At 74.0% G+C, this 113,376-nt stretch carries 94 protein-coding genes and 4 tRNA genes; 59 read left to right on the forward strand and 39 right to left on the reverse strand.

The features are described from left to right. Positions 1-172: 172 nt before the first annotated feature. Positions 173-1,075 carry a ribokinase gene (locus ACIBAI_RS02105; protein ID WP_399030496.1) on the forward strand — a complete coding sequence of 301 codons (903 nt, stop codon included), beginning with the start codon at positions 173-175 and terminating at the stop codon, positions 1,073-1,075. Then, the gene (gene rbsD / locus ACIBAI_RS02110) at positions 1,072-1,461 is read left to right on the forward strand and encodes a D-ribose pyranase (RefSeq protein WP_399030497.1); all 390 of its coding nucleotides are present in this window, start codon (positions 1,072-1,074) and stop codon (positions 1,459-1,461) included. Before ACIBAI_RS02105 ends, rbsD begins: the two co-directional genes overlap by 4 nt. Positions 1,462-2,058: 597 nt before the next feature. Here the strand turns inward: rbsD and ACIBAI_RS02115 are convergent. The 3 genes from ACIBAI_RS02115 to ACIBAI_RS02125 are packed head-to-tail and all read right to left on the reverse strand — an operon-like array spanning position 2,059 to position 5,197. After that, on the reverse strand, positions 2,059-2,892 hold the full coding sequence (locus tag ACIBAI_RS02115) for a sugar phosphate isomerase/epimerase family protein (protein WP_399030498.1): 834 nt from the start codon (positions 2,890-2,892) through the stop codon (positions 2,059-2,061). Then, a complete protein-coding gene (locus ACIBAI_RS02120; protein ID WP_399030499.1) occupies positions 2,889-4,049 on the reverse strand; it encodes a dihydrodipicolinate synthase family protein in 1,161 nt (386 codons plus the stop codon). Before ACIBAI_RS02120 ends, ACIBAI_RS02115 begins: the two co-directional genes overlap by 4 nt. Further along, positions 4,046-5,197 (reverse strand): Gfo/Idh/MocA family protein, encoded by a 1,152-nt coding sequence (locus ACIBAI_RS02125; protein WP_399030500.1) that lies wholly within the window; start codon positions 5,195-5,197, stop codon positions 4,046-4,048. The genes ACIBAI_RS02120 and ACIBAI_RS02125 overlap by 4 nt, the downstream gene beginning before the upstream one ends. Before the next feature lie 265 nt (positions 5,198-5,462). Between ACIBAI_RS02125 and ACIBAI_RS02130 the strand changes: the two genes are divergently transcribed. The 3 genes from ACIBAI_RS02130 to ACIBAI_RS02140 all read left to right on the forward strand — a co-directional run bounded on the left by ACIBAI_RS02130 (position 5,463) and on the right by ACIBAI_RS02140 (position 8,438). Then, entirely contained in the window at positions 5,463-6,509 is a 1,047-nt protein-coding gene (locus ACIBAI_RS02130) for a LacI family DNA-binding transcriptional regulator (RefSeq protein ID WP_344599396.1), read from the forward strand. A gap of 274 nt (positions 6,510-6,783) precedes the next feature. Next, positions 6,784-7,386 carry a dihydrofolate reductase family protein gene (locus tag ACIBAI_RS02135; protein WP_399030501.1) on the forward strand — a complete coding sequence of 201 codons (603 nt, stop codon included), beginning with the start codon at positions 6,784-6,786 and terminating at the stop codon, positions 7,384-7,386. Between the two features lie 254 nt (positions 7,387-7,640). Continuing rightward, positions 7,641-8,438: a sugar phosphate isomerase/epimerase family protein gene (locus ACIBAI_RS02140; RefSeq protein WP_399030502.1), complete on the forward strand. Its 798-nt coding sequence runs from the start codon at positions 7,641-7,643 to the stop codon at positions 8,436-8,438. A gap of 62 nt (positions 8,439-8,500) precedes the next feature. Here ACIBAI_RS02140 and ACIBAI_RS02145 read toward each other — a convergent pair whose 3' ends face one another. Continuing rightward, entirely contained in the window at positions 8,501-9,838 is a 1,338-nt protein-coding gene (locus ACIBAI_RS02145; protein WP_399030503.1) for a PLP-dependent aminotransferase family protein, read from the reverse strand. Between the two features lie 546 nt (positions 9,839-10,384). Here ACIBAI_RS02145 and ACIBAI_RS02150 point away from each other — a divergent pair. The 3 genes from ACIBAI_RS02150 (at position 10,385) to ACIBAI_RS02160 (ending at position 13,977) form a co-directional block, all read left to right on the forward strand. Continuing rightward, positions 10,385-11,032, forward strand: coding sequence for a LysE family translocator (locus tag ACIBAI_RS02150; protein ID WP_399030504.1), 648 nt, complete (start codon positions 10,385-10,387; stop codon positions 11,030-11,032). 370 nt (positions 11,033-11,402) lie between these two features. Beyond that, on the forward strand, positions 11,403-13,229 hold the full coding sequence (locus ACIBAI_RS02155) for a glycoside hydrolase family 3 protein (RefSeq protein ID WP_399030505.1): 1,827 nt from the start codon (positions 11,403-11,405) through the stop codon (positions 13,227-13,229). A 112-nt stretch (positions 13,230-13,341) separates the two neighbouring features. Next, the gene (locus tag ACIBAI_RS02160) at positions 13,342-13,977 is read left to right on the forward strand and encodes a hypothetical protein (protein ID WP_399030506.1); all 636 of its coding nucleotides are present in this window, start codon (positions 13,342-13,344) and stop codon (positions 13,975-13,977) included. 226 nt (positions 13,978-14,203) lie between these two features. On the opposite strand, the gene ACIBAI_RS02165 is transcribed toward ACIBAI_RS02160, so the two are convergent. The 5 genes from ACIBAI_RS02165 to ACIBAI_RS02185 form a co-directional block, all read right to left on the reverse strand. After that, on the reverse strand, positions 14,204-15,628 hold the full coding sequence (locus ACIBAI_RS02165) for a S28 family serine protease (RefSeq protein ID WP_399030507.1): 1,425 nt from the start codon (positions 15,626-15,628) through the stop codon (positions 14,204-14,206). A 106-nt stretch (positions 15,629-15,734) separates the two neighbouring features. Continuing rightward, complete coding sequence (locus tag ACIBAI_RS02170) at positions 15,735-16,121, reverse strand: hypothetical protein (RefSeq protein ID WP_399030508.1); 387 nt, start codon at positions 16,119-16,121, stop codon at positions 15,735-15,737. Positions 16,122-16,203: 82 nt separating this feature from the next. Further along, complete coding sequence (locus ACIBAI_RS02175; RefSeq protein ID WP_399030509.1) at positions 16,204-19,923, reverse strand: ABC transporter ATP-binding protein; 3,720 nt, start codon at positions 19,921-19,923, stop codon at positions 16,204-16,206. Between the two features lie 223 nt (positions 19,924-20,146). Continuing rightward, positions 20,147-21,178 carry an esterase-like activity of phytase family protein gene (locus ACIBAI_RS02180; protein ID WP_399030511.1) on the reverse strand — a complete coding sequence of 344 codons (1,032 nt, stop codon included), beginning with the start codon at positions 21,176-21,178 and terminating at the stop codon, positions 20,147-20,149. Positions 21,179-21,231: 53 nt separating this feature from the next. Then, positions 21,232-22,083, reverse strand: a complete 852-nt coding sequence (locus ACIBAI_RS02185; protein ID WP_399030512.1) for a serine hydrolase — start codon at positions 22,081-22,083, stop codon at positions 21,232-21,234. 142 nt (positions 22,084-22,225) lie between these two features. Between ACIBAI_RS02185 and ACIBAI_RS02190 the strand changes: the two genes are divergently transcribed. The 3 genes from ACIBAI_RS02190 to ACIBAI_RS02200 all read left to right on the forward strand — a co-directional run bounded on the left by ACIBAI_RS02190 (position 22,226) and on the right by ACIBAI_RS02200 (position 25,988). Next, the gene (locus ACIBAI_RS02190) at positions 22,226-24,409 is read left to right on the forward strand and encodes an ArnT family glycosyltransferase (RefSeq protein WP_399030513.1); all 2,184 of its coding nucleotides are present in this window, start codon (positions 22,226-22,228) and stop codon (positions 24,407-24,409) included. A 214-nt stretch (positions 24,410-24,623) separates the two neighbouring features. Beyond that, positions 24,624-25,433: an endonuclease I family protein gene (locus ACIBAI_RS02195; RefSeq protein ID WP_399030514.1), complete on the forward strand. Its 810-nt coding sequence runs from the start codon at positions 24,624-24,626 to the stop codon at positions 25,431-25,433. A 198-nt stretch (positions 25,434-25,631) separates the two neighbouring features. Continuing rightward, positions 25,632-25,988: a peptidase inhibitor family I36 protein gene (locus ACIBAI_RS02200; RefSeq protein ID WP_399030515.1), complete on the forward strand. Its 357-nt coding sequence runs from the start codon at positions 25,632-25,634 to the stop codon at positions 25,986-25,988. A gap of 33 nt (positions 25,989-26,021) precedes the next feature. On the opposite strand, the gene ACIBAI_RS02205 is transcribed toward ACIBAI_RS02200, so the two are convergent. Genes ACIBAI_RS02205 through ACIBAI_RS02215 form a run of 3 tightly spaced genes read right to left on the reverse strand, consistent with a single transcriptional unit; the run spans position 26,022 to position 30,192 of the window. Continuing rightward, complete coding sequence (locus tag ACIBAI_RS02205; RefSeq protein WP_399030516.1) at positions 26,022-27,707, reverse strand: thiamine pyrophosphate-binding protein; 1,686 nt, start codon at positions 27,705-27,707, stop codon at positions 26,022-26,024. Further along, the gene (gene speB / locus ACIBAI_RS02210; protein WP_399030517.1) at positions 27,704-28,675 is read right to left on the reverse strand and encodes an agmatinase; all 972 of its coding nucleotides are present in this window, start codon (positions 28,673-28,675) and stop codon (positions 27,704-27,706) included. Before speB ends, ACIBAI_RS02205 begins: the two co-directional genes overlap by 4 nt. A 56-nt stretch (positions 28,676-28,731) precedes the next feature. Continuing rightward, the gene (locus tag ACIBAI_RS02215; protein WP_399030518.1) at positions 28,732-30,192 is read right to left on the reverse strand and encodes a sodium:solute symporter; all 1,461 of its coding nucleotides are present in this window, start codon (positions 30,190-30,192) and stop codon (positions 28,732-28,734) included. A 187-nt stretch (positions 30,193-30,379) separates the two neighbouring features. Between ACIBAI_RS02215 and ACIBAI_RS02220 the strand changes: the two genes are divergently transcribed. After that, entirely contained in the window at positions 30,380-31,861 is a 1,482-nt protein-coding gene (locus ACIBAI_RS02220; RefSeq protein ID WP_399030519.1) for a PucR family transcriptional regulator ligand-binding domain-containing protein, read from the forward strand. A gap of 62 nt (positions 31,862-31,923) precedes the next feature. Next, on the forward strand, positions 31,924-32,712 hold the full coding sequence (locus ACIBAI_RS02225; RefSeq protein ID WP_399030520.1) for a phosphatase: 789 nt from the start codon (positions 31,924-31,926) through the stop codon (positions 32,710-32,712). On the opposite strand, the gene ACIBAI_RS02230 is transcribed toward ACIBAI_RS02225, so the two are convergent. The 3 genes from ACIBAI_RS02230 to ACIBAI_RS02240 all read right to left on the reverse strand — a co-directional run bounded on the left by ACIBAI_RS02230 (position 32,709) and on the right by ACIBAI_RS02240 (position 36,184). After that, a complete protein-coding gene (locus tag ACIBAI_RS02230) occupies positions 32,709-33,587 on the reverse strand; it encodes an acyl-CoA thioesterase II (RefSeq protein ID WP_344599375.1) in 879 nt (292 codons plus the stop codon). The genes ACIBAI_RS02225 and ACIBAI_RS02230 overlap by 4 nt on opposite strands. Positions 33,588-33,622: 35 nt before the next feature. Then, the gene (locus ACIBAI_RS02235; RefSeq protein WP_399030521.1) at positions 33,623-34,780 is read right to left on the reverse strand and encodes an acyl-CoA dehydrogenase family protein; all 1,158 of its coding nucleotides are present in this window, start codon (positions 34,778-34,780) and stop codon (positions 33,623-33,625) included. An 804-nt stretch (positions 34,781-35,584) separates the two neighbouring features. Beyond that, the gene (locus ACIBAI_RS02240) at positions 35,585-36,184 is read right to left on the reverse strand and encodes a TetR/AcrR family transcriptional regulator (RefSeq protein WP_344599372.1); all 600 of its coding nucleotides are present in this window, start codon (positions 36,182-36,184) and stop codon (positions 35,585-35,587) included. An 86-nt stretch (positions 36,185-36,270) separates the two neighbouring features. On the opposite strand from ACIBAI_RS02240, the gene ACIBAI_RS02245 reads away from it, so the two are divergent. The 13 genes from ACIBAI_RS02245 (at position 36,271) to glmS (ending at position 54,001) form a co-directional block, all read left to right on the forward strand. Then, entirely contained in the window at positions 36,271-37,887 is a 1,617-nt protein-coding gene (locus ACIBAI_RS02245; RefSeq protein WP_399030523.1) for a carboxyl transferase domain-containing protein, read from the forward strand. A gap of 17 nt (positions 37,888-37,904) precedes the next feature. Continuing rightward, positions 37,905-39,824 carry a biotin carboxylase N-terminal domain-containing protein gene (locus tag ACIBAI_RS02250; RefSeq protein ID WP_399030524.1) on the forward strand — a complete coding sequence of 640 codons (1,920 nt, stop codon included), beginning with the start codon at positions 37,905-37,907 and terminating at the stop codon, positions 39,822-39,824. Then, positions 39,821-40,780 carry a hydroxymethylglutaryl-CoA lyase gene (locus ACIBAI_RS02255; RefSeq protein WP_399030525.1) on the forward strand — a complete coding sequence of 320 codons (960 nt, stop codon included), beginning with the start codon at positions 39,821-39,823 and terminating at the stop codon, positions 40,778-40,780. The genes ACIBAI_RS02250 and ACIBAI_RS02255 overlap by 4 nt, the downstream gene beginning before the upstream one ends. A gap of 5 nt (positions 40,781-40,785) precedes the next feature. Then, positions 40,786-41,946 carry an acyl-CoA dehydrogenase family protein gene (locus ACIBAI_RS02260; RefSeq protein WP_399030526.1) on the forward strand — a complete coding sequence of 387 codons (1,161 nt, stop codon included), beginning with the start codon at positions 40,786-40,788 and terminating at the stop codon, positions 41,944-41,946. 213 nt (positions 41,947-42,159) lie between these two features. Further along, complete coding sequence (locus tag ACIBAI_RS02265; RefSeq protein WP_399030527.1) at positions 42,160-44,151, forward strand: glycosyltransferase; 1,992 nt, start codon at positions 42,160-42,162, stop codon at positions 44,149-44,151. A gap of 115 nt (positions 44,152-44,266) precedes the next feature. Continuing rightward, the gene (locus tag ACIBAI_RS02270; RefSeq protein ID WP_399030528.1) at positions 44,267-45,316 is read left to right on the forward strand and encodes an ABC transporter substrate-binding protein; all 1,050 of its coding nucleotides are present in this window, start codon (positions 44,267-44,269) and stop codon (positions 45,314-45,316) included. Positions 45,317-45,347: 31 nt separating this feature from the next. Further along, positions 45,348-46,208 carry a siderophore-interacting protein gene (locus ACIBAI_RS02275; protein WP_399030530.1) on the forward strand — a complete coding sequence of 287 codons (861 nt, stop codon included), beginning with the start codon at positions 45,348-45,350 and terminating at the stop codon, positions 46,206-46,208. A 289-nt stretch (positions 46,209-46,497) separates the two neighbouring features. Beyond that, positions 46,498-47,940 (forward strand): lysine decarboxylase DesA, encoded by a 1,443-nt coding sequence (desA, locus tag ACIBAI_RS02280; protein WP_399030531.1) that lies wholly within the window; start codon positions 46,498-46,500, stop codon positions 47,938-47,940. Next, entirely contained in the window at positions 47,924-49,219 is a 1,296-nt protein-coding gene (locus ACIBAI_RS02285; protein WP_399030532.1) for a lysine N(6)-hydroxylase/L-ornithine N(5)-oxygenase family protein, read from the forward strand. Before desA ends, ACIBAI_RS02285 begins: the two co-directional genes overlap by 17 nt. Further along, positions 49,216-49,773, forward strand: coding sequence for a GNAT family N-acetyltransferase (locus tag ACIBAI_RS02290; protein WP_399030533.1), 558 nt, complete (start codon positions 49,216-49,218; stop codon positions 49,771-49,773). The genes ACIBAI_RS02285 and ACIBAI_RS02290 overlap by 4 nt, the downstream gene beginning before the upstream one ends. Next, positions 49,770-51,539: an IucA/IucC family protein gene (locus ACIBAI_RS02295; protein WP_399030534.1), complete on the forward strand. Its 1,770-nt coding sequence runs from the start codon at positions 49,770-49,772 to the stop codon at positions 51,537-51,539. Before ACIBAI_RS02290 ends, ACIBAI_RS02295 begins: the two co-directional genes overlap by 4 nt. A gap of 373 nt (positions 51,540-51,912) precedes the next feature. Next, the gene (locus ACIBAI_RS02300) at positions 51,913-52,170 is read left to right on the forward strand and encodes a hypothetical protein (protein WP_344599360.1); all 258 of its coding nucleotides are present in this window, start codon (positions 51,913-51,915) and stop codon (positions 52,168-52,170) included. A 13-nt stretch (positions 52,171-52,183) separates the two neighbouring features. Continuing rightward, positions 52,184-54,001, forward strand: coding sequence for a glutamine--fructose-6-phosphate transaminase (isomerizing) (gene glmS, locus ACIBAI_RS02305; protein WP_399030535.1), 1,818 nt, complete (start codon positions 52,184-52,186; stop codon positions 53,999-54,001). Positions 54,002-54,111: 110 nt separating this feature from the next. Here glmS and ACIBAI_RS02310 read toward each other — a convergent pair whose 3' ends face one another. Then, positions 54,112-54,639 (reverse strand): universal stress protein, encoded by a 528-nt coding sequence (locus ACIBAI_RS02310; RefSeq protein ID WP_399030536.1) that lies wholly within the window; start codon positions 54,637-54,639, stop codon positions 54,112-54,114. Between the two features lie 312 nt (positions 54,640-54,951). On the opposite strand from ACIBAI_RS02310, the gene ACIBAI_RS02315 reads away from it, so the two are divergent. The 4 genes from ACIBAI_RS02315 (at position 54,952) to ACIBAI_RS02330 (ending at position 57,865) form a co-directional block, all read left to right on the forward strand. Further along, positions 54,952-55,233 carry a hypothetical protein gene (locus ACIBAI_RS02315; protein ID WP_399030537.1) on the forward strand — a complete coding sequence of 94 codons (282 nt, stop codon included), beginning with the start codon at positions 54,952-54,954 and terminating at the stop codon, positions 55,231-55,233. 377 nt (positions 55,234-55,610) lie between these two features. Further along, positions 55,611-56,891 carry a helix-turn-helix domain-containing protein gene (locus tag ACIBAI_RS02320; protein ID WP_399030538.1) on the forward strand — a complete coding sequence of 427 codons (1,281 nt, stop codon included), beginning with the start codon at positions 55,611-55,613 and terminating at the stop codon, positions 56,889-56,891. Positions 56,892-57,073: 182 nt separating this feature from the next. Then, positions 57,074-57,682: an oligoribonuclease gene (gene orn / locus ACIBAI_RS02325; protein ID WP_399030539.1), complete on the forward strand. Its 609-nt coding sequence runs from the start codon at positions 57,074-57,076 to the stop codon at positions 57,680-57,682. A 110-nt stretch (positions 57,683-57,792) separates the two neighbouring features. Beyond that, positions 57,793-57,865: transfer RNA gene (locus tag ACIBAI_RS02330), tRNA-His, on the forward strand. A 129-nt stretch (positions 57,866-57,994) separates the two neighbouring features. On the opposite strand, the gene ACIBAI_RS02335 is transcribed toward ACIBAI_RS02330, so the two are convergent. Then, complete coding sequence (locus ACIBAI_RS02335; RefSeq protein ID WP_399030540.1) at positions 57,995-59,050, reverse strand: LacI family DNA-binding transcriptional regulator; 1,056 nt, start codon at positions 59,048-59,050, stop codon at positions 57,995-57,997. A 379-nt stretch (positions 59,051-59,429) separates the two neighbouring features. Here ACIBAI_RS02335 and ACIBAI_RS02340 point away from each other — a divergent pair, with 379 nt between their 5' ends. The 4 genes from ACIBAI_RS02340 to ACIBAI_RS02355 all read left to right on the forward strand — a co-directional run bounded on the left by ACIBAI_RS02340 (position 59,430) and on the right by ACIBAI_RS02355 (position 64,273). Then, positions 59,430-60,782, forward strand: a complete 1,353-nt coding sequence (locus ACIBAI_RS02340) for an extracellular solute-binding protein (protein WP_399030541.1) — start codon at positions 59,430-59,432, stop codon at positions 60,780-60,782. Between the two features lie 5 nt (positions 60,783-60,787). Beyond that, the gene (locus tag ACIBAI_RS02345; RefSeq protein ID WP_399030542.1) at positions 60,788-61,801 is read left to right on the forward strand and encodes a carbohydrate ABC transporter permease; all 1,014 of its coding nucleotides are present in this window, start codon (positions 60,788-60,790) and stop codon (positions 61,799-61,801) included. Between the two features lie 78 nt (positions 61,802-61,879). Beyond that, the gene (locus tag ACIBAI_RS02350; protein WP_399030722.1) at positions 61,880-62,731 is read left to right on the forward strand and encodes a carbohydrate ABC transporter permease; all 852 of its coding nucleotides are present in this window, start codon (positions 61,880-61,882) and stop codon (positions 62,729-62,731) included. 99 nt (positions 62,732-62,830) lie between these two features. After that, on the forward strand, positions 62,831-64,273 hold the full coding sequence (locus ACIBAI_RS02355) for a GH1 family beta-glucosidase (protein WP_399030543.1): 1,443 nt from the start codon (positions 62,831-62,833) through the stop codon (positions 64,271-64,273). Positions 64,274-64,337: 64 nt separating this feature from the next. On the opposite strand, the gene ACIBAI_RS02360 is transcribed toward ACIBAI_RS02355, so the two are convergent. The 3 genes from ACIBAI_RS02360 to ACIBAI_RS02370 all read right to left on the reverse strand — a co-directional run bounded on the left by ACIBAI_RS02360 (position 64,338) and on the right by ACIBAI_RS02370 (position 67,758). Continuing rightward, positions 64,338-65,441, reverse strand: a complete 1,104-nt coding sequence (locus tag ACIBAI_RS02360) for a hypothetical protein (protein WP_399030544.1) — start codon at positions 65,439-65,441, stop codon at positions 64,338-64,340. Between the two features lie 197 nt (positions 65,442-65,638). Next, complete coding sequence (locus ACIBAI_RS02365) at positions 65,639-67,042, reverse strand: sensor histidine kinase (RefSeq protein WP_399030545.1); 1,404 nt, start codon at positions 67,040-67,042, stop codon at positions 65,639-65,641. Then, positions 67,039-67,758 carry a response regulator transcription factor gene (locus ACIBAI_RS02370; RefSeq protein ID WP_399030546.1) on the reverse strand — a complete coding sequence of 240 codons (720 nt, stop codon included), beginning with the start codon at positions 67,756-67,758 and terminating at the stop codon, positions 67,039-67,041. Before ACIBAI_RS02370 ends, ACIBAI_RS02365 begins: the two co-directional genes overlap by 4 nt. 106 nt (positions 67,759-67,864) lie before the next feature. Between ACIBAI_RS02370 and ACIBAI_RS02375 the strand changes: the two genes are divergently transcribed. Then, a complete protein-coding gene (locus tag ACIBAI_RS02375; protein ID WP_399030547.1) occupies positions 67,865-68,422 on the forward strand; it encodes a hypothetical protein in 558 nt (185 codons plus the stop codon). Between the two features lie 21 nt (positions 68,423-68,443). On the opposite strand, the gene ACIBAI_RS02380 is transcribed toward ACIBAI_RS02375, so the two are convergent. Both ACIBAI_RS02380 and ACIBAI_RS02385 read right to left on the reverse strand, forming a co-directional pair. After that, a complete protein-coding gene (locus tag ACIBAI_RS02380; protein ID WP_399030548.1) occupies positions 68,444-69,316 on the reverse strand; it encodes a spermidine synthase in 873 nt (290 codons plus the stop codon). 118 nt (positions 69,317-69,434) lie between these two features. Continuing rightward, positions 69,435-69,860, reverse strand: coding sequence for a hypothetical protein (locus ACIBAI_RS02385; RefSeq protein ID WP_399030723.1), 426 nt, complete (start codon positions 69,858-69,860; stop codon positions 69,435-69,437). Positions 69,861-70,152: 292 nt separating this feature from the next. On the opposite strand from ACIBAI_RS02385, the gene ACIBAI_RS02390 reads away from it, so the two are divergent. Continuing rightward, positions 70,153-71,601 (forward strand): hypothetical protein, encoded by a 1,449-nt coding sequence (locus tag ACIBAI_RS02390; protein WP_399030549.1) that lies wholly within the window; start codon positions 70,153-70,155, stop codon positions 71,599-71,601. 18 nt (positions 71,602-71,619) lie between these two features. Here the strand turns inward: ACIBAI_RS02390 and ACIBAI_RS02395 are convergent, their stop codons facing one another. Then, positions 71,620-72,216 carry a histidine phosphatase family protein gene (locus ACIBAI_RS02395; protein WP_399030550.1) on the reverse strand — a complete coding sequence of 199 codons (597 nt, stop codon included), beginning with the start codon at positions 72,214-72,216 and terminating at the stop codon, positions 71,620-71,622. A gap of 201 nt (positions 72,217-72,417) precedes the next feature. On the opposite strand from ACIBAI_RS02395, the gene ACIBAI_RS02400 reads away from it, so the two are divergent. From ACIBAI_RS02400 to ACIBAI_RS02430, 7 genes are all read left to right on the forward strand, one after another. Continuing rightward, positions 72,418-73,371, forward strand: a complete 954-nt coding sequence (locus ACIBAI_RS02400) for a phosphatase PAP2 family protein (RefSeq protein ID WP_399030551.1) — start codon at positions 72,418-72,420, stop codon at positions 73,369-73,371. Continuing rightward, on the forward strand, positions 73,268-74,500 hold the full coding sequence (locus tag ACIBAI_RS02405; protein WP_399030552.1) for a hypothetical protein: 1,233 nt from the start codon (positions 73,268-73,270) through the stop codon (positions 74,498-74,500). The genes ACIBAI_RS02400 and ACIBAI_RS02405 overlap by 104 nt, the downstream gene beginning before the upstream one ends. Next, positions 74,491-76,083, forward strand: a complete 1,593-nt coding sequence (locus ACIBAI_RS02410) for a hypothetical protein (protein WP_399030553.1) — start codon at positions 74,491-74,493, stop codon at positions 76,081-76,083. Before ACIBAI_RS02405 ends, ACIBAI_RS02410 begins: the two co-directional genes overlap by 10 nt. Further along, positions 76,080-77,417: an AAA domain-containing protein gene (locus tag ACIBAI_RS02415; protein ID WP_399030554.1), complete on the forward strand. Its 1,338-nt coding sequence runs from the start codon at positions 76,080-76,082 to the stop codon at positions 77,415-77,417. The genes ACIBAI_RS02410 and ACIBAI_RS02415 overlap by 4 nt, the downstream gene beginning before the upstream one ends. Positions 77,418-77,638: 221 nt before the next feature. Next, the gene (locus ACIBAI_RS02420; RefSeq protein ID WP_344599340.1) at positions 77,639-78,004 is read left to right on the forward strand and encodes a hypothetical protein; all 366 of its coding nucleotides are present in this window, start codon (positions 77,639-77,641) and stop codon (positions 78,002-78,004) included. A 125-nt stretch (positions 78,005-78,129) separates the two neighbouring features. Beyond that, complete coding sequence (locus ACIBAI_RS02425) at positions 78,130-78,717, forward strand: bifunctional DNA primase/polymerase (protein ID WP_399030555.1); 588 nt, start codon at positions 78,130-78,132, stop codon at positions 78,715-78,717. After that, positions 78,708-78,784: transfer RNA gene (locus ACIBAI_RS02430), tRNA-Lys, on the forward strand. The genes ACIBAI_RS02425 and ACIBAI_RS02430 overlap by 10 nt, the downstream gene beginning before the upstream one ends. A gap of 301 nt (positions 78,785-79,085) precedes the next feature. On the opposite strand, the gene ACIBAI_RS02435 is transcribed toward ACIBAI_RS02430, so the two are convergent. Next, on the reverse strand, positions 79,086-80,303 hold the full coding sequence (locus ACIBAI_RS02435) for a M6 family metalloprotease domain-containing protein (protein ID WP_399030724.1): 1,218 nt from the start codon (positions 80,301-80,303) through the stop codon (positions 79,086-79,088). Between the two features lie 409 nt (positions 80,304-80,712). Here ACIBAI_RS02435 and ACIBAI_RS02440 point away from each other — a divergent pair, with 409 nt between their 5' ends. Continuing rightward, positions 80,713-82,722, forward strand: a complete 2,010-nt coding sequence (locus ACIBAI_RS02440) for a putative bifunctional diguanylate cyclase/phosphodiesterase (protein ID WP_399030556.1) — start codon at positions 80,713-80,715, stop codon at positions 82,720-82,722. Here ACIBAI_RS02440 and ACIBAI_RS02445 read toward each other — a convergent pair. The 3 genes from ACIBAI_RS02445 to ACIBAI_RS02455 all read right to left on the reverse strand — a co-directional run bounded on the left by ACIBAI_RS02445 (position 82,698) and on the right by ACIBAI_RS02455 (position 85,455). Beyond that, positions 82,698-83,822, reverse strand: a complete 1,125-nt coding sequence (locus tag ACIBAI_RS02445) for an LLM class flavin-dependent oxidoreductase (RefSeq protein ID WP_399030557.1) — start codon at positions 83,820-83,822, stop codon at positions 82,698-82,700. The two genes, ACIBAI_RS02440 and ACIBAI_RS02445, sit on opposite strands and share 25 nt — an antisense overlap. Positions 83,823-83,967: 145 nt before the next feature. Beyond that, positions 83,968-84,252: a hypothetical protein gene (locus ACIBAI_RS02450; protein WP_399030558.1), complete on the reverse strand. Its 285-nt coding sequence runs from the start codon at positions 84,250-84,252 to the stop codon at positions 83,968-83,970. Positions 84,253-84,723: 471 nt separating this feature from the next. Further along, a complete protein-coding gene (locus ACIBAI_RS02455; RefSeq protein ID WP_399030559.1) occupies positions 84,724-85,455 on the reverse strand; it encodes an aspartate/glutamate racemase family protein in 732 nt (243 codons plus the stop codon). Between the two features lie 629 nt (positions 85,456-86,084). On the opposite strand from ACIBAI_RS02455, the gene ehuB reads away from it, so the two are divergent. The 6 genes from ehuB (at position 86,085) to ACIBAI_RS02485 (ending at position 90,283) form a co-directional block, all read left to right on the forward strand. After that, positions 86,085-87,044, forward strand: a complete 960-nt coding sequence (gene ehuB, locus ACIBAI_RS02460) for an ectoine/hydroxyectoine ABC transporter substrate-binding protein EhuB (protein WP_399030560.1) — start codon at positions 86,085-86,087, stop codon at positions 87,042-87,044. Further along, positions 87,041-87,742: an ectoine/hydroxyectoine ABC transporter permease subunit EhuC gene (gene ehuC, locus ACIBAI_RS02465; RefSeq protein ID WP_399030562.1), complete on the forward strand. Its 702-nt coding sequence runs from the start codon at positions 87,041-87,043 to the stop codon at positions 87,740-87,742. The genes ehuB and ehuC overlap by 4 nt, the downstream gene beginning before the upstream one ends. Continuing rightward, the gene (gene ehuD / locus ACIBAI_RS02470; protein ID WP_399030563.1) at positions 87,739-88,389 is read left to right on the forward strand and encodes an ectoine/hydroxyectoine ABC transporter permease subunit EhuD; all 651 of its coding nucleotides are present in this window, start codon (positions 87,739-87,741) and stop codon (positions 88,387-88,389) included. Before ehuC ends, ehuD begins: the two co-directional genes overlap by 4 nt. Beyond that, complete coding sequence (gene ehuA, locus ACIBAI_RS02475; RefSeq protein ID WP_399030565.1) at positions 88,379-89,161, forward strand: ectoine/hydroxyectoine ABC transporter ATP-binding protein EhuA; 783 nt, start codon at positions 88,379-88,381, stop codon at positions 89,159-89,161. The genes ehuD and ehuA overlap by 11 nt, the downstream gene beginning before the upstream one ends. A 194-nt stretch (positions 89,162-89,355) precedes the next feature. Further along, positions 89,356-90,114 (forward strand): IclR family transcriptional regulator, encoded by a 759-nt coding sequence (locus tag ACIBAI_RS02480; protein WP_399030566.1) that lies wholly within the window; start codon positions 89,356-89,358, stop codon positions 90,112-90,114. 95 nt (positions 90,115-90,209) lie between these two features. Further along, a tRNA-Lys gene (locus ACIBAI_RS02485) sits at positions 90,210-90,283 on the forward strand. 112 nt (positions 90,284-90,395) lie between these two features. On the opposite strand, the gene ACIBAI_RS02490 is transcribed toward ACIBAI_RS02485, so the two are convergent. From ACIBAI_RS02490 to ACIBAI_RS02500, 3 genes are all read right to left on the reverse strand, one after another. Further along, positions 90,396-91,001: a lytic polysaccharide monooxygenase gene (locus ACIBAI_RS02490; RefSeq protein WP_399030567.1), complete on the reverse strand. Its 606-nt coding sequence runs from the start codon at positions 90,999-91,001 to the stop codon at positions 90,396-90,398. A gap of 136 nt (positions 91,002-91,137) precedes the next feature. Beyond that, the gene (locus tag ACIBAI_RS02495; RefSeq protein WP_399030568.1) at positions 91,138-92,295 is read right to left on the reverse strand and encodes an SPFH domain-containing protein; all 1,158 of its coding nucleotides are present in this window, start codon (positions 92,293-92,295) and stop codon (positions 91,138-91,140) included. A gap of 86 nt (positions 92,296-92,381) precedes the next feature. After that, positions 92,382-93,716, reverse strand: coding sequence for a peptidoglycan-binding protein (locus tag ACIBAI_RS02500; RefSeq protein ID WP_399030570.1), 1,335 nt, complete (start codon positions 93,714-93,716; stop codon positions 92,382-92,384). A gap of 185 nt (positions 93,717-93,901) precedes the next feature. Between ACIBAI_RS02500 and ACIBAI_RS02505 the strand changes: the two genes are divergently transcribed. The 4 genes from ACIBAI_RS02505 to ACIBAI_RS02520 all read left to right on the forward strand — a co-directional run bounded on the left by ACIBAI_RS02505 (position 93,902) and on the right by ACIBAI_RS02520 (position 99,143). Then, a tRNA-Lys gene (locus tag ACIBAI_RS02505) sits at positions 93,902-93,978 on the forward strand. Between the two features lie 167 nt (positions 93,979-94,145). Next, the gene (locus tag ACIBAI_RS02510) at positions 94,146-94,859 is read left to right on the forward strand and encodes a FadR/GntR family transcriptional regulator (protein WP_399030571.1); all 714 of its coding nucleotides are present in this window, start codon (positions 94,146-94,148) and stop codon (positions 94,857-94,859) included. Positions 94,860-95,181: 322 nt separating this feature from the next. Further along, positions 95,182-97,209 (forward strand): glycosyltransferase family 2 protein, encoded by a 2,028-nt coding sequence (locus tag ACIBAI_RS02515; RefSeq protein WP_399030572.1) that lies wholly within the window; start codon positions 95,182-95,184, stop codon positions 97,207-97,209. Then, positions 97,206-99,143: a galactose oxidase-like domain-containing protein gene (locus ACIBAI_RS02520; protein ID WP_399030573.1), complete on the forward strand. Its 1,938-nt coding sequence runs from the start codon at positions 97,206-97,208 to the stop codon at positions 99,141-99,143. The genes ACIBAI_RS02515 and ACIBAI_RS02520 overlap by 4 nt, the downstream gene beginning before the upstream one ends. A 136-nt stretch (positions 99,144-99,279) precedes the next feature. Here the strand turns inward: ACIBAI_RS02520 and ACIBAI_RS02525 are convergent, their stop codons facing one another. From ACIBAI_RS02525 to ACIBAI_RS02555, 7 genes are all read right to left on the reverse strand, one after another. After that, the gene (locus ACIBAI_RS02525) at positions 99,280-100,296 is read right to left on the reverse strand and encodes a glycoside hydrolase family 6 protein (protein WP_399030575.1); all 1,017 of its coding nucleotides are present in this window, start codon (positions 100,294-100,296) and stop codon (positions 99,280-99,282) included. A gap of 179 nt (positions 100,297-100,475) precedes the next feature. Then, positions 100,476-101,144 (reverse strand): class F sortase, encoded by a 669-nt coding sequence (locus ACIBAI_RS02530; RefSeq protein WP_399030577.1) that lies wholly within the window; start codon positions 101,142-101,144, stop codon positions 100,476-100,478. A gap of 2 nt (positions 101,145-101,146) precedes the next feature. Continuing rightward, on the reverse strand, positions 101,147-101,698 hold the full coding sequence (locus ACIBAI_RS02535; RefSeq protein WP_399030578.1) for a hypothetical protein: 552 nt from the start codon (positions 101,696-101,698) through the stop codon (positions 101,147-101,149). A gap of 139 nt (positions 101,699-101,837) precedes the next feature. Continuing rightward, a complete protein-coding gene (locus ACIBAI_RS02540) occupies positions 101,838-102,617 on the reverse strand; it encodes an HAD-IIA family hydrolase (RefSeq protein WP_344599320.1) in 780 nt (259 codons plus the stop codon). A 133-nt stretch (positions 102,618-102,750) separates the two neighbouring features. Then, positions 102,751-103,584 (reverse strand): hypothetical protein, encoded by an 834-nt coding sequence (locus ACIBAI_RS02545; RefSeq protein ID WP_399030579.1) that lies wholly within the window; start codon positions 103,582-103,584, stop codon positions 102,751-102,753. Between the two features lie 364 nt (positions 103,585-103,948). Continuing rightward, positions 103,949-104,341, reverse strand: coding sequence for a hypothetical protein (locus ACIBAI_RS02550; RefSeq protein WP_399030580.1), 393 nt, complete (start codon positions 104,339-104,341; stop codon positions 103,949-103,951). A gap of 273 nt (positions 104,342-104,614) precedes the next feature. Beyond that, positions 104,615-105,718, reverse strand: a complete 1,104-nt coding sequence (locus tag ACIBAI_RS02555) for an ROK family protein (RefSeq protein WP_399030725.1) — start codon at positions 105,716-105,718, stop codon at positions 104,615-104,617. 101 nt (positions 105,719-105,819) lie between these two features. On the opposite strand from ACIBAI_RS02555, the gene ACIBAI_RS02560 reads away from it, so the two are divergent. From ACIBAI_RS02560 to ACIBAI_RS02570, 3 genes are all read left to right on the forward strand, one after another. Then, positions 105,820-106,887 carry a Gfo/Idh/MocA family oxidoreductase gene (locus ACIBAI_RS02560; protein WP_399030581.1) on the forward strand — a complete coding sequence of 356 codons (1,068 nt, stop codon included), beginning with the start codon at positions 105,820-105,822 and terminating at the stop codon, positions 106,885-106,887. Further along, complete coding sequence (locus ACIBAI_RS02565; protein ID WP_399030582.1) at positions 106,884-107,384, forward strand: heme-degrading domain-containing protein; 501 nt, start codon at positions 106,884-106,886, stop codon at positions 107,382-107,384. Before ACIBAI_RS02560 ends, ACIBAI_RS02565 begins: the two co-directional genes overlap by 4 nt. Before the next feature lie 106 nt (positions 107,385-107,490). Further along, positions 107,491-108,357: an LLM class F420-dependent oxidoreductase gene (locus tag ACIBAI_RS02570; RefSeq protein WP_399030583.1), complete on the forward strand. Its 867-nt coding sequence runs from the start codon at positions 107,491-107,493 to the stop codon at positions 108,355-108,357. A 129-nt stretch (positions 108,358-108,486) separates the two neighbouring features. Here ACIBAI_RS02570 and ACIBAI_RS02575 read toward each other — a convergent pair whose 3' ends face one another. Next, complete coding sequence (locus ACIBAI_RS02575) at positions 108,487-109,344, reverse strand: fumarylacetoacetate hydrolase family protein (protein ID WP_399030584.1); 858 nt, start codon at positions 109,342-109,344, stop codon at positions 108,487-108,489. Positions 109,345-109,615: 271 nt separating this feature from the next. Next, positions 109,616-110,161: a winged helix-turn-helix transcriptional regulator gene (locus tag ACIBAI_RS02580; protein ID WP_399030585.1), complete on the reverse strand. Its 546-nt coding sequence runs from the start codon at positions 110,159-110,161 to the stop codon at positions 109,616-109,618. 142 nt (positions 110,162-110,303) lie between these two features. Here ACIBAI_RS02580 and ACIBAI_RS02585 point away from each other — a divergent pair, with 142 nt between their 5' ends. Both ACIBAI_RS02585 and ACIBAI_RS02590 read left to right on the forward strand, forming a co-directional pair. Then, on the forward strand, positions 110,304-111,752 hold the full coding sequence (locus ACIBAI_RS02585) for an MFS transporter (protein ID WP_399030586.1): 1,449 nt from the start codon (positions 110,304-110,306) through the stop codon (positions 111,750-111,752). A 232-nt stretch (positions 111,753-111,984) separates the two neighbouring features. Further along, on the forward strand, positions 111,985-113,001 hold the full coding sequence (locus tag ACIBAI_RS02590; RefSeq protein WP_399030587.1) for an SEC-C domain-containing protein: 1,017 nt from the start codon (positions 111,985-111,987) through the stop codon (positions 112,999-113,001). Positions 113,002-113,376: the final 375 nt, after the last annotated feature.

Consider the following 113,376-nt stretch of genomic DNA (forward strand, 5'->3'; position numbering starts at 1 on the left):
GTCCCCGGGGGCCCGGGGGGGGGGTGGGGGGGGGCCCCCGGGCGGGGGGGCGGGGGGGCCCGGGGGGGGGGGGGGTGGTGCCCCCCCCCCGCCCCGCACTCGGATTCACTCGACTTCACTCGACTTCACTCGGGGATCCACTCGGGGACTCACTCGGATCGGGGAGCGATTCATGTACGCATACGACCTCCTGGTCGTCGGGTCGGCCAACGCCGACCTGGTGATCGGCGTCGAGCGCCGGCCGGCGGCCGGGGAGACGGTGCTCGGCTCCGACCTGGCCGTCCACCCGGGCGGCAAGGGCGCGAACCAGGCGGTCGCCGCCGCCCGGCTGGGGGCCCGTACGGCCCTGCTGGCCCGGGTCGGCGACGACGCCCACGGCCGGCTGCTGCTGGACGCGCAGCGCGCGGCCGGCGTCGACACGGTCGGCGTCCTGGTGGGCGGCGCGCCGACCGGGGTCGCGCTGATCACGGTGGACCCGTCCGGGGACAACAGCATCGTGGTCTCGCCCGGCGCCAACGGCCGCCTCACCCCCGCGGACGTGCGGGCCGCGGCCAGCCTCTTCCACGCCTCCCGGGTGGTCTCGGCACAGCTGGAGATCCCCCTGGAGACGGTCGTGGAGGTGGTGCGGAGCCTCGCCCCGGGCAACCGGTTCGTCCTGAACCCGTCGCCTCCGCGCCCCCTTCCGGGCGAGGTGCTGGCGGCCTGCGATCCGCTGATCGTCAACGAGCACGAGGCGAAGGTGATCCTGGGCGCGGCGTGCGTGAGCGAGGAGCCCGCCGACTGGGCGCGGCTGCTGCTGGCGAAGGGCCCGCGCTCGGTGGTGGTGACGCTGGGCGCCCGGGGCGCGCTGGCGGCCTCGGCGGAGGGCGTCGTCCGCGTCCCGTCCGTGCCGGTGGACGCGGTGGACACCACCGGCGCGGGCGACGCGTTCACCGCGGCGCTGGCCTGGCGGCTGGGCACGGGCGCGACGCTCGAGGAGGCGGCGGCGTACGCGGCCCGGGTCGGGGCGGTGGCCGTCACCCGGGAGGGCGCCCAGGAGTCCTTCCCGACGGCGGCGGAGGTCGACGCGCTGTGAAGAAGGCCGGGATCCTGAACCGCCGCCTCGCCGGCGCGCTGGCCGAACTGGGGCACGGGCACGGGGTGCTGGTGTGCGACGCAGGCATGCCGGTCCCCGACGGTCCGCGCGTGGTGGACCTGGCCTTCCGGGCCGGGGTGCCGTCGTTCGCCGAGGTGGTCGAGGGACTGCTGGAGGAGCTGGTGGTCGAGGGCGCGACGGCGGCGGCCGAGGTGCGGCGGGCCAATCCGGCGGCGGCCGAGCTGCTGGCGGGGCACTTCCCGCACCTGGAGCTGGTGCCGCACGAGCGGCTCAAGGAGCTGACGGCCGGCGCGCGGCTCGTCGTCCGCACCGGCGAGGCCCGGCCGTACGCGAACGTGCTGCTGCGGTGCGGGGTGTTCTTCTAGCGTCCGGCGGGCGGCGTCCGTCCGCCGGGGCACTGGGACCGTGGCCGCGCGGACGGCGTGGTCACGCGGGCGCCGGCGGCTCCGAGCCGCCGGCTTCGGGGGCCCGGTTCACCGAACCGGGCCCCCCGGTTTCCCCTCCCGCCGGAACCCCCGTGATCCCCCCCGGATCCCCCGTCGGGGTGTTCCGACGCCCAGTACGACCCGCGGGCGCCGGGAACGGTTGCACAGGCGCGGGGATTTTTTTTCCGCCCGGTCCTCCTGCGACGGTCCGGACGAGCCGGGCGGTGCGCGCCGGGGCCGTGCCGGTGCAGGGATTCCGGACCGACGGGGTGCCGGCCGCCGAGCGGTGGGGACTCCGGCGGGAGACGGCTGCCCGGAGCCGCATGCCCACCCCGCCGCGCAGCGCGCGCGAGGACGGCTTCCGCGCCCGTATGCGCGTGCTGCCGCTGGGCGACGTGCGGATCCCCCTGCCGGCCTTCCCTTCCCCGGAGGCGGCGCGCACCTCGCGCGTCATCCGCCGGTCCGACCCCGGCGGACGTCGGAACCGGCACCGCGCGCCGGCCCGTCCCGGACGCGGCGGGCCAGCCGGGGAGCGGATCAGAGCGCGTGCCGCGCGAACCGGGCCGCCGTCTCGGCCAGCACCTCCCGCCCGTCCCGCGCCCACAGCTCCTCGTTGAACAGCTCGACCTCGATGGGGCCGGTGTACCCGGCCGCCTCCACGTACCCCTTCCACTCCCGCATGTCGACGGAGCCGTCCCCGATCTGGCCGCGGCCGTTGAGCACGCCCGCCGGCAGCGGGGTCGTCCAGTCGGCGAGCTGGAAGGTGTGGATCCGGCCCGCGGCGCCGGCCCGGGCGATCTGGGCGGGGGCCGTGTCGTCCCACCAGATGTGGTACGTGTCCACCGTGACGCCCACCTGGTGCGCCGGGAAGCGCTCGGCGAGGTCCAGGGCCTGGGCGAGGGTGGAGACCACGCACCGGTCGGCGGCGAACATGGGGTGCAGCGGCTCGATGGCCAGGCGCACGCCGTGGGACTCGGCGTAGGGGCCCAGCTCGGCCAGCGCGTCCGCGATGCGTTCCCGGGCGCCGCGCAGGTCCTTGGAGCCGGCGGGCAGGCCGCCGGAGACCAGGACCAGGGTGTCGGTGCCCAGGGCGGCCGCCTCCTCGACCGCCCGGCGGTTGTCGGCGAGGGCGTCGGCCCGCTCCCGCGGGTCGATCGCGGTGAGGAAGCCGCCGCGGCACAGCGTCGTCACCGCCAGTCCCGCGTCCCGCACCAGTTTCGCCGCCGCGTCCACGCCGTACGCCTGGACCGGCTCGCGCCACAGGCCCACGTTCCGTACGCCCAGGTCCCGGCAGGCGTCGACCAGTTCGGGCAGGCTCAGCTGCTTCACCGTCATCTGGTTGACGGAGAAGCGCTCCGGCGCCCGGCTCATCGGGTCACCCCGTACAGGCTCAGCAGGGTCCGCATCCGCTCCTCCGCGAGCTTCGGGTCGGGGAACAGGCCGAGGCCGTCGGCGAGTTCGTAGGCGCGGGCGAAGTGCGGCAGGGAGCGGGCCGACTGCAGCCCGCCGACCATCGTGAAGTGGGACTGGTGCCCGGCGAGCCAGGCCAGGAAGACCACGCCCGTCTTGTAGAAGCGCGTCGGCGCCTGGAACAGGTGGCGGGACAGCTCCACCGTCGGGTCGAGCAGGGCGCGGAAGCCCGCCGTGTCCCCCGTGTCCAGGACCCGCACCGCCTCGGCCGCCAGCGGGCCGAGCGGGTCGAAGATGCCGAGCAGGGCGTGGCTGAAGCCCTGGTCGTCGCCCGCGATCAGCTCGGGGTAGTGGAAGTCGTCGCCCGTGTAGCAGCGCACCCCCTCGGGGAGCCTGCGGCGCAGGTCGATCTCGCGCCGGGCGTCCAGCAGGGAGATCTTGACGCCGTCGACCTTGTCGGGGTGGGCGGCGATGACCTCCAGGAAGGTGGCGGTGGCGGCGTCCAGGTCGGTGGAGCCCCAGTAGCCCTCCAGCGCGGGGTCGAACATCGGGCCCAGCCAGTGCAGGACCACCGGTTCGGCGGCCTGGCGCAGCAGGTGGCCGTAGACCTCCAGGTAGTCCTCGGGGCCCTCGGCGGCGGCCGCGAGGGCCCGGGAGGCCATCAGGATCGCCTGGGCGCCCGACTCCTCCACGACCGCGAGCTGCTCCTCGTAGGCGGCGCGGATCTCCTGCAGGCCGTGCGGGCGGCCGGCGGCGAGCTGGTCGGTGCCCACCCCGCAGGCGATCCGGCCGCCCACCGCCCTGGCCTCGGCGGCGCTGCGCCGGATCAGCTCCGCCGCTCCCGCCCAGTCCAGGCCCATGCCGCGCTGGGCGGTGTCCATGGCCTCGGCGACGCCGAGCCCGTGGGACCACAGGTGGCGGCGGAAGGCGAGGGTGGCGTCCCAGTCGACGGCGGCGGGCGCGTCGGGGGTGACGTCGGCGTACGGGTCGGCGACGACGTGCGCCGCCGAGAAGACCGTGCGGGAGGCCAGGGGGGCGCCGGGGGTGAGGGCGAGGGGCTCGGTGCGCGGCTCGTAGGCCCGCAGCCCGCCCTCGCCGTCGGGCAGGTGGATGGTCACAGCGAGATCTCCGGTACGTCGATGCGGCGGCCCTCGGCCGAGGACTTCAGGCCCAGTTCGGCGAGCTGGACGCCGCGGGCGCCGGCCAGCAGGTCCCAGTGGTAGGGGGCGTCGGCGTAGACGTGCTTGAGGAACAGCTCCCACTGGGCCTTGAAGCCGTTGTCGAACTCGCCGTTGTCCGGGACCTCCTGCCACTGGTCGCGGAAGACCTCGGTGGCGGGGATGTCGGGGTTCCACACCGGCTTGGGGGTGGCGCTGCGGTGCTGCACGCGGCAGTTGCGCAGGCCGGCGACCGCGGAGCCCTCCGTGCCGTCCACCTGGAACTCCACCAGCTCGTCCCGGTTGACGCGCACCGCCCAGGAGGAGTTGATCTGGGCGATCGCGCCGCCCTCCAGCTCGAAGATGCCGTACGCGGCGTCGTCCGCCGTGGCGTCGTAGGGCTTGCCGTTCTCGTCCCAGCGCTGCGGGATGTGGGTGGCGGTCAGGGCCTGGACGGACCTCACCCGGCCGAACAGCTCGTGCAGGACGTACTCCCAGTGGGGGAACATGTCGACGACGATGCCGCCGCCGTCCTCGGCGCGGTAGTTCCAGGAGGGGCGCTGGGCGGCCTGCCAGTCGCCCTCGAACACCCAGTAGCCGAACTCGCCGCGCACCGACAGGATGCGGCCGAAGAAGCCGCCGTCGATCAGCCGCTTGAGCTTGAGCAGGCCGGGCAGGAAGAGCTTGTCCTGCACCACGCCGTGCTTCACGCCCTGCGCGGCGGCCAGCCGGGCCAGTTCCAGGGCGCCGTCGAGGCCGGTGGCCGTCGGCTTCTCGGTGTAGATGTGCTTGCCCGCCGCGATCGCCTTCCTGATCGCCTCCTCGCGGGCCGAGGTCACCTGGGCGTCGAAGTAGATCTCGACGCTCTCGTCGGCCAGGACGGCGTCCAGGTCCGTCGAGACGTGCTCCAGGCCGTGCTTCTCGGCCAGCGCCCTGAGCGCGTGCTCGCGGCGGCCGACCAGGACCGGCTCCGGCCACAGCACGGTGCCGCCGCCGAGGTCGAGGCCGCCCTGTTCGCGGATGGCCAGGATGGAGCGGACCAGATGCTGGCGGTAGCCCATGCGTCCGGTCACGCCGTTCATGGCGATGCGCACCGTCTTGCGTGTCACGTCGTTCCCTTCGTACGCGGTCCGCGCGCCGCGTACCCCCCGCCCTCCGCCGGTGGCCCGGCGAACGCCGATGAGCGATACAGCAAGCGCTTTCTATCCCTGGAGAAGCTAGCCTCTGAACTGCGCTCCGGACAAGACCGCGGCGAGGAGGAGTTGTCCGATGGGCAGGCCGGGGTCCGGGCCGTAAGGTCTGCTCGGAACCACGGCCGTGGGCCCGGGTGTGTACCAGGGCGTACGACGAGACGCGCGACCGGAGGACGAGGACATGACGGTGACCCTGGCGGACGTGGCGGCCCGCGCCCAGGTCTCCCCCGCGACGGTGTCGCGCGTGCTGAACGGCAACTACCCCGTGGCCGCCGCCACCCGGGAGCGGGTGCTGAAGGCGGTCGACGAGCTGGACTACGTGCTCAACGGGCCCGCCAGCGCCCTGGCCGCCGCCACCTCCGACCTGGTGGGGATCCTGGTCAACGACATCGCCGACCCGTTCTTCGGGATCATGGCGAGCGCGATCCAGTCCGAGATCGGGGGCCCGGGCGGCAGAGCGGGCGGCGAGAGACTCGCGGTCGTCTGCAACACGGGCGGCTCCCCGGAACGCGAGCTGACCTACCTGACCCTGCTCCAGCGCCAGCGCGCGGCCGCCGTCGTGCTGACCGGCGGCGCGGTGGAGGACGCGCCGCACAAGGCGGCCGTGGCGGCGAAGCTGCGCAAGCTGGAGGCCGCCGGCACCCGGGTGGTCCTGTGCGGCCGGCCCCCGGCGCCGGACACCGGGGCGATCGCCCTGACCTTCGACAACCGCGGCGGCGGCCGGGAACTGACCGAGCATCTGATCGGCCTCGGCCACCGGCGGCTCGGCTACATCGCGGGCCCCGAGGAGCGGACCACCACCCGCCACCGCCTGGAGGGCCACCGGGCCGCCCTGGCGGCGCACGGCATCGAGGAGGACCCCCGCTGGACGGTCCACGGCCGCTACGACCGCCGGTCCGGCTACGAGGCCACGCTGGAGCTGCTGCGCCGCGACCCGACGCTGACGGCCGTGGTCGCCGCGAACGACTCCGTCGCCCTCGGCGCGTGCGCCGCGCTGCGCGACTCCGGCCGGCGCATCCCCGACGACGTGTCCGTCGCCGGCTTCGACGACCTGCCGTTCAGCATCGACGCGGTCCCGGCCCTGACGACGGTCCGGCTGCCCCTGGCGGAGGCGGGGGCGCGGGCCGGCCGTATCGCGATGGGGCGGGAGGAGCCGCCGCCCGGGGGGATCGCGACGGTGCGGGGCGAACTGATGGTACGGGGCTCCTCCGGAGCGCCACGGGCCTGAGCCGCCCCTCCGGAGCGCCCCGGGAGCGAGCCCGTCCCTCCGGCACGACCGCACGTCCACCGGGGCGGACGCGGGGGAAAGCGGGCGGCGCCCGCGCCGGAGCCGCGCGGGCGCCGCCGGCGCCCCGCACCCCGCCGCCGGAGGACCGGGCGCCCGCTCCGCCCGCCGGGGGTCCCGCGGGCGAAGGCGCCGGCCGCCCACCGATGAGTTCCCTCCCGCGCGCCGGTCCTCACTGCCGTAACGCACCCCGACCAGCGCCTCAGGAGCACCTTCCATGCGCATCGTGATCAGCGAGTTCATCAGCCTCGACGGTGTCGTGCAGGCCCCGGGCGGCCCCCGGGAGGACACCGACGGCGGTTTCGCGCACGGCGGCTGGACGCACCCGTTCTTCGACCCGGAGGTCGTCGGCGGCGCCTTCGACGCGGCGGCGGACGAGGCCGACGCCTTCCTCTTCGGCCGCCGCACCTGGCAGGCGATGGCGGGAGCGTGGCCCGAGCGGGCCGGCGACCCGTTCGCCGACCGGCTGAACGCCCTCCCGAAGTACGTCGTCTCCCGCACCCTCACCGACGCCGACCTGACCTGGAACAACACCACCCGCATCCCCGGCGACGAGGCCGTCGCCCGCCTCCGCGAGCTGCGCGCGGCCGACGGCCGCGGCCTGCTGCTCATGGGCAGCCCCGCCCTCGCCCGGACGCTGCTGGGCGAGGGCCTGGTGGACGAGTTGCGGCTCGTCGTGATGCCGGTGGTCCTCGGCGGCGGCAAGACGATCTTCCCCGCCGACGGCGTCCTCCGCGCCTTCGAACTGGTCTCCGCGGCCACCGCCCCCACCGGTGCCCGGGTCTGCGTCTACCGGGCGGCGGCCCCTGCCGAGGACTGAGCGCGCGAAGGGCGCCGGCGCCCGGGGTCCGGCGACGTCCCCGCCGCCCGCCGGCGCCACGGCTCCGCCCCGGCCGCCGCGGGGCCCCGCCCCTCCTTCGGGCAGGGGCCGGCCGGCCGGGACCGGTTGCCCGGCCCGGGATCGCCTCCGGAGCCGTCCCGGGCGGTCCGGCGGCTCCGAGCGGCTCCGCGGCCCTGGGCGCCCCGGGTGGCGAAGAGGAGTGCCGGACGGCCTGGCGGGTAGGGTCCGTACACATGAAGCTGGCGTTCTCCACCCTCGGCGTCCCCGGCCTGCCCCTGTCCGACGTGCTGCGGCTCGCGACCGAGCACGGCTACCACGGTGTCGAACTGCGCGCGCACCCCGAGGAGCCGGTGCACCCCGGCCTCACCCCCGGCGAACGGGCCGACGCCGCCGCCGAGTTCAAGGCGGCCGGCGTCGAGGTCCTGGGCCTGGCGGGCTACGCGCGCATCGCCGCGCCGGGTGCCGACGAACCCGTGCTCGCCGAGGTCCGCGCCCTCCTCGACCTCGCCCGCGACCTGGGCGCCCCGTACGTGCGGGTCTTCCCCGGCGGCGGCGACCGAAGCCCGGAGGAGGCCGACGCGACGGCCGCCCGGCGCCTGGGCACGGCCGCCGAGTACGCCGCCGGCGTCGGGGTGCGCGTCCTGCTGGAGACGCACGACTCGCACCGCACCGGCGCCGACGTGATCCGCGTCCTCGGTCCGGTCGGCCACCGCCAGGCCGGCGCGCTGTGGGACGTGATGCACACCTGGCTCGGCGGCGAGCAGCCCTCGGAGACCTACGCGGCCCTCGCCCCGCACCTCGGCTACGTCCAGGTCAAGGACATCGCCTCCGCCGACGACACCGCCCCGCTGCCGCTCGGCGCCGGCGTCCTGCCGCTGGCCGAGTGCGTGGAGGTGCTCTCGCGGCACGGCTGGGACGGCTGGCTGTGCTGGGAGTACGAGAAGCGCTGGTACGAGTCGGCGGCCCCGCTGCCCGGCCTCCTGGGCGCCGGGCGGGAGCATCTGGCCCGGCTGCTCAACGACTCGGCGTGACCGGCCCGGCGCCCGGCCGCCCGTCCCCCGGGCACGGCGGCGGGCCGGCGCCCGGTGCCGCGTCAGGACGCGATCAGGTCGTCCGGGGCGGACCGGGCGAGGCCGGCCAGGGTGGCCAGCGCCCGGGACAGGTCGTCCGCGGACGGTGAGGCCAGGCCCAGCCGGACCGCGTTGGGGGCGTGGTTGCCGCCGACGGTGAACGCGGCGGCGGGCGCCACCGCGATGCCGTGCCGCGCGGCGGCCGCGACGAAGGTGTCGGCGCGCCACGGGCGGGGCAGCCGCCACCAGCAGTGGTACGACCGCGGGTCGCCGCGCACCGCGAAGGCCCCGAGGTGCCGGGCGGCGATCTCCTGCCGCGCGGCGGCCTCCCGCTGCTTGGCCCGCACGAGCTGTTCCACGATGCCGTCCCGCTGCCAGCGGGCGGCCGCCTCCAGGGCGAACCGCCCGGGCCCCCAGCCGCCCGAGCGCAGCGCCGCGGCGATGTCGCCGGCCACCGGCCCGGGGGCCACCACGAACCCGAGGGTGAGGCCGGGGGCGACGCGCTTGGACAGGCTGTCGACGAGGACGGTCCGCTCGGGGGCCAGGGACGCGAGCGGCGGCAGTTCGTCGCGGAGGAAGGCCCAGACGGCGTCCTCGATCGCGGGGACCCCCAGCCGCAGCAGCACCTCGGCGAGCCGCTCCGCCCGCTCCCGGGGCATGGTGAGCGACAGCGGGTTGTGCAGCGTGGGCTGGACGTAGACGGCGCTCAGCGGGCCGGCGCGGTGCGCCTCCTCCACGGCCTGCGGGAGCAGCCCGTCCTCGTCCATGGCCAGGGGCACCAGGGTGACGCCGAGCCGGGCGGCGACGGCCTTGACGACGGGGTAGGTCAGCTCCTCGACGCCGAGCCGGGCGCCCGGCGGCACCAGGGCGGTGACGGCGGCGGCGACGGCCTGGCGGCCGTTGCCCGCGAAGAGCACCCGGGCCGGGTCGGGGCGCCAGCCGCCGCGGGCCAGCAGATCGGCGGCGGCCTCGCGGACGGCCGGCGGGCCCGCGGCGCCGGTGGGCCGCAGCGCCTCCGCCAGGGCGTCGGGGCGCAGCAGCGCGCCGAGCCCGTCGGCGAGCAGCGCCGCCTGCCCGGGCACGACGGGGTAGTTCAGCTCCAGGTCGACGCGGCTGGCCGCGGGTTCGGTGAGCGCGGGCGCGGCGGCCGGGGACACCGCGCGGACGAAGGTGCCGCGCCCCACCTCGCCGACGGTCAGGCCCCGGCGGGCGAGTTCCCGGTAGACCCGGGCCGCGGTGGAGTCGGCGATCCCGTGCTGCCGGGCGAACCTGCGCTGCGGGGGGAGGCGGTCGCCCGGCCGGAGGCGGCCGGTCCTGATCTCCTCGGCCACCGCGTCGGCGACGCTCCGGTAGTCCGTCACGGCGCGCTCCTCTCGTTCCCGGGCCGGCATCCAAACACAGAATTGCACCGAGCGCAATATTAAGATTGCATCGAGTTTTTCCCTCTTCTATGCTCACTGCATTGCTTCGAAGCCCCGGGAGGGAGGCCGGCGCGCAGTGAACCCCGCACGGTCCCCGCTCGGCCGGATCCCCCTTCCCCCGCCGGACCGCGCCCGATGCCGTCTCTTCCCCCGACCGGCGGAACCCGCCGACATCCCGGCCCTGTTGCCGGAGCACGCGGCGGAGCGGCAGCGGACCTCGAAGGGTCCCGGGCGGCACGGCCGGCGGGCGGTGGCGCCCTCCCGGCCGCCGCCGGAGCCCGGTCGCCGTGTGCGGGGCACGCGTCCGCTCTTCCCCGAGCGGCTCGGTGCAATTCTCTAAATTGATCCGACCTGGGCGGTTCGCCGCACCGGGCCGGGGCCGGTCCGGGCGCCGCGCACCCGCGCGCCGGGCGGCATGACCGCGACGAGGCCCCGGGGCGGGTGGCCGAGGAGCGGGGGCAGCGAACCAGCGAACGAGGGATTCTCATGGTGGAAACGAGCGGGGTTCTCGGCGTGGTGGCCGTGGCCCTCGGAATGGTGCTCACCCCGGGCCCGAACATGATCTATCTCGTCTCCCGCAGCGTCACCCAGGGCAGGCGGGCCGGGATCGTCTCCCTCGGCGGGGTGGCCCTGGGGTTCCTGGTGTACCTGGTGGCCGCGAACCTGGGCCTGTCGGCCGTCTTCGCCGCGGTGCCCGAGCTGTACCTGGCGGTGAAGCTGGCCGGCGCGGCGTACCTCGCCCACTTGGCCTGGAACGCGCTGAAGCCGGGCGGCGTCCCGGTCTTCGCCCCGCAGGACGTCCCGCACGACTCGCCGCGCAGGCTGTTCGCGATGGGTCTGACGACGAACCTGCTGAACCCGAAGATCGCCCTCATGTACGTCTCGCTCATCCCGCAGTTCATCGATCCGGCCGCGGGCCACGTCCTGCTGCAGGGCCTGGTGCTCGGCTCGGTCCAGATCGCGGTCAGCGTCGCCGTCAACCTCGCCGTCGTCCTGGCGGCCGGCACCATCGCCGTGTTCCTCTCCCGCCGCCCCTCCTGGCTCCGGATGCAGCGCTACCTGACGGGCACGGTGCTCGGCGCGCTCGCCGTCACGGTGGCGGCGGACACCTCGGCCCCGGCGCGGACCGGCTGACCCGCGGCACCGCCGTCCGGCGCGCCGTCCCGCCGTCCCCGCGCGTCCGTGCCGACTTCCGCGGGCCGCCCCGGATCCGGGAACCCGCGCCGCCCGCCGCCCGTCCCATCCGCGGGCTGCCGGACGAGCCCCCGCGGTGCGGTGTCGGCCTCGCCGGCGGCGGCGGCCGACCACCCTCTCCGCCGCACCGCGGCCGGCAGCACGCCGCCATCGGCGCGCCCCCTCACCACTGCGCCGGTGGCGGCCCGTTCCCGGTTACTGTGCACTCCCTTGACCGGCGGAAACTTCCCGGATATTGGTGACTCCTCGGAAGTTTCTTTCAGCGGATCCCGCGTCCGCCCGCGGCGGACGACCTCCGGAAGGAGCGCACGTGCCCGACCCCAGCACGGGAAACACCGCGACCCCCGCGAGACGTACGGTCCTCGCCGCCACGGCGGGCGTCACCGCCGCGCTCGCGGTCGCCGGGCGCTCCTCCGCGGCGGCCGCCCCCGACGACGACCGGCTGCGCGCCCTCGTCTCCGGCATGACGCTCCAGGAGAAGGTCGGCCAGCTGTTCGTGATGCGGGTCTACGGCCACTCGGCCACCGCCCCCGACCAGGCCGACGCCGACGCCAACCTGAAGGAGATCGGCGTCCGCACGGCCGCCGAGCTGCTCGCGAAGTACCGGGTCGGCGGCATCGTCTACTTCTCCTGGGCGCACAACACCCGCGACCCGCACCAGATCGCCGAGCTGTCGAACGGCATCCAGAAGGCGTCCCTGGAGCTGCCGCGCGGACTGCCCGTGCTGATCTCCACCGACCAGGAGCACGGCATCGTGGCGCGGGTGGGCGCGCCCGCCACCCTGTTCCCCGGCGCGATGGCGATCGGCGCGGGCCGCTCGCGCTCCGACGCCCGCACCCTCGGCCGCCTCGCGGGCCGCGAGCTGCGCGCGCTGGGCATCCGGCAGGACTACGCGCCCGTGGCCGACGTGAACGTCGACCCGGCCAACCCGGTGATCGGCGTACGGTCCTTCGGCGCCGACCCGGCGGCGGTGGCCGCCCTGGTGGCCGCCGAGGTCCGCGGATACCAGGGCTCCGGGGTGGCCGCCACCGCCAAGCACTTCCCCGGCCACGGCGACACCGACGTCGACAGCCACACCGGCTTCCCCACCATCACGCACAGCCGCGAGCAGTGGGAGACGCTGGACGCGCCGCCCTTCCGGGCCGCGATCGCCGCCGGCATCGACTCGATCATGACCGCGCACCTGAGGGTCCCGGCGCTGGACGACTCCGGCGACCCGGCCACCCTCTCCCGCCCGATCCTCACCGGCATCCTGCGCGAGGAGCTCGGCTACGACGGGGTCGTGGTCACCGACTCCCTCGGCATGGAGGGCGTGCGGACCAGGTACGGCGACGACCGGGTGCCGGTGCTGGCGCTGAAGGCGGGCGCCGACCAGCTGCTCAACCCGCCGGACCTGGACCTGGCCTGGAACGCGGTCCTGGACGCCGTCCGGGACGGCGAGCTCACCGAGGCCCGGCTCGACGAATCGATCCTGCGCATCCTGCGGCTGAAGGCGAAGCTGGGGCTGTTCCGCGACCCGTACGTCAGCCCGGCCGGCGTCGACCGCGCGGTGGGGACGAAGGCGCACCGGGCGGCGGCCGACCGGATCGCCGAGCGGACGACCACGCTGCTGGTCAACGAGGGCGGCCTGCTGCCGCTGTCGCGCCGCAGGCACCCCCGGATCCTCGTGGTCGGCGCCGACCCCGCCTCGCCGTCGGGGACGACGGGCCCGCCGACCGGCGTGCTCGCGGACGCGCTGACCGGACTGGGCTTCACGGCGACCGCCCTGCCGACCGGCACGGCGCCGTCCGCGGCGACCGTCGCCCGGGCCGTCGCGGCGGCGCGGGACGCGGACGCGGTGGTGGCCGGGACGTACAACGTGACGGCGGGCAGCGGCCAGCGGACCCTGGTGCAGCAGCTGCTGGCGACCGGCAGACCGGTGGTGGTCCTGGCCCTGCGCAACCCCTACGACGTGGCCCACCTGCCGGACGTCCGGGCCTGCCTGGCGTCGTACTCGTGGACCGACGTCGAGCTGCGGGCGGCGGCCCGGGTGATCGCGGGCCGGGTGCGGCCGCGCGGGAAGCTGCCGGTGCCGGTGGGGCGGGCGGACGATCCGACGCAGGTGCTGTATCCCCTGGGGCACGGGCTGTCGTACTAGGCGTACGCCCCCTGCCGGGCGCACCGTCGCCGAGGTGCGCAAAACGTCCCGGATGTCCGGCGTGGGCCCGTCGCGGCGGGCCACGCTGGACGGGGGTGCCCGGGGGACGGCGATGCGCGGGAGAGGGTCCGTGGGGGTGGCGTGCGCGGTGCCGGCGCTGCTCACCGCGGTGCTGACGGCGCGCCGGCCGCCGTCGGGGGGCGCGGCGCGGGACGGACGGTCCGGCGCGGGCACACCGGTCCCGGCGGTCCGGCCCTCCGGGTACGGGGCGGTGTTCCTCGACGTCGGCGAGTGCGGTTCGCTCGGTACGACGGGCTTCACCGAGGTGCCGTGCGCCGGCGAGCGGGCGGCGGCGCGGGTCGTGGCCCGGCACGACGGCCGGGCGGACGACGGGCCGCCGTGCCCGGGGACCACCGACTTCGTCCTGCACATCAGCGAGCGGCGCCCGTCCCTCGACGAGGACGGCGACGGGGTGGTGCCGCGGGGCTACGCCTGCATGCGCGATCTCCGGCCGCCGCACCCCGGCGACCCCGGCGGCGGAGGCGGCCCGCGCACCGTCGTCGGCGACTGCGTCCGCGCCCTCGGCGACGGGCGGGTCCGCGAGACCGCGTGCGACGGCACGGGGCCGCGGAAACCGCAGTACAAGGTGGTGCGGGCCGTGGACGCCCGGGCCCGGTGCCCGGCGTCCACGGCCCTGTACGTCCGGCTCGACGGCCCGTCCCCGGTGGGCTGCGCCCGGCCGGTGTGAACGGCTCGCGCCGGCTGCCCGGCAGGGGCTGGGAGGCGGCGGCCGGCCCGGGGGCGCGGGCGGGGGGGGGGGGGCCCGCCGGGGGGGGGGCGGGGGGCGCCCCCCCGGGGGGGGGGGGGCGCCCGGGGGCCCCCCCCGGGGGGGGGGGGGGGGGGGGGGGGGGGGGGGGGGGGGGGGGGGGGCGGCGCGGGGGGGGGGGGGGGGCCCCCCCCCGCGGCCGGGTCGTCTACGGACGCAGCGCGTGCTCGCGCTCCACGTCCCTCTTGTCCAGCTTGGCGTCGAACCTGGCCAGCGGCTTGGCCGCCGACGGGTCCGCCTGCACGGCGGCCGGGGCGACGCCCGCCCACTCCAGGATCCTGGCCGTGGCCAGGGCCTTCTCCTCGGGCACCAGGCCGGCCACGTTCGCCCCGTGGTTCAGGCCCGGCGCGGTGAAGACGTAGGAGTCCTTCGCGCCCTTGTCCACGCGGAACGGCTCGGCGCCCCACGGGTCGTTCTCGCCGTACACGAAGAGCATGTGCCGCGCGTGGTGCCGCACCCAGGTGTCGATGTCCCGCATCGCCCACGGCTGGAACCTCATCGGGATCTCGCGCGGGACGAAGTTGCGCGGCGGCTGGTAGCCGTAGCGGATGTACTTCTTCTCGATGTGCGGGAAGTGGATGGTCGGCGCGCCGAGCTGCGTACCCGCCTGGTAGTAGTACGGCGTGTAGGTCTCCAGGCCCTGGTCGGTGTAGGCGGAGAAGCCGGAGATCGCGTCGACGGAGTCCCAGATCTCCTGGTCGGTGGCGTTCTTCGCGTCGGCCGGGATCTCGCCGCAGTCCTTCAGCAGGCTGTACTGCCAAAAGCCCCAGACGTAGTCCAGGACGACGGCCTCGTAGGCGCGGTCCAGGCTGCCGATGGTGTCGAAGGTGTAGCCGTTCTCGGCCGCGTACGCCTGGTACTTCTTCTCCAGCGGCTCGCGGCGCACCAGCGCCTCGCGCTGCACCGCGTTCAGCCGGTCGCGGCACTCCTGGGTGCCGACCCGGGCGAAGAACCGGTCGTAGGCCGAATCCTCCTTGTTCACCACGTCGTTGGGGGCGACGTAGGCGACCACGCCGTCCATGTCGCGCGGGTAGAACCGCTCGTAGTAGGTGGCGGTCATGCCGCCCTTCGAACCGCCCGTGGAGATCCAGTTCTCGGGGTAGAGCGGCTTGAGCGCCTCGAAGATGCGGTGCTGGTCGCTGGCCGCCTGCCAGATGTCCAGCTTGGACCAGTCGGCCGGGGCGGGCCGGGACGGGGTGAAGTAGCGGTACTCCATGGAGACCTGGTTGCCGTCCACGATCTGCGTCGGCTCGCGGCGGCTGGGCGTGGTGGAGACGTTGTAGCCGCCGGTGTAGAAGACCGTCGGGCGGGCGACGTCCTTGTGCAGCACGGTGATCCGCTGCTGGAACGTGCCCCTGGCCGGGTTCCGGTGGTCCACCGGCTGGGTGTAGGTGAGGACGAAGAAGCGGTAGCCGGGGTACGGCTTCTCCTCGACCAGGCTCATGCCCGGTATCGCGAGCAGCCGGTCCTTGATGTCGGTGGCCCCCGGCTCGGCGGCGGTGGCCGCTCCCGCCGTGCTCAACGCGCCTATGAGCACCGTGAGCGCCAGCAGCCATCTGAGCGCCTTGCGCATGCACACTCCCCTGTGAGACAGATGTGCGCCGGAAGCTATCGGAGCAACTCGGCCGCGCACCAGGGGATATGGGGAAAACCCTGTACGGGCCCGCGTGTTCGGCGGCTCAGCAGAGGATCCAGCCGGAGCTGACCGACCCGCCGCCCACCCGGCCCGTCACCCGCACGCACCGCTGCCCGGCGTGCACGGTCACCGGGCCGGCCCGGTCCTCGTACTTCCCGGTGTCCACGACCGGCCGACCGCCCCGCGCCTGCACGCCGACCGACATCGTCCGCCGGGCGCCGGGGTGCGCGGGGGTGGTGACGGCGCAGACGTAGCCGCCGCGCCGGTGGACGGACACGGAGCCGGTGGCGAACGGGAGCGTCCCGACCACGCGTCCCGCGCAGGACGCGGCGGCCTCGGCCGCGTCCGGCGTCGCGACGGCGAGCAGCCCGGACGCGGTCAGCGCGGCCGTCCCGAGCGCCAGCCGCCGCCGTAACGCACCCCTGTCCACAGACGCCCCTCCCCTACCGCGACCCGCGCATCGGCGTACGGGAGTACGGACGCGGGACGTGTGCCGGATGGTTGCACGGTCGTCAGCGGGACGCGCCGACCGGCTCCTCCGGCTCGGCGGCCCCGACGAACGTCCGCCACAGGTCGGCGTACCGGCCGCCGCGCGCGAGCAGTTCCTCGTGCGTGCCGTCCTCGACGACCCGGCCGTGGTCCATCACCACGACCCGGTCCGCGCGGGCGGCGGTGGTCAGCCGGTGGGCGACCACCAGCGTCGTGCGGCGGCCCGCGAGCCGGTCCGTGGCCTGGTTGACCTGCGCCTCGGTCGCCAGGTCCAGCGCCGCCGTCGCCTCGTCGAGGAGCAGGATGTCCGGGTCGACCAGCTCGGCGCGGGCCAGCGCGATCAGCTGCCGCTGCCCGGCGGAGAGGTTGCGGCCGCGTTCGGCGACCTCGTGGAGGTAGCCGCCCTCCAGGGTGGCGATCATCTCGTGCGCGCCGACCGCGCGGGCGGCCGCCTCCACCTCGGCGTCGGTGGCGTCCGGGCGGCCGTAGGCGATGGCGTCGCGGACGGTGCCCGGGAACAGGTAGGCCTCCTGCGGGACGACGCCGAGACGGTGCCGGTACGAGGTGAGGTCCAGGGCGCGCAGATCGGTGCCGTCGACGGTGACACGGCCCCGCGTCGGATCGTAGAACCGGGCCACGAGCTTGACGAGGGTGGACTTGCCGGCGCCGGTCTCGCCGACGAAGGCGACGGTCTGCCCGGCCGGGACGCGCAGGTCGACGCCGCCGAGCGCCTCCTCCCCGTCGCCGTACGCGAAGTGCACGTCCTCGAAGGCGATCTCGCCGCGCAGGGAGAGCACTTCGAGGGGTTCGTCGGGCGCCTCGGTGGAGGCCGGCTCGCGCAGCAGCTCCTGGATGCGGCCCAGGGAGACGGTGGCCTGCTGGTAGCCGTCGAAGACCTGGGAGAGCTGCTGGACGGGGGCGAAGAACAGGTCGATGTAGAGCAGGTACGCGACCAGCGCGCCGGTGGTCAGCGTCCCGTCGCCGACCCGCGCCCCGCCCACGACCAGCACCGCCGTCGCGGCGGCCGACGACAGCAGCTGCACGAAGGGGAAGTACACCGAGATCAGCCGCTGCCCCCGGATCCGTGCCCGGCGGTAGCCGTCGCTGCGCTCGGCGAACCGCCGCCCGCCGTCCCGCTCGCGCCGGAAGGCCTGCACGATCCGCAGCCCGGAGACGGTCTCCTGGAGGTCGGCGTTGACCGCCGAGACCCGCTCCCGGGCCAGTTCGTACGCCTTCACGCTCGCCCGGCGGAAGAAGTACGTGGCGACGATCAGCGGCGGCAGCGTCGCGAACACGACGAGCGCGAGCTGCACGTCGATCACCAGCAGGGCGACCATGATGCCGAAGAAGGTGACGACCGAGACGAACGCGGTGACCAGGCCCGTCTGCAGGAACGTGGACAGCGCGTCGACGTCCGTGGTCATCCGCGTCATGATGCGCCCGGTCAGCTCGCGCTCGTAGTAGTCGAGGCCGAGCCGCTGGAGCTGGGCGAAGATCTTCAGCCGCAGCGCGTACAGCACCCGCTCCCCGGTGCGTCCGGTCATCCGGATCTCGCCGCTCTGCGCCGCCCACTGCACGGCCACCGTGAGCAGGGCGAGCAGCGAGGCCGCCCAGACCCCGCCGAGGGCGAGCCGCGTGACGCCGTCGTCGATGCCGTGCCGGATCAGCACCGGCAGCAGCAGGCCCGTGCCGGCGTCGACGGCGACGAGGGCGAGGCTGGCCAGCAGGGGCAGGCCGAAGCCGGCCAGCAGCCTGCGCAGGCCGTAGGACTCCTCCGGCCGCACGGCCCGCGCCTCGTCGACGTCCGGGGTGTCGGTCGCCGGGGGCAGCGCCTCGACCTGGGCGAGGAGTTCCGGGGTGGCCGGGGAGCCGCTGAGCGCGGTGTCCTTCGGCTCGCGCTCCCCCGCCCACAGCTTGGGCGTGATGCCGCGCTCGGCGTCGAACTCCGCGTCCAGCTCCTCCCGCACGGAGGTGTCCTCGTGCGGCGCGGCGGGCCGGGCGTGGCCGGGCGAGACGCCGCCGAGTTCGTCCGGGTCGGTCAGCAGGCGCCGGTACAGGGCGCACCGCTGCTGGAGCTCCTCGTGGGTGCCGATGTCGGCGAGGCGGCCGGCGTCGAGGACGGCGATGCGGTCGGCGAGGCCCAGGGTGGAGCGGCGGTGGGCGATCAGCAGGGTGGTGCGGCCCCGCATGACCTCCTTCAGCGCCTCGTGGATCTCGTGCTCCACGCGGGCGTCGACGGCGGAGGTGGCGTCGTCGAGGACCAGCAGCCGGGGGTCGGCGAGGATCGCGCGGGCGAGCGCGATGCGCTGGCGCTGGCCGCCGGACAGGGTCAGGCCGTGCTCGCCGACCGCGGTGTCGTAGCCGTCGGGGAGGTCCCGGATGAACCGGTCCGCCTGGGCGGCGCGGGCGGCGGCCTCGATCTGCTCGTCGGTCGCGTCCGGACGGCCGTAGGCGATGTTGTTGCGCACGGTGTCGGAGAAGAGGAAGGAGTCCTCGGGCACCAGCCCGATCGCGGCCCGCAGCGACTGAAGGGTGAGTTCGCGCACGTCGTGGCCGCCGACGAGGACGGCGCCGCGTGTCACGTCGTAGAAGCGCGGCAGGAGCAGGGAGACGGTGGACTTGCCGGAGCCGGAGGAGCCGACGACGGCGAGGGTCTCGCCGGGGCGGATCTCGAAGGAGAGGCCGTCGAGGACGGGGTGGGCGGGGTCGTAGCCGAAGGAGACGTCGTCGAACTCGACGGTCGCGGGGGCGTCGGCGGGCAGTTCCCGGGTGCCGTCGGCCAGCGACGGCTCGGTGTCGATCAGCTCCAGGACCCGTTCGGTGGAGGCGCGGGCCTGCTGGCCGACGGTGAGCACCATGGCGAGCATGCGCACCGGGCCGACGAGCTGGGCGAGGTAGGTGGAGAAGGCGACGAAGGTGCCGAGGGTGATGTGCCCGCGCACGGCGAGCCAGCCGCCCAGCGCCAGCATCGCGACCTGGCCGAGGGCGGGGACGGCCTGGAGGGCCGGGGTGTAGCGGGCGTTGAACCGGACGGTGCGCAGCCGCGCGGCGAACAGCCGCCGCCCGACCTCCCTGAGCTTGCCGGTCTCCTGCTCCTCCTGCCCGAACCCCTTCACCACGCGGACGCCGCTGACGGCGCCGTCGACCACGCCCGCGACGGCGGCGGCCTGGGCCTGGGCGTACCAGGTGGCGGGGTGCAGTCTGGTGCGGCTGCGCCGGGCGATCCACCACAGCGCGGGGGCGACGGCGAGCGCGACCAGCGTCAGCGGCGGCGACAGCCACGCCATGATCCCCAGGGAGATCAGGAACAGCAGGACGTTCCCGATGGTCATCGGGAGCATGAACAGCAGGCCCTGGATCAGCTGGAGGTCGCTGGTGGCCCGGCCGACCACCTGCCCGGTGGACAGCTCGTCCTGCCGGCGGCCGTCGAGCCGGGTGATCGTCGCGTACATCCGCGTCCGCAGGTCGTGCTGGACGTCGAGGGCGAGACGTCCGCCGTAGTAGCGGCGGACGTAGGTGAGGACGTAGACGACGAGGGCGGCGCCGATGAGCAGGCCCGCCCAGACGGCCATGCTCCGGCTGTGCTCGCCGATCACGTCGTCGATGATCACCTTGGTGATCAGCGGGACCAGGGCCATGACGGCCATGCCCGCCAGGGACGAGCCGAGGGCCAGGACCACGTCCTTGGGGTAGTTCCAGGCGTACCCCCACAGCCGTCGTGCCCATCCCCGTTGCGAACTCACGCCGGTGCCCTCCGATCGTCCTGATCTGCCGGAAGGCACCAACGCGGACGGAAGCGGATTTCATCCCTCCGTAATGATCGGAAGCCGATCGGGGGAACGTCCGGGGCCGGCCGGGCGAGCGGACGGGCGTGTGAGGGGCCGGCCGGCCGGGCGAGCGGCCGAGGACCCGGGCGAGCGGCCGAGGACCCGGCCGGGCGGCCGGGTCCGCGCCCGCGGGGAACGGTCAGGTCCGCACCCGCAGGAAGTAGAAGCGCGTGGTCTGCGTCGCGCTCTGGTTGTCGTCGCTGACCAGCAGCACCTTCAGACGGCCCCGCTCCCGGCCGGTGACCGCCATGCCCTCGATGTTGTCCAGCAGCGGGTTCGGCTGGGGCTGCTTGGCGGTGGCGCCGAGCGACGGGCACGCGGCGAGATCGGCGAGCAGGGTCTTCCTGATCAGCCGTACGCCGCTGTGCCCGGTCAGGTTCTCGACGCCGCCGGTGTCCGTGGCGTGCCGCGGGTCGGCCAGGTACAGGCGGACGGTGTTGCCGACGCCGGAGGTGAAGCCGCGCTCCAGGACCAGCAGGCGGCCGTCGGGGGTGGCGGTCACCTCGGGGACGCCGAGGCCGGCATCGGCCCGGTAGGCGTACTGGGCGCCGAGCGCGAAGCCCCCGCGGGTGCGGTTCCAGGTCTGGAAGCGCACGATGCCGGCGCTGTCGCCGGCCAGGGCGTACTCCATGGCGGCGAGCAGGGTGCGGCCGCCGGGCAGCAGGGTCAGGCCCTCGAAGGTGCCGTTGGAGACGGCCCGCCCGGCCGGGGCGACCCGGAGCGCGGACGGCACCGGCAGGCGGTCCAGGATCGTGCCGTCGGCGCCGTGGCGGCGGATGGCCGGCTCGGTCTCGGAGCTGATCAGCAGGGTGCCGTCGCGGTCGATCACCAGGCCCTCGGAGTCCAGCGCGCCGCCCCGTTCGTCGGCGAGCCGCGCCACGCCCGTCGGCCGGAGCGTGCGCCCGTCCAGGCGGAACAGCGCGGAGCGGTCGGAGACGGCGGTGAGCGAGCCGTCCCGGCCGGCGGCGAGCGCGGAGAGGTTGCCGACGAAGGCGCCCTCGTACGTCGTCTTGTCGAGCGCGTCGGAGAAGCGGTCGACGGCGACGGACGGCGAGCAGGCGTGGCCGGTCCGCGCGTCGGCCTGCCGGGCGGTGGCGGGCCCGGCGGCGGTCAGGCAGGCGGCCGCCGCCAGGCCGGCGGTGACGGTGGCGAGGAGGGTCTTCAGGCGCATGGACGTCACCGTAGGACGGATCGGTGACGCGGGGTGGGCCGCACCGTTAAGGATCAGCTGGCCGCCAGGTCCCGGTGGACGGCCTTGGCGACGCCCTGGATGGTGGTGATGCCGTAGTTCATGGTGCTGTTGCCGTGCGTGAGCACGGTGATCGTGTAGTCGTGGCCGCCGCCTTTGAAGGCGCCGACGCTGTGCACCCGCCAGCCGTGCGTGGAGCGCTGCAGCCAGCCGTTCTTCACGTGCACCGACACCCCGGACGGCGCCCCGTACGGCGTCCCCCAGCGCTGCGCGGAGACGACCTGGCCCATCAGCTTCAGGATGTAGGCGCGGGAGTTGTCGCTGAGGACGGTGTTCTTGGCGGTGACCAGTTTGAGCAGCTTCTGCTCGTCGGTGACCGTGATCTGGGTCAGGCCCCAGTAGCCGTTCGCGCCGGGCTTGGTCTGCGTCATGCCGGCGGCGGCGAGGAAGCCCTTGATCTTCGTCAGGCCGAGCTGCTTCCACAGGGTGGAGGTGGCCGCGTTGTCCGACTTGGTGATCATGGCTTTGGCGAGGGACGCCTCGCGGTCGGTAAGGTACCGGCCCCGCTTCTTCGCGTCCCACAGCAGCGCGGCGAGGACGGTGACCTTCACGACGCTGGCCGAGTCGTAGGCGGTGGAGGGTCTGAGGGTGCAGGTCGTCCCGGTGGTGCGGTCGTGGAGGCCGACGGCGACCGTGCCCTTGCGGTTCGCGAGCGCGGCCGTGATGTCCTTCTTCAGCTTGGCGGCGAGGCCCGCCCGGGCGGACGTGCAGCCGACCGCGGGTGCGGTGGCCGCCGCCGCCGGGCCGGCGGCGACGCCGGGTATGAGTATTCCGATGCCGAGGCCGGCGGCGAGCACGCCCGCCCGCCGGGATGTCCACAGAGTCATGCACCCTTGACCCACGAGCCCGGGGGAAGGGTTGCGACCCTTGGGGAGCACTTGACGAAATGTCACCGCTGCCTGGCGCATTCACAGGCGGCGGCCAGGTACGGCACAGCGCCCGCCCACCCCCGCTGTGCACGATGCGCGGGTGACCCCTGCCACTGACTCCCGCCCCGACACCGCCGTGACCCCCGATCCGCCGGAACCGCCGCCGGGCACGGCCCCCCGCTGGTCGCTGCCCGCGCTGCTGGCGATCCTGGCCCTGGCGGCGGTGCTGTACTCCTGGAACCTGTCCGCCTCCGGCCTCAACACCTTCTACAGCGCCGCCGTGCTCAGCGGCACGCAGAGCTGGAAGGCGTGGTTCTTCGGCTCGCTGGACGCGGGCAACTTCCTCACCGTCGACAAGCCGCCGCTGGCGCTGATGGTGATGGGCCTGTCGTGCCGGCTCCTCGGGTACGGCACCTGGCAGATGATGGCGCCGATGATCGCGGCGGCGCTGGCCACGATCTGGATCCTGCACGCGTCCGTGAAGCGGGTGTGGGGGCACGGCGCCGCGGCCGTCGCGGCGCTCGTCCTGGCCCTGACCCCGATCACGGTCGCCATCAACCGCGACAACAACCCCGACACGCTGCTGGTGTTCCTGATGGTGGCGGGCGCGGCCCTCGCGCTGCGCGCCGCCCGCGGCGGCGGGCTGCTGCCGCTGCTGGGCTCCGCCGTCTGCTTCGGGCTGGCCTTCAACACCAAGATGCTCCAGGCGTGGATCGCCCTCCCGGCCGTCTTCGTGGTCCACCTGTACGCGGCCCGCCCGGCCCTGGGGAAGCGGATCGTCCACCTGCTGCTCGCGGGCGGCGCGCTCGCGGTGTCCAGCTTCTGGTGGGCGGCGGCCGTCTCGCTGGTCCCGGCCTCCGAGCGCCCCTACATCGGCGGCTCGACGGACGGCAGCGCCTGGGACCTGATCATGGGCTACAACGGCCTCGGCCGGATCCTCGGCGGCGAGGGCAACGGCGGAGGCGGCGGGGGCGGAGGCGGCGGCTTCTCCGGCACCGCGGGCATCGGCCGGCTCTTCAACGACGTCCTCGGCGGCCAGATCTCCTGGCTGCTCCCCTTCGCGGGCATCGCGCTCGTCGCCGGCCTGGTCCTGCGCGGCCGCGCCCCGCGCACCGACCCGACGCGCGCCGCGCTGGTCCTGTGGGGCGGCTGGACCGTCCTGCACTACCTGACGTTCGCCCTGGCCGAGGGCACGATGCACCCGTACTACACGACCGCCCTGGCGCCCGGGATCGCGGCGCTGTGCGGGGGCGGCGGCGCGATGCTGCTGCGCGCGTTCCGCGCCGACCGCCGGTGGGTGTGGGTGCTGCCGCTCGCCCTGGCGGTGACGGCGCTGTGGTCCGTGGTGCTGCTGCGGCGGGCCTCCGGCTGGAACACCTGGCTGTGGCCGACGGTCGCGGCGGTGATGGCCCTGGCCGTCACCGGCCTGCTGGTCTTCCGCTCCGGCGACCGGGTGCGGCTGCTGGCGGCCTCGGTGGCCGCGGCGGTCGTCGCGGCGGTGGCGGGCCCGGCGGCGTACGCCTGGTCGGTGCCGTCCGGCTCGGGCGGCGGCATGGGCGGCACGAACCCGACGGCCGGCCCGGCCACGGGCAGCGGCACGGGCGGACCCGGGGGCGGCGGCCGGGGCGGCTTCGGCGGCACCGGCGAGGGCGGCGAACTGCCGGGCGGCGCCCGGCAGGGCGGCCGGGCGGGCGGCTTCCCGGGCGGCGGGATGCCCGGCGGGGCGCCGAGCGACGGCTCCGACGGTTCCAGCGCCTCTGGCGGCTCCGGCGAGGGCACCGCGCCCGGCGGCGCGCCCGGTGCCGCGGGCAGCGGCATGGGCGGCGGCGGCATGGGCGGTGCGAGCACCGAACTGATCGCGTACCTGAAGAAGCACCAGGACGGCGCCACCTGGCTGCTGGCGGTGTCCAGCTCGCAGAGCGCGGCCCAGCTCATCGTCGGCAGCGGCGAGCCCGTCATCTCCATGTGGGGCTGGTCCGGCTCCGACAAGGCGATGACCCTGGCCAGGCTCAAGGAGCTGGTGAGGAACGGCGAGCTGCACTACATCCAGCTCAACAGCGGCGGCATGGGCGGCGGCATGGGCGGCGGCTCCACCCTCGGCACCGAGGTCACGCAGTGGGTGCAGGAGCACGGGACGGCCGTCCAGGAGAGCGAGTACAGCTCCTCCTCCGACGCTTCCTCTTCCGGTTCCTCCGGTTCCAGCGCCTCCGGATCGGACTCGGCGTCCGGTTCCCGGTCCAACCAGGCCACGATCTACCGCCTGGACCCGTCGGACATCGGCTGACACCCGTCGAGCCCCCGGCGTTCCGACGGCCCCCGGCCCTGCGGCCGGGGGCCGTCGAGGTGCACCGGACCGGCCACGGCGTCCCCGCCGCCCGCTCACGACCGCGCCTCCCCATCCCGACACGCAACCGACACCCCTCGTTCACACCTTCGCCCGCATGTCCATGTCACGCTCCCTCTACCCGTCCCCTCAACCCGCGTAGAACGGACGCCTCATGGCCGCGAGCCCCGTACGGACCCCCCGCCGGAAGACCCTGGCGCTCACCGTGTCGACCGCGCTGCTCGCCCTCACCGCGCCGGCGGTGACCGCGACCCCGGCCGCCGCGACGACCACCGCCTACGACTCGACGTACTACAGGAACGCCGTCGGCAAGACCGGCACGAGTCTGAAGTCCGCGCTGCACACGATCGTCAGCAGCCAGACCAAGCTGTCGTACTCGGCGCTCTGGGAGGCCCTCAAGGTCACCGACCAGGACCCGGCCAACAGCGCCAACGTCGTCCTGCTGTACTCCGGCAAGTCCCGCAGCAAGAGCCTCAACGGCGGTGACGTCGGCGACTGGAACCGCGAGCACGTCTGGGCGATATCCCACGGCGACCTCACCACCTCGACCGGTCCGGGCACCGACCTGCACCACATCCGCCCCGAGGACGTGACCGTCAACTCCATACGCGGCAACAAGGACTTCGACGAGGGCGGCAGCGCGGTCGGCGGGACGTCCACCAGCTACACCGACTCCGACTCCTTCGAACCCCGCGACGCCGTCAAGGGCGACGTGGCCCGCATGATCCTCTACATGGCCGTCCGCTACGAGGGCGACGACGCCTGGGCCGACCTGGAGCCCAACGACCGGGTGGGCAACGGCAGCACCCCGTACACGGGCAGGCTGTCGGTCCTGAAGCGGTGGAACGACGAGGACCCGCCGGACGCCTTCGAGGAGCGCCGCAACCAGGTCATCTACGACAGCTACCAGAAGAACCGCAACCCGTTCATCGACCACCCGGAGTGGGTCGAGGCGATCTGGTAGGGCCACGGGCCCGGCCTCCCGTCACCGGGGCCGGCTCCGCCCCCGGCTCGGGGACATACCACCGGACGAGACGACTTCTTCGCTCACACCAGTGATGCCGTTCCTCCGTCCGGGCGCGTCGCCGCCCGCCGCCGGGAGCATGGGATCGTCTCGGCCGATCGGCCGAGACGATCCCGATCCGCGGTTCCGGAGGCTCCCTTGAAGCTTCGTTCCTGGTCCTGCGCCGCCGCCCTGGCCCTGACCGCGCTCCTGCTGCCGGCCCCCACCGCGTCCGCCGCGCCGGCCGCGCCCCCGTCCTGTCCCGGCGGCTCCGTGTGCTTCTGGAGCGGCGAGAACTTCCGCGGCAGCAGCTGGGAGTGGCCCGCCCGCAGCGGCTACCGCGACATGCCGTCCTTCCTCCACGACCACGTGGGCTCGTTCGTCTCCGGCACCCGCGCCTGCTTCGTCAACTGGCAGCCGCAGCAGAAGCGCAACGTGTTCAACGGCGACTGGCGCTCCCGCTACCTCGGCGACTTCGGCGGCCGTATCGACGGCGTGGGGCCGGGCGGCTGCTGAGCCCGGGGCCCGGTCCGGGACCCGGCCCGAGGCTCACCCCCGGTGCGTCGGCGCGAACATCCGCAGCACCGCGGGGAGGACGACCACGGACGGCCCCGGCGTGGCCAGCGCCTTCGCCAGGTCGGCCGCCAGCGTCTCCGGAGTCGTACGGATCCCGGGGACGCCGAAGGACTCCGCCAGCGCCGCGTAGTCCGGGCGGGTCAGCTCCGTCCCCGTCGCCTGGCCGTAGGCGTCCGTCATGTACTCGCGCAGGATGCCGTAGCCGCCGTCGTCGACGATCAGCCAGGTGACGTCCAGGCCGTACTGGCGGGCCGTGGCCAGCTCGGCGACCGAGTACAGGGCGCCGCCGTCGCCGGACACCGCCAGCACCGGGCGGGTGGGGTCGGCGACGGCCGCGCCGAGGGCCGCGGGGAAGGCGTAGCCGAGGCCGCCCGCGCCCTGCGCCGAGTGCATGGTGTTGGGCCCCTTGGCGTCGAACGCCGACCAGGCCCAGTACGCCAGGATCGTCATGTCCCAGAAGGAGGGGCAGGCGGCGGGCAGCGCCCGGCGCACCGACGCCAGCACCTGCTGCTCCAGGGTCAGCTCCTGGGCCGCGATCCTCGCCCGCACCCGGTCGAGCAGCGCCCGCACGCGCTCCGGGGCCGTCGGGTCGTCGCGCTCCCGGACCGTCTCCAGCAGCGCCTGGAGCGCGAGGAAGGCGTCCGCGTGGATGCCGAGGGCCGGGTGGTTGGACTCCAGCTTGCCGAGGTCGGCCTCGATCTGGATCACCCGGCCGCGCGGCCGGAACGTGTGGTAGTTGGAGGAGAGCTCGCCGAGTCCGGAGCCGACCACCAGCAGGACGTCCGCGTCCTCCAGGAAGTCGGTGGTGTGCCGGTCCTCCAGCCAGGACTGCAGGGACAGGGGGTGCTCCCAGGGGAAGGCGCCCTTGCCGCCGAAGGTGGTGACGACGGGGGCGTCGAGCCGTTCCGCGAGCTGCCGCAGCTTCTTCGCCGCGTCCGCCCGGACCACTCCCCCGCCCGCGACGATCGCCGGGCGTTCGGCGCGCGACAGCAGGTCCGCCGCCACGGCCGTCAGCTCGGGGCGGGGCGGCAGCTCGTCCGGGGTCGCGTCCACGCCCGTCACCACCGGCAGGAGGGTCCGCGCCGCCAGCACGTCCTGCGGGATCTCCACCCACACCGGGCCGTGCGGGACGGTCAGCGCCGACTTCCAGGCCGCCGCGATCGCGGACGGGATCTGCGACTGGGTGCGGACCGTGTGCACGGACTTCACCACGCCCCGGAACGAGGCCGCCTGGTCGGGGAGTTCGTGCAGGTAGCCGTGGCGGCCGCCGCCCAGGCCCGCCGTCGGGACCTGGCTGCCGATCGCCAGCACGGGCGCCGAGGCCGCCGCCGCCTCCTGCAGCGCCGCCAGCGAGGTCAGCGCGCCCGGGCCGGTCGACAGCAGCAGCGGGGCCGCCTCACCGGTGATCCGGCCGTAGGCGTCGGCCGCGAAGGCGGCGTTGTTCTCCACCCGCAGGCCGACGTACCCGAGGTCCGAGCGGCGCAGGGCGTCGAACATGCCGAGGGCGTGCTGGCCGGGCAGGCCGAAGACGGTGGTCGCGCCCAGCCCGGCCAGGGTCTCCACGACCAGGTCCCCGCCGGTGCGCCCCGGGGGCGGGTTCAGCGCGGCCTCGGTCTGCGCGGCGGTCGGACGGAGCACCAGGTCGTGGTCGTGGGTCACTGCGCTGCCTTCTCCCGGGCGATCCGGCGGGTCATGATCGTCGTCAGTTCGTACGCCGTGTGGGACGCGGCCACCGACGTGATCTCGGCGTGGTCGTAGGCGGGCGCCACCTCGACGACGTCCGCGGACACCAGGTTGCACGACGCCAGGCCGCGCAGGATCTCCAGCAGCTCCCGGGAGGTCATGCCGCCGGCCTCGGGGGTGCCGGTGCCGGGCGCGTGGGCCGGGTCGAGGCAGTCGATGTCGACGGAGATGTACAGCGGACGGTCGCCGATGCGCTGGCGGAGCTGGTCGGCGACCTCGTCGGCGCCGCGGCGGTAGACGTCCGCCGAGGTGACGATGCCGAAGCCCATCTTCTCGTCGTCGGTGAGGTCCTGCTTGCCGTACAGCGGGCCGCGGGTGCCGACGTGGGAGAGGGCCGAGGTGTCGAGGATGCCCTCCTCCACCGCGCGGCGGAACGGGGTGCCGTGGGTGTACTCGGCGCCGAAGTAGGTGTCCCAGGTGTCCAGGTGCGCGTCGAAGTGCAGCAGGGCGACCGGGCCGTGCTTCTTCGCCACCGCGCGCAGCAGCGGCAGCGCGATGGTGTGGTCGCCGCCCAGCGTCATCAGGCGGGCGCCGGTGCCGAGCAGGTCGTCGGCGGCGGCCTCGACCGTCTCGACGGCCTCGTTGATGTCGAACGGGTTGACGGCGATGTCGCCGCCGTCCGCGACCTGGGCGAGCGCGAACGGGGAGGCGTCCTGCGCCGGGTTGTAGGGGCGCAGCAGCCGGGACGCCTCGCGGATGGCGTTGCCGCCGAAGCGGGCGCCCGGCCGGTAGGAGACGCCCGAGTCGAACGGCACGCCCACCACGGCGACGTCGGCGCGGCCGACCTCGTCCAGGCGGGGCAGCCGGGCGAAGGTCGCGGGGCCGGCGTACCGCGGGACGCGGGAGGAGTCGACGGGACCGCGGGGCGTCTCGGTGCTGCTCATCGTCAATTGCCTTCTTTCTCACGCTTCATCGCGTATGTACTGCTTGTCCTTCGACTCTACTGGTGAGCCGGGACCGGTTCGGACACGGGTTCGGGGGACCGTCCGGCGAGGCGCTCGCGCCAGGCGGCGAGCACGGCCGCGTCGGTCGGCCGGGTCGCCAGGGAGACGGCGACGTAGGCGGCCAGGGACGCCAGCAGGCCGTAGGAGACGGGCTCGTTGGCGAGGATGCCGTACGCCGCCATCAGGACGATCACCGCGAGGCCGCCGACCGCGACGGAGGCCAAGGCGCCCTGCGCGGTGCCGCGCTTCCACAGCAGCCCGCCGAGGATCGGCACCAGGAGGCCGCCGACGAGCAGGTTGTAGGCGACGGTCAGCGCCTCGACGACGTCGTTCAGCGCGATCGCCGCGCCGATGACGGCGACGCCCATGACCAGGATGAAGGCGCGGTTGCCCCGGACCTCGTCGGGTTCCGCGCCCGAGGACCGCACGGCGCCGCGCAGCCGGGCCCAGATGTCGTTGTTGGCGACGGTGGCGCAGGCGATCAGCGCCCCCGAGGAGGTCGACATCACGGCGGCCAGGGCGGCGGCCAGCACCAGCCCGCGCACGCCGACGGGCAGTTCGTCCCGGACGATGGTCGCGAAGGCGTCGTCGGCGCTGCCGAGCTTCGGGTAGAGCACCTTGGCCGCCGTGCCGATGACGGCGCCGGCGAGGGCGTAGGCGAGGCAGTAGGTGCCGGCGACCGTGCCGCCCCAGCGCGCGGTGCGGTCGCTGCGGGCGGTGAAGACGCGCTGCCAGATGTCCTGCCCGATGAGCATGCCGAACGTGTAGACCAGCACATAGGTGAAGATCGTCTCGCCGCCGATGCCCAGCGGGTCGAAGTACGAGGTCGGCAGCTCGGCCCGCATCCCGTCGAACCCGCCGGCCCTGACGACCGCGATCGGCAGGAGCAGCAGGAGCAGGCCGACGGTCTTCACCACGAACTGCACCATGTCGGTCAGCGTGATGGACCACATGCCGCCGAGCACGGAGTAGGCGACGACGATCGAGCCGCCGAGGACGATCGCGAGGGTGCGGTCGAGGTCGAGGAGGACGTCGAAGATCGTGGCGTAGGCGATGGTCGAGGTGACCGCGAGCATCAGCGTGTACGCCCACATCACGACGCCGGAGATGACGCCCGCCCGGCCGCCGTAGCGCAGGTCGAGCATCTCGGAGACGGTGTAGACCCGCAGCCGGGCGATGCGGGCGGAGAAGAAGACGCTCAGCGCCAGCAGGCCGAGGCCGATGGTGAACACCATCCAGGCGCCGGACAGGCCGTACTGGTAGCCGAGGCCGACGCCGCCGATGGTGGACGCGCCGCCCAGCACGATCGCCGCCATGGTGCCGGAGTACATCGCGGGCCCGAGGCGGCGCCCGGCCACCAGGAACTCGCTCTTGGAGCGGGCGCGGCGCATGCCCCACCAGCCCATGGCCAGCATGCCGGCCAGATAGGCGGCGATCACCAGGTAGTCGACGGCCATGCGGGCCCCTCCCTCGTTCACTTCTCGGTGGCGTGTCGTGCGGGTGGAAGTCGTCCGGCGGCGCGTCGCGGGGACATCCGCCCGTACCCGCGGCTGCCGGTCCCGACCGACAGTAGGTGGCCGGAAAGCGGCTGCGAAGTGTACGTTTCATCCACCTGGGCCGAACGAACCGGAGGAAACGTCCACCATGCCGGACCCCGCCGTTCCGCCCACGCCGCCCGTGCCCCTGGCGGCGCTGCTGGCCCGCGAGGACCTCGCCCTGCGGCAGATCGCCGGGCCCGCCGGCGCCGGCGCCGCCGTCCGCTGGGCGCACGCCTCGGAGATGTCCGACCCCTACCCGTACCTGCTGGGCGGCGAGCTGCTGCTCACGGCGGGCGTGCACATCCCGGAGGCGGCGGGGTCGGGCACCTACTTCGACGACTACGTGGCCCGGATCGTGGCGGCGGGCGGGGCGGCCCTCGGCTTCGGTGTGGCGCCGGTGCACGACACGGTGCCGCGGGCGCTGGTCGCGGCCTGCGAGGCGTACGGGCTGCCGCTGCTCGAGGTGCCGCCGCGGACCACGTTCGCGGCGGTGGCCCGCGCGGTCTGGCAGCTGATGGCCCAGGCCCGCCTGGCCGAGCTGCGCCGCGTGTCGGAGGCCCAGCACAGCCTCGCCGCCGCGGCCTCCCGCCCCGACCCCGTCCCGTCGGTCCTGCGCCGGCTGGCCCAGTGCCTCGACGGCTGGGCGGCGCTGTACGGCCCGGAGGGCACGCGGGTCGCGGCGGCGGGCCGGGAACCGGAGGGCGAGGTGGTCCGGGCGCTGGCGGGGCTGGCGCGGGTCGTCACCGGCCGCGCCTCCAGCACCGCCAGCGACACCGTCGCCGGCGTCCACCTGTCCGCCTACGCCCTCGGCACCGGCCGGGGCTTCGCGCTCGGCGCGGCCGCCCCGCGGCGGGACCCCGGCGACCACACCATCGCCTCGGTCGCCGCCGTGCTGCTCACCCTGCTCACCGGCGAGCACCTCAGCGGCACCGGCGCCGCCCGCTCCTCCGCGCTGGTGCGGCTGCTGCTGGGCGCCCCGCCCGAGGAGGTGGCGCCGCTGCTCGGACCGGGGGCCGGCGAGGCCGCGGACGGGGCGCAGCGGTGGTTCGTCGTGCACGCCCGGCCCGACGCGGGCGTCCCCGACCCGGTGGCGGCCTCCGCGCTCGGCGCCGCCCTCGGCTCCCCGCTGGTCGACCCGGGCCGGGACGCCGTACGGGTCCTGCTGCCCGCCGGCCGGGAACCGGCCCCGCAGCCCGGGTGGACCCTGGGCGTCAGCGCCCCCGCCGCCCCGCCGGAGTGGCCGGCCGCCGACGCGCAGGCGGCCCGCGCCCTGGCCCGGGCCCGCGCCACCCGCACCCCGCTGGTCCGCCACAGCGCCCGCCGCGGGCTCGCCGACCTGGTCCCCGGCGACGAGGCCGAGGCGCACGCCCGCGCGCTCCTCGCCCCCCTCACGCCCGCGCTCGCCGAGACCCTGCGCACCTGGCTGTCCCTGCACGGCAGCTGGGACCGTACGGCCGTCGCCCTGTCCGTGCACCGCAACACCGTGCGGCAGCGCATCGCCCGGTGCGCGGCCCTGCTGGAGGCCGACCTGGACGACGCGGACGTGCGGATGGAGCTGTGGTTCGCGCTGCGCCGGCTGGAGCGGTGACCCGCGCCCCGGCGCGCGACGCACCGGCCGCGGACGGCGGCGGCTGCCCCACAATGGGAGCCATGCCGATACCCGGGACCCCCAGCCGCGCCGAACTCGTCGACCACCTCGTCAGAACGCGTATCGCGGGCGACGTCGCCACGCCCCGCGAGAACAACCTCTCCCACTACCGCAAGCTGGCCAACGGCGACCGCCACTACTGGCTCGGCCTGGAGCTGGGCGACCGCTGGAACGACGAGCAGGACGTGCTCGCGGTGATGGCGGAACGGGTCGGCGTCAACGACGACCCCGAGTACCGGTACGGGCAGGACACCATCGACCCCGAGCTGACCGTCGCCGCGCTGGAGCGGATGGCCGGGCGGCTGCGCAAGGCGGCCGACGGCGGGCAGCGGGTGCTGTTCGCCACCGGCCACCCCGGCGGCCTGCTGGACGTGCACCGCGCCACGGCCGCCGCGCTGCGCGCCGCCGGCTGCGAGATCGTGGTGATCCCGGAGGGGCTGGCCACGGACGAGGGGTACGTGGTGCAGTTCGCGGACGTGGCGGTGCTGGAGCACGGCGCCACGCTGTGGCACACCCACTCCGGCGAGCCGATGAAGGCCGTCCTCACCGGCCTGGAGCGCGCGGGCCGCCCGCTGCCCGACCTGGTCGTCGCCGACCACGGCTGGGCGGGGTACGCCGGACAGCACGGCGTGGACTGCGTCGGCTACGCCGACTGCAACGACCCGGCGCTCTTCCTGGCGGAGGCCGAGGGGACCGTGCAGGTCACGGTCCCCCTCGACGACCATGTGGTCAGCCCCCGCCACTACGACCCGATGACGGCGTACCTGCTGTCGCAGGCGGGGCTGGACTAGCCGCGCGGGACGCGGACCACGCCCTCCTGGATCACGGTGACGGCGAGCCGGCCGTCCTGGGTGTAGATGCGGGCCTGGCCCAGGCCGCGCCCGCCGTGCGCCGACGGGGACTCCTGGTCGTACAGCAGCCACTCGTCGGCGCGGAACGGCCGGTGGAACCACATCGCGTGGTCCAGCGAGGCCCCGACCACGTCCCCGACGGCCCAGCCGCCGCGGCCGTGCGCGAGCAGCACGGAGTCCAGCAGCGTCATGTCGGAGACGTAGGTGGCCAGGACGACGTGCAGCAGGGGGTCGTCGACGTCGCGGTCCAGCTTGCCGTTGGTGCGGAACCACACCTGGGAGTGCGGCTCGCGCGGCTCGCCGTAGCGGCCGAACGGCGGCTCGTCGACGTAGCGCAGGTCCACCGCGGCCCGCGCCTCGACGAACCGCTCCACGATCTCCGGGTCCAGGTGCGCGTAGCCGCGCAGCCGCTCCTCGGAGGTGGGCAGCGTGGCGGGGTCGGGCGCGGACGGCATCGGCGCCTGGTGGTCCAGGCCCTCCTCGTGCGCCTGGAAGGACGCCGAGAGGTGGAAGATCGGCTTGCCGTGCTGGACCGCGACCACCCGGCGGGTGGTGAAGGAGCGGCCGTCGCGGATGCGGTCCACGGTGTAGACGATGGGCGCGCCGGGGTCGCCGGGGCGCAGGAAGTACGCGTGCAGGGAGTGCGCGGGCCGGTCGGCGGGGACCGTCCGCCCGGCGGCGACCAGCGCCTGTGCCGCGACCTGTCCGCCGAAGACGCGGGGTATGACGGCGGGGCGGGACCGGCCGCGGAAGATGTCCTCCTCGATCTGCTCCAGGTCGAGCAGATCGAGGAGGTCCTGTAGTGCCTGACTCATGAGGTCAGTTGTATACGGCAGGGATTTCGCGGGGCTTACAGCCCCATGTCCTTGGCGATGATCGTCTTCATGATCTCGCTGGTGCCGCCGTAGATGCGGTTGACGCGGTTGTCCGCGTACAGGCGGGCGATCGGGTACTCGTTCATGTAGCCGTAGCCGCCGTGCAGCTGGAGGCAGCGGTCGATGACGCGGTGCGCGACCTCGGTGCAGAACAGCTTGGCGCTGGCGGCCTCGGCGGGGGTGAGCTCACCGGCGTCGAGGGCTTCGAGCGCGCGGTCGGCGACGGCCTCGGCCGCGTCCACCTCGGCCTGGCAGGCGGCCAGTTCGAACTTGGTGTTCTGGAAGTGGGCGACCGGCTTGCCGAAGACGGTGCGCTCCTGCACGTACTGCTTGGCGAACCGGACGGCGGCCTTGGCCTGCGCGTAGGCGCCGAAGGCGATGCCCCAGCGCTCGGAGGGCAGGTTGGCGCCGAGGTAGGAGAAGCCCTTGTTCTCCTCGCCGAGCAGGTCCTCGACGGGCACCTTGACGTCGACGAACGCCAGCTCGGCGGTGTCGGAGACCTTCAGGCCCAGCTTGTCCAGCTTGCGGCCGACGGAGTAGCCCTCGGACCTGGTGTCGACGGCGAACAGGGATATGCCGTGGCGGCGGTCCTCGGCGGTGGGCGGCGCGGTGCGGGCGCAGACGATGACCCTGTCGGCGTGGACGCCGCCGGTGATGAAGGTCTTGGCGCCGTTGAGGACGTAGTGGGTGCCGTCCGCGGAGAGCTTGGCGGTGGTCTTCATGCCCGCGAGGTCGGAGCCGGTGCCCGGCTCGGTCATCGCGATGGCCCACATCTCCTCGCCGGAGACGAACTTGGGCAGGTAGCGCTTCTTCTGCTCCTCGGTGGCGAGCATCTTGATGTACGGCAGGGCGAGCAGCACGTGCACCCCGGAACCGCCGAAGGAGACGCCGGCGCGGGCGGTCTCCTCGTACTGGATCGCCTCGAACTTGTGCGTCTCCAGGCCGGCGCCGCCGTACTCCTCGGGGACGTTGATGCCGAACAGGCCCAGCTCGGCGAGCTTGTAGTAGAACTCGCGCGGCGCCTGGCCGGCCTGGAACCACTCGTCGTACACGGGTACGACCTCGGCCTCGATGAAGGCGCGAAGGGTCTCCCGGAACGCCTCGTGATCCTCGTTGAACACCGTACGGCGCACGCCGCCACCTCCACGTACCTCGGCATGTCCAAGCGCTTGCTCAGGGTCAAGGTACCGGCGGGTGGACGAGGGCGTCCAGAGCGGCGGCCGGGTAACGCTCGTCACGCCGGCGACGGCGGCGGACCCGGCGGGCGGGGGTCCGGCCGGGGCGGCCCCGGCCGGACCCTCGCCCGTCCTGACGGGTGCTCACGCCTCCCCGGGCAGCTCCTGCGGGTCGGCGGCCGCGAGGGCGCGGCCGGACCGGGCGCCGAGGACGTCCGGACCGGAGCAGCCGGCGACGGGCTCCCGGGCGGTCTCGGGGACGCCGGCGCCGCGGAGCCGGAGGATGCGCAGGACGCCCTCGGCCCTGGCCTCGCCCTCGGCGAGGCCCCTGCTGACGGATTCCCCGATGACGGCGCCGCGTCCGGGGAAGCGGGGGTGTCCGCGGCCATCGGGCTCCTCCGGGGTGCGCGGGCCGGGGTGTCGCCCGGACCGGTCCCGGTGCGTTCCGCCCAGCCCCGCGCGGCCTCGTCCCGGTGAGGTCGGTGTCCAGCGGCTCGATCACCGCGGGTCCGGGCAGGGCGACGCCGGCCCTCGGCAGGGCCCGGGCGAACAGTCCGGGGCCCTGCCGGAAGATCCGGTGCATCGCCTCGCGCGCCGAGCCGGCCATGTCACGGAACGCAGCGGCCGGTGAGCGCGGCGCCGGGTGGGACGAGGCGGCTTCAGCCCTTCGGGTGATTCTGCCGTCGGCCCGCGCCGGGGAGTCCGCGAGGCCGACGATCCGCCGCCCCGCCCGTCCCGCTCACTCCGCCGCGCCCGTCCCGCTCACTCCGCCGCGCCCGCCGCCGCGAACGCCCCCCGCGCCATCCGGTGCAGCAGCTCCGCCGTCGCCCCGCGCCCCGGCAGCGAGCCGGGACGGCCCAGGTGCGGGGTGGAGTTCAACAGGCCGAAGACCGAGTGGACCGCCGAGCGGGCGGTCGGCTCGGCGAGGGCCGGGTACACCTCGCGCACCACCTCCACCCACAGCTCGACGTACTGCCGCTGGAGCTGCCGCACCAGCTTGCGGTCGCTGTCCCGGAGGCGGTCCAGCTCGCGGTCGTGCAGGGTGATGAGCGGGCGGTCGTCGAGCGCGAAGTCGATGTGCCCCTCGATGAGCGAGTCGAGGACCGCCTCGGGCGCCACCCCGTCGGCCTCCGCCAGCCGCCGCTTGGCGCCCGTCAGCAGCTGACCGCTGATCCCGACCAGCAGCTCGGCGAGCATCGCGTCCTTACCGGCGAAGTGCCGGTACAGGCCGGGCCCGCTGATGCCGACCGCGGCGCCTATCTCGTCGACTCCGACGCCGTGGAAACCGCGTTCGGCGAAGAGCCGGGCGGCCTCCTTGAGGATCTGCTCGCGGCGGGTGGGGGCGTCGGTTCTGGTGGCCATGGCACCGATTCTAGACAACGGAGGTTAGCGGTCGTTAACCTGAGGGAAATGCGTTAACGCTCATTAACGGGTGAGGGGACCGCAGGATGGACGAGGCACCGGAGCTCCACAGCGCGGCGGATCCCGCGTCGGAGGCCTTTCGGGCCAACGAGGAGGCGCATCGCGCGCTCGTCGGGGAGCTGCGCGCCAAGCTGGCCGCGGCCCGGCTCGGCGGCGGCGAGAAGGCGCGGGCCCGGCACACCGCGCGCGGGAAGCTGCTGCCGCGCGACCGCGTGGACACGCTGCTCGACCCGGGATCGCCGTTCCTGGAGCTGGCCCCGCTGGCCGCCGACGGGATGTACGACGGGCAGGCCCCGGCCGCCGGCGTGATCGCGGGGATCGGGCGGGTCAGCGGACGCGAGTGCGTGATCGTCGCCAACGACGCCACCGTCAAGGGCGGCACGTACTACCCGATGACGGTGAAGAAGCACCTGCGCGCCCAGGAGGTGGCCCTCGACAACCGCCTCCCGTGCGTCTACCTCGTCGACTCCGGCGGCGCCTTCCTGCCCATGCAGGACGAGGTCTTCCCCGACCGGGACCACTTCGGGCGGATCTTCTACAACCAGGCCCGCATGTCCGGCGCCGGCATCCCGCAGATCGCCGCCGTCCTCGGGTCCTGCACGGCCGGCGGGGCGTACGTCCCGGCGATGAGCGACGAGGCCGTGATCGTGCGCGGCCAGGGCACCGTCTTCCTGGGCGGCCCGCCCCTGGTGAAGGCGGCCACCGGCGAGGTCGTCACCGCCGAGGAGCTGGGCGGCGGCGAGGTCCACGCGCGCGTGTCGGGCGTCACCGACCACCTCGCGCAGGACGACGCGCACGCCCTGCGCATCGTCCGGGACATCGTCGCCACGCTCCCCGCGCGCGGGCCCCTGCCCTGGGAGGTCCGGCCCTCCGTCGAGCCCAAGGTCGACCCCTCCGGGCTGTACGGCGCGGTCCCGGTCGACCCCCGCACCCCCTACGACGTGCGCGAGATCATCGCGCGCCTGGTCGACGGCTCCCGTTTCGCCGAGTTCAAGGCCGAGTTCGGGCAGACCCTGGTCACCGGCTTCGCCCGGATCCACGGCCACCCGGTCGGCGTCGTCGCCAACAACGGCATCCTGTTCTCCGAGTCCGCCCAGAAGGGCGCCCACTTCATCGAGCTGTGCGACCAGCGCGGGATCCCGCTGGTGTTCCTGCAGAACATCTCCGGCTTCATGGTGGGCAAGGACTACGAGGCCGGCGGCATCGCCAAGCACGGCGCCAAGATGGTCACGGCCGTGGCGTGCACCAGGGTCCCGAAACTGACCGTGGTGGTCGGCGGGTCGTACGGCGCCGGCAACTACTCCATGTGCGGCCGGGCCTACTCCCCCCGCTTCCTGTGGATGTGGCCGGGCGCCAAGATCTCCGTCATGGGCGGCGAGCAGGCCGCCTCCGTCCTCGCGACCGTCAAGCGGGACCAGCTGGAGGCCCGTGGGGAGGACTGGCCGGCCGAGGAGGAAGAGGCCTTCAAGGCGCCGATCCGCGCGCAGTACGAGCGCCAGGGGAACGCCTACTACGCCACCGCCCGCCTGTGGGACGACGGCGTCATCGACCCGCTGGAGACCCGCCAGGTGCTGGGCCTGGCCCTGACCGCGTGCGCCAACGCGCCCCTGGGTGACCCCCAGTTCGGCGTCTTCCGGATGTGACAGGGGGACTTGGACTCATGTTCGACACCGTGCTCGTGGCCAACCGGGGCGAGATCGCCGTCCGCGTCATCCGCACGCTGCGCTCGCTCGGCGTGCGCTCGGTGGCCGTGTACTCCGACGCGGACGCCGACGCCCGGCACGTGCGGGAGGCCGACACGGCGGTGCGGCTCGGGCCGGCGCCGGCCGCCGAGAGCTACCTGTCGGTGGAGCGGCTGCTGGCGGCCGCCGCCCGCACCGGCGCCCAGGCGGTCCACCCGGGATACGGCTTCCTCGCCGAGAACGCCGGTTTCGCGCGCGCGTGCGCCGAGGCGGGCCTCGTCTTCATCGGGCCGCCCGCGGACGCCATCGCCCTGATGGGCGACAAGATCCGCGCCAAGGAGACGGTGCGGGAGGCCGGGGTGCCGGTGGTCCCCGGCGGGCGCGATCCCCACCTGGCCGAGGCGGCCCGCGACCTGGGCGCGCCCGTGCTGCTGAAGCCCTCGGCGGGCGGCGGCGGCAAGGGCATGCGGCTGGTGCGGGACCTGGCCCGGCTCCAGGAGGAGATCGCCGCCGCCCGCCGCGAGGCCCGCGCCTCCTTCGGCGACGACACGCTCCTGGTCGAGCGGTGGATCGACCGCCCCCGGCACATCGAGATCCAGGTCCTGGCCGACGGCCACGGCAACGTCGTCCATCTGGGCGAACGCGAGTGCTCCCTGCAGCGCCGCCACCAGAAGATCGTCGAGGAGGCGCCGAGCGTGCTCCTCGACGAGGCGACCCGGGCCGCGATGGGCGAGGCGGCGGTCCAGGCGGCCCGCTCCTGCGACTACCGGGGCGCGGGCACGGTGGAGTTCATCGTCCCCGGCAACGACCCGACGTCGTACTACTTCATGGAGATGAACACCCGCCTCCAGGTCGAGCACCCGGTCACGGAGCTGGTCACGGGCCTGGACCTGGTGGAGTGGCAGCTGCGGGTGGCGGCGGGCGAGCCGCTGGCCTTCCGGCAGGAGGACGTCCGCCTCACCGGACACGCGATCGAGGCCCGCATCTGCGCGGAGGACCCGGCGCGCGGCTTCCTGCCCTCCGGCGGCACGGTGCTGAGGCTGCGCGAGCCGGCCGGCGAGGGCGTCCGCACCGACTCCGGGCTCAGCGAGGGCACGGAGGTCGGCAGCCGGTACGACCCGATGCTGTCCAAGGTGATCGCGTACGGCCCCGACCGCGCCACCGCGCTGCGCAGGCTCCGGGCGGCCCTCGCGGAGACGGTCACCCTCGGCGTGCAGACCAACGCGGGTTTCCTGCGGCGGCTGCTGGCGCACCCCGCGGTGGTGGCGGGCGAGCTGGACACGGGGCTGGTGGAGCGGGAGGCGGACAACCTCCTCGCCACGGACGTCCCCGAGGAGGTGTACGAGGCGGCGGCGGCCGTACGGCTCGACGCGCTCACCCCGAAGGGCGACGGCTGGACGGACCCGTTCTCGGTGCCGAGCGGCTGGCGGCTCGGCGGCGAGCCGAAACCCGTGACCTTCTCCCTGCGAGCCGGCGGCGATCCCGTGGAGCACACCCCGCGCGGCACCCGCACCGTCACCGACGGCCAGGTGTCCGTGACCCTGGACGGCGTCCGCCACACCTTCCACCGGGCCGGCGACTGGCTGGGCCGCGACGGCGACGCCTGGCACGTCCGGGACCACGACCCGGTCGCCGCCTCCCTGACCCGCGCGGCCCACGCGGGCGCCGACTCGCTCACCGCCCCCATGCCGGGGACGGTGACGGTGGTCAAGGTCGCCGTCGGCGACGAGGTGGCCGCCGGGCAGGGCCTGCTGGTGGTGGAGGCGATGAAGATGGAGCACGTCGTCTGCGCCCCGCACGCCGGCACGGTCACCGAACTGGACGTCGCACCGGGTGCCGCGGTCGCCATGGACCAGGTGCTGGCGGTCGTCGCACCGCACGAGGAGGCGGCGGAATGACAGTCGAGGGTCTCCCCATGACCGTCCCGGCCGCGGACCTGCCCGCCCGCGTCCGGATCCACGAGGTCGGCGCGCGCGACGGCCTGCAGAACGAACGCGCGACGGTCCCGACGCAGGTCAAGGCGGAGTTCATCCGCCGCCTGGCCGGCGCGGGCCTGACGACGATCGAGGCGACCAGCTTCGTCCACCCCCGGTGGGTGCCCCAGCTGGCCGACGCCGGGGAGCTGTTCCCGCTCGTCCGCGACCTGCCGGTGGCGCTCCCGGTCCTGGTGCCGAACGAACGCGGCCTGGACCGGGCGCTCGCCCTCGGCGCCGGCCGGGTCGCCGTCTTCGCCAGCGCGACGGAGTCCTTCGCCAAGGCCAATCTCAACCGCACGGTCGACGAGGCCCTGGCCATGTTCGACCCGGTGGTGGCCCGGGCGAAGGCGGCGGGCGTCCACGTCCGCGGCTATCTGTCGATGTGCTTCGGCGACCCGTGGGAGGGCGCGGTCCCGATCCCGCAGGTGGTCCGCGTCTGCCGGGCCCTGATCGACCTGGGCTGCGACGAGCTGAGCCTCGGCGACACCATCGGCGTGGCCACCCCCGGCCATGTGACCGCGCTGCTCACCGCCCTCGGCGAGGCGCGCATCCCCACCGCCGCCCTGGGCGTGCACTTCCACGACACCTACGGCCAGGCGCTCGCCAACACCCTCACCGCCCTCCGGCACGGCGTGACGACCGTCGACGCCTCGGCCGGCGGCCTGGGCGGCTGCCCGTACGCGAAGTCGGCCACCGGAAACCTGGCCACCGAGGACCTGGTGTGGATGCTGCGGGGCCTCGGCATCGACACCGGGGTCGACCTCGGCCGTCTCGTCGCCACCAGCGCGTGGATGGCCGCCCGGCTGGGCCGCCCCAGCCCGTCCCGCACCGTCCGAGCCCTGTCCCACAAGGACCTTCAGGACCCCGAGGAGCAGTGACCGTCATGGACCACCGTCTCTCCCCCGAACTGGAAGAACTCCGCCGCACGGTCGAGGAGTTCGCGCACGACGTCGTGGCGCCGAAGATCGGCGACTTCTACGAGCGGCACGAGTTCCCGTACGAGATCGTCCGGGAGATGGGCCGCATGGGTCTGTTCGGGCTGCCGTTCCCGGAGGAGTACGGCGGCATGGGCGGCGACTACCTGGCCCTCGGCGTGGCCCTGGAGGAACTGGCCCGGGTCGACTCCTCCGTCGCCATCACCCTGGAGGCCGGGGTCTCTCTGGGCGCGATGCCGATCCACCGCTACGGCACCGAGGAGCAGAAGCGCCGGTGGCTGCCCCGCCTGTGCGCGGGCGAGATCCTGGGCGCGTTCGGCCTGACGGAGCCGGACGGCGGCTCGGACGCGGGCGCGACCCGCACCACCGCCCGCCTGGACGAGTCGACGGACGAGTGGGTGATCAACGGCACCAAGTGCTTCATCACCAACTCGGGCACGGACATCACGGGCCTGGTCACGGTCACGGCGGTCACCGGCCGGGAGCCGGACGGCAAACCGCGGATCTCCTCGATCATCGTCCCGTCCGGCACGCCGGGCCTCACGGTGGCGCCCCCGTACTCGAAGGTCGGCTGGAACGCCTCGGACACCCGCGAGCTCTCCTTCGACGACGTCCGGGTCCCGGCGGCGAACCTCCTGGGCGAGGAGGGCCGGGGCTACGCCCAGTTCCTGCGCATCCTCGACGAGGGCCGGGTCGCCATCGCGGCGCTGGCCACGGGCCTGGCCCAGGGCTGCGTGGACGAGTCGGTGAAGTACGCGAAGGAGCGTCACGCCTTCGGCAGGCCCATCGGCGCCAACCAGGCCATCCAGTTCAAGATCGCCGACATGGAGACGAAGGCCCACACCGCCCGCCTCGCCTGGCGCGACGCGGCCAGCCGCCTGGTCGCGGGCGAACCCTTCAAGAAGCAGGCGGCCCTGGCGAAGCTCCACTCCTCCACGATCGCGGTGGACAACGCCCGCGACGCCACCCAGATCCACGGCGGCTACGGCTTCATGAACGAGTACCCGGTCGCCCGCATGTGGCGCGATTCCAAGATCCTGGAGATCGGGGAGGGGACGAGCGAGGTCCAGCGGATGCTGATCGCACGGGAGTTGGGGCTGGCGGGCTGAGCGTCACGGTCCGGGTGCGGCCGTGCCGGCGGTGCGCGTCCCGCTCCCCCGGCGGAGCAGGGGGTTCATGATCCGTTCACAGCGAACAAAGAGGGGGGTCATGGTATTTTCACATCTCCTTTGGCGCGTTTCCCGGGTGAAAGGCCACGAACGGAACAGCGAGGCCGGTCAGCGAACCGGGCGCGCCCCGTGATACCTGGAGAGTGTGCGGACATGGCCGACCCCGTCGTCTCGGTGATCGTCGCGGCGTACAACGCGATGCCGTATCTCACGCGTTGCGTCACATCCGTCGCCGAACAGAGCATCGGACGGGACGCCTTGCAGCTCATCGTCGTCGACGACGGCTCGACCGACGGCACGGGGGACGAGCTCGACCGCCTGGCCGAGTCGTACCCGGACCTGCTCCAGGTGATCCACCAGCCCAATTCCGGCGGCCCGTCCGCGCCCCGCAACCTCGGCCTGGACCACGCCCGGGGCGAGTTCGTCTTCTTCCTCGACGCCGACGACTACCTGGCCCCCGAGGCCCTGGAGCGCATGGTGGCGATGGCCGGGAAGAACGGCACCGACATCGTGCTCGGCAAGATGGTCGGCGTCGGCGGGCGCGGGGCGCCCACGTCGATGTTCCGGCGCAACCAGCCGCGGACCGACGTCTTCTCGTCCCGGGTGTACTGGACGCTCAACCCCATGAAGCTGTTCCGCCGGGAACTGCTGGAGCGGCTGGGGCTCCGCTTCCCGACGGACCTGAAGATCGGCGAGGACCAGCTCTTCGTCGGCCCCGCCTACATCCACGCGGCCGGCATCTCCGTACTCGCCGACTACGACTGCCTGTTCTGGGTCGAGCGCGAGGACAGCGGCAACATCACCCTGCGCACCGGCGGCACGGAGCCGAGGCTCGCGTTCCTGCCCCGCGTGGTCGACATGCTGCTCGAGAACGTGCCGCCCGGCCCGCGCCGCGACCACCTGGCCCACCGTCACCTGACCGTCGAGGTGCAGCAGCTGCTCGGCCACCTCGTCCGCGAGCCCCGCCCCCAGCAGGAGAAGGCCCTCGCCCGCCTCGCCGAGGCCATCGCCCCGCTGTGGCACGAGGGCATGAACGACCGTCTGTCGGCGATGGCCCGGCTGCGCCTCCACCTCGTCCGGCACGAGATGCTCGACGAGGTACTGGAACTGGTCCGGTTCGAGAAGGAGCTGGGGCGCCGCAAGGTGGCCACCCCGGTCCACGTCGAGAACGGCCGCGCCTACGCCCGCTACCCCTTCTTCCGCGACGCCGCCCGGGCCGTCCCCGACGCCTGCTACGACGTCACCGCCCAGCTCGCCGTGCGTCACCACGTCACCCGCGCCGAGCTGCGCGGCACCACGCTGCACCTGGCCGGGCACGGCTATCTGCACCGCGTCGCCACCGAGGACGTGACCACCGGCCTCGTCCTGCGCGAGCGCGACAGCGGCACCGAGTACCGGCTCCCCGTCACGCACACCCCGACCCCCGGCCTCGGCGCCGACGAGGACGAGGGACGGTACGCCTACGAGCGGGCCGGGTTCGAGGCCCGCGTCGACCTCACCGCCGCCGCCGACGGCGAGCCGCTGTCCGACGGGCTCTGGGACATCTCCCTCGCGGTCGGCGCGCAGGGGCTCACCCGCGAGGTGCGCATCGGCAGCAAGCGGGCCGGCACCGTGGCGGGCGAGCCCGCGACCCATGTCGTGGACACCGCCGAGGGACTGCGCGCCGTCACCCTCTACACCACCAAGCCCTACGGCAACTTCACGCTCGACATCGGCGAGCGCAAGCACGAGGTGCTGTCCCACCTCGGTCTCGACACGGCCGGCTGGGCGCCGGACGCGCCCGCGGAACTGGAGTTCACCGGCCGCTGCACTCTCGCCGCCCGCCCGGAAGGCGCCCTCACCGTGACCCTGGAGGACGGCGAGGGCCACGGCGCCGCCTTCCCCGTGCGCGAGTTCGCCGGGGACCGCTTCACCGTACGGGTGCCCGTCACCGGCCTTCCCGCCGGCGTCTGGCGCGGCCGGCTCCGGCTCGGGGACTGGACGGTGCCCCTGCCGGAGCTGCCCGGGGACATGGCGCCGGCCAGGTGGCGCCGCCGGGGACTGCCCTGGTACGCCAAGCCCGCTCCCGCGCGCGACGGGAAGTTCGCGCTGCGCGTCGCGCGGATCGAGCTGCTCAAGGGCGTGGCCCGGCGCATCAGGCCCTGACGCCGCGGACGCGGGCGGCTGTGACGCACCCCCTCTGGACAAGTTCTGAGGTTAGGCTAACCTACCTTCGAACTCGTCCGGCGGACGCTCCGCCCCGTTCGAAAGCAGCCACACCATGTCCAATGCCAGAGCTACCCACCTCACCCGCCGTGGAATCCTCGCCGCGGGCGGCGCCCTCGGCCTCGGTGCCGTGCTCGCAGCCTGCGGCGACGAGGACGCGAAAAGCGGTGGCTCGGGCGACGGCACGGCCGCCGCGCAGTCGGGTTCCTGGTCCTTCGAGGACGACCGCGGCCGGACCGCGAAGGCCGACAAGGTCCCGTCGAACATCGTGGCGTTCGTCGGTGTCGCCGCCGCGCTGTACGACTACGGCGTCGAGGTCAAGGGCGTCTTCGGCCCGACCACGACCAAGGACGGCAAGGCCGACGTCCAGGCCGGCGACATGGACGTCAGCAAGCTGACCGTCCTCGGCAACGAGTGGGGCCAGTTCAACATCGAGAAGTACGCGGCCCTCGCCCCGGACCTGCTCGTCTCCACGATGTTCGACGACACCGGCACCCTCTGGTACGTCCCGGAGGAGTCGAAGAAGAAGATCGAGGCCGTGGGCGCCCCGAGCGTCGGCGTCTCCGTCTACGACCGCCAGCTGACCGAGCCGCTGCAGCGCATGCTGAAGCTCGCCGAGTCCCTGGGCGCCGACGTGACCTCCAGCAAGGTCACCGACGCCAAGAAGCGCTTCGAGGACGCCTCCGCCCGGCTGCGCGCCGCCGTCAAGGCCAAGCCGGACATCAAGGTGATGGCCGGTTCCGCCAGCCAGGACCTGTTCTACGTCTCCGGCACCAACCTCTCCGTCGACCTGGAGTACTTCAAGGCCCTCGGCGTGAACTTCATCGAGCCCCCCGAGAAGGCCAAGGCCCAGGGCGGCGGCTGGTACGAGTCCCTGAGCTGGGAGAACGTCGACAAGTACGACGCGGACATCATCATGATGGACGACCGCTCCTCGGCCATCCAGCCCGCCGACATCACCGAGGGCACCTGGAAGAAGCTGCCCGCGGTCAAGGCCGGCCAGGTCATCCCCCGCTCCCCCGAGCCGATCCTGTCGTACGACAAGTGCGTCCCGATGGTCGAGAACCTCGCGAAGGCCATCGAGGACGCCGAGAAGGTCAGCTGACCCGCACCCTGACGCGAACTCAGGAGCCCCCATGACGACGGCCGTAGCCGCCCCGTTCCGTTTCTTCTCCCTCCAGGTCGCGCGGACGAGGCGGCTCGGCCCGTCCCTGGTCCGTGTCACCTTCACCGGGCCCGACCTGCACGCCTTCCACTCCGACGGGCACGACCAGTCCCTGTCCCTGTTCCTGCCGCACCCCGGCCAGAGCGAGCCGGTCGTCCCGCTGGAACTGGGCGACGGCTGGTGGCAGGGCTGGCGCGAACTCCCCGACGACGTGCGGGCGGTGATGCGGTCGTACACCCTGCGGGCGCTCCGGCGCGACGCCCACGGGCACACGGCCGAGATCGACATCGACTTCGCGCTGCACGGCGTCGAGCCGGGCGCCACCACCCAGGCGGGCCCCGCCTCCCGCTGGGCCTCCCGCGCCACCGCCGGCGACCGGGTCCTGCTGCTGGGCCCGGCGATCGCCGACAACCGCGCGATCCGCTTCCGGCCGCCCGCGGACACCGACCTGGTGGTGATCTGGGGCGACGAGACCGCCGTGCCGGCCGCCTCGGCCATCGTCGAGGCGCTGCCGGCCGGCGTCCGCGCCCGGGTCTGGCTGGAGGTGCCGCACGCCGGGGACATCCAGGACCTGGTGAGCGAGGCGGACGCGGAGATCACCTGGCTCGTCCGGGACGCCGCCGAGGAGTGTCCCGCGGCCCTGGACGCCCTCCGCGCCGCGGAGTTCCCGCCCGCCGAGCGGCCGTACGTCTGGATCGCGGGCGAGTCGAGCTGCGTGAAGGCGCTGCGCCGGCACTTCGTGGGCGAGCGCGGGATCGACCGCCGCCGGGTGACGTTCGTGGGCTACTGGCGGCAGGGACTGACCGAGGAGGAGCTGCGCGCGCGGGAGTGACCCCGGCGGCTTCCTCGGGAAGCACCGCCGACCGCCCCGTGCCCCGCCGGTCGTCCCCGAAAGCGCCACCGGCCGCCCCGAGAGCAGAGTCCATCGCCGCACGCCCCGCCGACCGGCCCGCGTGCGGCGCTGACTGCTGTGCGCTCCGTGCCGGCCGTGCACGGAGTGACGGTGGTCACGGGGGGTCCCGGGTTTCGATGACGTTAATTAGGTTAGGCTTACCTAAGTTTGTGTCCGGGCTCCGCCCTCTCCCGTCCCTCACGGACCGTCCCCACCGGAGGACTCCCCCATGCGCTCGCACCTGCTCAACGACACCACCGCGGAGCACTACCGCCGCTCCGTGACCGAAGGAGTCGAGCGGGTGGCCGCCAAACTCGCCGCCACCGAACGTCCGTTCACCGGCGTCACGGTCGACGCCCTCGCTCCCCGCATCGACGAGATCGACCTGGACCGGCCGCTGCACGACACCGCCGCGGTGCTCGACGAACTGGAGGACGTCTACCTCCGGGACGCGATCTACTTCCACCACCCCCGCTACCTGGCCCACCTCAACTGCCCGGTCGTCATCCCGGCCGTGCTCGGCGAGGCCGTCCTGTCCGCCGTCAACTCCTCCCTGGACACCTGGGACCAGTCGGCCGGCGGCACCCTCATCGAGCGCAAACTGATCGACTGGACGGCCGGCCGCATCGGCCTCGGCCCGGCCGCCGACGGCGTGTTCACCTCCGGCGGCACCCAGTCCAACCTCCAGGCGCTGCTGCTGGCCCGCGAGGAGGCCAAGACCGACGACCTGGCGAAACTGCGCGTCTTCGCCTCCGAGGTCAGCCACTTCAGCGTGAAGAAGTCGGCCAAACTGCTCGGCCTCGGCCAGGACGCCGTCGTCCCGATCCCCGTCGACCACGACAAGCGCATGCAGACCGTCGCCCTCGCCCGCGAACTGGAGCGCTGCGCGCGGGACGGCCTCGTCCCGATGGCCGTCGTCGCCACCGCCGGCACCACCGACTTCGGCTCCATCGACCCGCTGCCCGAGATCGCCGAGCTGTGCGAGCAGTTCGACACCTGGATGCACGTGGACGCCGCCTACGGCTGTGGACTGCTCGCCTCCCTGAAGTACCGGGACCGCCTGAACGGCATCGAGCACGCCGACTCGGTCACCGTGGACTACCACAAGTCCTTCTTCCAGCCGGTGAGTTCCTCCGCCGTCCTGGTCCGCGACGCCGCCACCCTGCGCCACGCCACCTACCACGCCGAGTACCTCAACCCGCGCCGCATGGTGGAGGAGCGCATCCCCAACCAGGTGGACAAGTCCCTGCAGACCACCCGCCGCTTCGACGCCCTCAAGCTGTGGATGACGCTGCGCGTGATGGGCGCCGACGGCATCGGGCAGCTCTTCGACGAGGTGTGCGACCTGGCCCGGGAGGGCTGGAAGCTGCTCGCCGCCGACCCGCGCTTCGACGTGGTGGTCGCGCCGGCCCTGTCCACCCTCGTCTTCCGCTACGTCCCGGCCGCGGTCACCGACCCGGCCGAGATCGACCGCGCCAACCTCCACGCCCGCAAGGCCCTGTTCGCCTCCGGCGACGCCATCGTCGCGGGCACCAAGGTGGCCGGGCGCCACTACCTGAAGTTCACCCTGCTGAATCCCGAGACCACGCCGGCCGACATCGCCGCCGTCCTCGACCTGATCGCCGGCCACGCCGAGCAGTACCTGGGAGAATCCCTTGACCGCGCTTCCTGAAGCCGCTGTGTCCGCCGACAAGACCTACGACTTCGTGGGGATCGGGCTCGGCCCCTTCAACCTCGGACTGGCCTGCCTGACCGAGCCCATCGCCGAACTGGACGGCGTCTTCCTGGAGTCCAAGCCGGACTTCGAGTGGCACGCGGGGATGTTCCTCGACGGCGCCCACCTGCAGACCCCGTTCATGTCGGACCTGGTCACCCTCGCCGACCCGACGTCCCCGTACTCCTTCCTCAACTACCTGAAGGAGAAGGGGCGGCTGTACTCGTTCTACATCCGCGAGAACTTCTACCCCCTGCGGGTCGAGTACGACGACTACTGCCGCTGGGCCGCGTCGAAGCTGAGCAGCGTCCGCTTCGGCGCCACGGTCACCGAGGTGACGTACGAGGACGAGCTGTACGTCGTGCGGACGGCCGCCGGCGACGCCTACCGGGCCCGCCACCTGGTCCTCGGCACCGGCACCGTGCCCTTCGTCCCGGAGCCGTGCCGCGGCCTGGCGGGCGACCTGTTCCACAACGCGCAGTACATGCGGCGCAAGGCGGAGCTGCTCACCAAGAAGTCGATCACCATCGTCGGCAGCGGCCAGAGCGCGGCGGAGATCTACCACGAGCTGCTCTCCGGGATCGACGCCCACGGCTACCAGCTCAACTGGGTCACCCGCTCCCCGCGGTTCTTCCCGCTGGAGTACACCAAGCTGACGCTGGAGATGACGTCCCCGGACTACATCGACTACTTCCGCGCGCTGCCCGAGGAGACCCGCTACCGGCTGGAGAAGCAGCAGAAGGGCCTGTTCAAGGGCATCAACTCGGACCTGATCGACGCGATCTTCGACCTGCTGTACCAGAAGAACGTCGAGAGCGGCGGCCGGGGCGTGCCCACCCGGCTGCTGACCAACTCCTCCCTGACCTCCGCCCGGTACGAGGACGGCGGCTACACGCTCGGCTTCCACCAGGACGAGCAGGACAAGGACTTCGAGATCCGCACCGAGGGCCTGGTGCTGGCCACCGGCTACCACTACGAGCCGCCGGCCTTCCTCGACCCGGTCCGCGACCGCCTCCGCTTCGACGGCCACGGCCGCTTCGACGTCGCCCGCAACTACGCCATCGACGTCACCGGCCGAGGGGTGTTCCTGCAGAACGCGGGCGTGCACACGCACAGCGTCACCTCCCCCGACCTGGGGATGGGCGCCTACCGCAACAGCTGCATCATCCGTGAGCTGCTCGGCAGCGAGTACTACCCGGTCGAGAAGTCCATCGCGTTCCAGGAGTTCTCCGTATGAGCATCCCCACCGGTTTCGAGCACGAGCTCGGCACCTTCACCCTGCGCCCGCTCGACCCGCCCGGGGACGCCGGGCTGCTGCACCGCTGGGTCACCCATCCGAAAGCCGCGTTCTGGATGATGCAGGACGCGAGCGTGCGGGACGTCGAGCGCGCGTACCGCCAGATCGCGGCCGACGAGCACCACCACGCCTACCTCGGCCTGCACGACGGGGAACCGGCCTTCCTGATGGAGAAGTACGACCCGGCCCACCGCGAGCTGGTCGGCCTGTACGAGCCGGAGCCGGGCGACGTCGGCATGCACTTCCTGGTCGCGCCGACCGACCGGCCCGTGCACGGCTTCACCCGGGCCGTCATCACCGCCGTGATGGCCCACCTCTTCGCCGACCCGGCCACCCGCCGCGTGGTCGTCGAGCCGGACGTGTCCAACAAGGCGGTGCACGCCCTGAACGAGACCGTCGGCTTCGTGCCCGTACGCGAGATCCAGAAACCGGAGAAGAAGGCGTTGCTGAGCTTCTGCACCCGGGAGCGGTTCGAGAAGGCGGTGGGCGCATGAGCCTCGCCGACGCCGTCGCCCACCTGACCCCCGAGCGCTGGGAGCAGGCCAACCGCCTGCTGATCCGCAAGGCGCTCGCCGAGTTCGCCCACGAGCGGCTGATCGCCCCCGAGCCGGACGGGCAGGGCTACGTCGTCCGCAGCGACGACGGCCTGACCGCGTACCGCTTCACCGCCGTCCGCCGCGCCCTGGACCACTGGCAGGTGGACGCCGCCTCGATCACCCGGCACCGCGACGGGGCCGAGCTGCCGCTCGCCGCGCTGGACTTCTTCATCGAGCTGAGGCGGTCCCTGGGCCTGAGCGACGAGATCCTGCCCGTCTACCTGGAGGAGATCTCCTCCACCCTCTCCGGCACCTGCTACAAGCTCACCAAACCGCAGGTCACCTCCGCCGAGCTGGCGGCGAGCGGCTTCCAGGCCATCGAGACCGGCATGACCGAGGGCCACCCCTGCTTCGTCGCCAACAACGGGCGGCTCGGCTTCGGCGTCCACGAGTACCTGTCGTACGCGCCGGAGACCGCGAGCCCGGTCCGCCTGGTCTGGCTGGCCGCCCACCGCTCCCGGGCGGCGTTCACGGCCGGCGCCGGCATCGAGTACGAGTCCTTCGTCAGGCAGGAGCTGGGCGAGGCCACCGTGGAGCGGTTCCACGGCGTCCTGCGCGCCCAGGGCCTGGACCCGGCCGACTACCTGCTCGTCCCGGTCCACCCCTGGCAGTGGTGGAACAAGCTCACCGTCACCTTCGCCGCCGAGGTGGCCAGGAAGCACCTGGTGTGCCTGGGCGAGGGCGACGACGAGTACCTGGCCCAGCAGTCCATCCGGACCTTCTTCAACACCACCCACCCGGAGAAGCACTACGTCAAGACGGCCCTGTCCGTCCTCAACATGGGCTTCATGCGCGGGCTGTCGGCCGCCTACATGGAGGCCACCCCGGCGATCAACGACTGGCTGGCGCAGCTCGTCGAGGGCGACCCGGTGCTGAAGTCGACGGGCCTGTCGATCATCCGCGAGCGGGCGGCCGTGGGCTACCGGCACCTGGAGTACGAGCAGGCGACCGACCGCTACTCGCCGTACCGCAAGATGCTCGCCGCCCTGTGGCGGGAGAGCCCGGTGCCCTCGCTGCGGGACGGCGAGTCGCTGGCCACCATGGCGTCCCTGGTCCACGTCGACCACGAGGGCGCGTCCTTCGCGGGCGCGCTGATCGCGCGGTCGGGGCTCGCGCCGACCGAGTGGCTGCGGCGCTACCTGCGGGCGTACTACACCCCGCTGCTGCACAGCTTCTACGCCTACGACCTGGTGTTCATGCCGCACGGCGAGAACGTCATCCTGGTGCTGAAGGACGGGGTCGTGCAGCGCGCGATCTACAAGGACATCGCCGAGGAGATCGCCGTCATGGACCCGGACGCGGTGCTGCCGCCCGAGGTCCGGCGGATCCGCGTGGAGGTCCCCGAGGACAAGAAGCTGCTGTCGATCTTCACGGACGTCTTCGACTGCTTCTTCCGCTTCCTCGCCGCGAACCTCGCCACCGAGGGGATCCTGGAGGAGGACGACTTCTGGCGCACGGTGGCGGAGGTCACCCGCGAGTACCAGGAGTCGGTGCCCGAGCTCGCCGACAAGTTCCGGCAGTACGACATGTTCGCCCCCGAGTTCGCGCTGTCCTGCCTCAACCGGCTCCAGCTGCGCAACAACAAGCAGATGGTGGACCTGGCCGATCCCTCCGGCGCGCTCCAGCTCGTCGGCACCCTGAAGAACCCGATCGCGGGGCGGTAGGCCCCTCACGGACGGGCGGGCACCCCGGTGTACGGTCCACCGGGGTGCCCGTCGGCATGTCCGGCCCGCCCGGGCACCTGCCCGGGCCGGGCGCGCCGCGCGGCGTCCTGACCAGGGCGGACGAGGAATTCCCCCGGCCTGGCGGGCGGCCCCGGGCGGACGCGGCCGCCCGCCCCCGCACACCCGTGCGGGCACGGGTGTGCGACCTCCGGAACGCGCCTCCTCGGCGAGGATTCGCCGGGCGCGGACCGGGCGGCTCCCGGACAGGGACTCATCAGCATCTCCACGCTTCCCCCAGGGCTTCTCACAGCTCCTTGCCCGAAATCGGGCAAGATTCTTGCGAAACCGCCGCCGGTACTCCAGGATCTACCGGGTGCACGACGAACTCGTTGATCATCTGACGCGCTCCACCCCCCTCGACCGGGGCGAGGCGCTGCGTGTGGTCCAGGACGTGCTCGCCTACTTCGACGAGACGACCGAGGAGTACGTCCGTCGCCGCCACCGCGAGCTGCAGGCCCAGGGCCTGGTGAACGCGACGATCTTCGAGCGGATCGGGGCGGACCTGAAATACCGGGCGGTGGCACCGCCGGAGCTGACGCTCCGCCAGCTGCGCCGCATCGTCTACGGCTGAGGAATACACCTACATGTGCGGAATTGTCGGATACATCGGGAAGCGTGATGTGGCGCCCCTGCTGCTGGAGGGTCTGCAGCGGCTGGAGTACCGCGGCTACGACTCCGCGGGCATCGTCGTCACGTCCCCGAAGGCGACCGGCCTGAAGATGGTCAAGGCCAAGGGCCGGGTCCGCGACCTGGAGGCCAAGGTCCCGGCGCGCTTCAAGGGCACCACCGGCATCGCCCACACCCGCTGGGCCACCCACGGCGCCCCCTCCGACGTCAACGCCCACCCGCACCTGGACGCCGAGGGCAAGGTCGCCGTCGTCCACAACGGCATCATCGACAACGCCGCCGACCTGCGCCGCAAGCTGGAGGCGGACGGCGTCGAGTTCCTCTCCGAGACCGACACCGAGGTCCTCACCCACCTCATCGCCCGCTCGCCGGCCGAGAAGCTGGAGGACAAGGTCCGCGAGACCCTGCGGCTGATCGAGGGCACCTACGGCATCGCCGTACTGCACGCCGACTTCCCCGACCGCATCGTCGTCGCCCGCAACGGCTCCCCGGTCGTCCTCGGCATCGGCGAGAAGGAGATGTTCGTCGCCTCGGACATCGCCGCCCTGGTCGCCCACACCCGGCAGATCGTCACCCTCGACGACGGCGAGATGGCCACCCTCAAGGCCGACGACTTCCGGACCTACACCACCGAGGGCACCCGCACCACCGCCGAGCCGACCACCGTGGAGTGGGAGGCGGCCTCCTACGACATGGGCGGCCACGACACCTACATGCACAAGGAGATCCACGAGCAGGCCGACGCCGTGGACCGCGTGCTGCGCGGCCGCATCGACGACCGCTTCTCCACCGTGCACCTCGGCGGCCTGAACCTGGACGCCCGCGAGGCCCGCCGGATCCGCCGCGTGAAGATCCTCGGCTGCGGCACCTCGTACCACGCGGGCATGATCGGCGCCCAGATGATCGAGGAGCTGGCCCGCATCCCCGCCGACGCCGAGCCGGCCTCCGAGTTCCGCTACCGCAACGCCGTCGTCGACCCCGACACCCTCTACGTCGCGGTCTCCCAGTCCGGCGAGACCTACGACGTGCTGGCGGCCGTCCAGGAACTCAAGCGCAAGGGCGCGCGGGTGCTCGGCGTGGTCAACGTCGTCGGCTCCGCGATCGCCCGCGAGGCGGACGGCGGCATCTACGTCCACGCCGGCCCCGAGGTCTGCGTGGTGTCGACGAAGTGCTTCACCAACACCTGCGTCGCCTTCGCGCTGCTCGCCCTGCACCTGGGCCGCACCCGCGACCTGTCCGTCCGGGACGGCAAGCGGATCATCGACGGCCTGCGCCGCCTGCCGGAGCAGATCTCCGAGATCATGAAGCTGGAGGAGGAGATCGAGAAGCTGGCCGGGCAGTTCGCCGAGGCCCGCTCGATGCTCTTCATCGGCCGCGTACGGGGCTACCCGGTGGCCCGCGAGGCCTCCCTGAAGCTCAAGGAGGTCTCCTACATCCACGCCGAGGCCTACCCGGCCTCCGAGCTCAAGCACGGCCCGCTGGCGCTGATCGAGCCCGCCCTGCCGACGGTCGCGATCGTGCCGGACGACGACCTGCTGGAGAAGAACCGCGCGGCCCTGGAGGAGATCAAGGCCCGCAGCGGCCGCATCCTCGCCGTCGCCCACCAGGAGCAGGAGAAGGCCGATCACACGATCGTCGTCCCGAAGAACGAGGACGAACTCGACCCGATCCTCATGGGCATCCCGCTCCAGCTCCTCGCCTACCACACGGCCCTGGCGCTCGGCCGGGACATCGACAAGCCGAGGAACCTCGCCAAGTCGGTGACGGTGGAGTAGCCCGCCCCCGCCACCGGCGGAGCGGGCCTCGCGGGCGCCACCGGCCCCGGGGGCCCGCTCCGCGCGCGGGGGCGACCGCCCCCGCCCGGCGCGACGGATGCGCGGAGGGGCTACGGGATGACGACGACCGGCCGCTGCGCCCGCTTGGCGAGCCGTCCGGCGACGGAGCCGAAGATGCGCCCCACGACGCCGTGCGTGGAACCGACCACGATGGCGTCCGCCTCGTACTCCCGCCCCACCTCTTCGAGTTCGTGGCAGATGTCGCCGCCGCGCTCGACCAGGATCCACGGCACCTCGGTGAGGTAGTCGGCGCAGGCGAGCTCCAGGCCGAGCACCTCGGTGCGGTGGTCCGGCACGTCGACGAAGACCGGCGGCTCGCAGCCCGCCCACACCGTGGTCGGCAGCCGGTTGGCGACGTGAACGATGATCAGGCCCGCGCCGGAGCGCCGCGCCATGCCGATCGCGTACGCGAGGGCGCGCTCGCTGGACGTGGAGCCGTCGAAGCCGACGACCACCCCGTGCCTGAAAGCGGGGTCGCACGCATGGCGTGGCTCTGGCGCCGCCAGCGGATCGGCCGCCGTAGGATCGGCGACCGGCCGCTTGCGGTCCGCGGGTTCGAAGAATTCGTGACCGGCCATGGCTGTCTCGGCGTTGTGATCCTTGTCGGGTGGGACGACGGTGCGCGGCGGAGCCGTGTCCGGGAGTCGTCTTCCCCGCCCCATACCCTCAAGGGTACGGCGGCACGCCTCCTCGGCCCAGATCCCGCGCACCGTCCGTGACGGTTCCCCGGAGCATGCACGAGGGGGCGCCCGTAACGCAATGGTTGCTGCGCCGTACAGCCGGTTCGCACAGGGTTCACCTGGCCGGTCACCCGGCACGGCGCCCCGTCCGTGACCCGCCGCCCGGACCGGCGTTGAACCCCGGTGAGCCACGCCCCAGGGAGCACGCACGTGTCCGGACCCAGCCACCCCGCCGAGGACCCCAGCACGGCCCCCCGGCCCCAGCCCGCCCCCGCCACGACCGCCACCGGGCTGATCCGCTGGGCGGCCTTCAGCTGCCTCCTCGTCCCGGTCGTCCTGCTCTGGTACGGCACCTCCCTCGCCGGCGCCGCCGGCACCGCCCTCGGTCTCGCCGCCGTCACGGGCGCCTGCCGGCTCCTGCTGCGCCGGTCCGAACGGCTCGCGGCCCGCGGGAGCGAACGGCGCGACGGGGAGAACACACCGGTCGGCTGACCGGTTTTCACACCCTCGCCCGCTTCTTTTCAGCCAACTTCTGGTTCTTGTGTATCACCGGCCGGAACCACCCCCCGCCCCCCGTTCCACCTGCACGGAAAGGACCTCAGGGGGCTTGCGCACCCTACGCGGATTGGCCACTGCGACAAGGCGCACTTCCCTGCGCGCCCCACGAGTGCAACGCTTCGTGATCGAATGCTTTACGCCAAGTTGCCATGTCGACAATGTGCCGCGTGCCGAACCGGCCACGTCGACATGGCGCGACACAGTAGATTCGATCTTGACTGTCTACGGCGGGGGACTCGTGCAGGACCGAGGGGAAACGTGCAGGAGCGACACAACCGAGGAGCCGCGACCACCGAGGGGGGCTTAGCAGTATGAGCCACGACTCCACTGCCGCGCCGGAAGGCGCAGCCCGGAAGCTGTCCGGGCGACGCCGCAAGGAGATCGTCGCGGTGCTGCTGTTCAGCGGCGGCCCCATCTTCGAGAGTTCCATACCGCTGTCGGTGTTCGGGGTTGACCGCCAGGACGCCGGCGTGCCGCGCTACCGACTGCTGGTGTGCGCCGGCGAGGACGGCCCGCTGCGGACCACAGGGGGCCTGGAACTCACCGCACCGCATGGCCTGGAGGCGATCTCACGCGCCGGCACGGTCGTCGTGCCGGCCTGGCGCTCGATCACCTCGCCGCCGCCGGAGGAGGCGCTCGACGCGCTGCGCCGGGCCCACGAGGAGGGCGCCCGCATAGTCGGGCTGTGCACCGGCGCCTTCGTCCTCGCGGCGGCGGGCCTGCTGGACGGCCGCCCCGCGACCACACACTGGATGTACGCGCCGACGCTGGCCAAGCGCTACCCGTCGGTGCACGTGGACCCACGAGAACTCTTCGTGGACGACGGCGACGTCCTCACGTCCGCGGGCACGGCGGCCGGCATCGACCTGTGCCTGCACATCGTGCGCACGGACCACGGCAACGAGGCGGCCGGGGCACTGGCCCGCCGCCTGGTGGTCCCGCCGCGCCGCAGCGGCGGCCAGGAGCGCTACCTCGACCGGTCTTTACCGGAGGAGATCGGCGCCGACCCGCTCGCCGAGGTCGTCGCCTGGGCGCTGGAGCACCTCCACGAGCAGTTCGACGTGGAGACGCTGGCGGCCCGCGCGTACATGAGCCGCCGTACCTTCGACCGCCGTTTCCGCTCGCTGACCGGCAGCGCGCCGCTGCAGTGGCTGATCACGCAGCGCGTGCTGCAGGCGCAGCGCCTGCTGGAGACGTCGGACTACTCGGTGGACGAGGTCGCGGGCCGCTGCGGCTTCCGCTCGCCGGTGGCGCTGCGCGGCCACTTCCGCCGGCAGCTGGGCTCGTCCCCGGCCGCCTACCGGGCCGCGTACCGCGCACGCCGGCCGCAGGGCGACAAGCCGGCGGACGGCGACGGGCAGCAGAACACCGTCCCGGCCCCCGGCTCCGCCGGGAGCACCGGTACGCCGGGACAGCCGGCCGTCCCGCTCCACCCGGAGAGCCAGGTGCCGTTCCAGACCCGTCGCACGGCCGCGAGCGCGGTCGGCTCACCGGCCTCCCTGTCCACGGCGTCGGCGTCGTCGGACAACGGCCGCGACCGCGAGTACGTGCCGAGCCGGGCGAGCCTGCCGGGGCAGCGCAGCGCCACCTGAGAAGCGGGTGACGACGCGGACCGACCGGGGTCCACCGGGGCGCCAGGCCCGGGTGGACCCCGGTTCGCCGTGCGGCGCGCCGGACCGCCCCGCCGGTGGCGGCCAGGGCGCCGGGCACCCCTGCGCGCAAGGTCGCACGGGCCACGGACCGGCCCGCGGCGGCGCGCCGTAGGGTTGGGCACATGAACGATCGCATGGTGTGGATCGACTGCGAGATGACCGGCCTCTCGCTGTCCGACGACGCGCTCATCGAGGTGGCCGCCCTCGTCACCGACTCCGAGCTGAACGTGCTCGGCGAGGGCGTGGACATCGTCATCCGGCCGCCGGAGCGGGCGCTGGAGACGATGCCGGAGGTGGTGCGCCAGATGCACACCGCGTCCGGGCTGCTCGCCGAGCTCCCGAACGGCACGACCCTGGAGGACGCCGAGGAGCAGGTCCTGGCGTACGTGAGGGAGCACGTCAAGGAACCCGGCAGGGCCCCGCTGTGCGGCAACTCGGTCGGCACCGACCGCGGCTTCCTGCTCCGCGACATGCCGACGCTGGAGGGCTACCTCCACTACCGCATCGTCGACGTCTCGTCGATCAAGGAGCTGGCCCGCCGCTGGTACCCGAAGGCGTACTTCAACAGCCCGGAGAAGAACGGCAACCACCGCGCGCTCGCCGACATCAGGGAATCCATCGCGGAGCTGCGCTACTACCGGGAGGCCATCTTCGTCCCCCAGCCGGGCCCCGACTCCGACACCGCCAAGACGATCGCCGCCAAGCACGTCCTGCCTGCTCAGCGGGGCTGACAGGGCGCATCGGAGGGGCGCCGCGAAAGCCTGGCGCGAGCACCCCTTCGGACCCTGTACACTTTTTCTCGGCCGGTCGGGGAAATCACTGATCTCAACAGCCGGTCGTGGTGGGTGTAGCTCAGCTGGTAGAGCACCTGGTTGTGGTCCAGGATGTCGCGGGTTCGAGTCCCGTCACTCACCCTCTTCCGAGAGGCCGTCGGCCTGCGAAAGCAGGTCGGCGGCCTCTTTCGCGTCCCGGGCGGTTCCCCCCGGACGGGGAGGAGGGCCGCCGGGCGACCGGGCGAGGAGGGGCGGGCGCGGCCGCCGGTCTCAGGACGACGCCCGCTCCACCAGCTCCGTCGCCAGCACCACCTGCCGCCGCTCCAGTTCCCGGGACACCGCCGGACGGCGGTCGGCGATCTCCGCGAGGAGGAGGTCGATCATGCGGCGGCCCATCTCCTGGATGGGCTGGCGGACGGAGGTCAGGGGCGGCTCCATGTGGCGGGCTATGGCCGAGTCGTCGTAGCCGACCAGGGCCACGTCGTCGGGGATGCGGCGGCCCGCCTCGCGCAGCACCTGGCGGGCGCCGGCCGCGGTCACGTCCGAGGCGGCGAAGACGGCGTCCAGGTCGGGGCGGCGCTCCAGCAGCGCGGCCATCGCGCGCCGGCCGCCCTCCTCGGTGAAGTCGCCGGGCTCGATCAGGGCCTCGTCCACGGCGTGGCCCGCGTCGCGCAGGGCCCCGCGGTAGCCGTCGATACGGCGCTGGGCGCCGTAGACGTCGAGGCGGCCGGTGATGTGGGCGACCCGGCGGCGGCCCCGGGAGAGCAGGTGCTCGACGGCCTGGCGGGCGCCGCCGTAGTTGTCCGAGTCCACGGACGCCAGCGTCTCCGCGGCCGAGCGCGGGCCGCTGATCACCGCGGGGATCTCCAGCTGGGCCAGGAGGTCGGGCAGCGGGTCGTCGGCGTGCACCGAGACCAGCAGCACGCCGTCCACGCGGTGCGCGGCGAGGTACTGGGCGAGGCGCCGCCGCTCCCGGTCGCTGCCCGCGAAGATCAGCAGCAACTGCATCTCCGTCTCGGACAGTTCCGAGCCGACGCCGCGCAGCATGTCCGAGAAGTACGGCTCCGCGAAGAAGCGGGTCTCCGGCTCGGGGACGACCAGCGCGATCGCGTCCGTGCGGTTGGCCGCCAGGGCCCGCGCGGCCGTGTTCGGCACGTACCCCAGCTCCGCGACCGCCGCCTCCACCGCGGCGCGCGTCGCGTCGCTGACCCGGGGTGAGCCGTTGATCACCCGGGAGACCGTGCCGCGGCCGACGCCGGCGCGCGCCGCCACCTCTTCGAGGGTGGGCCGGCCGCCGCTCCGGCTCCGCGCTCCGTGGCCTGCCATGGGCTCCGCCTCCCGCCGTCGTCGTCACGCTGGCCTGGAATCTAACAGCCGCGCCGGTGAGGATGACCTTCCCCGCCGCCGTCGTCCCCAGACTCCGCTACCGTCGGACCGGTCCCGTGTCCGGCTCCCGCCGGGGGTGGGTCGGGTCCGGTTAACGGCCCGATAACTGAACGCATCTCTGCGCGTCGACTCCCTTGACACCCCCGGCCGGACCCGAGACCCTTCAACACATCACCGGTGGGAGCGCTCCCACGGTACCTGACACATACACATCCCGCACGTTCCCCGCCCGAGCCGCAGCGCCGAACGCAAGACAACTAACGGGCCCAACAATGCCGTTGGCCGGGGGGTCGGCACGTCAGGGCAACAGGAGGACGCAATGCGAGCACGTACCCTCCCCCACGCTCGGCTCCGTTCGAGCGGGGGGACCCCCCTCGCCCGCAAGGCACTGGCCCTCGCGGCCGTGGTGTCGCTGGGCACCGGGCTGCTGGCCGGCTGCGCCGACGACGGCGACGACGGCTCCGGCTCGTCGGCGGACGGCGGCAGCGGCAAGACCAAGATCACCCTGGGGCTCTTCGGCACCTTCGGCTTCGAGGAGGCGGGCCTCTACAAGGAGTACGAGAAGCTCCACCCGGACATCGACATCCAGCAGACGGTCGTCGAGCGCAACGAGAACTACTACCCGGCGCTCGTCAACCACCTGACCACCAACAGCGGTCTGCAGGACATCCAGGGTGTCGAGGTCGGCAACATCGCCGAGATCGTCCAGACCCAGTCCGACAAGCTGCTGGACCTGTCCAAGTACGGCAAGAAGAGCGACTTCCTGGACTGGAAGTGGCAGCAGGCCACCACCAAGGACGGCCAGACCGTCGGCCTCGGCACCGACGTCGGCCCGATGGCCATCTGCTACCGCAAGGACCTCTTCGAGAAGGCCGGGCTGCCCACCGACCGCGAGGAGGTCGGCAAGCTGTGGGCGGGCAGCTGGGAGAAGTTCGTCCAGGTCGGCCAGGACTACCAGAAGAAGGCACCGGAGGGCACCACCTTCGTCGACTCCCCCGGCGGCCTGCTGAACGCGATCCTCAGCAGCGAGAAGAAGCGCTTCTACGACTCCTCCGGCAAGGTCGTCTACAAGACGAACCCGGCCGTCAAGGCCGCCTTCGACCTCACCGCCAAGGCGGCCGAGGACGGGCTGGTCGGCAACCAGACCCAGTTCCAGCCGGCCTGGGACACCACGATCGCCAACAGCAAGTTCGCCGCGATCTCCTGCCCGCCGTGGATGCTCGGCTACATCAAGGGCAAGTCGAAGCCGGACGCGGCCGGAAAGTGGGACGTGGCCGCGGCCCCGAAGGCCGGCAACTGGGGCGGCTCCTTCCTGACCGTGCCCAAGTCGGGCAAGAACACGGAGGAGGCCGCGAAGCTGGCCGCCTGGCTGACCGCGCCCGAGCAGCAGGCCAAGCTCTTCGCCGTCCAGGGCAGCTTCCCGAGCGCGCAGACCGCGTACGGCCTGCCCGAGGTGAAGAACGCCAAGAACGAGATGACCGGTGACGCCCCGATCGGCGAGGTCTTCGCGACGGCCGCCGAGACCAGCCCGGTCCAGATCATCGGCCCGAAGGACCAGATCATCCAGCAGGGCCTGACGGACAACGGCGTCATCCTCGTCGCCCAGGGCAAGTCGCCCGAGGAGGCCTGGAAGACGGCCACCAAGACCATCGACAACAACCTGGACCAGTGACCGGAATGGCGACCAGGCACGACACCGCCGCGCTCCCCTCGAAGGAGGGGGGCGCGGCCCCGGGCCGTCCCCCGGCCGGCGCGGCGGACCCCGAGGCGGCGAGGAAGCGGGCCCGGCTGTCCCGGCGCTGGCAGCGGGACATGCGGTGGAGCCCGTACGCGTTCGTCTCGCCGTTCTTCCTGCTCTTCCTGGCCTTCGGCCTGTTCCCGCTGGTCTACACCGGCTGGGCCTCGCTGCACCAGGTGGAGCTGACCGCGCCCACCGACATGACGTGGGTGGGCCTGCGCAACTACACCCGGATCTTCGACGACGACTTCTTCTGGAACGCGGCGAAGAACACCCTGACCATCGGCATCATCTCCACGGTCCCGCAGCTGCTGATGGCGCTGGGCATCGCCCACATCCTCAACTACAAGCTGCGCGGCTCGACCTTCTACCGGGTCGTGATGCTCGCGCCGTACGCGACCTCGATCGCCGCCGCCTCGCTGGTGTTCGTGCTGCTCTTCGGCCGCGACTACGGCATGATCAACTGGGCGCTGGGCGCGGTCGGGATCGACGACATCGACTGGCAGAACGACAAGTGGCCCTCGCAGATCGCCGTGGCGACCATCGTCATCTGGCGCTGGACCGGCTACAACGCGCTGATCTACCTGGCGGCGATGCAGGCGATCCCGCAGGACCTGTACGAGTCGGCGGCGCTGGACGGCGCCAACCGCTGGCAGCAGTTCTTCCACGTCACGCTGCCCTCGCTGCGGCCGACGATCCTGTTCACCTGCGTGGTGTCCACCATCGGCGCCTCGCAGCTGTTCGGCGAGCCGCTGCTGTTCGACGCGAACAAGGGCGCCTCGGGCGGTTCGCAGCACCAGTTCCAGACGCTCGGGCTGTACCTGTACGAGCAGGGCTGGGTCAACCAGCACCTGGGCCGCGCCTCCGCGATCGCCTGGACGATGTTCCTGATCCTCATCGTGATCGGGATCGTCAACTACGTCATCTCGCGCCGGCTGCGCGCCAGTAGTTAAGGAGAACCGGCCGTGACGACGACATCGACCGAGGCGGATCCGGCCGCCCCCGGGACCTTTGGAAAGAAGCCGGAGCGCGTGCTGCGGTCCAGGGCGGCGCGCGCGGGCGGGACGATGCACGCGGGCCCGATCGCGTACGTCATCCTCGCCCTGTTCACCGTCGGCTCGCTGTTCCCGCTGGTGTGGACGGCGATCGCCGCCTCGCGGGACAACCAGCGCCTGGCGCAGACCCCGCCGCCCTTCTGGTTCGGCTCCAACCTGATGGACAACCTGGAGATCGCCTGGAAGGACGCCAACCTGGGGGAGGCGTTCCTCAACACCACCTTCGTGGCGGGCGTGTCGGCGGCGACCATCGTCGCCCTGTCGACGATCGCCGGGTTCGCCTTCGCCAAGCTGCGCTTCAAGGGCCGCAACGCGCTGATGCTGGTGGTGATCGGCACGATGATGGTGCCGCCGCAGCTCAGTGTGATCCCGCTGTACATGATGGTCGCCAAGCTGGACTGGTCCGACCAGCTGCAGGCGGTGATCTTCCCGTCGCTGGTGAGCGCGTTCGGGGTGTTCTTCATGCGGCAGTACCTGATCCAGGCGCTGCCGGACGAGCTGATCGAGGCCGCCCGGGTCGACGGCGCCGGCAGCTGGCGCATCGTCTGGCACGTGGTGTTCCCGGCGGCGCGGCCCGCGATGGCGGTGCTGGGCATGCTGATGTTCGTGCAGACCTGGAACGACTTCCTGTGGCCGTTCCTGGTGCTGACGCAGAACGGCAGCCCGACCGTGCAGGTGGCGGTCGCGGGCCTGGGCCGCGGCTACACCCCCGACCAGTCGCTGATCATGGCGGGCGCGCTGCTCGGTACGCTGCCGCTGCTGCTCGTCTTCGCGATCTTCGGCAAGCAGATCGTGGGCGGCATCATGCAGGGCGCCGTCAAGGGCTGACGCCCGCTCGCGGGGGCCGGGGCACCGCCGCCTCGGCCCCCTCCTCCCCTCCCCTTCCCTCCTACCCGTCGATCCCCTCGACTCCATGGGAGCGCTTCCATGCCTGACTCCGCCACACCGGTGACCCCGGTGACCTTCCCCACCGCCTTCCTCTGGGGCGCGGCGACCTCCGCCTACCAGATCGAGGGGGCGGTACGGGAGGACGGCCGTACGCCGTCGATCTGGGACACCTTCAGCCACACGCCGGGCAAGACGGCCGACGGCGAGACCGGTGACGTCGCCGTCGACCACTACCACCGCTACCGCGAGGACGTGGCGCTGATGGCGGAGCTGGGGCTGAACGCCTACCGCTTCTCCGTCTCCTGGCCGCGGGTGCAGCCGACCGGCCGGGGCCCCGCCGTCCAGCGCGGTCTGGACTTCTACCGGCGCCTGGTCGACGAGCTGCTCGCGCACGGCATCAAGCCGGCCGTCACCCTCTACCACTGGGACCTGCCGCAGGAGCTGGAGGACGCGGGCGGCTGGCCCGAGCGGGACACGGCGTACCGCTTCGCGGAGTACGCGCAGATCGTCGGCGAGGCGCTCGGCGACCGCGTGGAGCAGTGGATCACGCTCAACGAGCCGTGGTGCAGCGCGTTCCTGGGCTACTGCTCCGGGGTGCACGCGCCGGGCCGTACGGACCCGGCGGCGTCGCTGCGGGCCGCGCACCACCTGAACCTGGCGCACGGGCTGGGCACCGTGGCGCTGCGCTCGGTGATGCCGGCCCGCAACTCGGTGGCGATCAGCCTGAACTCCTCGGTGGTGCGGCCGCTGTCGCCGCAGAACCCGCAGGACCTGGCGGCGGTCCGCAGGATCGACGACCTGGCCAACGGCGTCTTCCACGGGCCGATCCTGCACGGCGCGTACCCCCGGTCGCTGCCGGCGGCGACCGCGTCGCTCACCGACTGGTCGTTCGTCCAGGACGGCGACCTGGCCGCGATCCACCAGCCGCTGGACGCGCTGGGCCTGAACTACTACACGCCGACCCTGGTCTCGGCGGCGGACGCGGACGCCTCCGGCCCGCGTGCGGACGGGCACGGCAGCAGCGCGCACTCCCCGTGGCCGGCCGCGGACGACGTCGCCTTCCACCAGACGCCGGGCGAGCGCACGGAGATGGGCTGGACGGTCGACCCGACCGGCCTGCACGAGCTGATCATGCGGTACACGCGCGAGGCGCCGGGCCTGCCGCTGTACGTCACCGAGAACGGCGCGGCCTACGCCGACAAGCCCGACTCCGACGGCCGCGTCCACGACCCGGAGCGCATCGCCTACCTGCACGGCCACCTGTCGGCGGTGCGCCGGGCCATCACGGACGGCGCGGACGTCCGCGGCTACTTCCTGTGGTCGCTGATGGACAACTTCGAGTGGGCGTACGGCTACGGCAAGCGCTTCGGCGCGGTCTACGTCGACTACGCCACCCTGGCCCGCACCCCGAAGTCGAGCGCCCACTGGTACGCCGAGGCGGCCCGGACGGGGACGCTGCCGCCGGTGGACTTCGCCGGGTAGGACCACTGTCCGGGGGAGCGGGGGACGGGCGCGGCATCCGACGGGGGTGCCGCGCCCGTCGGCGTCAGCGCGAGAGAGCCACGACGAGGGCGGCGGCGAGGGCGAGGAGGACGAGGGCGGCCGAGGCCCGGGCGGTGACGTGCAGGACGCGCTGCCGGGAGGGGAGGCCGACGACGTCGATGCCGCCGGAGCGGGCGGGGAAGGCGTAGTAGACGCGGTGCGGGTCGTCGCGGACGGTGACGCGGGCGAGGGGGAGGCGGCGGACGGTCACGCGGCGGCGCACCTCCCCGTCCTTGACGGCCAGCTCGGGTTCGAGCAGGGCGCGGTGGGCGGGGTCGAGGTCGTCGGGGAGCTTGTCGGTGGCGCCGGTCAGGCGGGTCTCGCGCCAGTCGCCGGTGGCGTCCGTCGGCATCCGGACGACGAGCGGGGCGAGCCGCTTGACCTCCTTCTCGTCGGGGGCGTGCCGGATGATCCCTTCGGTCCAGACGGTGAAGTGGCCGGTGCCGGCGCACGGGGTGTGCCGGATCCGTCTGCGGCCCCCGCAGCCGCGGCACGGGACGAGGCCCGACCTGTCGCAGACCGGGCAGTCCAGGTGCCGCCGGCCGAGGCACTTGGGGCAGGCCACCTCGGGGCGTTCGCACCGCGCGCAGGTGGCTCGCCTCGTCGCGTCCTGGGGGCGCGGCCGGGCCGCCCGGGCGGCTCTGCGGGTGCGCGGGGTGCCCGTGCCGTCGCACTCCCAGCACGCGTCGGGGCCGCCCTCGCAGACGTCGCAGTCGACGTAGCGGGGGCAGTCGCGCCCGCCGCGTCCCCCGCACGCCTCGCAGTCCCTCGTCCCGCCCTCGCAGCCCTCGCAGGCGACCTCGTCGAGCGAGCCCGCGCGCACCAGCGTCAGCGTGCGGGAGCGGGCCGGGTCGACGGGCGGGTCGACGGGGTGGGCGGCGAGGTCGGTGCAGGCCGGGCGCCCGGCGATCTCGGCGCGCCGCAGGCCCGGCACCCGCCTGTCACGCGTCTCGCGCGTCTCGATGCAGCGGACGATGCGCGCGTCCAGCAACTGCTGCCGGTCGAGCGCTGCCGCGCCGGGGAGGGTGAGGCGTACGGTGCCGCCGCGCCCGGAGACGTGCTCCTCGACGGCCTGGAGGAACTCCTCGTCCGACGGATCCGTGGCCAACGCAGCTCCCCCCAGTCGCGGATGCCGGAAGAGCAGGGTAGGAGCCGGCCGGGCGGGCGACAAGAGGGCCAAATCGTACTGAAGTGCGGCGCCTTGGGGGCCGGCGGCGCGGCCGGCCCCCTGGAGCGCCGGCCGTCCCCCACCGGTAGGCGGCGAACGCCGCTTTCCGGGCGGGCGTCGGTGATCTTGGGGCGCGCTCAAGGAAGGGATCGGGACCGGTTGAAGGCGGCGGCCGGCGCGAGGCGCCGACGCCGTCGTACGGCTCCCCGGTGCCCCTTGCGCACCGGCTTGCGCCCGTCCAGCTGGATCCAGACCCGCACCTCCGTGCCGCCCAGCACCGACGAGCCGATCCGTACGTCCCCGCCGGTCGACTCCGCGAGCCGGCGCACGATGTCCAGGCCCAGCCCGGTCGAGCCGTCGCAGCCGGAGCCCCGGCCGCGGGCCATCGCCGCCTGGGGGTCGGGTATGCCGGGGCCCGCGTCCGAGACGAGCACGATCACCGCGTCCTCGGCGTTGTGCACGTCGACCGCGAAGGCCGTGCCCTCCGGGGTGTGCCGGAAGACGTTGCCGAGCAGCGCGTCGAGGGCGGCGGCCAGGTCGGCGCGGGCCACGGGGATCCGCACCGGCCGGTCGGCGCCGGCCACCCGCCAGGTGCGGCCCTCGTCCTCCGCGAGCGCCGACCAGAACGCCATCCGCTCCCGGACCACCTCGGCCGCGTCGCACCCGGCGCCCGGCCCGGCGGCGGCCGTCTGCGGCTTGGCCTCCCGGGCGGTACGGATGATCGTGTCCACCTCGCGTTCCAGCTGCTCGACCGCGGCCCGGGTCTGCTCGGCGGCGGGCCCGTCGCCGAGCGAGGCCGTGTTCAGCCGCAGCACGGTCAGCGGGGTGCGCAGCCGGTGGGACAGGTCGGCCGCCAGTTCCCGTTCGTTGGCGAGCAGTTCGACCACCTGGTCGGCCATGGAGTTGAACGCGGCCGCCGCGAGCCGCAGCTCCTTCGGCCCCTCCTCCGGCACCCGCACCCCCAGCTTGCCCTCTCCCAGGTCGTGCGCGCTCTCGGCCAGGCGCTGCGCGGGCCGCACCATCCGTACGCCCAGCCGGTCGGCGACCGCGACCGAGCCGACGACGAGGGCCGCGCCGACCGCGGCGAGCACCGCCCAGGCCGCGCCGACGCCCTGGCTGACCTCTGCCTCGGGGACGTACACCTCGACGACGGCGATCGCGCCGGAGCCCAGGGCGACCGGCTGGAGCAGCGTGGAGCCGCCGGGCACCTCGGCGGTGGAGGCGCGGCCCAGTTCCCGTACGGCCGCGATGTCCTCGTCGGTGGCGTGCCGGCGGCCGATGTCGATGCCGCCCTCGCCGTCCTGGGCCGGCAGGTGCACGGCCATCGCGGCGTCCGCGCCCGCGGCGGCGACCACGCGCTCCAGCTGGTCGCGGTCGGTGGTGATGGACAGGGCGGGGGCGACGGCCGCGGCGTGCCGTTCGGCGTTGGAGAAGGCGCGGTCGCGGGCCATCTCCCGGATGACGAGCCCGAGCGGCACCGCGAAGGCCACCACGACCATCGTGGTCACCGCCAGCGACACCTTCACCAGCGCCCATCTCATCGCGGCGGCTCCGCTCGCGCGGAGTCCGCGGCCGGCGGCTCCAGCTTCACGCCGACGCCCCGCAGGGTGTGCAGATAGCGCGGGTTGGCGGCCGTCTCCCCCAGCTTCCGCCGCAGCCAGGACAGATGGACGTCGATGGTCTGGTCGTCGCCGTAGGACTGCTGCCACACCTCGGCGAGCAGTTCCTTGCGGGGCACCACGACGCCGGGCCTGCGGGCCAGGAAGGCGAGCAGGTCGAACTCACGGCGGGTCAGGTCAAGGCGTACGCCGTCCAGTTCGGCCTGGCGGCGCAGCGGGTCGACGGTCAGCCCGCCGACGCGGAGCACGGCCGGCGCCGCCGCGTCGGCGGCGCCGGCCCGGGCGCGGCGCAGCACCGCCGCCATCCGCGCCGACAGGTGCTCCACGGAGAACGGCTTGGTGAGGTAGTCGTCCGCGCCGGCGTTGAGCAGCCGGACGATCTCCGCCTCGTCGTCCCGCGCGGTGGCGATGATCACCGGTACGTCGGTGACGCCGCGCAGCATCTTCAGGGCCTCGGAGCCGTCCAGGTCGGGCAGTCCGAGGTCCAGGATCACCACGTCGAAGCGGAGATGGGCGACCTCGCGCAGCGCCTCCAGCGCCGTACCGACACTGCGCACGGTGTGCGAGGCGTCGGTCAGGTGCCGGATGAGCGCCGAGCGTACGAACTGGTCGTCCTCGACCACGAGCACACTTGCCATGGGCGGCACCGTACGCCATGCGCCGCGGCCGAGCAGTGGCCTGTGGACAACTCCGAGTGAGCGACACGGGTGTGGCGGGTGTGACGGGTGAGGCAGTATGGCGGTGATGCGCAGAGGACTCGTACACGTACTGGCCTGGCTGCTCGCCACGGGCGCGGCGGTCACGTTGTCGTGGTGGGGCGTCCACACGGTCATGGCGGGCACGGCGTACGACCCGCCCCGCGCGCTGCCCATCACCGCGGCCGGCGCGACGGCCCGGGAGCCGGAGCCGCTGGCGTCCTCGACGTCGCGGCCGTCCCCGACGCGCAGTCCCTCGCCGGAGCCGTCCCCGACCCGCGGGCCGAGCACCCCGGCCGCCCCGGCTCCCCCCGGGACCCCGACGGCTCCCCCCGCCCCCGCCTCCGCCTCCGCCCCCTCCCCTGCCCCCGCCGCCACGGCCACCGGCGAGGTCAGGCGCTACGACACCGAGGGCGGCCGCGCGGTCTTCGACATCGGCGCGGCGTCCGCGACGCTCGTCTCCGCCACGCCGGGCGCGGGCTGGTCGATGCAGGTGTGGAAGACGCAGGCGTGGATCCGGGTGGAGTTCGCCTCGGGCGCGGACCGGGTGTCGGTGTTCTGCACCTGGCACGACGGCCCGCCGCGGGTGGAGATCGGGACCTACTGAGTCGGGCGGGTCTCCGCCGGGTCAGGTGAAGACGGACGGCGGGGGCGCCGGTGAGGCGACCGCCGCGGCGTCCGTCACGGGTACGGCCCCGCCGGTGAAGTCGGTCAGTGCCCGGCCGTGCTCGACGCGGCCGGGATGCGGGTCGGAGGCGGCGCGGCGGGTCAGCTCGGCGACCGGCAGCGGCTGGTCGGAGGCGACGAGGACCGCGTTGCCGAAGCGCTTGCCCCGCAGCACGGCCGGGTCGGCGACGAGGGCGAGGTCCGCGAAGCGGGCGGCGGCGGTGGCGATCTGGCCGCGCAGATGGGCGAGCGGCGGGCCGTCGGCGAGGTTCGCGGCGAAGACGCCGCCGGGGCGCAGGGCCCTGCGGACCTCGTCGAGGAACTCCGTCGAGGTCAGGTGGGCGGGGGTGCGGGCGCCGCTGAACACGTCGGCGACGACGAGGTCGGCCCAGCCGTCGGGCACCTTGGCGAGGCCCTCCCGCGCGTCCGCCGACCGCACCCGGATCCGCGCGTTCGGGTCCAGCGGCAGGGCCCGGCGGACCAGTTGGACCAGGGGCGCGTCGCGTTCGACGACCTGCTGGGTGGAGCGGGGGCGGGTGGCGGCGACGTAGCGGGCGAGGGTGAGGGCGCCACCGCCGAGGTGCACGGCCCGGACGGGCTTGCCCGGCGGGGCGACCAGGTCGATGACGTGCCCGAGGCGACGCTGGTACTCGAACGACAGGTACGCCGGGTCGTCGAGGTCGACGTGCGACTGCGGCGCCCCGTCGATCAGCAGCGTCCAGGCGCGCGGCCGCTCCCGGTCGGGGATCAGCTGGGCGAGGCCGCCGTCGACGTTCTCGACGACGCGCTCCCCGCCGGCCGACCTGCGCCGGGCGTTCCTGGACGACTTTCCCATGGGGGCATTGTCGCAGGGGCGGCCGGCCGGACGCGGGCCGCCCGGACCGGCGGCGGCGATCAGCGGCCGACGGCGGCGGGCGGAGGAAGCGAGCGGCGGGGGCGGCCGACGACGGCGGTCAGCTGCAGTTGTCCGCCGCCTCGATCAGCCGGGCCGCCTCCCCGAGCGCGGCCCGCAGCACCGCCGGGTCCGTCGCCAGGTCGGCGTCCCCGGGCGGCAGCAGCCAGTCGGAGCCCTCCACGGGGGGTTCGGAGGGCAGGCGCAGGCCGCGTCCGCCGGTCCCCGTGCACGTGCTGCCCGGCACGTCCCACACGGCGGCCGTCCCCGGCGGCACCAGGAAGCCCAGGAGCCCGCAGCCGTCGTCGTGCAGGACGGGCCCCACCGCGTCGCCGGCGCCCCGTCTGAGGATGTCGACCGCCTCCAGGCCCTGGCGCGCCGGCACGGTGACGAGCTCGCAGACGGCTTCCGCGCCGGGCGGCGCACCGGGGCCCGGGCCCGGCGCGGTCGGCGTACGGGGATCGTCGCTCCGGCTGGTCGTCACCATCGCGGCCTCCACCACGGAACCCTCCTTGGACGAGCGGGGCGGGAGGCGGGGGCCTCCCGGTCCACGGGGTTCAACGCGCGAGAGCGTCAACGGCTACGGCCGAAGTCGCCGCAAAGGATGGCACTTCATGGCGGATCTCGCACGGTGCATCCGGTTTGTGGCCGAACCCGGCGTGGCGGATCCGTCACAGCAGGTACGTTCTTGCTCGCCGGAAACGAGGCGTCACGCTGAAAAACAGCCGGTACGCCCCGAATCCGGCATGGTTCGACGGTTCGCACGAGAGGACCCGGCCATGGCGTCGTCAACGGTGACCCCACCCCAGCCCGAGCGGCCGCCGCGGCCGAACCTCGCCTTCCGGCGGTTGCGCGGCCGGCGCTCGCCGGCCGAGTTCGCCGCGGCGGTGCGACGGGCCGCCCGCGAGATCGGCGAACGGGTCGGCTGCGACGCGCGCTACGTCCACCGGGTCGAGGCGGGCGAGATCCGCTGCCCCAACTACGCGTACGAACGGGTGTTCCTGCACATGTTCCCCGGCCGCACGCTCGCCGACCTGGGTTTCGCGCCCCGCTCGTCCGTACGCGGACGCCGGGCGCCCACCGCTCAGGACGCGCCCGCCGGAAGCGGGTCGCGGGGCGGGCCCGGGCCGTACGACACGAGGAACCCGCGGGCGCCGCGGCACCCGCACCAGACGCACGACGACCACGAGGAGAGCGACGTGCTGCGTCGCGCATTCATGACCGGCGGGGGCGCCACGGTGGCCGCCGCCTCCCTGGACCCCCTGGGCTTCGCCCACGAGGCCGCGGCGGCCGAACGCGCCGTGCGCCGTGCCGGAACGGGCGACGCCGGCGCCCTCGAGGAAGCCGTCCGCCGGATCCGGCTGCTCGACGACCGGCACGGCGCCGACGGCCTCTACCAGCGCGCGGCCGCCCCGCTGCGCGCCGCGTACGCGCTGCTGGACGCCGGCACGACCCGGCGGACGGCGGCGGACCGGCTGTACTCGGGCGCCGGCGAACTGGCCCTGTCCGTGGGCTGGCTGGCGCACGACTCGGGCCGCTTCGACGACGCGCGCTCCCACTACGCGGAGGCGCTGGCCACCGCCCGGATGACCGGCGACGCCGCGCTGGAGGCGCACGCCTTCTGCAACACCGCCTTCCTCGCCCGCGACGCGGGCCGGCCCCGGGAGGCGGTACGGGCGGCGCAGGCCGCGCAGCGCGTCGCGCGGCCCCTCGGCTCGCCGCGCCTGATGTCGCTGCTCGCGCTGCGCGAGGCGGGCGGCTGGGCGGGGCTCGCCGACCGCGCCGCCTGCGAGCAGTCGCTGGCGCGTGCGCGGGCCCTGCACGAGCGCGGCCGCTCCGACGCCGACCCCGAGTGGATGACCTTCTACGGGGAGGCCGAACTGGAGTGCCTGGAGGCGCAGTGCCGGTCGGCGCTGGGCGACTGGACGCGGGCGGCACGGCACGCGCGGCGCGCGGCGGAGCTGCAGGATCCGCACTTCACCCGGAACATCGCGCTGTACACGGCGGAACTGGCGGACGACCTCGCGCGCGACGGCCGTCCGGACGAGGCGGCCGCGGCGGGCATGCGGGTCCTGGACCTGCTGGTCGAGGTCCAGTCGTCCCGCGTCCAGACGATGCTGGCGGGAACGGCCCGGGTCCTGCTGCCGCACCGGCGCGCCCCGGAGGTGTCGGCGTTCCTGGAGCGGCACGCCGCGTCGCCGCGTCCCGCTCGGGCGGTGTCCGGGTAGTCCCGGCGCGCGCCGGGACTACCCGGACAGGTGCCCCAGGTCGTTCCAGCTCTCGATCGCCGGCTCCCCGTACGCCCAGCCCAGGACCGACAGGGACGTCGGGTGGAGGCGGATGCGGGCCGCGAAGTCGATCGGCAGGCCCAGCCACCGCGCGCCGATGGACCGCAGGATGTGCCCGTGGGCGAAGAGCAGCACGTCGCGGTCGGCGGAGCGCGCCCAGGAGACCACCTCGTCCGCCCGGGCCGCCACCTCGGCCGGGCTCTCCCCCTGCGGGACGCCGTCCCGCCAGATCAGCCACCCCGGCCGGACGGCCTGGATCTCCTGCGGCGTCATGCCCTCGTAGGCGCCGTAGTCCCACTCCATGAGCGTGTCCCAGGGGCGCGCCCGCTCGCCGAAGCCGGCCAGTTCGCAGGTCTCGCGCGCGCGGGAGAGCGGGCTGGTGCGCACCTCCGCGCCGGGGAGGCCGTCGAACGGCGCCCGGTGCAGGCGTTCGCCGAGCAGCTTGGCGCCGCGCCGGCCCTCCTCCAGGAGCGGCACGTCGGTCCTGCCGGTGTGCTTGCCGGACAGCGACCACCGGGTCTGTCCGTGCCGGGCCAGCAGGATGCGCGGTGCCATGAGGGACCTTCCAGGGAAATTTCAGGGAAACCGTGGGCGGAACCTCTCCATCATCGCGCACCCCGCCGACGGGCAACCCGGGGGGCGATCTCCGCGTCTCCCTGGGCCGGAGGCGTTCCGCGGGGAACACGCACGTACGCCGTAAAGTGACACGACCGGCCCGCCGGGCGCCGCGCGGGAACGAAGGGGGAGGGCGATCGGATGCCGCGCACCGAGACACCGGGCACCGAGGCGGTCCCCGAGCCCCGGCTGCGCTGGTGGACCGAGCTGCCGCTGATCCTGCTGGTGTACGCGTGCTATTCGGCCGGCCGGCTCCTCGCCCGCGGCGACGTCTCCCACGCCGTCGACCACGGACTGGCGATCCTGCGCATCGAGAAGGCGCTGCACCTCAACGCGGAGCATCCGCTCAACCGGCTGTTCACCCGCGAGCCCTGGCTCGGCGTGCCGGCCGACTTCTGGTACGCGTCGCTGCACTACCTGGTCACCCCGGTGCTCCTCGTCTGGCTGTTCCGGTCGCGGGCCGTGCGCTATCGCGCCGCCCGCACCTGGCTGATGACGTCCACCTTCATCGGGCTGATCGGGTTCACGCTGCTGCCGACCTGCCCGCCCCGCCTGCTCGACGCGGGCCACGGGTTCGTGGACACGATGGCGCACTACAGCGCGTACGGCTGGTGGGGCGGCGAGGCGAGCGCGCCGCGGGGCCTGGGCGGCATGACGAACCAGTACGCGGCCATGCCGAGCCTGCACGTGGGCTGGGCGCTGTGGTGCGGCGTCGTCCTGTGGCGGTACGGCGGCACGCGGACGGCGCGGGCGGCCGGCGTCGGCTATCCGCTGGTGACGACGGTCGTGGTGATGGGCACCGCGAACCACTACTTCCTGGACGCGGTCGCGGGCGCGGCCGTGATGGGCGCGGGGCTGCTGCTGGCACCGCTGGTGACGCGCGGCGTGGACCGGGTGCGGGGCCGGATCGTGCCGCGCGTAGCAGGCGTCACGCCCGGCTCCCCCACCGCGAGTTCACCGATTGTCAGTGCCGGATGCCAGACTTCGGCGGGTGAGCGAATTCCACGGCAGCGCGAGTCACGGTTCGGACCGGGAGCCGAGCCGGACGCCTCCTCCGCGGACGCGGGAGACGGCGCTCCGGCACCGGCTCGCTGAGCTGCGCGGTCCCGGCGTGCCGGCCAAGGCGCTGGACGCGCGCGCCCTGGCGGCCCTCGCCGCCAACCCGGGATGCCGGCGGCGCGCGGTCCTCGACGGCGCCGGGGTGGACAAGACGGCGCTGGCGGGCGCGCTGGGCTCGCCAGCGGTCTTCGGCCGGTCGCAGTTCGCGTTCATGCGGGGCCACGCCTTCGAGTCCCGGGTCAAGGCGGACGGCGGCGCGGTCCTGCTGCGGCTGGTGCACGAGAAGCTGGACCCGGGTGCCGAACCGCCGTACTCCGACGCGCGCGTGCCCGACCTCTCCGCCCCCGGCCCCGAGGGCCGCACGACCCGTACGGCGCTGGCGCTGCGGGAGGCGACCGGCGCCGGCGGCTGGACGCTGCTGGACCATCCGATGCTCGCGCTCGACGTGGCGGGCGCCCCCGTCTTCCTGGAGCCGGACGCGGTGGTGGTGCACCCGGACGGCAGTTGGACGGTCGTCGAGATCAAGTCGTTCCCGATGCTGGACGGTTCGGCCGATCCGGCGAAGGTGGGCGCGGCGGCGCGGCAGGCCGCGGTGTACGTGCTGGCGCTGGAGGAGGCGGCCGCCCGGCTCGGGGCGCGGCCGGAGGAGACGCCCCCGGCGTCCCGGGACCGCGACGCCGGGGGCGGCGCGCCGGTCCCGCGCGTGCGGCACCGGATCCTGCTCGTGTGCCCGAAGGACTTCTCCAACCTGCCCACCGCGTCCGCCGTCGACGTGCGCAGGCAGCGCGCGGTGACCAGCCGTCAGCTGGCCCGCCTCACCCGCGTCGCGGACATCGTCGACGCCCTTCCCGAAGGCACCTGCTTCTCGCCGGAGCTGCCCGCCGAGGAGCTGACGGCCGCCGTCGAGTCGGTGCCCGCGGTGTACGCGCCGGAGTGCCTGTCCGCCTGCGAGCTGGCCTTCCACTGCCGTGCCCGCGCCCGCGCGGCCGGCGCGGTGACCGCCCTCGGCCGCCCGGTGCGCGCCGAACTCGGCGGCCTGGCCACCGTCGACGACGTCCTGGCCGCGGTGCGCGGGGAGGCCGGCGACCCGCGGGACCCGGCGGTGGCGGCCCTGCGGCGCGCGGCGGCCCTGCGGGCGGAGGCGCTGGAGGCGGCGTGTCGCTGATCGCCACCCTCGCCCGGCTGGAGGCCGTGCGCACCGGCCGGGCCCAGCCCGCCGCCACCGTCCGGCACCGGCATCTGTCCGACCGGCCGCTGGTGTTCGTCCCGCTCGTCACCGCCGGGGAGGCCGGCGCCCCGCTCGGCGCGCTGGTCGGCACGGACCGCGACGCCCCGCGTCTGCTGGTCGTGCCGCAGCCGGGCGACCGCGAGCTCAGGTTCGCGTTCCTCGCCGAACTCGCCGACGTCGTCCTGCCCCACATCGACGCCTGCACGGACGTCGTCGAGGCCGCCGAGCGCACCGAGACCGACCCGGAGACCGGCAAGCGGGTCAAGGTCGAGGTCGACCTGTGCGCGGACGCGCCCCAGTTGCTCGTGCCGAGCCGCGCGGGCATCGAGTTCGTCCGGCTGCTCGGGCGCTCCATGCGCTTCCGGCGCACCGCCGAGCAGGACCCCGAGGCGCCGTATCCGGCACCGCCCCGGGTGCCGTTGCTGGGGCGGTGGCTGACGCACTACGGGGAGCGGTCCCGGGTGCCCGGCTCCTCGCTGCTGCTGGCCATGACGGACCTGCTGTCCCGGCACTGGGCGACCGGGCAGTCCTCCCTGGAGGACCAGCACCTGGGGGCGCTGCTCGCCTGGATCGACCCGCCGGAGGGGCTCACCGGCGCCGAGGCCGCGCTGCGCGCCGAACTCGACCGGGACGCGGACGGCCAGCTGCGGTGCCCGCCCGCGGGCCCCGCCACCGACCCGGCGTTCGACAACAGGCTGCTCGCCCCGGCCATCGCGCGCTACGACCGCGCCCGCCACGCGCTCGCCGCCGCCGCGGACGGCCTGGAGGCCGACGCCCGGCTCGCCGCCGTCACCGCCGCCGAGCGGGAGATCCGCGCCCTCGTCGAGAGCCGCACCCGGCCCACCTGGGACGCGGTGTGGCGCGGGCTCGACCTGCTGCGGGAGCTGCCCGAGGGGGCGCGCGTGGCGGAGCGCTGGACCCGCGACCGCTGGTCGTTCACCGGCCACCGTGACCGCGTCCTGGCCGGCGAGCCCCCGCAGCCGCGCCGCGACGACGCGGTCACCGCCGCGAACAAGCTGGCCGCCCGGGAGCGGGAGCAGGCCCGGCTGGAGGCCCAGGAGGCGCTGGACGACCCGCTGGTGATGGCCGGCCGGCGCCTGGCGGGCGAGGCGTTCGCGGGCGAGGTCACGGACGTCGTGATGGCGTACAGCGAGGGCAGGCGGCCGAGCCCCCGCCCGCTGGTCACGGTCCGCACCGACGACCGGCCGCACCTGGACGAGCGGGCCAGGGTCCACCGCTCGCTGAACGGCAGGCCCCAGGCCGCCGAGTTCGTGGGGTGCGAGGACGACGGCGCCCTGATCGTGCTGCGGATCGTCGACCGGATGGGCCGCGGCAAGGAGCCCGAGCCCGGATCCGTGCCCGAGAAGGGCGACCGGGTCTGCTTCACCCTGTTCGAGCACGAGCAGCGGGGCGGGCCGAAGCTGCCCGACCCGGAGCGGACACCGTGGACGCACGGCGGGCCGCCCGGCGAGGCGCCGCCCGAGCCCTCCGACCCCGTGACCGAGGAGGACGTGCTGTGACCACCGAGGCCGCCTTCGACCCCGGCGCCGAGGCCGCCCGCGCCACCGACGCGATCCTGCACGACACCCTGCACGGCCCGCGCGGTGTCGTCGTCGACTCCCCGCCCGGCGCCGGCAAGTCCACCCTGGTGGTCCGGGCGGCCCTGGAGCTCGCCGGGGCCGGCCGCCCGCTGATGGTCGTGGCGCAGACCAACGCCCAGGTCGACGACCTGGTCCTGCGCCTCGCCGAGAAGAACCCCGAGCTGCCGGTCGGCCGTCTGCACAGCAGCGACGCCGACCCGTACGACAAGGCGCTCGACGACCTGCCGAACGTACGGACCTCGGCGAAGGCGGCCGACCTCGCCGGGGTGCCGGTCGTGCTGTCGACCGCCGCCAAGTGGGCGCACGTGAAGGTCGACGAGCCGTGGCGGCACGCGATCGTCGACGAGGCCTACCAGATGCGCTCCGACTCCCTGCTCGCGGTGGCCGGGCTGTTCGAGCGGGCCCTGTTCGTGGGCGACCCGGGCCAGCTCGACCCGTTCTCGATCGTGGGCGGCGAGCAGTGGGCGGGCCTGTCGTACGACCCGTCCGCGTCGGCCGTCACCACCCTCCTCGCGCACAACCCGGACCTGCCGCAGCACCGCCTGCCGGTGTCGTGGCGCCTGCCGGCGTCCGCGGCGCCCCTGGTCTCCGGCGCCTTCTACCCGTACACGCCGTTCCGCAGCGGCACCGGCCCCGGGGACCGGCGCCTGGCCTTCGCCGTCCCGTCGGACGGCTCCGGCCCGGACCGGGTGATCGACGAGGCCGCCGCGTCCGGCTGGGGCCTGCTGGAGCTGCCCGCCCGGCACACCCCGCGCACGGACCCGGAGGCGGTGGGGGCGGTCGCCGCGGTCGTGCGGCGGCTCCTGGACCGGGGCGGTGCGGCCGTTTCGGAGCGCTCGCCGGACCCGGTGCCGCTGACCGCCGGCCGGATCGCCGTCGGCACGGCCCACCGGGACCAGGCGGCGGCGGTCCGCGCCGCGCTGGCCGCCCTCGGGGTCGCCGGTGTGGTCGTGGACACGGCGAACCGGTTGCAGGGGCGCGAGTACGACGTGACGGTCGTGCTGCATCCGCTCTCCGGCCGCCCCGACGCCACCGCGTTCCACCTGGAGACCGGCCGCCTGTGCGTGCTGGCCTCCCGGCACCGGCACGCGTGCATCGTGGTGTGCCGGGCGGGCGTGGGCGAGCTGCTGGACGACTACCCGTCGACGGAGCCGGTGCAGCTGGGCACGCTCGTGAAGTTCCCCGACGGCTGGGAGGCGAACCACGCGGTCCTGGCCCACCTGGCGGAACACCGGGTGTCGTGGCGCCCGTGACCGGCCCGGCACCGGGCGCCCCGCACGGCCCGCGGGGTTCCCGCGCCGGGCGCCCGCGGGCGCGCCGGAAGTCCGCCGCCGTGCCGCTCCCGCGGGGCGGCGCGGACCGTCCGGGGCCACTTGCGCGGGCGCGGGACAATGGACGGTGGCCCGCTTCTCCCCGGGGGTGCCCCCCGCGTGCGGGGGGAGGGTCATTCGCGACGTACGGAGGAGGAGAAGACATGGCGGAGCCCACGCCGCGTCGGAACGAACCGCGGCTACGCCCCGCGCCCCTGCTCTTCGAGCCTGCGGCGGCGGCCGCCGACCCGGAGCACTTCTTCGACCTGGAGTCCATCGACGACCCCCGGGCGCTGCTGGACCGGGCGACGGAGCTGACGCAGGCGTTCCGTGCGGCGGCGGACCGCGCCCTGGAGTTCCAGGCGATGGCGGCGGCGCAGCTCGCCGACCCGCGGCGGTTCGACCGGCTGACGCCCGCGGACATCGCCGAGCGGGCCGAGTGGACCGAGGACTACGCGAAGAAGATGGTCGAGTTCGGCCGGGACCTGATGCGGGGCGGCGACGGGCGGGGGGACGTCGACCCGGTCTGAACCCGCCCCGGGCGCTCACCCGTGGCATATGCGGACCGCGCAGATTACTCCTTCTGGCCGTTTCCTGCCCCGAATTCCGGCAACCGTGTGGAACTGACCGCTCACTGCCGGTAGACGTGGACTCCATGAGCTGCTCACGGAATGTCTCGGACGTCACCTCGGACGGTGCCGCCTGGCTGGCCTCGGCAGGAACGTATCCGCGTAGCACCCTCGCGTTCTGGGAGGAGCGGCCGGGCGCCCCGGTGGTGCTGCCCTGCGGTTCCGCCTTCGACGTGGTGAACGCCCCGGCGATCTTCGGGCGCCGGATGCTGGACCGGCTGTGGGACGAGGGCCCCGGTTCGGGGCCGGTGGCGGAGTTCCGGGGCCGGATGCTGCTGTTCGCCGCACCGGGCACGGCGCAGCGGCTGCCCTCGCTGCTGGAGTGGGAGGAGTGGGGCGCGCGCGGCCGGACGGACGGACGGACGAGTGCGGTGCCGCCGCTGCTGTGCCACGGCACCGGCGACGCGGTCACCGTCCCGGCGCCGACCGGCGGCTCCGACGCCCGGTCCGGTTCCCGCTGGCTGGTCGCCCCGGACACCCGTCAGCCCTGGCTGCCGGGCCCCGAGGTGCTGATGTGGGCGGCCGTGCGGGCGGCCCGCTCAGCTGTGCGGATATCGATTTCTCCTCCCGCCGACCAGGGTGCTAAGGTCTACGACGTCAGCAGGCGCCGCTAGCTCAGTTGGTTAGAGCAGCTGACTCTTAATCAGCGGGTCCGGGGTTCGAGTCCCTGGCGGCGCACCATGACGATGGCGAGACGGTTCGCGTACAGCGCGAGCCGTCTCGCCATTTCCGTCTCCGTGCGGCTTCGCCGTGCGTTGCGCGGGCTCCGCGCCCACGCCCCCCGCCCGCTGCGGCGGCCGCCCGCATCCCGGCCCGTGTCCGCGAAGGCGGGAACCGGCCCTGCCGCCGCCGGGCCCGCGCCGCTCCGCCGCGCACCGTGGAGGATCCGCCGCCCACGGCTCCTCCCGCCGGTCCCGGTGACCACGACTCCCCCGCCGGCCGCACCTCCTCCCACCGGCTCCGGTGACCGCCGGCCCCGGTCTCACCCCGTACCGATCTTCACGGTCCACGCCCCCGACGCCGTCCGTCCCTCCACCTCCACCCGGACGTCCTCCCCCGGCACGGTGAAGCTCTCGCCGAGGGCGACCGGGGCGTCGGCGAGCGGGGGGTAGACCGACTCCTCCCAGCAGGCCCCCGTGCGCGGGTGGGCGTCGATCACCTCGATCGGCCCGCTCCCGGACTCGGCCCGGCTGCGCACCCGGTACACCAGCACCCCGGCCCGGCAGGCGGACGCGTCGTCGCCGACCGGCCCGCGCGCCTCGAAGGCGAGGACGCTGTCGGCCCCCGTGCGCACGACCGCGAGCTTCGTGCCCCGTCCGAGGCCGAAGGCGGGCGTCCCGGCGGCGCCCGTCACCGGCACCCCCGGTCCCGCCCCCAGCGGCTCCAGCGTCAGCCGCGTCGGCCCGGCGCCCCGGACGCACGCCACCTGCCGCGGTTCCAGCCAGCCCAGCTTCCACTTGTGCCAGGCGAACAGGTCCGGCGCCAGCCCGAACTGGCTGCCCATCAGGTCCCAGTCGCCGACGTGGGTGTCCCAGTCGCCCTTGCCGTCGACGGGCCGCCGGTACAGGTCCGGCAGGTCGAAGACGTGCCCGGTCTCGTGGGCCAGGACCAGCCGGTCCGGCGGGTGGTTCTCGAAGACGGTGACCACGCGCCGGATGTCCGTGCCGTCGGCCCGCAGCGGTGCGTCCAGGTTGACCACCTTCGTCGCGTCCGAGTCCACGCCGGGCGCGTCCGGATCGGCGACGAAGTAGACGACGTCGTAGCGCGAGAAGTCCACGTGCGCGTCGGCCGCGGCGAGCGCGTCGCGCAGGTACGCGGCCCGGTGGGCGAGGCTCCAGTCACGCTCTATGGCGTAGGCGGTGGACGGCCGCGGCATGGGCAGCCAGTACGGCAGCGGATGCGGGCGGAGCGTGAACCTGCCGTAGGAGGCCCGCTGGAAGAACCGGGTGGTGGCCGGGAAGTGGTCGGCGGCCAGGTCCCGGGGGGCCGTCAGGGGGTGCGAGTCCGGGAAGGACAGGAACACCATCACCGCGTCCAGCCGGCGGGTGGGACGCGGATAGGCGGTGTTCCAGGTGTCGACGCCCTCCGAGTGGTGCGCGTCGGTGCGTTCGAGGGCGCAGGGCTTCGGGGAGAACGACTCGGCGATCGAGGGGGCGGTCACCAGGGAGGTCGCGGCCAGCGCCGACAGGGTGGTGAACATCGCCGTCGTGCTGCGCAGCCGGGTCCGCGTCCCCTCCCGGGTGAGCCCGCCCAGGGCCTCACGAGTCAGTCGCCTCAAGGGGGGCCGACACGGCACGGGGACCTCCGGATGCGGTTGGCGGGACACCGCACCCAGCTTGGGAGTATTTGTAGTATTACGCCCTGTTCGCCTGCACCAGACGGGTGAGCGACCCGAAGAATTCGCAGCAGTCGCCGCCCCGAATCACTCACGGAACGTCACAACTGGTCGGTGGCCTGAAGAACCCGTCCAGGCGCGAGCAGAAACGATCTGTCGCAACGGCCGGTTGTTCCGGGACACTGGACAGCGGGTGGAAGGCCCGTGGGCCAGGCCCTATGATCGGCACACTTTCCTGCACGGACAGAGATCGAGTGCACTGCGGGAGCGAGCGGTGAGCGGAACGTCCGAAGGGCCGACGCCCGCGGCAGACCTCGACCGGTCCGCCGTCACAGACAGTGATGCCGGTACGTCTCCCCGTACCGGTCCCCCGGTGGCGGGCACCGCGTCCGCGGCGCCGCCGGACGCCTCCGCGGCGCCGCCCGGCGAACCGCCGGCGGCCCCCGGGGAGCCCCGGCCCCGCCCGCCGGCTCCCGGCGGCCCCTCCTCGGACCGGTCACCGGTTTCCGGCGGCCCCTCGGACCGGCCCTCCGCCCCCGGCGAGCCCTCGACCTACCGTTCGGTCTTCTCGGCCGCCCCGCTCGCCATGGCCGTCGTCGACCGGGAGGGCCTTGTCGTCAGCGCCAACGGCACCCTCGGCGCCCTGCTCGGCACCGACCCGGACGCGCTGGCCGGGTGCCTCGTCGCCGACCTGCTGGACCTGGCCTCCGACACCCGCACCTGGTATGCCTACCGCGAGGTGCTGAGCGGCCGTCAGGACCGGCTGCACTGCACCCGGCGCCTGAAGCGGTCCGACGGCCAGCGCCTGTGGGTCCAGGTCACGGTCGCGCCCCTGCCCGGCGGTGAGCCGGGCGTTCTGCTGTCCGTCGCCGACATCAGCGCCCGCCGCGAACTCCAGGCCCGGCTGCGCCACTTGCAGATGCACGACCCGGTGACCCTGCTGCCCAACCGCACCCTGTTCTTCGAGCGCCTCACGGCCGCGCTGGACCCGGAGGCGTACGACCACGTCGGCACCGGCCGGATCGGGCTGTGCTACCTGGACCTGGACGGCTTCAAGGCCGTCAACGACACCCTCGGCCACCGTGTCGGCGACCGGCTGCTGGCCGCCGTGGCCGAACGCCTCACGCGCTGCGCCGACGAGGCCGGTCACACCCGGACGGGCACCCCGCTGGTGGCCCGGCTCGGCGGCGACGAGTTCGCCCTCCTCGTCGAGGACTCCACGGGCACCGAACAGCTCGCCGATCTCGCCGAGTCGGTGCTGGCGGCCCTCCAGGAGCCGTTCGACCTGGCCGGTCAGCGGCTGTCGGTCTCCGCCTCGATCGGCGTCGTGGAACGCCACGCGGCCGGAACCACCCCGACCCAGCTGATGCAGGCCGCCGACACGACCCTGTACTGGGCCAAGGCCGACGGCAGGGCCCGCTGGACGCTGTTCGACCCGGAGCGCAACGCCCACCGCATGACCCGGCAGGCCCTCGCCTCCACGCTCCGCCCGGCCGTCGAGCGCGGCGAGTTCGCCCTGGAGTACCAGCCGCTGGTGGGCATGGAGGACGGACGGGTGCGGGGCGTCGAGGCGCTGGTGCGCTGGAACCATCCGCAGTTCGGCATGCTGACGCCGAATCGGTTCATCGCACTGGCGGAGGAGGACGGCACGATCGTCCCCCTGGGCCGCTGGGTGCTGCGCACCGCCTGCCGGCAGGCGCGGCGCTGGCAGCTCGACCACCCCGGCGAGCCGCCGCTCTTCGTCAGCGTCAACGTGGCGGTCCGCCAGGTCTGGGACTCGGACCTGGTGGCGGACGTGGCCGAGACCCTGGCGGAGACCGGCCTCGCGCCGCACCTGCTGCAGCTGGAACTCACCGAGTCGGCCGTGATGGGCTCGGCGGGCCGCCCGCTGCAGGCGCTGAAGGCCCTCAGCGACATGGGCGTGCGCATCGCCATCGACGACTTCGGCACGGGGTACTCGAACCTCGCGTACCTCTCCCGCCTGCCGGTGTCCGTCCTGAAGCTGGACGGCTCCTTCGTCCGGGGCTTCCAGTACGACGACCGGGACGCCGCCCGGCCCAGCCCGGCCGACGAGGTCATCGTCGAGGCGATGATCCAGCTCGCCCACCGGCTCGGGCTGACCGTGACCGCCGAGTGCGTCGAGACGTCGGCGCAGGCCACCCGGCTGCGCCGGATCGGCTGCGACACCGGGCAGGGGTGGCTGTACTCCCGCCCGGTGCCGCCGGACCGCATCTCCGCGCTACTGGCGGCGCCGGGGGCTCAGGCGGACGCGCCGAAGCCGTAGGCGTCGGCGATGAGCTCGTAGGAGCGCAGGCGGACCTCGCCGCCGTGGGCGTTGGCGGTGATCATCAGCTCGTCGGCGCCGGTGCGCTTGTGGAGGTCGTCGAGGCCGGCGCGGACCTCGTCGGGGGTGCCGTGGACGACGTTGGCGTTCCAGGAGTCGACGAAGTCGCGCTCCAGCTCGTTGAACTGGTACGCCTCCGCCTCCTCCGGGGTGGGCACCAGGCCGGGGCGGCCGGTGCGCAGCCGGATCATGTTCAGCGCGGCGGCCCGGACCTGGCGGCGGGCCTCCCGCTCGTCGTCGGTGGCGAGGGCGGCGACGCCGATCAGGGCGTACGGCTCGTCCAGGACGGCGGACGGCTTGAACGACTCCCGGTACAGGTCCAGGGCCGGGATGGTGTTCTGCGCCGAGAAGTGGTGGGCGAACGCGAAGGGCAGACCGAGCAGGCCGGCCAGGCGCGCGCTGAAGCCGGAGGAGCCCAGCAGCCAGATCGGCGGGCGGTGCGGGGACTGGACGCCGCCCGGGGAGGTGGCCTGGACCGGGCCGGGGACGGCGTGGATCCGGCGGTAGGGGTGGCCGTCGGGGAAGTCGTCGTCCAGGAAGCGGGTCAGCTCGGCGAGCTGCTGGGGGAAGTCGTCGGCGCCCTCGTTCAGCCGGTCGGTGCGGCGCAGGGCGGCGGCGGTGGCCCCGTCCGTGCCGGGGGCGCGGCCGAGGCCGAGGTCGATCCGGCCCGGGGCCATCGCCTCCAGCGTCCCGAACTGCTCGGCGATCACCAGCGGGGCGTGGTTGGGCAGCATCACGCCGCCTGAGCCGAGCCGGATGCGGTCGGTGTGGGCGGCGAGGTGGGCCAGGATCACGGCGGGCGAGGAGGAGGCGACGCCGGGCATGGAGTGGTGCTCGGCGACCCAGTACCGGTGGAATCCCCGGGCCTCCGCGAGGCGGGCGAGGGCGACGCTGGTGCGCAGGGCGTCGCCGGCGGTGTACCCGGCGCCGACGGTGACCAGGTCCAGCACGGAGAGGGGGACGGGGGCGGTGCCGCGTGCTTCGCCCCGGATCTCGTCCGGGGTCTGCGCCGCTTCGCCTCGTGTCTGGTCTGCCGCCACGATGGGGTGCCTCCTGCTGTGTGCCGTGCGCTGGGGTGCGGGGTCGCGCGGGTCCCGCGGGTCGTACGGGGGCGCTCGGGCGACAACAGGGGACTGTCTCCGGTTATTCCCCCCGGGGGGCGAGGGCCGGTGACGCCGGGGGCCTTCAGGCCGCCCGTCCCCAGTCGCCCGGCACCTCCTCGACCTCGTCGGCCGGTGAACTCCGGGCCGTCTTCTCCCGGGCGCGCAGAACGACCCAGGCGAGGACGGACGCCCCGGTGAGCCACCAGGGCAGCGGCCACGCGGTGCGCCACCAGCGAGCCGGCGGCTCGAAGACGGCGTCCACGGCGGCGGTGACCATGCCCGCCGCCAGGCTCCAGCACAGGAGACGCTCGGCGAACCGGGCGGCGCGGGAGCGGACCATGGGCAGGGCTCTGCCCGATTCGGTCATCAGGAGACCGTCCTTCAGGGGGAAGCGACTGACTGCGGCCGCGGCCAGTGTGCATTCCGCGAAGGGCCCCGCCCAGGAGGGCTCGAGGCGGGACACGCCGCTTGAGACAACTTTCAAGTACCCGCATTTCCACCCGAAGCGCCCTGCCCGCCGAGCAGGAGAGATCGGGTGCGGCGCAACGTCGGCATGAAATTGGCCAGAATCAGCCGGTCAAGCACCCCAATTGACACCTGAAGTGCGACAGGAAGGCGTTTTGAGCCAACCTGGAACCCCGGAGAGGGAGCGGAATTGACCACTCCTCTCCCTCCGGCGCGTCATCCGTCCCCTTTCAGGGGCGTTTGCCCCGGCCAAGGGGTAGGGCCGATTCCGGCCCGTATGAACAAGATGATCGCGGGCATGCCGCGTTGTTTCGTGTGCTCCCCGTGACAGGTCGTGTGGTCCTGGCCGCCCCCGGGCCGGCCCCCCTCACGCTCACGCCTGCACCAGCGGCTCCCTCGTGAACAGCGCTCCCAGCTCCGGCGCGTTCACCCGCCGGTCCGCGAGCCGCAGCGCCTCCCAGACGGTGACCTGGTTGGCGGTGAGGACCGGCTTGCCCAGTTCCTTCTCCAGAGCCGTGATGTGGGCGGCCGTGCGCAGGGCCGTGCCGGGGAGCAGGAGCGCCTCCGCCTCCGGGCGGTCGGCCGCGCGGGCCAGTGCGAACACCTCCGCCTCGCCCCACGTGCCGGCCGCCGCCGCCGTGCGGGTCCCCGCGCCGTGGACGCCGGTCACCTCGACGCCCGCGTCGCGCAGGAAGTCCGCGAACAGCGCCGCCACGTCGTCCGGATAGGCCGCCCCGACGGCGACCCGCCGCACCCCCAGTTCCCGTACCGCGTGCACGAAGGCGAAGGAGGTCGACGAGGCCGGCAGGCCGGCCGCCTGCGCCAGGGCGCGGACCTGTTCCCGGGCGCCCTCCCAGCCGGGCGCGAAGCTGCCGCTGGTGCACGCCCACACCACCGCCTCGGCGCCCGCGTGCCGCAGTTCCTGGACACCGGCCGCCAGCCGCTCGGGCGTGCCCAGCTCGCGCAGCGCGTCCACCCGGTGCGCGTCCTCGCTCGGCTCGGTGTGCACCAGGTCCACCCGGATGTCGCTGCCCAGCAGCTGCTCGATGCGCGGGTAGTCGTCGGCGGCGGAGTGGCCCGGGTAGAGGAATCCCAGCGCTGTCATGTCCAGCCTTCCTGCTTCTCTTCCTGGTCTTCGTTCCGGCAGCATCTGCTGCCCTTCGTCCGGCGGTACGGGACCGGACCGGGCCGGCGGATCGCCCGGCGCCCGGCGCGGTCCCACCGCCCGGGTACCCCGTCGGCGCGGCGCCGCCCACCCGGCCACCTGGTTGGCCGAGATGATCCGGACCGCGCGCCTCGCTCGCCTCCGGCCGGGGACACGCCGCACCTGTCCGGCGGGGTGACACCCGTCTCGGTCAGTGCGCCTCCCGGCCTTCCGCGGTCCGCGCCCTCCTCCGGGCCGTGCCGGACGGCCGGGGATCGCGGGGAGGGGATGATCCGCGGGTCGCCCGGACCGGGACCGGTGTAGCAGACACCGACAAAAGGGCGTAAACCTCATTAGGTGCGTACTTCATGTGGCAGGCGCCCCGGTGAGCGGAAGGACCTCCCGACGGCGGCGCGGACGGACCGGGCCCGGCCGCCGGGAGCCGGACCGTCGGGAGCGGGACGGCGCGGTGGACCGTGCGGGCGGCAGGGAGACCCGGACGAAGCGGTCAGCCGTGCGCCCCGGGCGGCGGGCACGGCCTCCCGGAGCCGGGAGCACCCCGGGTCCGTGCGGGGCCGGGGAAGATCCGCATGACTCGCATCCGACCGGGCAGCCGCGCGCCCGCTCCCCCACGGGGGACCCCGCCACCGGCACGATCCGGCCGGCCGGCCGGTCCCACGCGCCGGTCGCTGCTCGCCGGGGTCGCGGGGGTCGCGGCGCTCGGTGCGCTGGGGACCGCCGGCTGTTCCCGGGTGCCCACCGCCTCGGGCGCGGAGGGCGGCGACCTGCTGGACCGGCTCCGGGCGCAGGGCGTCGTACGGCTGGGAATCGCCGGTGAGATCCCGTTCGGGTACATCGACCGGAACGGCGAGCTGACCGGCGAGGCGCCGGAACTCGCCAAGGTCGTCTTCAAGCGGCTCGGGGTGGACCGGGTGCAGCCCGTGCCGACCGAGTTCGGCTCCCTCGTCCCGGGGCTGAACTCGCAGCAGTTCGACGTCGTCGCCGCCGGGATGTACATCACCCCCGAGCGCTGCGAGCAGGTCCTCTTCTCCGACCCCGACTACCAGATGCTCGACTCCTTCATCGTCCGCAAGGGCAACCCGCTGGGGCTGCGCGACTACCGGGACGTCGTCGCGAAGAAGGCCAGGTTCGCGACCGGCACCGGGTACGCCGAGATCCGGTACGCCGTCGAGGCGGGGTACCGGGAGAGCGACATCCTCATCGTCCCCGACCAGGTCGCCGGGCTGAACGCCGTGGAGGCCGGCCGGGTAGACGTCTTCGCCGGCACGGCGCTCACCACGCGCGAGGTGGTGAGGAAGTCCGCCACGGCGGAGGCGACCGAGCCGTTCGCCCCGCTCGTCGACGGCGAACCGCACGTCGACGGGGGCGCCTTCGCGTTCCGGCCGACCGAGACGAGGCTGCGGGACGCCTTCAACGCCGAGCTGCACGCGCTCAAGAGGAGCGGCGAGCTGTTCCGGATCCTGCGGCCCTTCGGGTTCACCGAGGCCGAGATGACGGATCTGACCGCGAAGGAGCTGTGCGGCGGATGACCCCGGGACTGTGGGAGCTGGTGCTCGGGGGCGTCTGGGTGACGCTTCAGCTGCTGTTCCTCAGCGCGCTGCTGGCCGCCGCGGTGTCCTTCGCCGCCGGGATCGCGCGCACCCACCGGCGGTGGACCGTCCGCTTCCTCGCGGGCCTGTACACCGAGGTGTTCCGCGGCACCTCGGCGCTGGTGATGATCTTCTGGGTGTTCTTCGTGCTGCCGGTCGCCTTCGGCTGGCAGCTGGTGCCGATGTGGGCGGGCACCCTGGCGCTCGGGCTGACCTACGGGGCGTACGGCGCGGAGATCGTGCGCGGCGCGCTCGCCGCCGTCGACCCCGCGCAGCAGGAGGGCGGGATCGCGCTCGGCTTCACGCCCTGGCAGCGGATGCGGCTGATCCTGCTGCCGCAGGCGGTGCCGGAGATGATCCCGCCGTTCGCCAACCTGCTGGTCGAGCTGCTCAAGGGCACCGCGCTGGTGTCCGTCATGGGCATGGGCGACCTGGCGTTCAGCGGCAACCTGGTCCGTCTGGCGCTGCAGGAGAGCGCGGAGATCTACGCGTACGTCCTGCTGATCTACTTCGTGATCGCCTTTCTGCTCACCCGCGGGATGCGCGGGCTGGAGAAGCGGCTGAAGGCGCAAGTGGGCGGGGCGCCGCGGAAGCCGGTGGCCGCCGTGCCCGTGCCCGAGGGGGGTGGTCCGCGGTGACGTGGGACTGGAGCGCGGTCTCCGCGTTCCTGCCGTACTTCCGGGACGGCCTGCTGGTCACCCTGCAGGCGCTGGTCCTCGGTTCGCTGATCTCGTTCGTGCTGGGGCTGGTGTGGGCGCTGCTGGCTCGGGCACGGGCCCGGTGGGTGCGCTGGCCGGTCGGGGTCCTCACCGAGTTCGTGCGGGACACCCCGCTGCTGGTGCAGCTGTTCTTCCTCTTCTACGTGCTGCCCGAGTGGGGTCTGACCTTCTCGGCGCTGGTCACCGGCGTGGCCGGCATCGGGCTGCACTACTCGACCTACACCATGCAGGTCTACCGCGCCGGCATCGAGGCGGTGCCGGCCGGCCAGTGGGAGGCGGCGACGGCGCTGAGCCTGCCGCGGCGGCGGACGTGGACCGCGGTGATCCTGCCGCAGGCGGTCCGCCGGGTGGCGCCGGCCCTCGGCAACTACGTCATCGCCATGCTCAAGGACACGCCGCTGCTGATGGCGATCACCGTGCTGGAGATGCTCGGCCGGGCCCGCCTGTTCTCCCAGCAGAACTTCCGGTTCACCGAGCCGCTCACGGTGATCGGCGTGGCCTTCGTGGTCATCTCCTACCTGGCCTCCCTTCTCCTGCGAGCCCTGGAGCGACGCCTTGCCCACTGACACCCGCCCCAGCCCCGGGACCGCCCCCGGCCGGCCCGCCGAACTGGTGCGCCTGGAGCAGGTCACCAAGCGGTTCGGCGACCGCACGGTCCTCGACCGGCTCGACTTCTCCGTGGACGCGGGCCGGCACGTCACCCTGATCGGGCCGTCCGGGTCGGGCAAGACCACGATCCTGCGGCTGCTGATGACGCTGACCGAGCCCGACGAGGGCCGGATCACCGTCGACGGGGAGCTGCTGTTCCCCGCGCCCGAGAAGCGGGTCCGCGAGATCCGCAAGAAGATCGGCATGGTCTTCCAGCAGTTCAACCTGTTCCCGAACATGACCGTGCTGAGGAACATCACCGAGGCGCCGGTCACCGTGCTCGGCCTGTCCAGGGACGCGGCCGAGGAGCGGGCGCGGGAGCTGCTGGAGCTGGTGGGACTGAGCGAGCACCTGGCCAAGCGGCCCGCCCAGCTGTCCGGCGGACAGCAGCAGCGGGTGGCGATCGCCCGGGCGCTGGCGATGCGGCCGCAGGTGCTGCTGCTCGACGAGGTGACCTCCGCGCTGGACCCGGAGCTGGTCGCGGGCGTCCTCGACGTGCTGCGGGACATCGCCCGCTCCACCGACATCACGATGCTCTGCGTGACCCACGAGATGAGCTTCGCCCGGGACATCTCGGACCAGGTCCTGATGTTCGACGCCGGCCGGGTCGTCGAGGCGGGCCCGCCGGAGAAGATCTTCAGCGAACCGGAGCACCACCGGACCCGGGAGTTCCTCAGCGCGGTCCTGTGACCACGGCGGGGGCATGTCCCGGCGCTCCGGACCAGGCCACTGGGACATGCTCCAGGCATATGCCAGAGGGTCGGCGCCCCAGTTGGCGGCCACCGGAATCTCGTCGACAAGCGCCCGTCCCCGACCCCCCGCCCGTTATCGTGAAGGGGTTTCGCCGACCGGACGACGGCCACAGAGCGAGCGCAGGGGGAACCGTGGCGCTGAAGCACGAGCCGACCGCTCCGCACCACTGGGCCCAGGAGGCGCTGCGCGTCCTGGAGACGGTGGCGCGGCACTCCACCGGGACCACCGACACCGAACTGACCCGCCTGACCGGCCTCGCCCCGGAGCGCCTGACCACGCTCCTGCGCATGCTGCGCCGCGAGGGCTACGTCGAGCAGGCCGCCGACGGGACGTACGTCGCCGGGCAGGCCCTCGCCCGGCTGGGCTCCGCGCAGCAGCGGCAGGCGGCCCTGCGCGACAAGCTCCAGCGCGCCCTCGACCGGCTGCGCGACTCCGTCGGCGCCGCCGTCTACCTCAGCCGGTACGTCGACGGCGAGGTCAGCGTCACCCAGTACGCCGACAGCCCGGACACGCCCCGGGTCAACGAGTGGGTCGACTTCCGCTGCTCGGCCCACGCCACCGCGGTCGGCAAGAGCCTGCTCACCCAGCTCGACCACGCGGCCCGCCGCGACCACCTCGCCCGGCACAGGATGGCCCGTCTCACCTCGCACACCATCACCAGCGACAAGGTGCTGCTCTCCCGCCTGGCGGCCCAGCCGCCCACCGCGCCCGTCCTGGACCTGCAGGAGTACGCCGTCGGCACGGTCTGCGCGGCCGTCCCGGTCACGGCCGGCTCCGCCGTGGGCTGCCTCGCGCTGTCGCTGCCGGTGGAGGACGCGCACCGGCTGCGCCGGGCCGCGGACACCCTCAGCCGGAACGCGGCCCCGGTGCTGCTGACCCTGACGATCTAGTGCCCGGACGACCGGGCGCGTGGTCGGGAGCACCCCCTCGGACCAGGTAGTATTTCTCCTGTCGCCGGCCGCGGGAAGCGGACGGCGGGAGTCATGCGCCGCTAGCTCAGTTGGTTAGAGCAGCTGACTCTTAATCAGCGGGTCCGGGGTTCGAGTCCCTGGCGGCGCACCGGTGAAGGGCCTCTCGCGGGAGCGAGAGGCCCTTCGGCGTTTCCGGGTCCTCCGAGACCCCGGCGTCCCGGTCGCCCCGGCCGTTCCCGAGGTCCCCGGCGCCGGGCCCGTCAGAACGTGACGTCGGAGCAGGCGTAGAACGCGTTGCCCGTGTCGGCGACCGTCCACACCGCGAGGATGACGTGGTGCCCGCTCAGCCCGGTCGGCAGGGTGCCGCTGTGGGAGAGGGTGGACGGCGGACGCTGGCCGTTGTACGGCACCGTGAGGAACGGCGTGAGGTTGAGGTCGGACCGGGACAGGTTGTGGTTCTGGTTCCAGCCCTGCTTGGTGACGTAGTACTTGAAGTCGGTCGTGGCGTGCATCGCCGTGAACTGCCAGCGGAACGTGTAGCTCTGGCCGCCGGTCACCTTCGTGGTGGGCCAGGCGCCGCCCGAGGGCGTGCGCGGGCTGTCGAGCTGGGCGAACCGCGTGTTGTTCCCGGAACAGAGCTGCCCGTCGGCCGGTCCGGACGCCGGGAAGCCCTTGGGGCCCTCGACGCTCTGCGGCTCCCACTGGATCGCGCCGCAGTTGGTGACGGTGCCGTTCTGGCAGAGCTTCTGCCGGCTGACGGGCAGGTCGGTGTAGCCGTGGCCGCTGGCGCCACCGGAGGAGAGCACGAGGGCTCCGGTGGTCGCCAGTCCCACCGCGGCGGCGTACAGCTTGGTCCGTGTGCGCATGCTGCCGCTCCTGGAGACGTGGGGGAGGTTTCAGTGAGCTTGCAGGTAGGTCTAGACCAAGGCTCAGGTTATTGCCGCCGGTTGAACATGTCCATACCAATCGGGGAACGAGTTCTCCGGCCGTCCCCGGGAGGGTTCACGGCCCGGCCTCCCCGCGCCCCGCGCAGAACGCCACCGTCAGGTCCTTGACCAGCACCTTGCGCTCGTAGTCGTCCAGCTCCACCAGCCCGCGCATGGTGAGCCGCGTCACCGTGTCCTCCACCGAGTCGACCACCGACGTCAGCACGCTCGCCCGGTGCTGGGCGTCCAGCGCCGCGATCCGGCGGCGGTGCATCGCCGCGGCGACCTCGGGGGCGTACTCCACCCGCACCGGCTGCACCGAGAACACCTCCAGGCCCACCGGCGCCGTGTCCGCCACCACCTGCCGGGTCAGCGCGTCACAGGTCGCGTCCGCCGCGCTCCTCGTGCCGCCGGGCATCTCCACCGGCACCCGGGCGAGCGCCGCCTCCACGCACTCGCGCAGATACGTCTCGTGGTCCTCGACGCCCAGCGTGGCCCGCGCGGCGTCCCGCACCCGCCACACCACCAGCACCACCACGCGCAGCGCCACCCCGTTGCCGTCCGCCGCCGGCACCGGCTCGCTGCGCCAGTGCCGCAGCCGCACGTCGACCCGGCGGCGCAGCAGCAGCGGGTTCACCCACAGCAGGCCGGTCCGCCGGACGGTTCCCCGGTAACGGCCGAACAGGCCGAGCACCCAGGCCCGCCCGGTCCGCCCCCGGGCCAGCCCGCCGAACCCGAACAGGCCGAGGGCTCCCGCCCCCGCGTACGCCGCCCACTGCGCCGGACCGAGCCCGGCCCCCGCGTACGCCGGCAGCCGCAGCGCCTCCGCGGCGACCGGCGGCAGCAGCCCCGCCCACCAGGAGGCGGCCACGCAGCCGGCCACCCCGCACGCCCCGGCCAGCACCCCCACCGCTCCGGGCAGCACCCGGGCCGGCCGCTCCACCAGGGCCGGATCGACCCGCGGCACCGGCCGCGGCCGCACCGGCGCCCGGCCCCTGACCCGGGGCCGCTCCCCCGCGGGCCGGTCCGGGCGCGGGGGAGGCTGCTCCTCCGTCCCCGGCCGGCGGTCCACCACCGCGGGCTCCAGCGGCACCGGCGCCGAGCCGGAGTCGTCACGGAACAGCAGGTGGACGGGGATCTCGGTGGTCGCCTCGTTCCGGATCAGCCGGGTGGGCCGCGCCGCGCCCCCGCCCGGTTCCCCGGACTCGGGCGGGGGTGACGTGGTCGTACTCATACGTGCCTCCAGCCTCCGCGCCAGATGCGTCACAACAGGTCGTCTCGGAAGAACGGGCCGGCCCGGAGCCCCGTGCGTTCCGGGCCCTAGGAGAAGAGCCGCCGCCAGGTCTCCGGCCCCGGGTAGCCGTCCGCCGCGCCACCGCGCCAGCCCTGGGCGCGCTGGAAGTCCTCGACGTTGCGCCGGTCCGCCTCGCTCCAGCGGGGCCCCGGCCCGGTCGTGTAGTGCCGGCCGAACCCCTTCCGCACCAGCTGCCGGCCGAGCTGCTCGACGTACCGGTTGTGCGCGCCGGGCCGGAACATCGCCCGGCCCGGGTAGCCGGGCACCCCATGCGGGGAGCTCGGGAGGAAACCGGGGGGCGTGGCGGGCCCCGGCCTCTCCGCCGGGATGTCCCTGCCCCCTCCCGACACCAGCAGCTCCCAGGTGCGCGGTCCGGGCAGTCCGTCCGCGGCCGGGCCCCGCCAGCCCTGCGCCAGCTGGAAGGCCCGGGTCGCCCTGCGGTCCGCGTCCGTCCAGCGCGGGCCGGGCGCGAAGCCGTAGAAGCGGCCGGCGCCGCGCGCGACGAGCATGCGGCCGAGCTGGGTGACGTAGGCGTTGTCGGCCCCGGGGCCGAAGAACGACGCCCCCGGGAAGGGCGTCGCGGCCGGCGCACCGGGGTTGGCGGCGCCCGGCTCGCCGCCCGCCGCGCTCGTCGTGACGCCCCGGTAGCGGTAGGGCACGTAACGGTCGGAGTCGTTCCAGTAGGCGTACGGGATGGTCCTCCGGCGGGTGTGGGGGCGGGTCTGCTCGTAGGCGGTGTAGGAGGTGCGCGTGCCGTCCGTCCAGCCGCCGAAGATCACCACGTGCGACCCGCTCTCGGGATTCGCCGGATTGTGGAACAGCAGAATGTCACCGGGTTGGAGCTCCTCCTTGGAAATCCGCACGCCGTACTGACGGAGGCTGCCCGTCCATTCGTTTCCGGGCAGCTTCCAGGCCATCGAGACATAGCCCGAGCAGTCCTGCCGGTAGCCGTCGGACCAGTAGGCGTCCATGCGGTACGGCACTTTCGCGGCGACCCAGGTCATGGCCCGCGCGATGATCTCCGCGCGGCTGATCCCACGGGGCACGGCCGGCGCCGCCTGCTTCGCCGGCCGCCCGCCCGGACCGTGCAGCGGAGCCATGCGCCCCTGGGGAGTTCCGAGCTCCTCACCTGCGGGAACGTCCGGCGACCCGGGTGCGTGGGCGGCGGCCGGGACGGTGGCCGCCACGCCCGCGCCGAGCGCGGCGGAGGCGGCGGCCGCCACGGTCACGGCCCGGTGGGCGACCGGGCGGCCCGGGACGCGGCCGGCCGGGGAGCACGGCGAAAGGCGCCGCCGGTGACGGCATCCGGGGCAGTCGCAGTCGCTCGCGGGATCGAATTCCTCGAATACCGGAGTCGCCATGCGATTCCCCTCACACTTCGGATGAAAACAGCCGCGGCGGTGCACGAGCGTCAGTTTCTCAACGGTCTTCGGCACGCGCATGTTGACGGTCCGAACGATGTACGGCGGCCCCCGCGCCGCGGGTCCCGCGCCGGACGTGGTCCGGAGCACCCCCGGACGTCGGGTAGAGTTGAGGACGTCAGCAGGCGCCGCTAGCTCAGTTGGTTAGAGCAGCTGACTCTTAATCAGCGGGTCCGGGGTTCGAGTCCCTGGCGGCGCACCATGACGAGGGCGGGACGGTTCGCGGACAACGCGAGCCGTCCCGCCCTTTCCGTCGTCGCACGGCTTCGCCGCGCCCTGCGGGGACCCCACGCCCCGCCCCCCCGTGCCGGAGCGGCTGGAGTGGTCGGAGGCGGGGACGCTCGCCGATTGGCCGGATACCCTCTGGCCATGGCAGCGCGAGATCTCCAGGAGCGGATCAAGAGGCTCATCATCGACCGCCGGCTGCCCTCCGGGGCCCCGCTGCCGCCCGAGCCCGCGCTGATGGAGTACCTCGGCGCGAGCCGGAACTCGGTGCGCGAGGCGCTGAAGGCGCTCCAGGCCATGGGCATCGTGGAGATCCGGCACGGCTTCGGCACCTACGTCGGTCCCATGTCCCTGGCCCCGATGATCGAGGGCCTCGCCTTCCGCACGGTCGCCGGGCACTACCGGGGCGAGGACTCCCTGCTCCAGCTCCTGGAGCTGCGCGAGGCGGTGGAGACGGGGCTGGTCTCCCGGCTGGCCGGCCGGATCCCCGAGGCCGACCTCGTCGAACTGGACGCGCTCGTGGACCGCATGGAACACGAGGCCGCGCGGGGAGCCGGCCTCGCCGAGACCGACCGGGCCTTCCACGCCACCCTCTACCGAGGGCTGGACAACGCACTGCTGAGCGAGGTCCTGGAGGCGTTCTGGGACGCCTTCCACCGGGTGCGCACCGACCTCGGGGGCGTGCCGCAGGACCCGCGGGTCACCTGCCGGCAGCACCGGGAGATCCTGGACGCGGTACGGTCCGGTGACGCACGACGGGCCGAGGAGGCCATAAGAGAACACTTCGGCAACATCCGGGACCGTCTGTCCACGCCGGCCCCGCACGCCCCCCGAAGCCGCCACGATGAACGCGTATGACCGGTAAACGCCCTGTTTCGCATCTTGCGATCAAGATGGGCGACGTGGACCCTGGTTTCCTGTTTTCCGATTTGCTGCGGATTCGCGGCAGTTGGGGGCGGTGAGCCGGCTGTCGGCGGCGCGGGGAGAGGGGCCCCGTTCGTGCGCCGGACGCCGAGGGGGGCATCATGCAACCGGAAGGTCGCCCCGCCCTGTCTATAAGGTGTGGATGGCGTGGTGACAGCGACCCACCACTGACACGTCTGTGCAGGTCGAGGGGGCCTGGCGCAGACGGTAGGAAGCGACGGAACACGCGGTCGGCCCGCGTGTGGGGGGATGACTCATGACGTCGACGCCGCCGGGCGCCCGGCAGGAACGCGACCCGTCACAGACCACCCGGCTCAGGGTGCTCACGCACCGGGCCGGTGACACGGGGACGTTCCGCCGGATCAGGAGGACACTGCCGAAGTACGACTACGAGCACTACAGCAGGCTGGCGGGCCCCCTCACCCAGCCGGACCCGGACAAGCCGTACCGGGTGCAGTACCGGTCGCTGATCTCGCAGGAGCCGCACCGCATCCGGGTCGCGCTGATGCTGGCCGCGGCCCCGGTGCTGTCGCTGGTGCTGCTGTTCTGGCTGCTCCAGCCCGAGCACTGGACCGAGCGGGACTACCCGGCCTTCGACTGGCTGCCGGCGCTCGACGTCGTGATGCTCGTCTCGATCGGCCTGATCGAGTTCTTCCGCTGCATGAACGTGCTGTCCAACGCGCACGCCACGCTGGTGGCCCGCGACCCGGTCCCGGTGGTGCCCGAGACCGGCACGAGAGTGGCCTTCCTCACCTCCTTCGTGCCCGGCAAGGAACCGCTGGAGATGGTGACGAAGACCTTGGAGGCGGCGGTGCGGATCCGCCACCGGGGCGTGCTGCACGTCTGGCTGCTGGACGAGGGCGACGACCCCGAGGTCAAGGCGGTCTGCGAACGCCTCGGCGTGCGCCACTTCTCCCGCAAGGGCGTCGCGAAGTGGAACCGGCCCACGGGCCCGCACCGCGCCAGGACCAAGCACGGCAACTACAACGCCTGGCTGGAGGCGCACGGCGACGACTACGACTTCTTCGCCTCGGTCGACACCGACCACGTGCCGCTGCCCAACTACCTGGAGCGGATGCTCGGCTTCTTCCGCGACCCGGACGTCGGCTTCGTCATCGGCCCGCAGGTCTACGGCAACTACGACAACTTCGTCACCAAGGCCGCCGAGTCGCAGCAGTTCCTCTTCCACGCCCTGATCCAGCGCGCGGGCAACCGCTACGGCGCGCCGATGTTCGTGGGCACCTCCAACGCCGTGCGCATCAAGGCGCTCAAGCAGATCGGCGGCCTGTACGACTCGATCACCGAGGACATGGCCACCGGCTTCGAGATGCACCGCGCCGAGAACCCGGCGACGGGCCGCAAGTGGAAGTCGGTCTACACCCCGGACGTGCTCGCGGTCGGCGAGGGCCCGAGCGCCTGGACGGACTTCTTCACCCAGCAGATGCGCTGGTCGCGGGGGACGTACGAGACGATCCTCAAGCAGTACTGGAAGGGCTGGTACTCGCTGCCGCCGAGCAGGCTCTTCAACTACACGATGATGATCATCTTCTATCCGATGTCGGCCCTGAACTGGATCCTGGCGGCGCTGAGCTGTGCGCTGTTCCTGGGCCTGGGCGCGTCGGGCGTGGACATCGACCCGGCGGTGTGGCTGATGCTCTACGGCAACGCCTCCGCCCTGCAGATCGGCCTGTACGTCTGGAACCGCCGCCACAACGTGTCGCCGCACGAGCCGGAGGGCTCCGGCGGCGTGGCCGGCATGGTGATGTCCGCGCTGTCGGCGCCGCTGTACGCCAAGGCGCTGATCGACTCCGTGCTGCGCCGCAAGAGCAAGTTCGTCGTCACCCCCAAGGGCGATTCGGCCAGCCCGGACCGCTGGTTCGGGACCTTCCGCTACCACTGGTACTTCATCCTGATCTTCGGCGCCTCGATCGCCGCCGGCTTCGTCTTCGGGCACTCCCACCCGGCGATGGTCGTCTGGGCCCTGTTCGCCATGCTCATCACCGCGTTCCCGGTCCTCGCCTGGCGTTACGAGCTGCGGCAGGCGAAGCGGAAGCCCGGCGCCCACGCAGCGGGCGCGCCGGACGCGGCACGGCGGCCGCAGGACGCCGCGGGGCCGCACCGGACGCAGCCGCCGCTGTCCGTGCCGCAACAGCAGCAGCACGAGCCGCCGCTGCCGGCCGCGCCGCGCGCGCCTCAGCACAGGCCCGGCTGGGCCGCCCCGGACGGGGACGACGACCAGACCATGCAGATCGCCCTTGGTGGACTTGGGGGACGTAAGGAATGAAGGACCGTGCAGGCCGCCGCCGCGCCCGCCGATTCGCGATAGGCACGGCGGTGGTACTCGCGCTGGCCGGGATGAACGGGCCGTGGCTGTACCGCTTCGGGACCGAGAAGTACCACCAGTACCAGATCAACAGACCCGAGTACAAAGCCGAGAACGGCCACTGGGACATCGTCGAGTTCCCCGAGGAGTACCGCCAGAACACCATCCACGCGGCGCTGCTGCACACCGGCAAGGTGCTGCTGATCGCCGGTTCGGGCAACAACCAGGACAACTTCGACGCCAAGCGGTACGACACCCGCGTCTGGGACCCGGTCAAGGGCACCGTCAAGAAGGTCCCCACGCCCAACGACCTGTTCTGCACCGGCCACACCCAGCTGGCCGACGGCAACCTGCTGATCGCGGGCGGCACCAAGCGGTACGAGAAGCTCAAGGGCGACGTGAAGAAGGCCGGCGGCCTGATGATCGTCCACAACGAGAACCCGGACAAGCCGATCACCCTGCCCGCGGGAACGACGTTCACCGGCAAGAAGAACGGCAGGACCTTCGTGTCGAAGGACCCGGTCCTCGTGCCGCGCGCGAAGAAGAACTTCGACCCTCGGACCGGCGCGTTCCTCGGCACCACTGCGGGGATCGGCCGCATCTACGTCGAGGCGCAGAAGGAGGGCGCCGAGTACGAGACCGGTACGCAGGACAACTACCGGATCCACGGTCTGAAGGGCGCCGACGCGCGCAACACGTACGGCATCGCGCAGAAGCTCGCCCTCGACAAGAAGGACTTCCAGGGCATCCGGGACACCTACGAGTTCGACCCGGTCGCCGAGAAGTACATCAAGGTCGACCCGATGAACGAGGCCCGCTGGTACCCGACGCTCACCACGCTGAGCGACGGGCGGATCCTCAGCGTCTCCGGCCTCGACGACATCGGCCAGCTGGTCCCGGGCAAGAACGAGATCTTCGACCCGAAGACCGGGAAGTGGACCTACACCGGGAAGGTCCGCCAGTTCCCGACGTACCCGGCGCTGTTCCTGATGCAGAACGGCAAGATCTTCTACTCGGGTTCGAACGCGGGCTACGGACCGGACGACGTGGGCCGCGACCCCGGCGTCTGGGACGTGGAGACCAACGCGTTCACCAAGATCCCCGGGCTGAGCGACGCCGAGCTGATGGAGACGTCCAACACGGTGCTGCTGCCGCCGGCGCAGGACGAGAAGTACATGGTGATCGGCGGCGGCGGGGTCGGCGAGTCCAAGCTGTCCAGCGCCAAGACCCGGATCGTGGACCTGAAGGCGGACGATCCGCGCTTCGTGGACGGGCCCTCGCTGGAGAAGGGCACCCGGTATCCGCAGGCGTCGATCCTGCCCGACGACTCCGTGCTGGTCTCCGGCGGCTCGGAGGACTACCGGGGCCGCAGCGACTCCAACATCCTGCAGGCCCGGATCTACGACACGGAGAAGAACGCGTTCCGGCGGGTCGCCGACCCGCTGGTGGGCCGCAACTACCACTCCGGGTCGATCCTGCTGCCCGACGGGCGGGTGATGTTCTTCGGTTCGGACTCGCTGTTCAGCGACAAGGCCAACACCAAGCCGGGCAAGTTCGAGCAGCGCATCGAGATCTACACGCCGCCGTACCTGTACGGGAAGGACCGGCCGGAGCTGTCGGGCGGGCCGAAGACCGTCGCCCGCGGCGGGTCGGCGACGTTCACCTCCCGGCAGGCGGCGTCGATCGAGAAGGTCCGGCTGATCCGGCCGAGCGCCTCCACGCACGTCACGGACGTCGACCAGCGGTCGATCGCGCTGGACTTCGAGGCGTCCGGCGACAAGCTGACGGTGACCGTGCCGAAGAACCGGAACCTGGTCCAGTCGGGCTGGTACATGCTGTTCGCGACCGACGCCGACGGCGTGCCGAGCGAGGCGCAGTGGGTCAAGGTGCCCTGACCGCACAAGACGCCCGGACCCGCACACGCACGGGGGCGCTCTCCGCACCGGAGGGCGCCCCCTCTCTTCGTGTCACCGGTCCGGCCGGAGGCCTCGGACCGGCCGGCCGGCCGGTCCCGGGCCGGCCGGCTTCCGGTCAGTCGGAGGCCTTGGCCAGCTTCAGGGCGTAGACGGACCACCACTGGCCCGCCTTCGGGCCGCCCTTGCACTCGCCGTCGGACTCGCCCGGGCGCTTGACCCACAGGTACGCGTCGACCAGCGGGTCCGCCGTCTTCGTCGTCGGGGTCTCCCCCAGCGCGCGGCCGGGCGGGTTGCACCAGCGCTCGCCGGGGTCGCCGCCGGTGTAGGGGCCGTTGCCGTTGCGGCTGGTGTCGACGACGAAGTGCTTGCCGCCCACCTTGGCCGACAGCCGCTTGCCGTAGGCGATGGAGTCCTCGGTGGAGTAGAAGTTGGAGACGTTGACCGCGAAGCCGTCGGCCTGGTCGACGCCCGCCCACTTCAGCGGCTCGAAGATCTGGTCGGGGTCGCCCCAGCCGGCGTTGCCCGCGTCCAGGTAGACCTTGGTGTTCTTCAGGGAGGTGAGCCTGGCGACGGCGCCCTTGAGGAGGTCGTAGCGCTCCTCGTGGAACTCGTCCGGGGTGCAGCCGTCCACCAGGTGCAGCACCGCGTCGGGTTCCAGGACCACCAGGGCGGGCCGGTCGCCGATGCCCTTGGCCACGCCGTCGATCCAGCCGCGGTAGGCGTCCCCGTCGGCGGCGCCGCCCTGCGAGTACTGGCCGCAGTCGCGGTGCGGGATGTTGTAGAGGACGAGCAGCGCGGTGCGGCCGGCCCGGTCGGCGGCCTCGGTGAGGCCGCGGGCCTCCCGCTCGGGGTTCTCCGGGCCGATCCACTCGGCGACCGGCTGCTCGGCGATCTTGCGGATCTGCGCGGCCTCGTCCTTCTTCCCGGCCTTCTCCAGGGCGGCCACCTGCCGGGCCGCGGTGCCGTCGGGATTCACCCAGAACGGTGTGGTCCCCTCGGGCCGCTGGGCGATCCCGGCCCGCTCGCCGCCGTCCCCCTCGGAGGAACACCCCGCGAGCAGCAGTGCCGCCCCCAGCACCGCCGCCGAGGCCCGCGCGCCGCGTCCCCTCCCGGCCCCCCACATGCCGTACATCCGACTCCCCCCTGCGTGCACTGTGCCGGATCCCCATCCTGGCACACGCCCCGCGGGGCCCGAGGGGGGTCGCTCGGGCCCCGTCCCTGAGCTGTCACGGCCCGGCCCGGCCGGCCCGGCCGGGGGCTCGCCGGGCCGGGCCGGGCGGGCCGGGCCGGGCGGGTCACGGGCCGGGCATGTCACGGGCCGGTGCGGCCCGTGAGGTAGGCGGAGACCACCACGTTCGCGGTGTAGGCGCCGGTCGCCCGGTCGAAGCGGCCCCCGCAGGTGATCAGCCGCAGCTCCGCCCGCCCGGACCGGCGCGGCCCGTAGGCCCGGTGGGCGTCGAAGCGGTCGCGGGCGAGGACCTGGACGTCCTCGACGGTGAACTCGGCGACCCCCGCGTCGTCGCGGACCACGCGGATCTTCTCGCCGGGCCGCAGGGCGCCGATGCCGTGGAAGACGGCGGGCCGGGTGTCGGTGTCGACGTGTCCCACCAGCAGCGCGGCGCCGGCCGCGCCCGGGGCCGGGCCGGCCGCGTACCAGCCGACGGTCCCGGGCCGGTCGAAGGGCGGCGGATCGGGCGCGCCCCGCTCGTCCAGGCCCCGGGCCAGCACCGGGGCGCGCACCCGCAGGCCGGGGATGTCCAGGCGCTGGGGCAGCGCCTGGTCCAACGGCCGGTGCGCGGGCGGCAGTTCCACGTCCGGCGGGCGTCCGGCCGCCGCCATGTCGCCGGTGGTGGGCGCGGACGCGTCGTACCGTACCTCGGTGATCTCGCGGCCCCACAGCCACAGGCCGAGCAGCAGCGCCGCCCAGGTGACGCCGGTCAGCGCACGGCCGGTACAGGTGGGGTGCCGGTGGTCGGACACGGTCAGCCCGTTCCGCGGCTGCGGCGGGCGCCGCCGAGGGCGACGGCCACCGCGGCGGCGCCCGCCAGGACCAGGCCGGTCGTGGTGTGCCCGGCGCCCGGGCCGGCCGTGCGGGCCCGGCCGGCGTCGGCGGCGGACGGGTGCGCGGCACCGCCGCCGCCCGCCTCGACGGGGGCGACGGGCGAGGCCGGCGCGGAGGGCCGGGCCGGGGCCGGCGCGGTGGAGCGGCCGGCGACCGTGAGCGGGGCCGTCCGGTCGGTGGCGCCGCAGGTGATCTCGACGTCGTACGTCCCGGCGGGGAGCGTGGAGCGGACCCGGCCGGCGCCGACGAGGGTGCCGTCCCCGCCGGACAGCCGGACGTCCGCGACGAACGCCGGTGAGGCGGCGACGGCCGTCCGCTCCGCGCAGTCCGTCACGCGGAGCGTGACGTCGGTGCCGGGGGCGGGGGTCGAGGGGGTCACCGAGACGCCGCCGTCGCCCGCGGCGTGCGCCGCCGGGGTGAGCGCCGCGGCGAGCGCGGCTCCCGTGCAGAGAGTGACTTTCAGCAGGCCCATTGTGAACCTCCAGACACCTGGAGACTCCCCCGCCGGCCCCCGTGCCGCATCCGCTGCGGGCGCGGAGTTGCTCCGAACGGGTTGCGCCGGGTTTGGGCCGGGCCCGGAAGGCGTCCCCGCGCCCCGGCCGGGGCGCGGCTCAGATCCGGTCGACGAGGTCCGCGATGGAGTCCACGATCTGCGAGGGGCGGTACGGGAAGTCCTCCACCTGCTCGGGCCGGGTCAGCCCGGTGAGCACCAGGAACGTCTGCATCCCGGCCTCGATGCCGGCCAGGACGTCGGTGTCCATCCGGTCGCCGATCATCGCGCTGGTCTCGGAGTGGGCGCCGATCGCGTTCAGCCCGGTCCGCATCATCAGCGGGTTCGGCTTGCCCGCGAAGTACGGCTTCTTCCCGGTCGCCTTGGTGATCAGCGCGGCCACCGCGCCGGTCGCCGGGAGCGGCCCCTCGGTGGAGGGGCCGGTCTCGTCGGGGTTGGTGCAGATGAAGCGGGCCCCGTCGTTGATCAGCCGGACCGCCTTCGTCATGGCCTCGAAGGAGTACGTGCGGGTCTCGCCGAGGACGACGTAGTCCGGCTCGTGGTCGGTGAGGATGTAGCCGATGTCGTGCAGCGCGGTGGTCAGGCCCGCCTCGCCGATCACGTACGCCGAGCCGCCGGGCCGCTGGTCGTCCAGGAACTTGGCGGTGGCCAGCGCCGACGTCCAGATGTTCTCGATGGGCACGTCCAGGCCCATGCGGCGCAGGCGGGCGTGCAGGTCGCGCGGGGTGTAGATCGAGTTGTTGGTGAGGACCAGGAAGGGCCTGCCGGAGTCGCGGAGCTTCTTGACGAAGGCGTCGGCGCCGGGGATCGGCACGCCCTCGTGGATGAGCACACCGTCCATGTCGGTGAGCCACGACTCGATGGGCTTGCGGTCTGCCATGGGCCTCGTTCTCCTGCCGTACGCGGTCCTGCGTGCGCCCCAGCCTAGCCAGTGGCCGGATCTTGGGGGAACGGCTTGTTGAACGATGAGCTACCGGCGGCTTCCGGGCCGGCGGCGCCCGCGGGCCGGCGCGTCAGCGGCGCCCGCGGGCCAGCAGCAGGGCGCCGCCCACGGCGAGCAGCGCGACCGTGGTGGCGAGGACCGCGTGCGCCGGGCCGAGTCCGGTGCGGGCGAGTTCGTCGGCGAAGGGCAGCGACGGGGTCAGGACGGGGACGGACGCGGAGGGTGCGGGGTCCGTCGGGGTGGCGGGGGCGGCGGAGCCGTGCCGCCGGCCGGGCTGCGGGTCGGGCCGGGGGGTGATGCGGAAGCGGTAGTCGTTCGACTGGCCGACCCAGTCGCCGTCGGCGTCGTGGCGCTGGACGACCGCGGCGTTGGCGGTGACCTCGTTGGGCACGGCGTCCGGGGCGACCGCCAGCCGCACCTTGACGGTGAGGGTGCGGTGGGGGGCGATGGTGAAGCCGGGGAAGCCGGGCTCCTCACGGGCTCCGGTGCCGGCCTGCGCGTCCCCCGTGCCGGCCGCCGTGCGGGCCTCGTCCGCGAACGCCCCGACGAGTTCGTCCCGGTCGGTCGGCTCGAAGCGGACGGGGCGCGGGCGGGCGCCGTCGTAGAACTCCAGGCGGGCCTGGGACGGCCGCAGGGCGCGCCGCTCGTCGACGAGGACGATGACCGGGTGGATGTTCGCGCAGGTGCGGGCGGTGGTGTTGGTCAGCTCCAGGTACCAGACGCCGGGGCCGCCGCCGGCCTCGTAGGCGCCGGGGCCGCCGTGGATGCGGGTGGTGACGGGGAAGGCGCGGTCGTCGGGGGTGGCACAGGTGGGCAGGGGGGATCGGGAGTCGGCGTGCGCGGGCGGGGCGAGGAGGGCGGCTGCCGCCACCAGGCCGAGGGACGCGGGTGTGCACAGTCGCATGGCACATGCCCTTGCCGCCGGCGGGCGGACACCCTCGCGATCTCCCGGAAGTCCACCCGCACAGCCCCCGGAGTCCACCTGCTCGGCGGCGGGGCGACGGGCGGGAGGGTTCCGGCGTGCGGCGTCCCGCTCCCGGGGTCCCGGCCGGGCCGGACCCAGGCCGAGGCGGCGGCTCGCCCGCGGCCCGCCGGGGTGGCGCGGGGTCCGCCGGCAAGGTCGAGCGCGGGAACGGCCCACGAGCCGTGAGCCGGTTGCGGAAGGTACGGCCTGCGCCCTCGGAGCACGCCGGCGCACGCGCCGAGCCCGTGCGAGGGGAAGCCGTCCGGCCGAGGGGCGGGACCGGACGGTCTCGGCTCGTCGCGGACTATCCGCAATGCCCCCAGTCGGAGTCGGTACCGACCACCCCCACCTGGCCGCCGAAGCGCACGCACGCTCCAGCGGCGTAGAGGCTCACCGGACCGGCGTAGTACGAGTAGTAGCCCGAGTCCGTCTTCCTTGTTCCCCCGAGCACCTCGAGCCACGCCTCCATCTTCAGCTTGACACCGGGCGTCCGGGATGTGGTGATGACGCAGTTGTAGCCATTGCTGTAATAGAGATCGATCCAGCCGGTATCGATGCTCATCCTCTCGATCCGGGTGCCGGGACACGAGGCGGAGGCCGCCTGGGATGTTCCCGCCCCCGCGAAGAGAGCCGAACCGGTGAGCGCCGCCACAGCCGCACCCGTCCCAAGTTTCCGGAGGCTCTTGGAAATCTTCAATTTTCCCCCTTTTCCAAGCACCCGAGAAGGTGCGTGATCGCTTCGCGTGCCGCGAAGATGATCACTCACACTAGGGCCGCGCCGAGCGCGCATCCACTCGATGCGCGATTGCTCCGAGTGAGCTTGATCACGGTCGGGCCGCTGCGTCCCGACTGCCGGAATTCGCCTCTCCGCGCTCCGCGCCGGAAGCGGCCCGGGACCGGTGCGCCGCCCCGCCGGGGAGGACGAGCCGTCCGCGCCGCCCGGCCCGCGGCCGCCCCGGGAGCGGCCGCCCTACCCGTCCCCCCGCCCGAACACCGGCGCCAGCACCAGGTGGGCCGCGCCTTCGGCGATCCCGCGCCCGCCGCCGGAGGCGATCCGCACCGGCACGGGCGCGTCCCCCGTGCGCCGGGCCCGCGCGTCCAGTACGGCCTGCACGCCGCGCACGAACACCTCCGGGGCCGCCTCGACCGTGCGGCCGCCGAGCAGGACGCGGTCGATGTCCAGCAGGCCCACGAGGTTCGCGGCGCCGACGCCCAGCACCCGCGCCGCCTCCTCCGTCTCCCCCCGCTCCACGGCCCCCAGGCACAGGGCCTCCACGCAGCCGCGGTCGCCGCACCCGCAGGGCGGCCCGTCCAACTGCACCACCTGGTGCCCGAACTCCCCCGCCGCGGTCCGCGGTCCCCGGTGCACGCTGCCCCCGATCACCAGCCCGGCCCCGAGCCCGGTGCCGAGGTGCAGGTAGGCGAAGGATCCGCCCTCTCCCCCGACCGCCAGCCCGAGCGCCGCCGCGTTGGTGTCCTTGTCGACGACCACCGGCACCGCCCCCAGCCGCTCCGCCAGCGCGTCGCGCAGCGGGAAGCCGTCCCACCCGGGGAACCCGGTCACCCGGTGCAGCACGCCCCGCTCGTGATCGAGCGGTCCGGGCAGCGCGACCCCGACGCCGAGCGGGGCGCGCGCCCGCGCGGCGGTCCCCTCCCCGGTCCACAGCGCCTCGACCGCTCCGGCCACCTGCGCCAGGACCGCCTCCGCCCCGGCGCCCAGGTCCAGCGGGGCGCGCCGCCGGGCCACCACCGTCCCGTCGAGGTCGGTCAGGACGGCCCGCAGCCCGTCCCGGTCCAGGTGCACGCCCACCGCGTGGCCCGCCTCCGGCACCAGCCGCAGGACCGTGCGCGGCTTGCCGCCGGTGGACGCGCGGCGGCCCGCCTCCGCCGCGAGGCCGTCCTGCCGCAGCCGGGCCGTGATCTTGCTGACCGCCTGCGGAGTGAGCCCGGTGCGTTCGGCGAGCTCCAGCCGGCTGATGCCCGCCGCGCCGGCCGTGCGCAGCAGGTCGAGCACCAGCGCGGTGTTGTGGCTGCGCAGGGCGAGCAGGTTCGCGCCGCCCGCCGCGCCCCGCATGCCGCCGCTCCCCGCTCCCGTACCGTCGCCGTTGGTCCTGTTCACGCCACCATTGTCCCCGGCGCTTGCACTTTGGCAACAGCGTTGCGAAAGTGGGACGCATGACTGGTACACCCCTCCGCGTCGGCCTGGTCGGCTACGGCCTCGCGGGCTCCGTCTTCCACGCCCCGCTGATCGCCGCCACCGACGGCCTCGCCCTCGACACGGTGGTCACCTCCCACCCCGAACGGCAGCGGCAGGCCCGCGCCGAGCACCCGGACGTCCGGGTCGCCGCCACCTCGGACGAGCTGTTCGACCGCGCCGCCGAGCTGGACCTGATCGTCATCGCGTCCCCGAACCGGACGCACGTCCCGCTCGCCACCACGGCGCTGCGGGCCGGCCTGCCGGTCGTGGTCGACAAGCCGATCGCGGGCACGGCGGCCGAGGCGCGCGGGCTGGCGGACCTCGCCGAGGAGCGCGGCCTGCTCCTCTCCGTCTTCCAGAACCGCCGCTGGGACAACGACTTCCTCACCCTGCGGGGGCTGCTCGACGCGGGCGCGCTCGGCGACGTGTGGCGGTTCGAGTCGCGCTTCGAGCGGTGGCGGCCGCAGCCCAAGGGCGGCTGGCGGGAGTCCGGCGACCCGGCGGAGATCGGGGGGCTGCTGTACGACCTCGGCAGCCACGTCGTCGACCAGGCCCTGGTGCTGTTCGGCCCGGCGACCGCCGTGTACGCCGAGACGGACGTGCGCCGCCCGGGCGCGGAGGCCGACGACGACACCTTCATCGCCCTCACGCACGCGAGCGGCGTCCGCTCCCACCTGTACGTCTCCGCGACCGCCGCCCAGCTCGGCCCCCGCTTCCGCGTGCTCGGCTCGCGGGCGGGCTACGTCAAGTACGGCCTGGACCCGCAGGAGGCGGCGCTGCGCGAGGGCCGGCGGCCCGGCCCCGGCTGGGGGGTGGAGCCCGAGTCGCTGTGGGGCCGGGTGGGTTCCGGCGAGTCCCCCCTGACCGGCGGCGGCCGGCCCGAACCGACCGTCCCCGGCGACTACCCGGCCTACTACGCGGCGGTGGCGAAGGCCCTGCGGGAGGGCGGCCCGAACCCGGTGAGCGCCCGCGAGGCGGCCGCCGCCCTGGACGTGCTGGAGGCGGCCCGCCGCTCGGCCCTGGAGAAGGCGACGGTGACGCTGTGACCTCCGACCGGACCCACCGGACCGACGAGCCGGAACCCACCCCGGGCCTGGAGGAGCTCCAGGCGCAGGAGCGCCGCCTGGTCTTCCCCCGGTTCACCCACGACGACGCGTGGGCGCTGGGCTCGCTGCTGGTGGAGATGGCCCGGGAGCGGCAGGCCCCGGTCGCCGTCGACATCCACCGCGCCGGCCAGCAGCTCTTCCACGCGGCCCTGCCCGGCTCCACTCCCGACAACGACGCCTGGATCGCCCGCAAGCGCCGGGTGGTCGAGCGCTACGGCTCCGCCTCCTACCTGGTGGGCGCCCGTTTCCGGGCCAAGGGCACGACGTTCGAGGAGTCCTCCCGCCTCGACCCGGACGTGTACGCGGCGCACGGCGGCTCCTTCCCGATCACCGTCGAGGGCGTGGGCGTGATCGGCGCGGTGACGGTGTCCGGGCTGCCGCAGCTGCAGGACCACCGCTTCGTGGTGGAGGCGCTGGAGCGGTTCCTGGGCGTGTAGCCCGTCCGGGTGGCCCCGCGGGACCGGGGATTACCCGTGGGCTCCTCCCGGTTGGCATGTGCTGTACGTGATCACGCACGGCACCCACCCGGAGGGAACGGAACCGATGACCACCCCCCTGAAGGAGACCGTCGGCCGGTACGGCGTCTGGAGCGTGGGCCTGCGCTCCGAGGACCCGGACCGGCGCGGCGAACTGGCCGAGGCCGCCGCCGAACTGGAGGAACTGGGGTACGGCGCCGTCTGGCTGGGCGGCAACAGCGCCGCCCGGCACGCGGCGCCGCTCCTCGGGGCGACCTCGCGGCTGACCGTCGGGACCAGCATCCAGAGCATCTGGGAGCACGAGGCCGCCGACAGCGCGGCGGCCTTCGCCGGGCTGGAGGCGGCCCACCCCGGCCGCTTCGTGCTCGGGCTGGGCGTGAGCCACGGCCCGCTGGTGAAGGACTACCGCCGCCCCTACTCGGCCCTGGTCGCCTACCTCGACGGCCTGGACGCCGCCGGGGTGCCCGCGGACCGCCGGGTCCTGGCCGCCCTCGGCCCGAAGACGCTGGAGCTGACCCGGGACCGGGCGGCGGGCGCGATCCCGTACCTGGTCACCCCCGAGCACACCGCGCACGCCCGCAAGATCCTGGGCGAGGCCCCGCTGCTCGCGCCCGAGCTGGCGGTCGTCCTGGAGACGGACCCGGCCCGCGCCCGCGCGCTCGCCCGCGAGTTCCTCGCCGGCTACCTCCGCCTGCCCAACTACACCAACAACTTCCTGCGGCACGGCTTCACCGAGGCCGACCTGGCGGACGGCGGCAGCGACCGCCTGGTCGACGCGTTGTTCGCGTGGGGCGAGGAGGACCGGATCCGCGAGCGGATCGAGGCCTTCCACCGGGCGGGCGCCGACCACGTCGCCCTCCAGGTGGTGGACGACTCCCCGCGCGACGTGCTGCCGAGGGCGGCGTGGCGCCGGCTCGCCGAGCTGCTCGCCTAGGCCCTGCCGCCGCCTTCCCGTCCTCCGGGCGGACGACGGGGAGGCGACGACCGGGCGGTGCACGGCCCCGGCAGGGACACGGGGAACCGTGGCGCGGCGGCCGTCCGCGGCGCCACGGTTCCCCGCCCCTCAGGCGTCCTTGAACTCCTGCCGCTGCCGCCCGAGCCCGTCGATCTCCAGTTCCACCACGTCCCCGGCCCGCAGGAACGGCTTCGGGTCGGGCTGCCCCAGCGCGACCCCGGCGGGGGTTCCCGTGTTGACGACGTCCCCGGGGTACAGGGTCATGAACCGGCTGAGGTAGCGCACCACCTCGGCCACCGGGAAGATCTGCTCGGCGGTCGTCCCGTCCTGCTTCAGCTCCCCGTTCACCCACAGCCGCAGCCCGAGGTCCTGCGGGTCCGGCACCTCGTCGGCCGTCACCAGCCACGGCCCGAGCGGGTTGAACGTCTCGCAGTTCTTGCCCTTGTCCCAGGTCCCGCCCCGCTCGATCTGGAACTCCCGCTCGGACACGTCGTGCGCCACCGCGTACCCGGCGACGCACTCCAGCGCCTCCTCCCGCGACTCCAGGTAGCGGGCCGTGCGCCCGATCACCACCGCGAGCTCGACCTCCCAGTCGGTCTTGGCGGAGCCGCGGGGCACGAGCACGGTGTCGTCCGGGCCGACGACGGTGTCGGGCGCCTTGAGGAAGACCACCGGTTCGGCCGGCGGCTCGGCCCCGGTCTCCCGCGCGTGGTCGTAGTAGTTCAGCCCGATGCACACGATCTTGCCGATGCGGGCCAGCGGCGGCCCGATCCGCGTCCCGGCGGCGTCCAGCGCCGGCAGCTCGCCGGCGTCGGCGGCGGCCCGGATCCGGCCGAGCGCCGCGTCGTCGGCGAGCAGCGCCCCGTCGATGTCCGCCACCAGGCCCGACAGGTCCCGCAGGGTTCCCCCGGCGTCGAGCAGCGCGGGCCGCTCCGCCCCCGCCGTACCGACTCGCAGCAGCTTCATGGTTCCCATCTCCCTCGGTCGCGGGCGCCCACCGGCGCGCACGGCCCGGGTGGGGCGGGTCGTGCGCGCCGGACCGGTCGATCCTCCGAAGTCGCGGTCCAGCCCGCAAGACCCTGTTCACGTACTGGACCCGTCGGCTACCGGTGGAGGACGGCCCGCCCGACGGCGCTCCACGCTCGGGTGCGCATCGCCGGCTCCCGCTCCCGCGCGTCTCGCGCGGCCGCTCGCACCTCTCGCGCGGCCGCTCGCGCGTCCGTTCCGCCCGTCCTCGTCATACCGCACCGGCGTCGGACGCCGGCCCGGTCTCGATGGGCTGGAGCAGCCGCTTCGGCCGGAGCAGCGCGCGGCTGACCGGATCCGCCGGGTCCGGATCGAGTCCCGGTCCCGGCGCCATCTCGACGTCCGGGACGGGCACGGCGGTTCCGCAGGCGGGGCATTCGCCGTACGGGCCGAGCTCGGTGCCGCAGTCGGCGTGCCGGAAGACGCGCAGCGGGGACTGGCCGTAGTGCTCCCGGCCCCACAGGCCGAGCGCCCACAGCGTCGGCCACAGCGCGATGCCGCGCTCGGTCACGACGTACTCGTCCCGCGGCGGCGACTCCTGGTAGCGGCGCCTGGCCAGGATCCCCTCGGCGGTGAGCGTCTGGAGGCGGGCGGCGAGGACCGCGCGGGGGATGCTGAGGTGCACGAGGAAGTCGTTGTACCGCCGGACGCCGTAGAGCGCGTCGCGGACCACGAGCAGCGTCCACCGCTCGCCGACGACCTCCAGCGCCCGGGCGATCGAGCACTGCTGCGCGGCGTAGTCCTTGCCGAGAGCCATGCGGCCCACTGTAACCAGCCAAGGGTTCATTCATCGAACCTTGGGTGCTACGGTTGCGGGCCACGAGTCGATTCAGTGACCGAACCTTGAGCGGTTCCGGACCGCTCCCCTCCCCGGTCCCGAGGACGGAACAGGACAGGCCATGACAGAGACCGATCCCGCCGCCCCCACCGCCACCGGCCCCACCGCGACCAGCCCTACGGCCGCCGGTCCCGCCGCACGGCTCACGGCCGGGCCGCGCCGGGACCCGTCCCCGCGCCCCGCTGCCACCCTGGCCCTGACCAGCGCCGCCACCGCCGTGGCACTGATGACGTACACGGCGCCGATGGTGACGCTCCCCGCCACCGCGGCCGACCTGCACACCCCGCTCTCCGCGCAGGCCTGGCTGCTGAACGGCACCCCGCTGGGCCTGGCCGCGCTGCTGCTGGTCGCGGGCAGCCTGGCCGACGACTACGGCCGCCGCCGGGTCTTCGTCTCCGGCACCCTGGCCCTCGGCCTGACCACGGCGCTCGGCGCGTTCGCGACGAGCACGTGGCTGTTCACCCTGGCCCGCGTCGCCCAGGGCGCGGCGAGCGCGGCCCTGCTGGCCAGCAGCCTGGGCCTGATCGCGCACGCCTTCCCCACGCCGGGCGGCCGGCTGCGCGCGACCGGGGTGTGGGGCGCGTTCGTCAGCGGCGGCATCGCGCTCGGCCCGCTGCTCGCCGGGGCGATACCGTCCTGGCGGCCGGCGTACGGCGTCCTGGCCGCGGCGGCGCTGATCGTGGCCGGCCTGGGTTCGCGGGCACTGCCCGAGTCCCGCTCCCCGCGCGGCGGCCGCCCCGATCTGGCCGGCGCGGTGACGTTCGGCCTGGCCCTGGCCGCCCTGGTGGCGGCGCTGACGCTGGGCCGGGACGGCTGGCTGCGGGCGCCGGTGGGGCTGCTGCTGGCGGCGGCCGCGGCGCTGGCGGGCGGGTTCGTCCTGGTGGAGCGCCGCGCCCCGAACCCGATGATCGAACTCGGGCTGCTGCGCCGCCCGCCGTTCCTGGCGTCGTCGGCGGGCGGGCTGTTCACCGGGCTGGCGGTGATCGGCCTGTTCAGCTTCCTGCCGGCGCTGTTGCAGCAGGCGCTGGGCCTGTCCGCGATGGACACGGCGTGGCTGTTCCTGCTCTGGTCCGGCCTGTCCTTCACGGTCGCGCTCCAGGCCCGCCGCCTCGCGCACCGCGTCCCGTCCCGCCACCAGCTGGCCCTGGGGTTCGCGCTGCACGCGGCCGGCGTCCTGGCCATGCTCGGCGCGGTCGGCGCGGCGTCCTGGCCCCGCCTCCTGCCCGGCCTGCTCCTGGCCGGCGCGGGCAGCGGCCTGCTGAACGCCGCGCTCCCCCTCCTGGCGGTGGACTCGGTGCCGGCGGCGCGGGCGGCGATGGGGTCGGGCGCACAGCAGACGTTCCGCTACATCGGCTCGTGCGCCGGGGTGGCCCTGACGATCGCCCTGGCGACGTCGGCGGGGGACCCGGGCCGGGGCGCGGACGTGGCGCTGGCGGTCTCGGCGGGGCTCGCGCTGGGGGCGGCGGCGGTGGTGCTGGGGCTGCGGGAGCGGCCGCCGGGCCGGGGCTGAACCGGCCGGCGGCCGGCACGACCCGCTCCGCACGGGCGCGGAGACGACGTTCCGCGGATCGTCGGGGCCGGGCGGCAGCGGACCGGGAACCGCCGGCCCCGGGACCAGGGGGTCCAGGGACCGCAGGACCGGGAACGGCCGGGGCCGGGGGACCACCGGCCCGGGGACCACCGGCCGGAGTCGGCCCGCACTCGCCCCACCGATGTCACCGGGCGGCAGTACGGTGTCGTCCATGCGCCCCGACACGCCTGCCGAAACCGTCGACCACACCGCCGAGGCGGCACGCCTGGAGCGGATCGCCGGCCTGTACCCGGAGGACGCCGAGGCCCTGCTGCTGCGGGCCGCGGCCCACCGGGAACTGTCCGGCGACCGCCCCGCCGCCACCGCGCTCTACGACCGCCTGCTCGCCTCCGCCGAGCACCTGGAGAACCCGTCCCTGGTCCGCGCCCTGAAAGCCGCGAACCTCTGGGAGTACGGCCACGAGGCCGAGGCCCTGGCGATCATCGAGGGCATCCGCACGGCGGCCCCCCGGGACGCCGCCCCCTGGGTGATCGTGGCCGAGGCCCTGGAGGCCCACGACGAACTGGAGGCGGCCCACGAGACGTTCACGGAGGCGGTACGGCTCCTGCTGACGGACGTGACGCAGCCCCCGTACCCGACGCACCCGCTGCTGTACGGCCGCCACCGGGTCCGCAGGATGCTGGGCCTGGCCCACGACGAGTGGGACGCCCTGGCGGACTCGGTGCACTCCCTCCCGGTCTCCCTGGACGAACTCCACGATCCGGGGCGCGTCTGGTCCCTGGGCTCGGAGAACCCCGCGGAACTGGAGGCGGAGATCTCCCGGCTGCGGGCCGAACTGGGGGCGTACCGGGAGGCCCTGTCCCGCCCCTTCCCGGTGGCCGTGCTGCACTGGCCGGCGGAGGAACTGACGGAGCTGGTCGCCGCCTACCCGGAGCTGGCCGCGGAGTACCCCTCGCACGAGGAGCACCTGGCGGCGATAGAGGGCGCGCTGCGGGAGCTGGCGGCCTCCGGCACACCCAACCTCGGCGTCGTGACCGGGACGGTGCCGTCGTACGAGGCCTTCGCGGCCTCGGAGGGCGCGTCGCCGCAGGACACGACGCTGCTGCCGCAGTACGCGACGACGCTGGCGGCCCGGGGACGGGCCGTGGTCTGGCCGCCGGAGAAGGGAGCGGGGTGCTGGTGCGGGTCGGGGCGGGTGTACGGGGAGTGCCACGGGCTGGGAAATTAAGGGTAGTTTCCCTGCCCTTGCCCTGATTCGCGTCATACTCCCGCGGTCAGATCCGGAAGACAGCCGTGGGCGAACCCGCCCAGTCTCTTCGCTGGTACTCCAGATCGACTCGGTTCCGTGATCCTCACAGCATTCCGCACAGCGCCAGATCTCTTCTGGGAAGAGGTTGTGAGGCGCAGTTTGAGCTCACACTGGAAGCAGCTTCATTCAAAGTCGGCTTACTGCTTGGCACGGTCCGCCGATGGCGATCACATGGCGGCTGAAGCACCCGATCCCCGCGGATGTCTGGGCATACTCCGCGATCGCGGCCGGGTGAGGCTCAGGATCCTTCGCGCGCATAAACGGCGGACTCCGCCTCAAACCGCATCTGCGCAC

It is taken from the genome of Streptomyces sp. NPDC051041, from assembly GCF_044456065.1.
GTDB classification, from domain to species: domain Bacteria; phylum Actinomycetota; class Actinomycetes; order Streptomycetales; family Streptomycetaceae; genus Streptomyces; species Streptomyces glaucus.

What these genes read in the sequence shown, in the direction of transcription:
- ACIBAI_RS02570 (WP_399030583.1), top strand. Translation starts at nt 107,491, where the DNA reads ATGACCACCCCCCTGAAGGAGACCGTCGGCCGGTACGGCGTCTGGAGC.
- ACIBAI_RS02215 (WP_399030518.1), bottom strand. Translation starts at nt 30,192, where the DNA reads ATGGCCGTCGACTACCTGGTGATCGCCGCCTATCTGGCCGGCATGCTG.
- ACIBAI_RS02245 (WP_399030523.1), top strand. Translation starts at nt 36,271, where the DNA reads ATGGACGAGGCACCGGAGCTCCACAGCGCGGCGGATCCCGCGTCGGAG.
- ACIBAI_RS02225 (WP_399030520.1), top strand. Translation starts at nt 31,924, where the DNA reads ATGCCGATACCCGGGACCCCCAGCCGCGCCGAACTCGTCGACCACCTC.
- ACIBAI_RS02275 (WP_399030530.1), top strand. Translation starts at nt 45,348, where the DNA reads ATGACGACGGCCGTAGCCGCCCCGTTCCGTTTCTTCTCCCTCCAGGTC.
- ACIBAI_RS02545 (WP_399030579.1), bottom strand. Translation starts at nt 103,584, where the DNA reads ATGCGACTGTGCACACCCGCGTCCCTCGGCCTGGTGGCGGCAGCCGCC.
- ACIBAI_RS02400 (WP_399030551.1), top strand. Translation starts at nt 72,418, where the DNA reads ATGCCGCGCACCGAGACACCGGGCACCGAGGCGGTCCCCGAGCCCCGG.
- ACIBAI_RS02560 (WP_399030581.1), top strand. Translation starts at nt 105,820, where the DNA reads ATGACTGGTACACCCCTCCGCGTCGGCCTGGTCGGCTACGGCCTCGCG.
- ACIBAI_RS02140 (WP_399030502.1), top strand. Translation starts at nt 7,641, where the DNA reads ATGAAGCTGGCGTTCTCCACCCTCGGCGTCCCCGGCCTGCCCCTGTCC.
- ACIBAI_RS02130 (WP_344599396.1), top strand. Translation starts at nt 5,463, where the DNA reads ATGACGGTGACCCTGGCGGACGTGGCGGCCCGCGCCCAGGTCTCCCCC.
- ACIBAI_RS02310 (WP_399030536.1), bottom strand. Translation starts at nt 54,639, where the DNA reads ATGGCCGGTCACGAATTCTTCGAACCCGCGGACCGCAAGCGGCCGGTC.
- ACIBAI_RS02195 (WP_399030514.1), top strand. Translation starts at nt 24,624, where the DNA reads ATGGCCGCGAGCCCCGTACGGACCCCCCGCCGGAAGACCCTGGCGCTC.
- ACIBAI_RS02510 (WP_399030571.1), top strand. Translation starts at nt 94,146, where the DNA reads ATGGCAGCGCGAGATCTCCAGGAGCGGATCAAGAGGCTCATCATCGAC.
- ACIBAI_RS02370 (WP_399030546.1), bottom strand. Translation starts at nt 67,758, where the DNA reads ATGGCAAGTGTGCTCGTGGTCGAGGACGACCAGTTCGTACGCTCGGCG.
- ACIBAI_RS02385 (WP_399030723.1), bottom strand. Translation starts at nt 69,860, where the DNA reads ATGGTGACGACCAGCCGGAGCGACGATCCCCGTACGCCGACCGCGCCG.
- ACIBAI_RS02585 (WP_399030586.1), top strand. Translation starts at nt 110,304, where the DNA reads ATGACAGAGACCGATCCCGCCGCCCCCACCGCCACCGGCCCCACCGCG.
- ACIBAI_RS02555 (WP_399030725.1), bottom strand. Translation starts at nt 105,718, where the DNA reads ATGCGGGGCGCGGCGGGCGGCGCGAACCTGCTCGCCCTGCGCAGCCAC.
- ehuC (WP_399030562.1), top strand. Translation starts at nt 87,041, where the DNA reads ATGACCCCGGGACTGTGGGAGCTGGTGCTCGGGGGCGTCTGGGTGACG.
- ACIBAI_RS02260 (WP_399030526.1), top strand. Translation starts at nt 40,786, where the DNA reads ATGGACCACCGTCTCTCCCCCGAACTGGAAGAACTCCGCCGCACGGTC.
- ACIBAI_RS02580 (WP_399030585.1), bottom strand. Translation starts at nt 110,161, where the DNA reads ATGGCTCTCGGCAAGGACTACGCCGCGCAGCAGTGCTCGATCGCCCGG.
- ACIBAI_RS02255 (WP_399030525.1), top strand. Translation starts at nt 39,821, where the DNA reads ATGACAGTCGAGGGTCTCCCCATGACCGTCCCGGCCGCGGACCTGCCC.
- ACIBAI_RS02365 (WP_399030545.1), bottom strand. Translation starts at nt 67,042, where the DNA reads ATGAGATGGGCGCTGGTGAAGGTGTCGCTGGCGGTGACCACGATGGTC.
- desA (WP_399030531.1), top strand. Translation starts at nt 46,498, where the DNA reads ATGCGCTCGCACCTGCTCAACGACACCACCGCGGAGCACTACCGCCGC.
- ACIBAI_RS02515 (WP_399030572.1), top strand. Translation starts at nt 95,182, where the DNA reads ATGACGTCGACGCCGCCGGGCGCCCGGCAGGAACGCGACCCGTCACAG.
- ACIBAI_RS02165 (WP_399030507.1), bottom strand. Translation starts at nt 15,628, where the DNA reads ATGCGCAAGGCGCTCAGATGGCTGCTGGCGCTCACGGTGCTCATAGGC.
- ACIBAI_RS02335 (WP_399030540.1), bottom strand. Translation starts at nt 59,050, where the DNA reads ATGGCAGGCCACGGAGCGCGGAGCCGGAGCGGCGGCCGGCCCACCCTC.
- ACIBAI_RS02380 (WP_399030548.1), bottom strand. Translation starts at nt 69,316, where the DNA reads ATGGGAAAGTCGTCCAGGAACGCCCGGCGCAGGTCGGCCGGCGGGGAG.
- ACIBAI_RS02420 (WP_344599340.1), top strand. Translation starts at nt 77,639, where the DNA reads ATGGCGGAGCCCACGCCGCGTCGGAACGAACCGCGGCTACGCCCCGCG.
- ACIBAI_RS02500 (WP_399030570.1), bottom strand. Translation starts at nt 93,716, where the DNA reads ATGGCGACTCCGGTATTCGAGGAATTCGATCCCGCGAGCGACTGCGAC.
- ACIBAI_RS02180 (WP_399030511.1), bottom strand. Translation starts at nt 21,178, where the DNA reads ATGCGCCTGAAGACCCTCCTCGCCACCGTCACCGCCGGCCTGGCGGCG.
- ACIBAI_RS02390 (WP_399030549.1), top strand. Translation starts at nt 70,153, where the DNA reads ATGGCGTCGTCAACGGTGACCCCACCCCAGCCCGAGCGGCCGCCGCGG.
- ACIBAI_RS02435 (WP_399030724.1), bottom strand. Translation starts at nt 80,303, where the DNA reads ATGTTCACCACCCTGTCGGCGCTGGCCGCGACCTCCCTGGTGACCGCC.
- ACIBAI_RS02160 (WP_399030506.1), top strand. Translation starts at nt 13,342, where the DNA reads ATGCGCGGGAGAGGGTCCGTGGGGGTGGCGTGCGCGGTGCCGGCGCTG.
- ACIBAI_RS02345 (WP_399030542.1), top strand. Translation starts at nt 60,788, where the DNA reads ATGGCGACCAGGCACGACACCGCCGCGCTCCCCTCGAAGGAGGGGGGC.
- ACIBAI_RS02495 (WP_399030568.1), bottom strand. Translation starts at nt 92,295, where the DNA reads ATGAGTACGACCACGTCACCCCCGCCCGAGTCCGGGGAACCGGGCGGG.
- ACIBAI_RS02135 (WP_399030501.1), top strand. Translation starts at nt 6,784, where the DNA reads ATGCGCATCGTGATCAGCGAGTTCATCAGCCTCGACGGTGTCGTGCAG.
- ACIBAI_RS02250 (WP_399030524.1), top strand. Translation starts at nt 37,905, where the DNA reads ATGTTCGACACCGTGCTCGTGGCCAACCGGGGCGAGATCGCCGTCCGC.
- ACIBAI_RS02115 (WP_399030498.1), bottom strand. Translation starts at nt 2,892, where the DNA reads ATGAGCCGGGCGCCGGAGCGCTTCTCCGTCAACCAGATGACGGTGAAG.
- ACIBAI_RS02230 (WP_344599375.1), bottom strand. Translation starts at nt 33,587, where the DNA reads ATGAGTCAGGCACTACAGGACCTCCTCGATCTGCTCGACCTGGAGCAG.
- ACIBAI_RS02320 (WP_399030538.1), top strand. Translation starts at nt 55,611, where the DNA reads ATGAGCCACGACTCCACTGCCGCGCCGGAAGGCGCAGCCCGGAAGCTG.
- ACIBAI_RS02455 (WP_399030559.1), bottom strand. Translation starts at nt 85,455, where the DNA reads ATGACAGCGCTGGGATTCCTCTACCCGGGCCACTCCGCCGCCGACGAC.
- ACIBAI_RS02395 (WP_399030550.1), bottom strand. Translation starts at nt 72,216, where the DNA reads ATGGCACCGCGCATCCTGCTGGCCCGGCACGGACAGACCCGGTGGTCG.
- ACIBAI_RS02490 (WP_399030567.1), bottom strand. Translation starts at nt 91,001, where the DNA reads ATGCGCACACGGACCAAGCTGTACGCCGCCGCGGTGGGACTGGCGACC.
- ehuB (WP_399030560.1), top strand. Translation starts at nt 86,085, where the DNA reads ATGACTCGCATCCGACCGGGCAGCCGCGCGCCCGCTCCCCCACGGGGG.
- speB (WP_399030517.1), bottom strand. Translation starts at nt 28,675, where the DNA reads ATGAGCAGCACCGAGACGCCCCGCGGTCCCGTCGACTCCTCCCGCGTC.
- ACIBAI_RS02375 (WP_399030547.1), top strand. Translation starts at nt 67,865, where the DNA reads ATGCGCAGAGGACTCGTACACGTACTGGCCTGGCTGCTCGCCACGGGC.
- ACIBAI_RS02525 (WP_399030575.1), bottom strand. Translation starts at nt 100,296, where the DNA reads ATGTACGGCATGTGGGGGGCCGGGAGGGGACGCGGCGCGCGGGCCTCG.
- ACIBAI_RS02105 (WP_399030496.1), top strand. Translation starts at nt 173, where the DNA reads ATGTACGCATACGACCTCCTGGTCGTCGGGTCGGCCAACGCCGACCTG.
- ACIBAI_RS02265 (WP_399030527.1), top strand. Translation starts at nt 42,160, where the DNA reads ATGGCCGACCCCGTCGTCTCGGTGATCGTCGCGGCGTACAACGCGATG.
- ACIBAI_RS02575 (WP_399030584.1), bottom strand. Translation starts at nt 109,344, where the DNA reads ATGAAGCTGCTGCGAGTCGGTACGGCGGGGGCGGAGCGGCCCGCGCTG.
- ACIBAI_RS02355 (WP_399030543.1), top strand. Translation starts at nt 62,831, where the DNA reads ATGCCTGACTCCGCCACACCGGTGACCCCGGTGACCTTCCCCACCGCC.
- ACIBAI_RS02185 (WP_399030512.1), bottom strand. Translation starts at nt 22,083, where the DNA reads ATGACTCTGTGGACATCCCGGCGGGCGGGCGTGCTCGCCGCCGGCCTC.
- ACIBAI_RS02290 (WP_399030533.1), top strand. Translation starts at nt 49,216, where the DNA reads ATGAGCATCCCCACCGGTTTCGAGCACGAGCTCGGCACCTTCACCCTG.
- ACIBAI_RS02150 (WP_399030504.1), top strand. Translation starts at nt 10,385, where the DNA reads ATGGTGGAAACGAGCGGGGTTCTCGGCGTGGTGGCCGTGGCCCTCGGA.
- ACIBAI_RS02450 (WP_399030558.1), bottom strand. Translation starts at nt 84,252, where the DNA reads ATGACCGAATCGGGCAGAGCCCTGCCCATGGTCCGCTCCCGCGCCGCC.
- ACIBAI_RS02540 (WP_344599320.1), bottom strand. Translation starts at nt 102,617, where the DNA reads ATGGCAGACCGCAAGCCCATCGAGTCGTGGCTCACCGACATGGACGGT.
- ACIBAI_RS02295 (WP_399030534.1), top strand. Translation starts at nt 49,770, where the DNA reads ATGAGCCTCGCCGACGCCGTCGCCCACCTGACCCCCGAGCGCTGGGAG.
- ACIBAI_RS02270 (WP_399030528.1), top strand. Translation starts at nt 44,267, where the DNA reads ATGTCCAATGCCAGAGCTACCCACCTCACCCGCCGTGGAATCCTCGCC.
- ACIBAI_RS02240 (WP_344599372.1), bottom strand. Translation starts at nt 36,184, where the DNA reads ATGGCCACCAGAACCGACGCCCCCACCCGCCGCGAGCAGATCCTCAAG.
- ACIBAI_RS02535 (WP_399030578.1), bottom strand. Translation starts at nt 101,698, where the DNA reads ATGGGCCTGCTGAAAGTCACTCTCTGCACGGGAGCCGCGCTCGCCGCG.
- glmS (WP_399030535.1), top strand. Translation starts at nt 52,184, where the DNA reads ATGTGCGGAATTGTCGGATACATCGGGAAGCGTGATGTGGCGCCCCTG.
- ACIBAI_RS02340 (WP_399030541.1), top strand. Translation starts at nt 59,430, where the DNA reads ATGCGAGCACGTACCCTCCCCCACGCTCGGCTCCGTTCGAGCGGGGGG.
- ACIBAI_RS02425 (WP_399030555.1), top strand. Translation starts at nt 78,130, where the DNA reads ATGAGCTGCTCACGGAATGTCTCGGACGTCACCTCGGACGGTGCCGCC.
- orn (WP_399030539.1), top strand. Translation starts at nt 57,074, where the DNA reads ATGAACGATCGCATGGTGTGGATCGACTGCGAGATGACCGGCCTCTCG.
- ACIBAI_RS02220 (WP_399030519.1), top strand. Translation starts at nt 30,380, where the DNA reads ATGCCGGACCCCGCCGTTCCGCCCACGCCGCCCGTGCCCCTGGCGGCG.
- ACIBAI_RS02520 (WP_399030573.1), top strand. Translation starts at nt 97,206, where the DNA reads ATGAAGGACCGTGCAGGCCGCCGCCGCGCCCGCCGATTCGCGATAGGC.
- ACIBAI_RS02590 (WP_399030587.1), top strand. Translation starts at nt 111,985, where the DNA reads ATGCGCCCCGACACGCCTGCCGAAACCGTCGACCACACCGCCGAGGCG.